This window comes from Moritella sp. JT01, from assembly GCF_001574435.1.
Lineage (GTDB): Bacteria > Pseudomonadota > Gammaproteobacteria > Enterobacterales > Moritellaceae > Moritella.
Window position 1 is genome coordinate 57852 of record NZ_LOCN01000003.1, and the last position, 115287, is coordinate 173138.

The following is a 115287-nucleotide window of genomic DNA, read 5'->3' on the forward strand; positions in this document are numbered from 1 at the left end:
CTCGAGGTGGTTGGGTATTTGTTCCTGTTGCTATTCTATTTTTACTTTATATGAATAGAGCCGTAATACATAAAAATAGAAAAAAATTGGTAGCATTCATCATTGTTACGATCACGGCATTACTCATACTTACTATGATTAATCCAAAGTTCAATATAAAATCGATAACGCATCTGGAAATACCTGAGGTTCAGCGTACTTTAAATTCTCTTGATGCATATGCAAAAGGGAACCCAGGTTCATCCACGGGTGTTCGTTTAGAGTTATGGCGTGATTCGATTTATACATTTTTTGAAAAACCTTTTGTTGGTGTCGGTTATGACAAGCGTATTGAGTTGAGAACTCAACGGCGAGAAGATGGTATAATTACCATACCTGATGGTTTATGGAATACTCATTCACATAATCAGTATTTAGAAGCTTTATCTGTAAGAGGTTTTCTGGGATTTATTGGATTAATGGGGATCTTCATTGCACCTTTATTCATCTTTAGGAAAATGTATCGTGATGGAAATGAACAGGTAAAAACCATTGCGCAATGTGGGGCATTAAGTGTCATTATGATGATGGGATACTGCTTGACTCAGGCAATATTCAAGCACAATTCTGGCGCTATATTTTATCCGTTGATGACGGTTATTTTCCTTGGTAGCGGTTTAGTGTTTGTAAAGACAGAAACTGAAAATTAGTTTTATAATTATAGGATAAGGTTCTCTTCATGAGTGAGAAAATCTTACTTGATGCACTGCTTGTAGTACCATACCACACCGTCAACTCTAGGGTTAACTGAGTTAAGTTCGCAAACCATGGCGATACAAGCCTCCTGTTGTGTCATCGTTTACGATTAACTTAACGTTAAAACCAATGTAGGAAAAAGAAGCATTTGGAATGCTCTTTAAGTTATTATCTGCTACGGTGGGCAATTACTATCTTTAGTAGTTCATCAGACTATTATTTAGTAAAATTATATGAGTATTTAGTAAAATTATATGAGTTATACATGAAAATTGAAGTGATCATTAGTGCATACAACAACGTATGTGACTTACAGTTAGTGCTGAATGGATATCGCCGTCAATCTGAGCCTAATTTTTCGATCTGTATTGCTGATGATGGGTCAGGGCCTGAGGTTAGAGATCTCATCGACCAATACACGGACCTGAATATTCGCCATGTTTGGCAAGAAGATCACGGGTTTCGTAAAACACGTATTGTAAACAACGCTATCACAACCAGTCAGGCTGAGCACATTATCCTAACAGATGGCGACTGTATACCTTCACCTGACTTTGTTGCGGACCACAAAGAAATGGCTTCACCTGATAAATTTACCGTGGGTGTACGAGTTTATATTAAGAAGGATATCTCTCAACGTTTACGCAATCAGGCTTTAGATATAACAGCATTATTTAATATTTTATGGCTGTTGTGGCAATCAATAAAGAAAAAAATCAGCAAGTCAGAACAAGCCATCCGATATCCTACCTGGTTGTTACCATTGGTGACCAAACTCAAACCACGTATGACTCGCTTCGGTGCTAACCTCGCAATGAGTCGAACATCACTTTGTGAAGTCAATGGGTTAGATGAAGATTATGAAGGTTGGGGGGTCGAAGATACCGATCTTATTTGGCGCCTTTCTGAGTATGGGCTAACACCTACAGGGGCTCTCGGGCGTTGTCGCCAGTACCATCTTGAGCATAAGCCCTCAGAAAAAAATACTGAAGCTAGAGCGCATCTTATGAGAAAACAGAAAGCGGGTAAAATACGTTGCCTCAATGGTATTGAAAAACTGACAGGTACCAGCTAATAATAAACGCTTAATTTACTAATGATGAGATGCCATTGATTCGAATCTTTCGAGTTTTATAGGTTAACGAACTTCTCGATGACCAACTTTTATTATCATTAGTAACTTAATATTAGTATTAGTATTATAGTGTCCTTTAAAATTTGCTGTTATTTGTGTATAAGGTTTGCTCATGAACAAAAAAATCTCGGTTTGCATTATCTGTAAAAATGAAGAAAATAAAATAGAAGCATGCTTACAGTCGGTCTCTTGGGCGGATGAAATAGTGGTTGTTGATTCAGGCAGTACTGATAGAACGCTTGATATTGTAAAAAAATATACAGATAAGGTGTTCGTACTAGAAGATTGGCCTGGCTTTGGTGAACAGAAACGTCGTGCCGAAGCATTAGCCAGTAATGATTGGATATTTTCAATTGATGCAGATGAAGTTGTTCCCGAAACATTAGCGTTAGAAATTCAAGCTGCATTAAACAGTGCTAATGTTGAACAGGTATTTAGTGTCAATCGCCTGACTCATTTTTGCGGTAAATTTGTTTATCACAGTGGCTGGTATCCAGATAAATTACCGCGCATATACAATCGCAGCCGTTATCGCTATAACCAGAACATGGTGCATGAGTCGTTAGAGTGTAAAGGCGCGCCAATTATAGATTTAAAACACAATTTATTGCATTATACTTTTTCTGATCTGAGTGTTTATCTACAAAAACGCACAGGTTATGCAGAGGCTTGGGCGGAAGAAAGATATAAGAAAGGTAAAAAAGGATCATTGTTGAACGGTTCGTTTTCGGCTGTTTTTGCTTTTATTCGCCATTACTTTTTACGTCGTGGTTTTTTAGATGGCCGAATTGGTTTTTTGATCGCGGCAATACAGTTTCAGTATACTTTTAACAAATATGCATTATTGAAATTTAAAAATATCAATACTAAACCAGAACCAAAAGATTAATGTAACCTGCCCCTAATGGCATTTACTACTGAATTTGATAGGTTGATAATGAGAATATTAGCATTTCCTGGCTTTGCCAATGCGTACAATAGCGTTCGCCCTGAAGTTGAAACATTTATTGGTCTTGCTAATAAAGGCCATGACGTAACCGTGATGATACCTGAAGGCTCAAATGCCTTGCGTTATTATCAAGATGCTGGCATCAAGGTGCTATTCGGTTATCCGAAGCGTAAAGTCTGTTTAGAGACAATAAAGGCCTTGCGTGCAGAGTTAAAACTGCATGATTATGATGTCGTTTATGCGACAAACTCTAAAACCATCCCCAATGCGGCATTTGCGTGTATCGGTTTACCCGTTAAGTTAGTCGCTTATCGTGGTACTACCGGTGGTTTATACCGACATGATCCAAGTGCATATTTGACTATGTTACACCCACGTGTAGACGGTGTTATTTGTGTATCAGAAGCGGTAAGACAAGATATTTTACAACAAGTTTGGAAAGGCAAAGATCAGGTCGTGACTATCCATAAAGGGCATAACCTTGATTGGTACCAGCATACGGCGGCAGATCTTAGCGAATTTGGCGTAACGGATAACGATTTCACTGTGGTGTGTGCTTGTAATGTTCGTCCAAGTAAAGGTATTGAAGTCATGTTGACGGCGGCAGAGCAGCTGACCGATTTGACTAACTTCCACTTGTTGTTAGTCGGTAAAGGGCTTGATCAAGAACCTTACCGTAGTTTGATTGCGCAGCATCCGATGAAAGATCGGATCCATGTAACGGGTTATCGTAAAAATGCGCCTGAAATAATTACTGCCTGTGATGTACTTGTACAACCGTCGATCAGTGGTGAAGGTTTACCCCGAGCGGTGATGGAGGCTATGTCATGTGGTACGCCGACAATCGTGACGACAACGGGTGGTGGTAAAGAAGTCGTCGTTGATGGCTCAACTGGATTTGTCGTACCAGTAAAAGATGCGAATGCCATTGCAGAAAAAGTACGTTTTTTCCATCGTAATCCACAATCGATTACTGAGTTTGGTGTAGCAGGTAAGGCAAAATTAGTGAACGAGTTTTCAACCAAGAATACTGTTGATAAATTTGAACAATATTTTCAACAGTTATAATTTCTTTACGTATTTTGCATTTAATCCCCCTCGTCCTACTTTATAAAAGAGTAAGGAGAGGGGGATTTTAGTATCTGCTTAAAAGCGGTATAATTATTGCCTATATTAAATGATATGCTGATTTTTTGACATTCGGGAATTATATCTGAACATGCGTTTAGTCTCGTTTTTCTCGTGCTAAAGAAGGATAAATATGTTCAACAACAAATCCATTCTCATCACCGGCGGCACTGGCTCTTTTGGTAAAAAATATACCAAAACCATTCTTGCTAATTACAAACCAAAACGTTTAATTATTTTATCGCGTGATGAGCTCAAGCAGTTTGAAATGCAGCAAGAGTTTAATGATCCTTGTATGCGTTATTTCATCGGTGACGTACGTGATGCTGAGCGTATGATGCAAGCGATGCAGGATGTGGACTTTGTTATCCATGCTGCCGCATTAAAGCAAGTACCTGCGGCAGAATATAACCCGATGGAGTGCATTAAAACTAATATTCACGGCGCTGAAAATGTCATTAAAGCCGCTATTGCCAATAAAGTCGAAAAGGTAATCGCGTTATCAACCGACAAAGCGGCGAACCCGATCAATTTATACGGCGCAACAAAATTGGCCTCGGATAAGCTGTTTGTTGCTGCTAACAATATGGTGGGCAGTGGTCCAACCCGTTTTGCTTGTGTACGTTATGGCAATGTTGTTGGCTCGCGCGGTTCTGTGGTGCCTTTCTTTAAAGGTTTGCTAGAAAAAGGGGCAGAATCCTTACCTGTGACGCATCCTGACATGACCCGTTTTTGGATCACATTACAAGACGGCGTTGATTTTGTGTTAACTAACTTTAAACGTATGCAGGGCGGCGAAATATTTATTCCTAAGATCCCGTCTGTGCATATTATGGATTTGGTTGCGGCTTACGCACCTGGCATTAAAACCGAGATCATTGGTATTCGCCCTGGTGAAAAATTGCATGAGATCATGTGTCCTAAAGATGACTCGCATTTAACTTTAGAATTTACTGATCATTATGTTATTTGCCCGACTATCACGTTTTTCGGTCAAGATATTGATTATGGTTTAAATCAGTTGGGTGAAAAAGGCCAAGCCGTCACACAAGGATATGAATATCATTCTGGTAATAATCCTGATTTTCTGAATATTCAGCAGATCCGCGATTTTGACCGCCAAGCAGAGCTGTAAGGAATAGTATTGTTATGATCCCTTATGGTAAGCAGGATATTAACCAGCAAGACATTGATGCGGTCATTGCCGTATTACAATCCGATTTTCTCACCCAAGGTCCACAAGTCCCTTTGTTTGAACAAGCATTAATCGCGCATACTGGCGCTGACTATGCCGTGGCTTGTAACAGTGCGACATCGGCCTTGCATCTCGCTTGTTTAGCATTAGAACTCGGTGAGGGGGATTGGTTATGGACAACCCCTATAACATTCGTCGCCTCGGCTAATTGTGGACTATATTGTGGTGCAAAAGTTGATTTTGTCGATATTGATCCTGCGACTTATAACCTTTGTCCAAAGGCGCTTGAAAAAAAGTTAATTACTGCAAAAGCACAAAACAAATTACCTAAAGTCGTTATTCCGGTGCACTTGTGTGGTCAATCCTGTGATATGGCCGCTATTCATGCATTATCATTACAATATGGTTTTAAGATCATTGAAGACGCCGCCCATGCCATTGGCGGGACTTACCAAGGTTCGCCGATCGGTTGTGGCCAATATGCCGATATTACTGTGTTTAGCTTTCATCCCGTGAAAATTGTTACCACAGCAGAAGGTGGTGCGGCATTAACGAATCAACGTGCATTAGCCGATAAAATGATGCGGTTACGCAGCCATGGCATTACCCGTGATAAAACGTTAATGATGCCTATTTCAGGTTTCGACATTGATGAGCAGGGGGATTGGTATTACCAGCAACTGGAACTTGGTTTTAATTACCGAATGACAGAGCTGCAAGCCGCGCTAGGCGTGAGCCAAATACAACGTTTGCAGGCGTTTGTGACTAAGCGTCGACGTCTTGCTAATCGTTATAATACATTACTAGCTGATTTACCGTTAACGTTACCGACGCAGCTAGAAAAAACGAATTCGGCTTGGCACTTATATGTTGTCGGTCTGCAATTGGAACCCATGGACCTGTTGCAAAAAAACAGTGCTAAAAAGGACTTACTTAAGACGTCTTCGTCTCAGGCGTTCTTACCTAAAAATAAGGTGTTCAAGCAATTACGTGAACTGGGGATTGGCGTTAACTTGCATTATATCCCTGTACATACTCAGCCTTATTATCAGCAAATGGGTTTTGCCTATGGCGATTTTCCTGTGGCTGAAAACTATTATCAGCAAGCACTCTCGTTACCGTTATTCCATGGAATGACTGATCAGCAGCAAGATGAAGTGGTGGCTGCATTACAGACTGTGTTAGTACAGTCTGTATTAGTAAATAGTGTATTACTTATTGATGGCTCAAGGAATTAATATGCACATCGCGATAATTCCAGCCCGCGGCGGTAGTAAACGTATTCCGCGTAAAAACATCAAATTATTTCATGGCAAGCCCATGATTGCTTATTCAATTGAAGCCGCGCAAAAATCAGGTTGTTTTGATAAAATTATTGTATCGACAGATGATCAAGAGATTGCCGATATCGCCCGTGAACTTGGTGCTGAAGTGCCTTTTTTACGTCCTGCAGACATCGCGGATGATCATGCGTCGACGATGGATGTGATGGAACATGCCATTGACTGGTGTCAAAGTCATGGACTGAATGCCGAGTTTGTCTGCTGTATTTACGCCACCGCGCCTTTTATTACCCCTGCGTCATTACAACGCGGCTTAACTGAAATGAAAACAAATAAATTCAGTTATGCTTTCACCGCGACAACATTTTCTTTTCCGATCCAGCGTGCTATTCGTCGAACGGGTGAAATGTTTGATGATCGTAATTTGACTATACGCTCACAAGATTTAGAAGAAGCCTTTCATGATGCGGGACAATTTTATTGGGGTAAACCCGAAGCTTTCGTTTGTCGTAAATCCGTGTTTAGTGATGATTCATATTTAATTTTATTGCCTCGCACTGTGGTTCAAGACATTGATAGTGAAGAAGACTGGCTGACAGCGGAAGTGATGTATCAAGTGATGAAATCCACGGGTGAGTGGCAGTTATAATGAAGGTTACTTTTAGAGTCGATGCATCATTAACGATAGGCACTGGACATGTTATGCGCTGCCTAACATTAGCGAATGTATTACGGCTGCGTGGACATCAGTGTACATTCGTTTGTGTGCAACATGCAGGCAATATGATCACTGCGATTAAGATGGCGGGTTTTCAGGTTCATCTGTTAGCTGCGCGGCATGGTCAGTATCAAATTAATGAACAAGAACCAAATAATTATGCGCAATGGCTCGGCTGTTCGCAGCATGAAGATGCTAAGCAAACTAAGAATATATTGGCGTTTAATAACCAACCGTCACTTGAGAGTTTGGGGATGAAACCAGATTGGTTAGTGGTTGATAGTTACGCGTTAAATCAACAATGGCAGAATCAATTTACTGGGTTTGGCATTAAAATATTTGTTATTGATGATTTAGCCGATCGGTTACATCAATGCGATCTATTACTTGATCAAACCTTTGGTCGCGCAGCGCTTGATTATCGACACTTGGTTCCCGTGAAGAGTGAAATACTCGCCGGTGTCGACTATTGCTTATTACGTCCTGAATTTTTACAGCATAGACGTATCAATAATGACGTTAGCAGGACAGGGCTGCAAGTTAATAATAAATATCAGATATTGATAACACTTGGTGGTATTGATGAGCATAATGTCACTGAACGTATACTCACTATTTTTAATCAATTATCTTTGCTTAATACGCGCTTTGTTGTCGTGCTTGGGGTAAACAGTCCATGGCAAGCGCGAATAAAAACATTGGCTGTAAAATTGAACATCGCGGTCACTGTGCATGTCGGTGTTAATAATATGGCGGCATTAATGAGTCAATGTGACTTTGCGATCGGCGCTGCTGGGTCAACGACTTGGGAGCGCTGTTGTGTCGGTTTACCGTCTGCGTTGCTCGCCATTGCTGATAATCAAGAGTTTGCATTATCGGTGTTAGCGAATGAAGGCATAGTGGCCAAATTTGATCTGGGTACGTTAGAAGAGGATATTAAGTCCTTTTTCTATGATAAAAATAAAGACGAAATTATTTCAACGTTAACTGCTCACTGTAAGCGACTGGTTGATGGTGCCGGGTGTAGGCGGGTTGTCGATAAAATGGAGAGTATGCATGCACTGTAACCTTCGGAAAATGCAAGAAAGTGATTTAGCCTTGGTATTAGAATGGCGTAATCGAGATGAAGTTAGGCACAATATGTATACTAACGCCATTATCAGTATGGAAGCGCATATAGGCTGGTGGCATAGAGAAAGTGTGAATAGTGCCACGCATTTACTGATTGCAGATGTGGATGGTAAAGCCGCTGGTGTGGTTAACTTTACGCATTATACCGGTGAAGCTGGCATTGCTTCATGGGCTTTTTACACTGGTGATAGCCGAGTCCGTGGTATTGGCAGTTTAATGGAAGTTGCGGCACTTGAATATGCATTCGAGGTGCTAAAGGTAAGACGCCTAGAATGTGAAGTACTGGCGTTTAATTATCCTGTCGTTCGATTCCATCGTAAGTTTGGCTTTAAAGTTGAAGGTATTAAGCAACAAGCTTATCAACGTGATGGGGAGTGCTACGATATATATAGCTTAGCGATGTTGGCTGAACATTGGCGCTTTAACCAGAGTGTAGCAAAAGCAAAGACCGTGAATAAAATCCCCAAAATTATCAGTAAAACTGCCTTTATCAGTGATGGGATGGTCGCAAAATTTGCGGACTTGAGTGATGATCATAACCCTATCCATTTTGAGGATGAAGCGGCTAAAATGCATGGTTTTGATGGCCGTATTTGTCATGGCATGCTAGCGAGTAGTTTATTTTCTGGGTTGTTTGCATCGTCTGACTTTGGCGCTGGGACTATTTATCTTGCACAAAGTTTAAAATTTACAAATCCCATCAGGGTTAATTCAGAGGTTACTGTCACGGGTAAACTCTTGTCTCAAATCGGCCGCAAAGTGATATTAGAAACCACTATATCGTCAGGCGAACAGGTGTGTATTCGGGGTGAAGCCGAGATTCTGTTAGCAAATGAAACCGCCACTGAATTAACAAGTGAAGTAGCCAAGGATATTGTGTGAGCATTGAAACCGAAATAACAATTGATGGTCGTAAAATTGGCCCTGCACATCGTCCTTATATTATTGCTGAATTGTCCGCCAATCATAATGGCGACATCAATCGTGCTTTTGCAATAATGGAAGCGGCTAAAGAAGCGGGTGCTGATGCGATAAAATTACAAACTTATACCCAAGATACGATAACGATGGACTGCGACAGTGATGAGTTCCAAATCAAGGGGGGCTTGTGGCACGGACAAAGTTTATATCAGTTGTATACCAGTGCGCATATGCCGTGGGAATGGCACCAACCATTATTTGCGAAAGCGAAAGAACTCGATATTACTATTTTTAGTTCGCCTTTTGATTTTACTGCGGTGGATTTATTAGAACAACTGGATGCACCAGCGTACAAAATTGCCTCATTCGAGGTTGTTGATTTACCCTTAATTAAACGGGTTGCGCAAACCGGTAAACCGATGATTATTTCAACCGGCATGGCGGATCAACACGAGATTGAACTCGCGATACAAACAGCTAAAGATAATGGTTGTGATGAGTTGGTGGTATTGCATTGTGTGAGTGGTTACCCAGCGCCGGCAGCGCAATATAATCTACGTACAATCGCTGATATTAGTCAACGTTTTGACGTGCTAGCAGGGTTATCTGATCATACCATTGATAATGCAACCGCGGTTGTTTCTGTTGCTTTCGGTGCTTGTGTTATTGAAAAACACGTGACTTTAGATCGTAGTGCGGGCGGTGCGGATGATAGTTTCTCTCTTGAACCGGATGAATTAGCGCGGCTTTGTCGTGATACCTATACCGCTTGGCAAGCAATGGGGAACGTAAATTATCAGCGCACACCAGCAGAGCAAGGTAACGTTAAATTTCGTCGCTCGTTATATGTCGTTAAGGATATTGCCGCTGGTGAGTTACTTACAGCGGATAATGTTCGCAGTATTCGTCCTGGTTTTGGTTTGGAACCAAAGTATTATGAGCAAGTATTAGGAAAAAAAGCTAACGTTATAATATCTAAAGGTACGGCGCTGAGTTTCGGACTAATAAGTTAGAGGAACGGTGAGTATTGTGAATCTTAGTTACACTAACTGCGTCTGCAGCTAGTGTAACTATTTTATTGTTAATCCAATAACGACTCAAAGTATTTGATATGCTCATCAACTGTGCGTTCAGCAGTGAATAGCTTGGCTAAACGCTGTTTACAAGCCACAGACATATCGCTGACAATCGCTTCGTTGTTATATAAATATTCAATTTTATCTGCAATGGCTAATGCATCTTTGACTGGTACAATACAGCCATTAACACCGTCTACTACAACTTCTTTACTACCGCCTGTTACAGTCACAATTGAAGGTACGCCATAACTCATCGCTTCCATTACCGTTCTTGGTAATCCTTCACCACTGATTGAGGCTTGAACTAAAATATTACACGCAGCCATTAATTCTGGCGCATCGGTACGGTAGCCGGTAACGTGGATACGATTACCTAATGCAGAGTTTTTTATTGCACTAAGATAAGGTTCTTTATCCATGCCTGAGCCAACCAGTAATAGATGAAAATTGTCTAAATGGGCAACTTTATTTACTGCTTCAAGTAATACTGATAAACCTTTAGTTGGTCTAACATTAGCAACCGCAATAGCAACGAAAGCCCCCTCTGGAATACCAAATTCAGAGAGATCACTAGGTTGGGACTGGTACCAAGCCGGATCATGACCTTTATAAATCGTGACTACTTTATCCTTGTTTTTCCATACTTGCGCTTGAATATCTTCGGTTACCGCATTAGATACACAAATGATACCGTCAACGCGAGGGTGTAAGTGGGTTAAGTAAGCACTTGGATCATGGCGATATAACCCGCCTGTAGTACCTCGATAATTAACCATTTTAACAGGGAAGCCGATACACGCAAACGCGGCGTTTGGAATTGTTTTAGAGTTTAGTGCATAAACAATATCGTAATCGCCTGTACGTAATTCAGCTCTGATCATTTTAATCGTGTTTAAACAGATTTTTTTGGTCGGGTATTGTTCAATTACCTTGATCCCGAGGTTTTCAAAAATTGGCGTGTAAGCAGAGTTTGGTCGAGTAAATACCGTTATATCATGACCTTTATTCGCAAGACCTATGGTTATCATTACCTCTGGTCGAATTGCATTTGAAGTCTTGAGATAATCACCCACAACCAAAATTTTCATATACAGCCTTATTTAATATAAATTACAGAATTAAGCAGGAGATAATAACATATTGTACATTTTCACAGATAGAGTCGACGACGAAATGCATCCTGCTTTAATAATAGTATCGTATTAAGATGATGTTGTTTGGCTATAGTTATTATTTTACTGTTAGAATATAAGGATATATTATTTCCATCCATAATCAGGTCAACATCATGAACATTACCATTGCCGGTACAGGTTACGTTGGTTTATCAAATGCGGTGTTATTAGCACAGCATAATCGCGTGATAGCGTTAGATATTATTGCTGAAAAAGTAAATCTTATTAATGCTAAAAAATCGCCGATTTCCGATAACGAAATTGAAGATTTCCTTGCCAATAAAGCACTTGATCTAACCGCGACGACTGACAAAGAACTTGCTTATAGTAATGCTGATTATGTGATTATCGCAACACCGACAGATTATGACGTGGTGCATAATTATTTTAATACCAAGTCTGTTGAAGCTGTGATTAAAGATGTAATGGCGATTAACCCAAATGCAATAATGGTGATTAAATCGACGGTACCGGTTGGTTATACCAAAGAAGTCAAACAACGCCTAGGCTGCGATAATATCTTGTTCTCTCCTGAGTTTTTACGTGAAGGCAGTGCCTTATACGATAACTTACACCCATCACGTATTATTGTTGGTGAACAGTCTGAGCGTGCACAAGTGTTTGCTGGTCTGTTAATGCAAGGTGCGGTTAAAACTGACATCGATGTGTTGTTTACTGATTCTACCGAAGCGGAAGCGGTTAAACTGTTCTCTAATACTTATTTGGCGATGCGGGTGGCTTATTTCAATGAGCTGGATAGTTATGCCGAAACCCACGATTTAGATACCCGTCAGATCATACAAGGCGTAGGCTTAGACCCGCGTATTGGTAGCCATTATAATAATCCGTCATTTGGCTATGGTGGTTACTGCTTACCAAAAGATACCAAGCAATTACGTGCGAACTATGAAAATGTACCAAACAGTTTAATCAGTGCCATTGTTGATGCTAATTCGACACGTAAAGATCATATTGCCGATGCTATTATTGCGAAAAATCCGCAAGTGGTTGGTGTTTATCGTTTGATCATGAAATCGGGTTCGGATAATTTCCGCGCTTCATCGATTCAAGGCATCATGAAGCGAATTAAAGCGAAAGGTATCAAGGTCGTGGTATATGAGCCGGTATTGACTGAAAGCGAATTCTTTAAATCACCGGTATTGACGGACCTGAATGAATTTAAAGCCCTTTCTGATGTCATAGTATCGAACCGTTTAGCGGACGAACTGCTTGATGTTGCGGATAAAGTCTATACTCGTGACCTATTTGGTAATGATTAGATTGCTCATGATTAAGTCAGTAAAATTACACTTATTATCCGAATTCAGGAAGTGAAAAATAAATGAAATATTTAATTACAGGCGCCGCTGGATTTATTGGCTCGCGCTGTGCCGAATTATTATGTCAACAAGGCCACCATGTTATTGGTGTTGATAATCTAAATGATTATTACGATGTAAATTTAAAGCATGCTCGTTTAGCGAATACGACTAAATCGGCTCTATTTACGTTTATTGAACTCGACCTTGCCGATCGTGACGGTGTTGCGGCGTTGTTTGCTGAACATCAATTTGATCGCGTGATCCACCTTGCGGCTCAAGCGGGTGTACGTTATTCCATTGATAATCCAATGGCGTATGCCGACAGCAATTTAACCGGCTTCTTAACGGTATTAGAAGGTTGCCGTAATAATAAAGTGAAGCATTTAGTCTATGCATCATCAAGCTCTGTGTATGGCTTGAATAACAAAACCCCGTTTAGTACCAGTGATAGTGTTGACCATCCCATCTCACTGTATGCGGCATCCAAAAAATCAAATGAATTAATGGCGCATACCTATTCACATTTATATGGTATGCCGACAACTGGCTTGCGCTTCTTTACTGTGTATGGTCCTTGGGGTCGTCCGGATATGGCGTTATTCAAGTTTACCAAGGCAATTATTGCTGGTGAAACCATTGATGTGTATAACAATGGCGATATGTTACGTGATTTTACTTACATTGATGATATCGTTGCAGGGGTATTACAAATTCAAGATGTAATCCCCACACTGGATGCGGACTGGAAAGTTGAAACGGGAAGTCCCGCAACCAGCAGTGCGCCTTATCGAGTGTATAATATTGGCCACGGTAGTCCGGTTAAATTAATGGATTACATTGAAGCGTTAGAAGATTCTTTAGGTATTAAAGCCAAGAAAAACTTTATGCCTATGCAGCCGGGTGATGTCTACGCGACGTATGCCGATACCCAGGATTTATTTGCAGTTACTGGTTACACATCGAAAGTAAAAGTACAAGAAGGCGTGAAAGCCTTTGTCGATTGGTATCGCGACTTTTATAACGTATAAACTACACTGTATATAAAAAGTACCGTATATGAGTACAAAAAGGATAATACTTTGAAGCAAACCAAAATAACGAAAGCGGTCATTCCCGTTGCAGGCTTAGGTACGCGCATGTTACCTGCAACCAAAGCGATTCCAAAAGAGATGTTACCAGTCGCAGATAAGCCACTTATTCAATACATAGTAAATGAATGTGCAGCTGCGGGGATTACCGAGATTGTGCTTGTTACGCATGCTTCTAAAAATGCCATCGAAAACCATTTTGATACGTCGTTTGAACTAGAATCGACGTTAGAGCACCGAGTTAAACGCCAACTATTAGCGGAAGTACAAGCAATTGCACCAAAAGGTGTGACGATCATGCATATTCGTCAAGGTGTCGCGAAAGGGTTAGGGCATGCAGTATTGTGTGCCAAACCCATTATTGGTGATGAACCGTTTGCGGTAGTATTACCTGATGTATTGATGGATGAAGTGAGTGCAGATCTAAAAACTGAAAACTTAGCCAGCATGATGCGCCGCTTTAATGAAACCGGTTTTAGTCAGATAATGGTTGAACCTGTACCAATGCACTTAGTGTCTGGTTACGGAGTTGCTGATTGCGGTGGTGTTGAGCTTAGCGCAGGTGAATCAACTAAGATGACTGCGGTGATTGAAAAACCAGCACAAGATAAAGCGCCGTCAAATCTTGCTGTTGCAGGGCGTTATGTATTACCAGCAGCGATCTGGGATCTGCTTGCCCGTACAGTACCTGGCGCAGGTGATGAAATTCAGTTAACGGATGCGATTGATGACCTGATGAAATTACAAACGGTTGAAGCTTTCCACATTAGCGGCAAGTTACATGATTGTGGTTCAAAATTAGGTTACATGAAAGCATTCATTGAGTATGGCTTACGTCACCCTGAAGTAGGCGCTGATTTACAAGAATTTATTAGTGGCTTGAAATAACACGTGAGTTTGACGTTATAATGTGATGAAAAAAAGGGCAGTTTACTGCCCTTTGTTGTATCTAAATAGAGATTAATCTAATTCAGTTTCTAACCAATCTGAATCTAGCTGTGCGAATGCTAATAGCAATTCTACTACCGCCGCATAAAACCCAAATTTATCACAGTCTTTAACCTTCATTTCAAAATCACCTAACCAGTTAAGTAAGTGCGTTTGTAAAAAGTCGTGCTGCATTGCGAAGTTAGCGCGGATCTGGGCTTCTGATTCCGAATCTAATGTTTTTAAGATCAAGTTACCCATGAAGTCTAACTGAATCGCAATGTGATCGGCAGGCTCGCTGTATTTATCACTGATATTGATGTTGTGCTTATCGAGTAGCGCAGTCATTTTTTGATACGCTTCTTGCATCAAGTGACCATCTTCACTGGTGAATACAGACTCATACGGGGGCGCAGATGATTTACTGTTGCCGAGGAATACTTGTGCGTAATCGGCACATAACTCTAAACGTGCGTTGTTACGTAGGTTTGCTGCCGCTAATGAACTGATTAGCTTTTCAACTGAAACGGTTAACGCGGGTGTTGCCGCTAAGCCTTGCAAGAAACTTTGGATTTCTGCTGACTGGTATTGACCGAGTTGCTCATCAGATAATTCAGTTGCAAGTGTGCTTGAAAGCCACCAGTAGATCTCTGAACGGGTTTGGCATAATTGGGTTAGTTCATCCATTGTGTTCTCCAAATGGGAATGAGTGCTGTAATTGCGCAGTATTATAGCGAATAAATTTAACCTAGGAGTCAGTTTTGATCAAAGTTAAATTAAAATGCAGTCTTTTCACGCAAAATTGAAATTTTCTCAAGTCTTTACTGTAGGAACTTGGTATTAGTCGCGTTACAATGTGGCCGAAATTTAGTTTACAAACCAACTTGTATTATCTCAATCAGGAGAAAACGGATGTTTACACGTGATATGAATATAGCTGACTATGATGCAGAATTATGGGCAGCAATGACACAAGAAGTAACTCGTCAGGAAGATCATATCGAGCTTATTGCTTCAGAGAACTATACAAGCCCACGCGTAATGGAAGCTCAAGGCTCTCAGCTTACAAATAAGTATGCAGAAGGCTACCCAGGCAAACGCTACTATGGCGGTTGTGAGTATGTTGATATTGCTGAGTCTTTAGCAATCGAACGTGCTAAGCAATTGTTTGGTGCTGATTACGCGAATGTACAACCACACTCTGGTTCACAAGCAAATGCTGCAGTTTACATGGCATTAGTTAAACCAGGTGATACTGTACTAGGCATGAGCCTTGCTCATGGTGGTCACTTAACACACGGTGCAAGCGTAAGCTTCTCGGGTAAAATCTACAACTCAGTTCAGTATGGTATTAACCCTGAAACGGGTGAGCTAGATTACGCTGAAGTTGAAGCGTTAGCAATTGAACACCAACCAAAAATGATTGTTGCTGGTTTCTCTGCGTACTCAGGTGTTGTTGATTGGGCTAAATTCCGTGAAATCGCTGATAAAGTAGGTGCTTTCCTATTCGTTGATATGGCACACGTTGCAGGTTTAGTTGCAGTTGGTCTCTATCCAAACCCAATGAAACATGCACACGTTGTTACAACAACGACGCATAAAACATTAGGTGGTCCACGTGGTGGCCTGATCCTTGCGCAAGCAGACGAAGTGATTGAGAAAAAACTAAACTCAGCAATCTTCCCTGGTGGTCAAGGTGGTCCTTTAATGCACGTTATCGCTGCTAAAGCGGTTGCATTCAAAGAAGCGATGGAACCTGAATTTGCAGTTTACCAACAAAATGTACTTGATTGTGCAAAAAGCATGGTTGCAGTATTACAAGAACGTGGTTTTAAGATCGTTTCTAACGGTACTGAAAATCACCTATTCTTAGTTGATCTGATTGGCAAAGAATACTCAGGTAAAGATGCAGATGCTGCACTGGGTAATGCACATATCACAGTAAACAAAAACTCGGTACCAAACGATCCTCGTTCTCCATTTGTTACATCTGGTCTACGTATCGGTACGCCTGCACTGGCTCGCCGTGGTATCCCTGCAGATAAAGCAGGCGTACTTGCTGGTTGGATGTGTGACGTATTAGATAACATCGGTAATGAAGATGTAGCTGCAACAGTACGTGCTAACGTACAAGCGCTATGTGCTGAATACCCTGTATACAAGTAATCTAATTTATAGGCCTAACGGTTTATAATAATGCGATTAATTTATTAACCGTAAATGATGCTTAACTTGAATCAAAGTTTAAGTTTGTCATTTACGGTTTTTTTGTACTTATTTTTCATGATCACAATATTATCCTTCTCTAGCTTCTCTAGCTTCACACCTTCATACTTACTCATGGATCAAACCATGCTATTTCCATGCTTTTTAATTGCCTTACGATCGTATGATCAGCTGTTATATAACACCAGTTACCGAACCGCCGTTAATCCAGTTTCATAGACCAAGGATGGGAAATATGATGAATAAATCTCTATTAAAAAATGCAGTAAATAAAATACCTCTGCAAATATGTAAAGGAATAAGCATTGCAGTATTTGCTGTTGCGGTGACTGGTTGTAGCTCTGTTGATGTATTAACTAAAACCGAAAATGGTGCTTCTTATGAATATCAACTCGGTCAATTTGACACGATAGAGGTGGTTGATATGGCGCAGGAACATTGTGGCAAGTATGGTAAAAATGCCGATCTAACTAATCGTTACTCTGACGCTAACCGCATATTCAATACACTTATATTTAATTGTAGCTAGCAGGTTTTATCGTTTAATTGTGAAGCCTACGAGATTAAATTTAATGAGAGAGTTTTAAATCACACCCGTGGGTGTTAACATGTTCGCAACATTTCATTCTATTTGCGGTTTGGTAGTTATAGATGGATGACATAAATAGCTAAATAAACATTTGAGATAGCATTCTCAAATTTGGCAATAAATAGGGTGAGGTATAAAGGATGATGCTGAATTCAATAAGTAATTATAAGCGGTTAATATTAGCGTTAGTATGTGGCTCAATGAGCTATTCTACATTTGCTAAAGTATATAGTTGGCGCGATACCGATGGTGCAATGCATTATAGCCAGTTTCCACGTCAGATTGTGGAAAAAAATGCGGCGCAGAGTAGGGCTAGTCGTAAGCCAGTCGAAATGAAGGATATCGTAAACGATTTATCAGCAACTAAAAATAGTAACTTATTGGATGGGCTTGATGATATTATTGCTAATGCGAGCGTCGAACGTCAAGTTGAAAAGGTACTGACGCGTCGTGATCCTCAGTTGATCTTAATTGAACAGCAACTCGTCCGTCAGCAAGCGAAGCTGCGTGCTCTCGTTATTGCGAAACAAGCAGCACTTGAAAAAGAGATAGCCCTTGTTGCGGCAAATAATATCATTGAAATAAATCATATAAAACCGAAGAAAAAATCACCTCAAAATAGTTTTATGGCTGGGATTCATAAGCGTGCTTATGGTAATGCAGTGACAAAAACGAATGGTGTACACGTTATTACACCGACACTGCTTGCATCTACAACGCCGAAAGATTCAACCGTTATTGAGAATGTTGGCGTAAAGCAACAACATAATAAGTTCTTAGCGAAAATTCAGAACAAATTAAAACGTCAACATGTACCGGAAGCCGTTCAAATATCTCCAAGCATTGCACCTATAGTCGTTGTTAATGCTAAACCTAAGCCTTTGATTAAGCCTGTCGAGTTAATAGCAGCCACATATATCTTAGCGCCTGTTGTTGAATCTCGTTCGATAGCAAAGGTTAAGCGGAAGAACAAATCAACCGCGACTAACGCATTTTTAGCGGGTATTAACAAAAAATTAAATCGTAAAGATAAAACGCTGACCATTGATGAAGCTGTGTTCGTTGCGAACAAAAGTGAATTGAGTCGTGGTAACAAACTGCAAGTGACAGCAGAGCAAGTGCAGAATAAATTCTTAGCTGAAATTAATAAAAAGTTATTCCGAGCGAGACTCGGTTCTGATATTACCCCTGTGGCTGAATTAGCTAAGTCTGAGTCGATTACTCATGCGAAGGGACAGGGGCGCGCGACAGTGAAAAATAAAGAATTAACGCAGAGTGCAGATCAAATTAAAGCGATTGAAAGTGAAATCAGCAGTCGGAGTCATAAATCGAATGACGTGAAACAACCTTCAGAAAAACAGGTTAACTCTGCGTTAATGTTAAGTCGACTAAGCTATAATCACGATGCGGGCTTACCCTTATCACGGGCGGGAATGAGTCAACTCGATAGACAAGGTATTGATGTATCGAGTCAGTTTGTCAATGACGTGAATCGCAGTGCAGAATAAGCAATCCTAAAATATTGGTCGGTTTTTATCTCATTAAAATAGTGATTGAAAACCGACTGATTATTCAACAATTTGTTAACTTATTTATTAATTCCACGAAATTACCTTCACTTTTCTGTACCCGCCTGCTGTTTAACGATAGACTCAGAATAATATTATTCAATAGGATTGTTTATGTTCTGTCCATTTTGTTCTGCGACTGAAACTAAAGTTATCGACTCTCGTCTTGTGGCTGAAGGCCATCAAGTGCGTCGCCGCCGTGAGTGTGCGAAATGTCATGAACGTTTTACTACCTTTGAAACTGCAGAATTAGTGATGCCACGTATCATTAAAACGGATGATACACGTGAACCTTTTAACGAAGATAAACTCGTTAATGGTATTTATCGTGCGTTAGAAAAACGTCCGGTTGCCGCAGAGCAGATTGAACTCGGTATTAATCAAATCAAATCGAGTTTAAGAGCCACTGGTGAGCGTGAAATAGAATCAAGCTTTTTGGGTGAACTGGTGATGGACGTATTGAAAAAACTCGATAAAGTCGCTTATGTACGGTTCGCTTCTGTTTATCGTTCTTTTGAAGATGTAAAAGAATTTAATGAAGAAATCGCCAAGCTCGACAAATAATCCGTTATCTGAGTCCTCATTGATTATGCCAAACAAATCACGTGCCGAGCTAGATCTACTATTGGAAGAAATTGTATCCATTAGCCAGTTCAATGATACTGACCATTTGCATATGCAACGTGCGCTCGATCTTGCACAAAAAGGTCGTTTTACCACTGCGCCGAATCCAAATGTTGGCTGTGTGCTTGTTAAAGCTGGTAAAGTCATCGGTGAAGGTTTTCATTTACGTGCGGGTGAGGCTCATGCTGAAATCCATGCTTTAAATGCCGCAGGTGATAATGCTCAGGGAGCCACTTGTTATGTGACGCTAGAACCATGTAGTCATTATGGTCGTACACCCCCTTGCGCAGCAGCCTTGGTTAATGCGAACGTAAATGAAGTCGTTATTGCCATGGTCGATCCCAATCCGAAAGTGGCAGGTAATGGCATTGCGATACTAATCGCCGCGGGCATTAAAGTGCGGATCGGTTTATTATCGACGCAAGCACATGCATTGAACCCTGGCTTTATCTTACGCATGCAGGAACAACGTCCGTTTGTACGCTTAAAAATGGCGGCAAGCTTAGATGGGCGTACAGCATTGAAAAACGGTGAGAGCAAATGGATCACCGGTCCTGCAGCACGGTCTGATGTGCAAGTATACCGGGCTCAAGCCAGTGCAATTTTATCAACCGCCAGCACGGTTATTATGGACGATGCTTCACTTAATGTGCGTTATAGCGAATTAGGTGCAAGCCAAGCCGACTATCCACGAATTAAAACAGATAAGTCACGAATTCAAGGAGACAAGTCTTTGTCTCACGATGAGTTATTAGAACCACAGCTACGTCAGCCAATACGAGTGGTACTGGATAATCATCGCCGTTTGGATGCGCACCTTGAACAGTCCGCTAAAGAATTGAAACTATTTGGGCAGCCCGGTAAGATACTATTAGTTAATGGGGTTAAAAATATAGTCAATGGCGTGACTGAAAATCCTGCTGTCGAGCAGTTATTGGTGAATGAATCGGTATCACGAATTGAAATTGAGCAAGATAGTCACCATAACATAGATCTAAAACAGTTAATGACCGTATTAGCCCAACAGGATATTAATGACCTGTGGGTGGAAGCCGGCGCGACGTTGGCTGGCGCATTACTTGAAAATAAGCTGGTGGATGAGATAATTATTTATCTGGCACCTAAGCTCATGGGTGATAGTGCCAGAGGACTCGCAGTATTAAGCGAGCTAACTGAAATGGCGAAAGTGCCTACATTTAGCTTTACCGATATCACGCAGGTCGGTGACGATCTTCGAATTACAGCAAAACCGGAATACTAATGTTTACAGGAATTATTGAAACCGTGGGTACGCTCACTGGTTTAACCCCAAAAGGGGCCGATGTGAGCATCACTGTTGATAGTGGTGATCTTGATTTAAGTGACGTAAAACTCGGTGATAGTATCGCGACGAATGGCGTATGCCTTACTGTTGTTGAATTACTCGGCAATGGTTACCGCGCAGATGTGTCATTAGAAACGATTAAACGCTCTGGTTTTGCGCATTACCGTATTGGTGATAAGGTAAACTTAGAAAAAGCGTTAACCCTAAGCACGCGCCTCGGTGGTCACTTAGTCAGTGGTCATGTAGATGGCGTTGCCGAGATTATTAAGATCAGTAAACTTGGTCGTGCGACTGAGTATTGGTTACAAGCACCGAACGAATTAGCACGTTATATTGCGGAAAAAGGCTCAATTACTATTGATGGTATCAGTTTAACTATTAATGAAATTGACGGCGCTAAATTCAAATTGACGATCGTACCGCATACTGCATTAGAAACAACGATAGAAAGTTATGTAGTCGGTCGTAAAGTTAACTTAGAAGTAGATGTGATTGCCCGTTATTTAGAACGGATCATGCTAGGTGATAAAGCTGCTGAATCAAGCCGCCCTGAACAAGGTATCACTATGGATTTTCTTGCGAGTAATGGATTTTTAAAGTAAAACATCTATTCACGATCAGTTTTTAATTGTTATAAAAGGGCTATGAGCATGGCACTAAGTCGTATTGAAGATATTATTGAAGACATCCGCCAAGGTAAAATGGTTATCTTGATGGATGATGAAGATCGCGAGAATGAAGGTGATCTGATCATGGCGGCTGACAAAGTAACGCCAGAAGCGATTAACTTTATGGCGACACACGGTCGTGGTTTAATTTGTCTAACGTTAACCAAAGCACGTGTAGCGAAACTGCAACTGCCTTTGATGGTTCAAGACAATACGGCGCAATTCTCGACTAACTTCACGGTATCGATTGAAGCGGCTGAAGGCGTGACAACCGGTATTTCAGCAACAGACCGTGCTGTGACGGTATTATCTGCGGTTGCTGGTGATGCGAAACCTGCTGATATTGTGATGCCTGGGCACATATTCCCACTTGCTGCACAAGACGGCGGTGTATTAACACGTGCTGGTCATACTGAAGCGGGTTGTGATCTTGCACGTCTAGCGGGTTGTGAGCCTGCTGGTGTGATTGTTGAGATCCTAAAAGATGATGGTGAAATGGCGCGTCGTCCAGATCTCGAAATATTCGCTGAGAAACACGGTCTTAAATTGGGCACCGTGGCTGATTTAATTGAATACCGTAATGGTAATGAAACTACTATTGAGCGTGTAGCGGAATGTAAATTACCAACCGAACACGGTGATTTTGATTTAGTTACTTACCGTGACACCATTGATAATCAAGTGCACTACGCACTACGCAAAGGTGATGTTGTTGCCGAGCAGCCAACATTAGTACGTGTGCATGTACAAAATACCATGTCAGATATTTTGCATACCGACCGCGCAAGTAAAATATCATGGTCGTTAGCGGATGCGATGGCACGTATCGGTCGTGATGGTGGTGTAATGGTTATCTTAGGGAATGAAGAAAACTCTAACGATATCATTGAAAAAGTGAAACAATTTGCTAAAGAAGATAAAGGCGAAACTCAGCCAAAAGCCAAATGGCAAGGTACTTCACGCCGCGTAGGTGTAGGTTCTCAAATTTTAGCCGATATGGGTGTGTCGAAGATGAAGCTACTAAGCTCAGACAAACGTTACCATTCACTATCTGGCTTTGGTTTAGAAGTTGTCGAATATATCTCTAAATAAGTTTTAGAGATAGGCGTAGAATAAGTTTGCTTGCTGGCGAAAGCTTGGTACAATCCGAGCCCTTTCGTCAGCCGATTCATAATAATTAAAATTGGCCGTAAATTACGCGCCGTGATATAGGATTTGTACACATGAAAGTTATCGAAGGAAATGTTCCTGCTCCAGAAGCAAAAATTGCAATTGTAATTTCTCGTTTTAACAGCTTCATCAATGAAAGTTTGTTAGCGGGTGCTATCGATTCACTAAAACGTTTTGGTCAAGTTAGCGAAGACAACATCACTATTGTGCGTGTTCCTGGCGCTGTAGAATTACCGCTTATCACTAAGCGTGTTGCTGCAACAAAACAGTTTGATGCAATTATTGCTTTAGGTACGGTAATTCGTGGTGGTACACCACATTTTGAATTCGTAGCTGGCGAATGTAATAAAGGTCTTGCTCAAGTTGCAATGGACTATGATATTCCTGTTGCATTTGGTGTGTTAACTACTGACACAATTGAGCAAGCAATTGAGCGTGCTGGAACCAAGGCTGGTAATAAAGGGTCGGAGGCTGCTCTAAGTGCACTTGAAATGGTGAATGTTTTGCATCAATTAGATGTATCATTGGAGAAAAAATGAAACCTTCGGAACGTAGTAAGGCACGTCAGTTTGCCACACAAGCAATTTATCAATGGCAAATGACGCAAGAAACTGTTGCAAATATTGAACACCAATTTGTAACAGATCAAGATTTTAGTGACACAGATGCAGTTTACTTCCGTGAATTGGTATTAGGCGTAAGCTTAAATCATGCTGAACTTGATGAGTTAATGAGCCCATTCTTATCTCGTCCTTTGAATGATTTAGACTTGGTTGAGAAAGCGATTTTACGTCTTTCTACATTTGAGCTACTAAAGCGTCAAGATGTACCTTATAAAGTTGTGATCAATGAATCTATCGAATTAGCGAAAGATTTTGGCGCTGAAGATAGCCATAAATTCGTTAACGGCGTATTAGATAAAATTGTAAGTAAATTGCAATTACGTTTGAAAAAATAATTTAATTATTTTCTTCAATACAAAAAAGCTAGCACAGGTTGCTGGCTTTTTTTATGCCTAAAATTCACTCTCTAGACATTAATTAACAATACGATTAGGGCTTAATTAAAAATACAATTAGGGCTTAATTAAAAGTACAATAGCAAGATTAATTGCAACCTATGCCTAAGTAGCTTGGGTATAATAATGGAAACAGCAGCACTATGGCGACAGGCGAGTTTGATTTAATTGGACAATATTTTACGAATAAATCGGTTTCACGGAATGATGTCATCGCCGGTATTGGTGATGATTGTGCGATCTTGTCTGTGCCAGCGGGCAAACAGTTAGTGGTGACCACAGATACCATGGTCAGTGGTATTCATTTTCTTCGCGATGCGAGCCCTGCGGATGTGGCGCATAAATTGGTTGCAGTGAACATCAGTGATATTGCCGCGATGGGTGGGCAACCTGCGTGGGCTTCATTGGCTATCACCTTACCAAATTATGATCGAGAGTGGTTAACGGCTTTCAGTGATTGTTTACATCAACAATTACATCGTTATGGTGTGAGTTTGATTGGTGGTGATACCACGAAAGGCAATATGACGTTGACGCTTACCTTACAAGGTTTTGTTGAGCAAGGTAAAGCCTTACCAAGGCACGGGGCCAAAGCGGGTGATTTAATTTATTGCAGTGGCACCATTGGTGATGCCGCTGCAGGCTTAAAATTACTTATCGATGCGAATAACCCTGATAACGCTATCTCTGAAAATACCAATGAAGCATTATTAACGGGCACCGAGAAAGGTTTTTTGATTGCTCGTCATCAACGTCCGACCGCGAGAGTCAGTACGGGTCAAGCGTTGGTTGATGTTGCAAGCAGCTGTATTGATCTGTCCGATGGCTTGGCGTCAGACTTGAAACATATACTTAATGCCTCGAGTCGTGCTTGTGGTGCTAATCTGGTGGCAAATATTGAGCTATCTGCGCTGCCGATATCAAGCGCATTGCAAACTTATGTAATTAAAGCGTTATGGCCGCAGTATGCACTTGCTGGTGGTGATGATTATGAATTATTATTTACCGTATCGCCAGAGAATAGCGCACAACTAGAAAAAGTGATGGTTGAGCATGATTTACCATGTACTCATATTGGTGAAATAGCCAGTGTTTCGGCTGATCAACCTAAACAAATAGAACGATCGAAACAAGTAGAACCACAAATTAACTATTTTAACGACAAGCAATTAACCTCGTTAGCTTTGCAAGGATGGGATCACTTCCAATGAAAAAAGATTTTTTATCACCAGAATTACAAAAATTAAACTACGCCAACCCAGTGCATCTCGCCGCTGTTGGTTTTGGTAGTGGTTTATTTCCTAAAGCGCCAGGTACGATGGGAACGCTTGTTGCTATCCCGTTGTATTTACTGATGACGAGCGTCTTAGAGTTGGGCTTATGGCAATATATCGGCATTGTGGCGTTGGCGTCAGTGATTGGTGTATATATTTGCGCGAGTGCCAGTAAAGCGATGGGCGTACACGATCATGGCGCTATCGTTTGGGATGAAATTGCCGGTTATGGCATTACCATGATTGCGGCCCCACAAGGCTGGGTTTGGGTTATTCTCGGTTTTGCGCTATTTCGATTTTTTGACATTGTGAAACCAGGACCGATTGGTTGGTTGGATAGAAATACCCATGGTGGTTTTGGTATTATGGTTGATGATGTACTGGCTGGTGTGTTTGCTTTAGCGGGTGTTCAACTTATTTATTACATTACGCTGTAAAATTCAAAAAGGCGCTACTTGATATTAATCGAGTAGCGCCTTTTTTAATGGCGATCAATTTGTAATCATTAACATTATAGGGCGATGAACGCCTTAATGCTCGCTTCAATACCAATATCGTCTAGGCCTAATTCAGCGTAGATCTCATCTTGAGTACCTTGGTGAATAAACTTATCTGGCAGACCTAAGTTTAATGTTGGTGTCATTAACTTATTCGCCATTAGGTATTCATTCACACCAGAACCGGCACCGCCCATGATCGCACCATCTTCGATAGTGACTAAGATATCATGGCTATTCGCCATCTCAGCTAACAATACTTCATCTAAGGGTTTGGCAAAACGCATATCCACAACGGTTGCATTTAAACGTTCAGCTGCTGGAATAGCTTTATGCATTAACGTACCGAAACATAAGATCGCTACTTTTTCGCCTTGACGACGAACGATACCTTTACCGATTTCAAATTCAGTAAATGCTTGTTCAACGTCAATACCAGTGCCACTACCACGTGGGTAACGTACTGCGGCAGGACCATTATACTGGTAGCCCGTATGCAGCATTTGACGACATTCATTTTCGTCACTTGGCGTCATGATCACCATTTTAGGAATACAGCGCATAAAGCTAATATCAAATGCGCCTTGGTGAGTTTGACCATCTGCGCCTACTAGACCAGCACGGTCAATGGCAAATAATACTGGAATATCTTGGATCGCCACATCGTGGATTAGTTGATCATAACCACGTTGTAAAAACGTAGAGTAAATAGCAACCACAGGTTTATGACCACCAATCGCGAGACCTGCTGCGAAAGTCACACAGTGTTGTTCGGCAATCGCGACATCAAAATATTGCTTTGGATAAGTCTCAGAGAACTTGATCATACCCGAGCCTGCGCCCATTGCTGGTGTCACTGCGGCTAGCTTGTTGTCTGTTGCTGCTACATCACATAACCAATTACCAAATATCTTTGAGAAAGTTGGTTTTGATGGGGCTGCGACTGGCAATGTATCTTCTTCAGGATTGAATTTAGGCACTGCATGGTAACCAAGCTGATCTTGCTCGGCAGGCGCGTAACCTTTCCCTTTTTTGGTGATTACGTGTAAGAATTGTGGGCCTTTAAGACTACGCATATTACGCAGCGTTTCAACCAAGCCATTGACATCATGACCATCAATCGGACCAATATAGTTAAATCCGAATTCTTCAAATAATGTGCTCGGTACCACCATGCCTTTTAAATGTTCTTCGGCGCGACGGGCAAGCTCTTTAATTGGTGGAATACCTGACAGTACTCTCTTACCGTTTTCACGGAAATTTGAGTAAGCAACACCAGACAATAATTTTGCTAAGTGTTTGTTTACTGCACCGACATTTTCTGAAATAGACATGTCGTTATCATTTAAAATAACCAGTACATCTTTGTCAATATGGCCTGCATGGTTTAACGCTTCAAATGCCATACCACCGGTAATAGCACCATCACCAATAATGGCGACTGTTTTACGGTTTTTATCTTCTTGATCTGCAGCAACCGCAAGACCGAGAGCCGCGCTGATTGAAGTTGATGAATGACCAACATTGAGGTGGTCGTATTCACTTTCATCACGCCAAGGGAATGGATGTAGTCCCCCTTTTTGGCGGATCGTTGACATACGGTCACGGCGACCCGTTAAAATTTTGTGCGGGTAGGCTTGATGACCTACATCCCATAATAATTTGTCGAATGGGGTATTGTAAACATAATGCAGGGCAACGGTTAATTCTACGACACCTAAGCCTGAAGCAAAGTGACCGCCACTTTTACCGACGGTGTGTAATAAATAGCTACGCAGTTCATCACATAAGTCATTCAGACGATCTGCTGGTAATTGGCGCAACTCTTCTGGGATGTCTGCTAATGCCAATGTAGGGTAATTCGAAATATCTAAGCTCATAATTTTATAATTTTATACTTTGTTAGAATCAGTTACTTATTTCGCTCGATGATGTACTGCGTAAATAAAGCGAGAACGGTCGTATCATGCGGAATTATTTCTAAGGCGAACATCGCTTGTTGATACAGTGCTTGGGCTTTTTCTTGTGCCCCAGCTAAGCCGAGTAATGCAGGGTATGTTGATTTATTTAATTCAACATCTGAACCTTGAGGTTTACCGAGCGTTTCAGTATCACTGATTATATCGAGAATGTCATCTTGTACTTGGAATGCTAAACCAATAGCATTCGACCATTTATCCAGCGCTGCTAATAATTCAACCGAGCAATGTGGTGATGCGAGGCAACCCAGTTTTGCTGCACAATTAATAAGTGCCCCCGTTTTATTATTGTGGATAGCTTCTAGTTGTGCCAGTGAGATCTGTTTATCAGTCGCGGCTAGATCCATTGCTTGACCACCACACATACCACTATAGCCACTGGCTTGGGTCAGTGATTTCAGCATTGCCAAACGATTTTTTTCAGCTACAGGTGCCAGTGCGCAATCAAGTAATAATTCAAAAGCAAAAGGTTGCAGTGCATCACCGGCTAAGATAGCGGTAGCATGATCGAATTTAATATGGCAAGTCGGTTGACCGCGGCGTAAGTCATCATCGTCCATTGCAGGTAAATCATCATGAATTAATGAATACGCATGAATTGATTCGACTGCGGCGGCTGGACCATCAAGGTCGCTAAGGTTTACGCCTAGCATTTCGCCCACGGCATATACGATCACTGGGCGAATACGTTTACCACCTTGTAACAGGCCATATTCCATCGCGGCTGCAAGTTGGGTGTCATGTGTTGGTAGCAAGTTTATTTGCTGTTGCAAATAGCCATTGATACGACCCTGATATTGGGTAATAGAATTTGAAAGCTGCACTATTTAATTACTACTGTCAGAATTGAAGGGAGAAAGCGTTTGCTGGTCACCGTCGGCGAGTAATATGGCTACTTGCTGTTCAGCATGCTGAAGTTTCTGCGAGCTCGCGCGTGTTAAACTAATACCACGTTCAAATTGCTTTAACGCATTATCAAGCTCACAATCACCTTGCTCTAGACTGTTCACAATAGTCTCTAGCTCTGTAATAGACGCTTCGAACGTCATATTTTCTGGTTTTTTTACCGCCATCGGGTGTCCCTCTGATAATATACTCAGGTATTATACCCAAGTTAATAAGGTATATACAGCTTAACTGTGCGATGGCAGTAATAAGCAAGATAAGATTACTTAAGAATTTTGTGTGTTTGCCGATATAGATCGATGAATACACTCGTTAGACATTTGATGATAATTTGCTTGGGATGGGGAATGTTGTGGATTTAGCAACTTTAATAGGGTTAGTTGGCTCGTTTGCGTTTGTAGTGATGGCAATGGTGCTGGGCGGTGATATAAGTACGTTTGTTGATACGCAATCGATATTGATTGTATTTGTTGGTTCATTGTTTGTGGTATTAATGCATTTTAATTTTGGCCAATTTTTAGCCGCAGCAAAAATCGCCGTAAAAGCATTCATGTTTAAAATAGATAAACCAGAAGAATTAATCGAACAAGCGGTTGAAATGGCGGATGCAGCACGTAAAGGTGGGTTCTTAGCGCTCGAAGAAGCTGAAGTTAAGAATGCATTTATGCAGAAGGGGATCGATTTATTAGTGGATGGTCACGATGCAACCGTGGTAAGTCAGACATTGCAAAAAGACATTAAACTGACCACGGCTCGCCATAAAGCAGGTATTCATGTATTTAATATGATTGGTGAAGTAGCCCCGGCGATGGGGATGATTGGTACGCTGATTGGTCTGGTGGCGATGTTATCTAATATGGATGATCCAAAATCCATTGGTCCGGCAATGGCGGTGGCCTTGCTAACAACATTATATGGCGCGGTTTTTGCCAATATGATTGCTATCCCGATTGCGGGTAAATTAAAATTGCGTTCTGAAGAGGAAATGCTGAATAATACTCTGATTATGGATGCAATTTTAGGCATTCAAGAAGGACGTAATCCGCGGGTTATCGAAAGTTTATTAAAGAATTACCTTCATTCATCAAAACGAGGATTGGCGGATACAGACGTTTAGTTTACACCATGATGACCGCTGAATAAGTAGAGAGATAACGTATGTCTGATGAATGTGATTGCCCACCCCCAGGCCTCCCCGCGTGGATGGGTACCTTTGCCGATTTAATGAGCCTGTTAATGTGCTTCTTTGTATTACTATTGTCATTTTCTGAGATGGATGTAGTGAAATTTAAGCAGATTGCGGGGTCTATGCAATTTGCTTTTGGTGTACAAAATCAAATTGATGTAAAGAATATTCCCAAGGGTACGACGGTGATTGCACAAGAATTTCGTCCTGGCCGACCGGATCCCACGCCGATTGAAACCATTATGCAGCACACCATTGATAATAGTGAAGCGGAGTTAGACTTCAAAGATGGCGAAGATCAAAATGCGGGAGGTAAGAATAAACGCGAAGAAGAAAGTAATGGTGGTAAATCACCAGAAACGTCGACCCGTGATAATACGCCAACAGAAAATGTCGAAGTAACGGAAGATACCAGTGAGCTAGTCAAGGCTCTCGCGGAAGCCTTAAAAGAAGAAGTCGATAGTGGTGGTGTTGAGGTTGAAAACTTGGGGCAACAAATCATCATTCGTATTAATGAAAAGGGTTCATTTCCAGCTGGTTCTGCCTTTTTACAACCTCGCTTTCGTCCCGTGATCCAAAAGGTCGCACAGCTATTAGCGACGATACCGGGGATAATTACGGTTGCCGGACACACAGGTAAAGAAAAGTTACATTCAGAGCTTTATCGCTCTAAATGGGATTTGTCGAGCCAACGTGCGGTTTCTGTGGCACATGAGATGTTAAAGGTTAAAGAATTCAATGAGAACCGCTTAATTGTGCAAGGCATGGCAGATACCCAACCATTGACGGATAAAGAAAGTGAATTACGCCGTAACCGCCGTGTAGAAATTAGTATTATGCAAGGTAAAGCGAAACTATCAGAGCCACTCAGTGTGATGACGGACAAGTAGTCTTCGTACTTTATTTGTTGGTTGGCGGGTAAGCGGCTCATAACAAAAAGGCTCATCACATAACGTTATGTGATGAGCCTTTTTATTTGAGCGGTGGTTTAGCTGTTGATCCAGCTGGTTATTTTCCTGTCATAAGTATTAATACTGATGGATTGTGGAGTATATGTTCGAATAAGGAGTAATTAAGTATATTAATGTCACATTTAGATACTTAATCTTAATAATTATCGAATTGCAGGTATTAACGGTTGTCGATTGATGATAGTTTGGAATTAATAGCAATTAACTGAATTAATTGCTATTGTCGAGACTACTACTTTAGAGATGTTTGATATTTATGTAATAAAAATATCAAACAAACTCTAAAGATCATGGATGTAATGGATGTAATTGTCGTACAGGAGTTTGTACATGTTAAAAAATAAAATAACCCGCACCTTATTGGTTGCTACTAGTCTATCTCTTACCTTAGCTGCTTGTAGTGATAAGCCTGAAGAAAAAACCATTGTTAAAAAATCGCCGGATGCATCTGCTAGCACTGAAATTAAATTAGCGAAAGTTCAAGAACTGGTACGTAATAACGGCTCGGAAGTGGCTTCTTTAGACCCGCATAAATCTGAAGGTGTACCAGCAGCACATGTTATTCGTGATTTATTAGAAGGCCTAGTAAACCAAGATAGTGATGGTAATACCATTCCCGGTGTTGCTGTAAGTTGGGAAACCAAAGATAACAAAACATATACCTTCCACCTGCGTCAAGATGCAAAATGGTCCAATGGTGATCCGGTAACGGCGGACGATTTTGTATATAGCTTCCAGCGCGCTGTTGATCCAAATACAGCATCGCCTTATTCATGGTATTTTGAAATGACAACCATGAAAAATGCGGCAGATATTATAGCGGGCAAGAAAGACAAATCTACGCTTGGCGTGAAAGCGTTAGATGCATATACTTTAGAAATTAATCTTGACAGCGCAATCCCATATTTTGTGATGATGATGGGTCATACCACAACGAAGCCTGTGCATAAGGCAACCATTGAAAAATATGGTGAGAAATGGACTAAAGCAGAGAATTTTGTTGGTAATGGTGCATATGTGCTAAGCAATTGGGTCGTTAACGAGCGTCTTGAACTGGTTCGCAATGAACAATACTGGGATAATGCCAATACTAAGTTAACAAAAGTCACTTTCCTGCCGATTGAAAGCCAAGTGGCGGCAATGAATCGCTTCCTCGCGGGTGAAATTGATATGACTTATGAGCTGCCAAACGAGCATTTCCGTAACCTGCAAAAAGAACATCCCGAATCGGTTTCAATCAAAGGCGATCTTTGTACTTATTACTACAATTTTAATACCCATAAACCGCCTTTCGATGATGTGCGTGTACGTAAAGCAATTTCATACAGTATTGACCGCGGTATTATCTCGGATATTATTCTTGGACAAGGTCAAAAACCTGCATATTTCTTAACGCCTGAAATTGTGGCCAATTTTAGCCCTGAACTGCCAGCATACGGTAAAATTACTCAAGATGAACGTAATGCTAAGGCTAAAACTCTGTTGGAAGAAGCGGGTTATAATGACTCTAATCCACTGCAATTCAGCCTGCTTTATAATACATCAGATAACCACAAAAAGATTGCTGTAGCAATCGCTTCAATGTGGAAGAAAAACTTAGGTGTTGACGTAATACTTGAAAACCAAGAGTGGAAAACTTACCTAGAATCGAAAAAACAAGGTGATTTCCAAGTCGCTCGTGCCGGTTGGTGTGGTGACTATAATGAAGCATCGACCTTTACTTCGCTGATGGAAGGTAAAAACACTACAGGTGGTATCCACTATCAGAGTGCTGAATACGACAAGCTTACGGCTGATGCCCTTCGCGCCACGTCTGAAGAGCAACGTCAGGCACTTTACTACGCACAAGAAGCCCTTCTGGCAAAAGATATGCCACTCGCTCCAATCTATCAGTATGTTAAAGCGCGCCTAGTTAACCCACATGTTGGTGGCTACGCGAAGAATAACGCTGAAGACAAACTTTATTCTAAAGATATGTACATCATCGCAGAATAAATACCTCTTGTAATATGGTACTGCATGCATACAGCTGTATGCAGTATTTTGTTACATTGAAATAATCATAGATTGAGTGAAATTATGCTTAAATTCATTTTAAAACGTTTTTTGGAAGCAATACCGACTATGTTGGTCTTGATCACGATTTCTTTTTTCCTGATGCGTTTTGCACCGGGTAGTCCTTTTTCAAGTGAGAGAACGCTTGCGCCACAAGTGATGGCCAATATTAATGCTAAGTATGGTTTAGATAAACCGGTACTTGAGCAATACACCACGTATTTAACGAATGTTATTCAGGGGGACTTAGGACCTTCGTTTAAATATAAGGATTTTACCGTGAATGAACTGGTAAGCGCTGCTTTACCGGTATCAACTAAGATCGGTATTGCCGCATTCATATTTACGGTATTACTCGGCGTTGCCATCGGCACACTTGCCGCGCTGCGGCAAAATACGTGGTTTGATTACAGCATTATGTCAACGGCGATGATCGGGGTGGTCATGCCCTCATTTGTATTAGCTCCAGCACTTATTTACTTATTTTCTATTAAGTTAGGCTGGTTACCTGCGGGTGGCTGGAATGATGGTTCTTGGACGTATATGCTCCTGCCAGTTGCTGCTATGTCGATGTTATATATTGCAACCTTTGCCCGTATTACCCGTGGTAGCATGATTGAAGTGATGAACAGTAACTTTATTCGTACTGCGCGTTCGAAAGGTCTAAGTTACCCGCATATTGTGATGAAACATGCATTAAAACCAGCCATGTTACCCGTTGTTTCATACATGGGACCTGCGTTCGTGGGCATTATTACCGGCTCGGTGGTGATTGAAACCATATTTGGTTTACCGGGTATTGGTAAGTTGTTTGTTAACGCGGCGTTTAACCGTGATTATTCCTTAGTGATGGGCGTGACCATTTTGATTGGTTTCTTATTCATCTTATTTAATGCAGTCGTTGATATTTTGCTTGCTTATATCGATCCGAAAATTCGCTACTAAGGGACTAGGTATGTTATCTAAAACAGACAAAGTAGAAGCGTTAACCAACTTCTCGACAAATTTAGAAATTGAAGGCCGCAGTTTGTGGCAAGACGCCCGCATTCGTTTTATGCGTAACAAAGCGGCGATGGTGAGTTTATGTATTTTATTCTTAATCACCTTGTCGGTTATTCTTGTACCTATGCTTAGCCAGCATGCTTTTGATGATACCGACTGGTATGCGATACATCAGTCACCTTCTTGGGATCACCTATTTGGTACCGACAGCCTTGGTCGTGACCTGTTTGTGCGTACCTTTATCGGTGGTCGAATTTCGATGATGGTCGGTGTGATGGGGGCATTAGTAGCTGTCGTCATCGGTACCCTATATGGCGCAGCATCGGGTTTTATTGGTGGTAAAACGGATCGCGTGATGATGCGTGTCCTTGAGATTTTGTATGCTATTCCATTTATGTTTCTTGTGATCGTATTAGTGACATTTTTTGGTCGTGACATTGTCTTAATTTTTGTGGCTATTGGTGCCATTGCCTGGTTAGACATGGCGCGTATTGTACGAGGTCAAACCTTAAGCTTACGCAATAAAGAGTTTATCGAAGCGGCGCGAGTGTGTGGTGTGAGCCAATGGGGCATTATTACCCGTCATATTGTACCGAATGTATTGGGTATTGTGGCAGTATATTCAACGCTGTTGATCCCAAGCATGATCTTAACGGAATCATTTTTAAGTTTCCTTGGTCTTGGCGTGCAAGAGCCAATGACCAGTTGGGGTGCCCTATTACAAGACGGTGCACAAACCATGGAAATTGCGATTTGGCAATTAGCTTTCCCAGCTGCATTTATGGTGTTAACACTGTTTTGCTTTAACTATGTTGGCGACGGTCTACGTGATGCGTTGGATCCAAAAGATAGATAAATCAAAAATAGATAGCCCGCAAGAAGGCAGATAAATAAAGATTAAGGAAGTCGTATGAGCTTATTAAATGTTACCGATCTACGCGTTGAGTTTAGTACCCCGGACGGTACAGTCACAGCAGTTAATGATTTAAATTTCTCCCTCAATCCCGGTGAAACACTGGGCATTGTAGGCGAGTCAGGTTCAGGTAAATCACAAACCGTATTTGCGATCATGGGATTGTTAGCGAAAAACGGTATTATCTCTGGTAGTGCTAAGTTCGAAGGTAAAGAGATCTTAAATTTACCAGAAAAAGAACTTAACCATGTTCGAGCAGAACAGATTGCAATGATCTTCCAAGACCCGATGACTTCACTCAACCCTTACATGAAGGTAAGTCAGCAAATGATGGAAGTGCTGATCTTACATAAAGGCATGAGTAAAAAAGAAGCCTTTGAAGAATCGGTATTTATGTTAGAAGCGGTGAAAATACCTGATGCTCGCGTTCGTATTAATATGTATCCACATGAATTCTCGGGTGGTATGCGTCAGCGTGTGATGATTGCAATGGCATTGTTGTGTCGTCCTAAACTGCTTATTGCAGATGAACCAACAACCGCATTGGATGTAACCATTCAAGCGCAGATCATGCAGTTGTTGAATGAGTTAAAAGAAAAGTTTAATACTGCGATTATTATGATCACACATGATTTAGGGGTGGTAGCAGGGAGTTGTGACAAGGTATTGGTGATGTATGCTGGTCGTACCATGGAGTATGGCAAGGTGAACGATATCTTCTATACGCCAAGTCACCCTTATACTGAAGGTTTACTTAAGTCGATCCCGCGTTTAGATACCGAAGGTGATATTTTACCGACTATTCCGGGCAACCCACCTAACTTGTTATCATTGCCAAAAGGTTGCGCATACCAAGAACGTTGCCATCGAGCCCAAGAAAACTGTCAACAAGAACAACCACAATTAATCCCGTTTGCTGGCGACCGTTTACGTGCCTGCTTCTCAGACCAGGGGACATGGTAATGACTGATATAGCCAAGAAAGATTTAGTAGCCGTAGAGAAAAAGTTATTATTAGAAGTGAATGACCTGAAGGTGCAATTTGATATTCCGTCGAAGTCGTTATGGCCTTGGGCACCACCAAGCAAGCTTAAAGCCGTTGACGGTATCAGTATCAAGTTATACGAAGGCGAAACACTGGGTGTAGTCGGTGAGTCAGGTTGTGGTAAATCGACGTTTGCCCGCGCCTTAATTGGGCTAGTGCCAGCCGCTGCCGGTAACGTAGTTTGGTTAGGTCAGGATCTTACCCGGTTACCACGTGAAGAAATGCGTGAAAAGCGTAAAGAAATTCAAATGATCTTCCAAGACCCATTAGCCTCGCTAAACCCGCGTATGACGGTGGGCGATATTATAGCTGAGCCGCTACGCACTTTCTTTCCTCGACTCTCTAAAGTGGAAGTGAAAGAACAGGTGAAGGACATGATGACTAAGGTAGGTTTACTGCCCAATGTAATCAATCGTTATCCGCATGAGTTCTCGGGTGGTCAGTGTCAGCGTATTGGTATTGCCCGTGCGCTTATCTTAAAACCCAAGATGATTATTTGTGATGAACCAGTATCGGCATTGGATGTATCAATTCAAGCGCAGGTAGTGAATTTATTACAATCTCTGCAGAAAGAATTGGGTTTAAGTTTGATCTTCATTGCCCATGATTTATCGATTGTGAAACACATTTCAGATCGTGTATTGGTGATGTATCTTGGTAATGCTGTAGAACTCGGTGAGTCAAAAGCTTTGTTTGCTGAGCCTAAACATCCGTACACCAAAGCCTTGATGTCGGCCGTGCCGATCCCTGATCCGATACTTGAGCGTAAGAAAAAAATTGAAATGCTGGAAGGCGATTTACCTTCCCCGCTAAACCCGCCATCAGGTTGTGTATTCCGTACTCGTTGTCCTGTGGCGAAAGCAAGTTGTGCCGAGACTAAACCTCAGTTAACCGGTAATGAAGAACACTCAGTGTCTTGTTTGATGGTTGCTTAATTTCTTTATCATTATCTAAAATAAAGTCTCTTATTTTCAATAGAGGCTTTATTTTCCTAACATTCCTGATTAATCGGACAACTCGATGAAACTTAAAAATATAGCGCTCTCTGCTTTAACAATGGCTATTGCAGCGGGTTGCGCTACAACGGACCAACAGCCTAAGCATGAATGGAAGCAAGATAAAGAATACAATATCACCATCTTACACACCAATGATAACCATGGTAATTTCTGGCAGAATAAATACGGTGAACGCGGTATGGCTGCACGTGCCACGCTGATTAATAACATCCGTGCAGAGGTTAAAGCCGAAGGCGGTTCTGTACTATTGTTATCTGGCGGTGATATTAATACTGGCGTACCAGAATCAGATCTGCAAGATGCTGAACCAGATTTCATTGGTATGAACATGATTGGTTACGATGCGATGACATTAGGTAATCATGAATTTGATAACCCGCTTGACGTACTCGCGAAACAAGAAGGTTGGGCAAACTTCCCATTCATCTCTGCCAACATCTATAAAGATGGCAAGCGCATGTTCGATGCTTATAAGATCTTTAATAAAGAGGGTATCAAAATTGCTGTTATTGGCCTAACGACCGAAGATACAGCAAAGATTGGTAATCCTGAATTTATCAGCGAATTGGAATTCCGTGATCCAAAAGTGGAAGCCAAAGCCATCATCGCTGAATTGAAAGAAACTGAAAATCCAGATGTGATCATCGCAGCAACGCACATGGGCCATTACCTTAACGGTGACAACGGTTCCAATGCACCGGGTGATGTGCAGCTGGCACGCTACCTGAACGAAGGTGATTTAGATATGATCGTGGGTGGCCACTCACAAGAACCTTTGTGTATGGAAGGCGCTGAATACGCGAAATTCAAACCAGGGCAAGATTGTACACCTGACGTGCAAAATGGGACTGATATCGTACAGGCACATGAATGGGGAAAATATGTAGGTCGTGCGGATTATACCTTTAAAAATGGTGAGTTTACATTACAGTCATACAATCTTATTCCCGTTAATTTAAAGAAAAAAATCAAAGTTGATGGTAAGAAAAAACGAGTCTTAATCCAAAATGAGATTGCTCAAGATCCAGCTGTTTTCGCAAAACTTAAACCGTTCCAAGAAAAAGGTCAAGTAGCATTAGGCATCAAGATTGGTTACTCTGATGGCCTATTACAAGGTGATCGTGACATCGTGCGTAACAACCAAACAAACCTGGGTCGTTTGATTGCAACAGCGCATATGCAACGTGCAAAAGCAGATTTTGGTGTAATGAATTCAGGTGGTGTACGTGCGTCAATTGAAGCCGGTGTAATAACATATAAAGACGTATTAACCGTACAGCCATTTGGCAACATAGTGACTTATGTAGAGATGTCTGGTGCTGAAGTGATCGATTACTTAAATGTAGTCGCCACTAAGATGAAAGACTCAGGTGCGTTCGCACAGTTCGCTGGTATTTCGATGACCGTTGCAAACAAGCAGGTGTCTAACGTTGTTATTGCGGGTAATGCTATTGATCTGAAGAAAACCTATCGTTTTACTATTCCCTCGTTTAATGCGGCGGGCGGTGACGGTTATCCAAAAATCACTACGCACTCAGCATTTGTCAATACTGGCTATGTCGATGCAGAAGTACTGAAAGAGTTCATTGAAGCAAATTCACCGATTAACGTCGCTGATTTTGAGCCAAAAAATGACATGGTTTATAATTAATACAAGTATGTAGCATTGCTAAATAGCAAGGTTTATACAAAGATGTAAAAGTAAAAGCCATGGCGATAAACCGTCATGGCTTTTTCATTATGCATCTATTAGTCAGCGTAAATAATGATGTTAAATATCTCTATCGTACTGATGAAATTACCATTACCTTCTTCGATTTAAGTTTGATCTGGCACCTTACTTTTACTACATCTTCCTTCATAGATAGTATCAACCCATTCTGGGTTATCAATGAATGGATTACGGTTGCCTTGGTATTCATAAATAGCATTGTTGCGTGCTCGCTCAAAATCATTGACGGGATCTTGAAAATGCCATTCTATGAGGGTACATAACTTGCCCAGTTTAGGTAGATTCTTACCGCTGGTCGGATTCGTGTTTATTGCGTCAACCAAAATCAAGTTAGGCATATTTATACCTGTATTCTTATCATAACGGACATCCATATAAAACATCATCCGAGCTATGTCTCCTTTCACTTCGTCTCTAGGTTCCCAAGTATACTTAGTGCTTAGGTTTCTATTGTCTTCAGCTACTGGCGTTCCGCCGTTATGAAAGTCTTTGTTACCGCGAGCACTATTCATCGAAATATCGGCAGGGCGGAGGTGGTGGATATCGGTATAACCTTGCTGAGATTTCTTTGGGAAACCGTGACTTTTAGGCCAAGTATGCTCACGATTCCAATAATCCTGATTAGCGCTAGCTGCACCTGAACCATTGTGGTTTTTAGGAATTGAATTACCTTTATAAAGTAAAATAACATTATCAGGATTTTGGGGATCTTCATCGGTATGCGTTAATGCAGTCCAAACTTCACCATAACTTAGTTGTTTTTGACCTTTGGAGATATCAGAAATGATGGCTTTTCTGAATGTAACGAGATCACCACCGTATGCCGCTTGAGAGTTGGCATAATAAGTACCTGGGGCATAGTTTGTGATGTCTTTAACTTTGTTTAATACCGGACAGTTGGTACAGATATTGGGACTGGCAAGTACGGAGCCTGCGCTTATCGTAGCGAATACTGCAAAGAGGAGTAAAAATTTATTCATAGTTAGCCTCATATATTAGTTGTTAATGAATTCAACATATTGAAGAAATGCCAAATAGTTATGTGGTGTATGATAACCAAGGGATGTGAAGAATATATGTCGATTAGCTCTTACCCTAGCTTATGCGCTAATGGATAACGCATAAGCTAGTTGTCGTTATTTAGTTTTACGACGTAAGAATCCCAACCCTAGTAATGACATGATACTGAAGAGACTAAATGAACCAGCTGTATTTTCTTCTGTAGATAAAACAGATTGCACCACCGTAATATCCATGCTGACGTCTGAACCTGCTACCGCAACTTCTTTGTTACCGTCAACCCGAAGTAACTGCATCTTAATTGTGAAATCGCCAGTTTGAATGTCTTTGATCTTCATTGGGATGATACTTTGATCGTTATTCTCTAATACAAAGCGTAGAGTTTTAGTTTTTGCAGTCGTTTTAGATGTAATTTTAACGGTTAAAATATTACCTTTTTTCGTTTCTATGCCATTAGGAACCGCGTATGTTAGGTTAATCGTATTATTAAGAATAGGTAATACTACCGCTTGACCTACATCGGCTTCACCATACTTATAGCTAAGTGACATGAACGCAGGATCGTGATCTGATGAACGGAATGGTGTTGCTTCTCCACCATTATATGCATCATATGCAGCATCACTGATTACAGGGCCGTATTTACCCTCTTTGTTATATTGGAAATAAGTAGACTCGGTACTGTTGATGTGCCAATCACCCGCATCAATTACACGCGCTTCAAGTGACGCATTAACGAGCATATGATCCAGAGAACCAATTTCATCATTGTATGAATAGCTCCAACCTGTTTTACCCTTCACTTTATCCATTTTGTCTACAATATTGACGTAGTTAAATGATTTATCAACTGTAAACGGTGTTCCTTCAGGATTGAATTGTGGTGTACCTAGGGTGTCTTTATCGCCGCCGATATAGGTATTTCGTGCTGTTGTAAGTACTTTGTTTGTAAGGTTTTGAGTTAATACTAATAGTGGATCTTCAGAACCGTAAGCGTTTAAGTCACCTAGAATGACACTGTCGCCTTTAAGTTTACCGAATTCAGTGCCAAGTTGATAAGCGGCGGCTACACGGAAATTTTCGCAGGAACCTTGTAGATCATTATCGACTTTTTCGCCACTTTCAACATCTTCCCAACAAGTTGAGCCTTTTGATTTAAAGTGATTAACAGCAATATTTAGTTTTTTACCTGTTTGATTAACAATAAATGTTGCAGCGAGAGTGTCACGTTGATAATTATCGCCACTTTCAATTTCTTTGCCATCTTCATTAACGACTGCTGGTGCATGTTGCTGTGGCATTTGGATGATACCAGAACTATACAAAGTGACGTTACTTGGGCGGTACAGCAGTCCTGTTGTGATCGCATCAGTACCAATGGTATCTTCGTTATTTAATTTGCCATCGTTATTGCTGTCTATGCCAACGAAAACATAATGATTCTTAGTATCGGTAATATCACTATTAATGCTTTCGACTAAGGCTTTCAACGCGCCATTATCACCAAAGCCATTATTTTCAATTTCCATTAAACCGACGATATCGGTATCTAATGCAAGTATTGCTGTCGTGATTTTAGCTAATTGTCGATCATATTCAGCTTGTGATAGGGCGCCACGGTTTTGCCCTGTTGGGTTTTCATCCCCACCGACAGGCGAGTTAAATAAATTCAGTACATTTTGAGTTGCAATAGTAATAGAGAATTCGCGATCAACAGTGTCTGTGTTTAATGATGGCTTGTCTGTTCTTGGGGTAGCGTGCTTGAATGTATCCACCGTTGCTTCATTGGTCACGGTAAGACTAAAGTTACCATAACTATGGCTTAATATACCTTCAATACCCACGACACTGTCATTAACGCGAATGTAATTAACATTGGGGTTATCGAGGAATGTTGGGTAATAAGGAATGCTTCCGTCATTCTCTACTTTTTCGTTACTTTCCAGTATCATTCGGTAGTTTTTATTTTCTGCTATCTGAGCTTTTGCTTCATCACTGCCTGCGACATGTTCTTGGTTAGGCTGCATGTTAGGGCGTTTATAAGCAAGAGAGATATTGTCTCTTCTTGCTCCATAATCACGAGAGAACGTTCTTGATACGCGCATGGTTTGCTCGCCATCTACGTTTGAATCCATATCGGCTGGTAAGCGAACTAACATGCCTTCATAACGCTCAAGTGTTTTTTGGAAATCAAAATCACCTTTATCATTAACGTCAGTATCTAGAATTTTAATTTCAACTGCTTCCGGTACCGCTGTGCCTGCATCAATAATGTCAAAGTTACTTGTTTTCAGTTTAGTAAAGCCATAATCTTCATAAACTTTACTACTTAAACAAACGGTCTTGCCGATAAGATCAGTTGTCGCCACATTCGTTTCGACAAAAATACCCTCTGAGCTGAGTGGGTCAGAGCCTGTTTGCTGAAGGTATAAACCCACTCTCGGTAGGCTAGTGACTGCAGTGACGATCGCTTCAACATAAATACTGTCTGTTGATTCGTATTTACCTTTAGCAATAAGTGGTGATTTCCAACTATCGCCTTGAATGTCTTCAATGGTCGTTTTTATATTATCTTCTGTACAGGTGAATTTCACCGAAGCAGGTGCGAGATCCGCGATAGCAAGACCTGTGTAGTCATCTTTATTTAATTCTAACCATTCTTTAGGATCGTAAGTTACTTTTTGTACTGGCGTATTATCACCCTCTAGCAAACGACGGCGTAGTGTGAGATCTTTCCCCCAATTTTTACTGCTATCAACAACGCCAACTACATCAATTAATACTGGATTTTCAGGATCAGTAATATCGGCAATAGCCAGGGCATCGTTACCATTAGCAAAACTTGCCGTTGCAAGGACTGGGGTACCATCATTCGCCGTAATCGCATCTCTTATAACTTGAGAGCGACTGTTTTTTTCAACTAAAACAAATGTGTTACCAGCTGTAATAATGGTTCCTTCAAGATCAAATAGAGTAGCCCAACCATCAGTCTTGCCATCCCCTTGTTTACTAATACCTATGTTGGCAGGAAACTCATAGTCAGTATCACCGAGATTAGTCAGCTCAAGCGCTTTATTGTAGCCACCACCTTCTACATACTCAGTAATTAAAATATCTGTTAATGCGGCTTGTACACCGCCTGAGATAACACTGCTAATGGCAAGCGCTAATATTTTCTTTTTCATCATTTATCCTAAGTTAGTTAGACATTATTATTATGTTAAGGCTTAAATGCATGGACATTTGTATGCCTCGTTAGGGACTGCACACAATAGTGCTGGTTGTGAAACTGCAGAGTAAAACCGTCATTTAGGTAATGACTTATGTGGGTAGGTGAACTCATCATGCTACGAATGCGGAAATCTTTATCATTACCTATATTCCAACTAATCTGATTGTTATCAATGCTTAATGTAGGGAAACAAACTATACATCAATGTTCAAAATAGATAGGTTCGTAACAGGTCAAATCCTTAAACTGTGATTTAGAGCTATTGCTTCATCATTTTTAGTAACAAAAATGAAACATTCATCAAATATTTTTAATGCATGATAAATCTGATGTGTGACTTTTATTTTTTAATGCTCAGATTGGAGTATGTTTAGGCTTGTTTTTTATAAATATTTGATTGTTGAGTTGGTTGTTTATCGTACATGATGAAAATAGACAGTTAGTTTGGATTTAAATTAAGGAATTATTAAAAGTAATTATAATCAATTGTTTAATTAACACTTATTTTCTATGAATAAAATAAATATTTAAAAATCCTTTTATCAACAATAACTTACTTAATACCAATTTATATGTAGTCTAAACGTTTATCAGTTGTGGCTAATTTAGTTAATTATGCTGCCGATCACATTTTTTCACATTCAGTACTGTGTTTGTTACAGATTTATTGAACTTTTTATAAATCGCGATACACTCGCGCCATAAAAATAGCGCTGACTCATACAGAGTTGTGCACCATAAAATGGAAGTAATGATGAAAAATGTTAAAAATATAGCATTAGCTGCAACTACGCTTGCTGCTATCTCTTGCAACGCGTTCGCGGCTGATTATTCTGATGATATCCACAAGAATGATTACCAATGGTCACAGTTCAACTTAATGTATGCCGTTGGTGAAAAGCCAAGTGGTAAAGACAATCTAAAACATGACTATCTAGAAATGGAATTTGGCGGCCGTTCAGGGGTTGTTGATCTATATGGTTATGTTGACGTATTTAATCTAACGAATAAAAACTCTAGCGGCTCAGATAAAAATGATGGCGCGAGCAAGATGTTTATGAAATTTGCTCCACGTTTTTCACTTGATGGTATGACAGGTCAAGATCTGTCTTTCGGCCCAGTACAAGAAGTATATATTGCTACTTTATTTAACTGGGGTGGTGGTGCGATTGGTAGTGATATTAATAATGCTTTCTTTGGTTTAGGTTCTGATGTGATGGTGCCTTGGTTAGGTAAAGTAGGTATGAATGTTTATGGTTTATACGATATTAACGCGAAAGACTGGAACGGTTATCAATTCTCAATGAACTGGTTCAAACCTTTCGTTAACTTTGATAACGGTAGCTTCATCTCTTACCAAGGTTACATTGATTACCAATTTGGTATGGACACAGGTGTAAGTAATGGCGGCGCGATGTTTAATGGTGTTTATTGGCATTCAGATCGTTACTCAGTTGGTTACGGCCTAAAAGCGTACCGCGACGTTTACGGTATTAAAGATAGCAATTCTTTTGAATCGACAGGCGTTGCACATTACTTAGCTGCATCTTACAAATTCTAAGACTCTTATTCTAAAAACCTAATTTTAGAATAAGTTTGTGGAGTCACTGTCAGCGTGCCTCCACATGTTACGTCATTCATTTTCTATTATTTACTGACTGCTTAAATCCCCCTGTAATGACCTCTTCTGTATAATTTATTTTCAACTTTATTTTATCGTTTTACAGTGATCTTATAATTCATTATTGCTGATTTATAAGCTAATAAAGGCCGTTTATAGCGCTTGGTCTATAATTATGTGTTTATTGTATCTAGCTCAATAAACTTAGATTTAGCAGCACTGAATTTATTGAGACTAAACGTTTAGACACCATAATTACAGGGTTTGGTTGGCGATGAATATCTACAAATTATTATTCTTTAGTGCTGCGTTGGCGACTTTTTCGAATACTGCTGTTGCTGCAGATTATAGTGATGGGCTACATAAGAAAGACTATAAATGGATGCAGTTTAATATGATGTATGCCATTAGCGAAAAGCCGAGTATTGAAGATAATTTAGACCATGATTACCTTGAAATAGAGTTTGGTGGTCGTTCTGGCATTGTTGATTTATATGGTTACGTAGACGTGTTTAATTTAGCCAATACAGATTCTAGAGATTCGGACAAAACCAATGGTGAAAGTAAGATATTCATGAAATTATCGCCACGTTTCTCACTCGATGCAATGACGGGCAAAGATTTATCGTTTGGACCTGTGCAAGAGGTTTACGTTGCCACGTTATTTAATTGGGGTGGGGGGGGAATTACAGGCGTTGATAGCGGTGGTAAGTCGATAATTGGTGATGTTAATAACTCATTTTGGGGCTTAGGTAGTGATGTCTCGGTACCTTGGTTTGGTAAAGTGGGAATGAACCTATATGGTTTGTATGATCTAAATACGAAAGATTGGAACGGTTATCAGTTTTCAATGAATTGGTTTAAGTCATTTGTAACTTTTGGCAATGGCAGTTTTATTGCTTATCAGGGGTATGTTGATTATCAGTTTGATGCCGATGCTATCGATGATCTTTACGTGCCAAAGACAACGCATGGCGGGGTGATGTTTAATGGTATTTACTGGCACTCTAAGCGCTACTCTTTAGGTTATGGCGTGAAAATATACAAGGATGTATACACCATTGAAGATGGTGGGGGTCTAGATGCTTTAGACTCGTCTGGTTTTGCCCATTATTTTGCTGCGATTTATAAATTATAGTGTCGATGGTTAAAAACTAAGCGTTTATTTTATTAAAGTAGCGTCCTCGTTTTATCGGCTCTATTTTATTTGCTACTCCATTTTCACAGCTCTATTACTTTCGATATAATCGATTTTCTTCGTAAAAATAACCTCTCCATTTCAAATGAAATAAATTCAACTCGTTCTTCGATCTAACTCGCATTTTTATACTTAAATACTAGAATTATCCTCATTTTTAACTATATTCAACCCATCGAAACGTTTGCGCAAACGTTTCGATGGCGTTAACATCCATTTAATCGAAGACTTATATTTTGCTATTTTCACTTTGTAAGGCGTGTTCCATGAAGAAAAATGCACTTATCAACGCAGACTTATCTTATTTAGTTGCGACGCTTGGCCATACTAACGAGATCACCATTTGTGATGCTGGTTTACCTGTTCCAGACTCAACGCAGCGTATCGATCTTGCGTTGATTCCGGGTGTTCCAACATTCATCGCGACCGTTAAAGCGATACTCGGCGAAATGCAAATTGAAGGCATCGTACTTGCAGAAGAGTTTGCTGCGGTTAGCTCAGAGTTACATGCAGCCTTACTTGATGTGATCGCTAATGAAGAACAACTCACCAACAAAATAATTGCAATCACCTATATTAGCCACGAAGCATTTAAACAACGAACACACCAGAGCAAAGCCGTTGTGCGCACGGGTGAATGTACACCTTATGCCAATGTGATCTTTCAATCTGGCGTGGTGTTTTAACCTCGCTCAGCAGTGATTGTACGACACGTAATAATAGCGATTTATGCGGAATAAAGTAGGGACTGACATGACGCAAGCAATTTTAAAACTCAGTGGTATCGAAAAATCATTTCCTGGTGTGAAAGCGCTAGATAATGCTTGTTTGAATGTATACCCAGGTAAGGTAATGGCATTACTGGGCGAAAATGGTGCCGGTAAGTCGACGTTGATGAAGGTAATCACGGGTATCTATCACATGGACAAAGGTAATATTAACTATCAAGGTAGTGATGTTACTTTTAACGGACCTCGTCATTCTCAAGAAATGGGCATTAGTATTATTCATCAAGAGTTAAACTTGATCCCTGAGTTAACGATTGCTGAAAATATCTATTTAGGCCGTGAAAAAACCAATGCGTTTGGCGGTATTAAATGGGCTCAGATGTACCGTGATGCCGATGCTTTATTACAACGCTTAAACGTCAAACACAGTTCGCGTCAATTATTGGGTGAACTAAGTTTAGGCGAACAGCAAATGGTCGAAATTGCCAAAGCGCTGTCATTTCAATCCCAAGTTATCGTGATGGATGAACCGACTGATGCCTTGACGGAAAGCGAAACCAAATCATTATTCAAAGTGATTAATGAACTGCGCAATGAAGGCTGCGGCATTGTTTATATCTCTCATCGTTTAAAAGAGATCTTCGAGATCTGTGATGATATTACCGTATTGCGTGATGGTAAATTTATTGACGAAATAGCGGTGACTGATATTGACGAAGATGGCCTGATTGAGAAAATGGTGGGTCGTCGTTTAGACGAGATCTATCCACGTATCGACGCAACACATGGCACAACATGCATGGAAGTTGAAAATATTGTGGCACCGGGTGTGCGTGACGTCAGTTTCAAATTAGACCATGGTGAAATATTAGGTATCTCGGGCTTAATGGGCGCTGGCCGTACTGAATTAATGAAAGCCATTTACGGGGCATTACCACGTGATTCGGGTGATGTGATTTTAGACGGTAAGGTTGTTAGTCCAGTAACCCCTCGCGACGGCTTGGCTAATGGTATTGCCTACATTTCTGAAGATCGTAAAGGTGATGGACTCGTCCTTGGTTTGTCGGTAAAAGAAAATATGTCCTTGTGCGCATTAGACCAACTGTCAAAAGGTCTGCAATTAGATCACGCGAAAGAAGCGACTGCAGTAGAAGACTTCATGCGTCAGTTTAATGTTAAAACCCCAAGCCGCGATCAGATTATTGGTAACTTATCTGGTGGTAACCAGCAGAAAGTGGCGATAGCCAAAGGTTTAATGACCCGCCCTAAAGTACTTATTTTAGATGAGCCTACCCGTGGTGTTGATGTTGGCGCTAAAAAAGAGATCTACCAGTTAATCAATCAATTTAAAGCAGAAGGCATGAGTATCATTCTAGTGTCGTCAGAAATGCCAGAAGTATTGGGCATGAGTGACCGAATTTTAGTGATGCACGAAGGTCGTATCAGCGGTGAGTTTATGGCAGAACATGCTAACCAAGAAAAACTAATGGCGTGTGCCGTTGGCAAAAAAATGAATGAGGCAGGGCTATGAGCCAGAACCAAGCAGTTAATAAAAATTCCAGTAATAATGTGAACGGTGATGTTATGACGAAAACTTTAACCAGAAAATTTTTCACTAAAGAATGGTTGTTTGAACAAAAATCATTAATCGCTTTAATTTTGTTGATTGTGGTGGTGTCTTTCTTAAATCCTCATTTTTTCACTATGGGGAATATTTTAAACATATTACGTCAAACATCGGTGAGCGCGATCATCGCTGTGGGCATGACCTTAGTGATCTTAACCGGCGGTATTGATTTAGGTGTCGGCTCGGTATTAGCCCTATGTGGTGCCTTTGCCGCGTCCTTAATAGCAATGGAAGTGTCGGTTATGATAGCCGTTCCAGTGGCATTATTTGCGGGTGCAGCATTAGGTGCGATGAGCGGTATTATTATTGCCATCGGTAAGGTGCAAGCCTTTATTGCGACGCTGGTGACCATGACATTATTGCGTGGTGTCACCATGGTATATACCGACGGTCGTCCAATCTCAACCGGTTTTACTGATGTTGCCGATAGTTTTTCATGGATCGGTACGGGTTATTTATTAGGTGTGCCAGTACCAATCTGGTTAATGGTGATGGTATTTGCTTCGGTATGGTACTTACTTAATCATACGCGTTTTGGTCGTTATGTTTATGCCCTTGGTGGCAACGAAGCAGCGACACGTTTATCGGGTATTAACGTAGATAAAGTGAAGATTGGTGTTTATGCCATCTGTGGTGTACTGGCTGCACTAGCCGGTTTGATTGTGACATCACGTCTATCATCTGCGCAACCTACCGCTGGTATGGGTTATGAATTAGATGCGATTGCAGCTGTAGTCGTCGGCGGCACCAGTCTTGCTGGTGGTAAAGGTCGTATTATGGGCACGCTGATCGGCGCATTAATTATCGGCTTCCTAAATAACGCATTAAATCTATTGGATGTGTCTTCATACTTCCAAATGATTGCTAAAGCTGTGGTGATCTTACTTGCTGTATTAGTTGAAACGAAAAAGAAATAAAGACATAAAAAACAGAAGAATAACAACAATAATAATAACAATAAAAGTACGATAAAAGAGTCGTAATACATAACCTGTGAACCTCAATACCCTATCTGAGGCAGCAGAATTAACGTAAAAGAAGGTATATGTAATGAAAAAATTAGCAACTTTGATCTCTGCTGCTGTAGTTTCAGCATCTTTCAGTGCAACAGTAATGGCGCAAGATACGATTGCAATGGTGGTATCGACGCTAAACAACCCTTTCTTTGTAACAATGAAAGAAGGTGCGGAAGCGAAAGCAAAAACATTAGGTTATAAGTTAATTGTGCTGGATTCACAGAACGATCCAAGTAAAGAATTATCAAACGTTGAAGACCTGACCGTGCGTGGCGTAAAAGCGATCTTAATTAACCCAACGGATTCAGACGCAGTATCGAACGCCATTCGTATGGCTAACCGCTCTAACATTCCAGTAATCACATTAGATCGTGGTGCGAGTCGCGGAAAAGTAGTGAGCCACATTGCTTCTGATAACGTTGCTGGTGGCGAAATGGCCGGTCAATATATTAGTGATACGATTGGCGCTAATGCAAAAGTGATTCAACTAGAAGGCATCGCAGGTACATCTGCGGCACGTGAACGTGGTCAAGGCTTCATGCAAGCGGTTGATAAAAATAAAATGAATTTGCTAGGTAGCCAACCTGCTGATTTTGATCGTACTAAAGGCCTTAACGTAATGGAAAACATGCTTGCTGCTAACTCAGATGTACAAGCTGTATTCGCGCAAAATGATGAAATGGCATTAGGTGCATTACGTGCCGTTCAAGCATCAGGTAAAGACGTATTAATCGTTGGCTTCGATGGTACTAAAGACGGTATTGCTGCCGTTAATCGCGGTATCTTAGGCGCGACAATTGCACAACAACCAGCGCTAATTGGTGCTCTTGGTGTTGAAACGGCTGACAAAGTACTTAAAGGTCAGTCTGTAGAGAAAAGCATCGCTGTACCACTAAAAGTAATCACTAAGTCATAATGACCAAAAGGGAATAACGTTAACGGTTATTCCCTTTATTCTCATCAGTTACAAAGTATTAAGGCTTCTTTATGAATAAATTAGTTGTGTTAGGTAGCGTTAACGCTGATCATGTTTTACAAGTGGCTTCTTTTCCGCGTCCAGGCGAAACCTTACTTGGCCATGGTTATGCCGTGATCCCAGGTGGTAAAGGGGCTAATCAAGCCGTTGCAGCCGCGCGTTTAGGTGCCGATATTGCCTTTATTGCCTGTGTTGGTGATGATAGTTTTGGCCGTAATATGATTAACGAATTTGATCGTGATGGTATCAATACCCAAGCTGTGATGATTGAACAAGATACACCGACTGGGATCGCGATGATTCAAGTTGCGGCAACGGGTGAAAACAGCATTTGTATTTCGGCAGAAGCCAATGCCTGCTTAACCCCTGAGCGACTTACCCCACATCGCGAGTTAATTGCGCAAGCTGATACATTATTGATGCAATTAGAAACGCCGATTGCAACTATTACCCAAGCCGCTAAAATAGCTAAACAAGCGGGTACGCGTGTCGTATTAAACCCTGCGCCTGCACAGCCATTAAATGATGCGCTATTATCTGTTGTTGATTTGATCACCCCAAATGAAACCGAAGCGGAATTATTAACGGGCATTAAAGTGAGCGACATGGCATCGGCGCAAGTGGCTGCGGATGTATTACATGATAAAGGTATTGCTGAGGTGATGATCACTTTAGGTAGCCAAGGTGTGTGGATCAGTCGAGAAGGCAAGGGTAAACAAGTTAAAGGCTTCCGTGTTGATGCTGTTGATACCACGGCTGCAGGTGATACTTTTAATGGCGGTTTGTTAGCTGGACTACAAGCGGGTTTAGTATTGGATGATGCGATTCGTTTTGCTCATGCTGCCGCTGCAATTTCAGTGACGCGTGTCGGTGCACAAACATCGATACCAACTAAGTCGGATGTTGATGTTTTTTTAGCGTTACAAGGTTAACGTGAACAATACTTTACTTTCACAATACAAGATGATGGATAAATTAGCTAATGGCAACAATTAAAGACGTAGCAAGACATGCAGGCGTATCAACGTCAACAGTGAGTCATGTATTAAATAATACACGCTATGTCAGTGACGATGTGTCTGCGCGAGTGCGAACGGCTGTTGAAGAGTTACGTTACGCACCGTCGGCATTGGCGCGTAGTCTTAAAGTCCAAAGTACCAAAACATTTGGTATGCTGGTAACAACCTCGACCAATCCGTTTTTTGGTGAAGTATTGAAAGGTGTTGAACGTCGTTGCTATGAGTATGGTTATAATTTAATTCTATGTAATACCGAAGGTGATGTTACACGTATGCATGCGAATCTCGATATCTTATTACAAAAGCGTGTCGATGGTTTAATGTTGATGTGCAGTGAAGTTGAAAGCCAAGGTTTTAATCTATTTGAACGTCACAAACCAGTACCGACAGTCGTGATGGATTGGGGCCCAACTAATTTTCCTTGCGATAAGATCCAAGATAACTCTCATCGCGGTGGTTATATGGCCACACAACATCTTATTGCTAAAGGTCATACCGAGATCGGTTGCATTACGGGTGTATTAGATAAGCTAACCGCACAGCAGCGTTTTTCGGGATTTACTCAAGCCATGGAAGAAGCGGGCTTGGCCATTAATCCGAAATGGATTACAGCGGGTGACTTTGAATGCGAAGGCGGCGAAAAAGCGTTTGCCGAAATGGTTGCCAACGGCCCATTACCATCTGCATTATTTGTTTGTAACGATATGATGGCGATGAGTGTGATCAATAGCGCCAGTAAAAAGGGTATTTCAGTACCGGAAGATTTGTCTATTATCGGTTATGATGATATTAAACTCGCTAAATATATTACCCCCTCATTAACTACTATTCACCAGCCGAAACATCGTTTAGGACAAAAAGCGGTCGATATGTTACTCGAACAAATTAATTCAAAGACTGAAAGTAACCAGATTATTGAATTAGAACCTACTTTAGTCGAACGTGATAGTGTTAAAGCATTAAATTGTTGATACAGCGCAAGACCATTTAATCCTGCCCCTACAATCGCTACTTTCAGATTTTTTTGTCCATTAACTTCTCAGTTGTTCTCAAGTGCACTTTGTTGCATTGGATATGACTGACTGTCCGAGTCTGGAAATGTAACATAATATCGCGTCTGTTCACATAAATGGCAATGTTAACCTGCTGTTTAACATCACTATTAGAATGATCATCACTATGGCGTAAATGTTTAAGTTGTTGATTGTAGGTACTTTTTTCTAATTGAATTTGTTTAAAATTGTAACGTAAGGATTATATGTATTTTAAAAGAGGGATTAAAGATGAAATGTTGTGAAAACGCGACAGTGAAGAGAGTGAGTCGAAATTGGTTTGAAAAATTATTTTATAGCAGTATTCATAAATGTAATCACTGCGGTAATGTGTTTAAGCTTAAAGCGGGTTAATTATAGTTATCGAATATAAGTTCGATAATAACAACGAACTTAGAGGTCGTTTATGAAGGTCATATTGACATAAATAAGTCCATGCTTTGAGCTGAATGGACTTTTATTTTTAATCCAAGCGTATTAATATTCCCTTCTTGTACCCCATTCAAATTCAATCTTCCTTGTTCACACACTATGCTATAAGTCACATCGCCTGATTTTTATTTCAAACTTTCATCTAACTCGAATATTACTAATTTTTAAATTTTTTCTTCTAACTATAAATATGTCGTTAAAATGTCATAAACTCAGTGATATCGCGCATACTCACAAAGAGATACTTGAACTCGCTTGCAAATGTAGTAACTCGCTTTAAATTTAAAAATGAGGATGCTAATTTCTATTCTGTTCATTAACAATAAAAAGAGTAGTAACAAAATGATAAGTAATAGATTATTAACATTACGCTTAATAGTGTTCAGCACCGGAACGCGAGTAAACTCCATGATATTTGAAGCAGGAGTCATGGAATGACAAAGCAAATAGCAGCTGTATGTTTTTTTGCCTGCCTGAGTACTCAGACTTATGCAGAAAGTGAACAAGAGATCACTAGTTCAACTGCAGGAGGGGTGTATACAGCATATGAATCTATTCATCAGGTAAGAGATTTGATGAAAGAACGTGGGTTCACTCTACATCGCTGTGGAATTCAAAAAATACAAAAACTTGCTTCAGAAGATGAAACACCTTATAGCCAAATCCAATGTTTGTACTCAAAACCAGGACAGGCTCCCAGCGAAATATCGGAGGAAGCCTACTGGCATTTAAATATTTTTTATGATGTAGATAGTGGATATTATAGAGCAGGTAGTGAATTTACTGATAATTATCAAAGTCGTGTCTATACACATGCTCCGGATTACCTTTTCGATGTTGGACCTAAGTATTATCGAGAACGCGCGAGGGTTTTGGATCTTGGTATGAAGGTGGAAGACTGCAATCTTCAGAGAATTTACTACATTGTGCAACCAGCTGAGGATACTTATTTGTCTCATATCGCATCCTGCTCTGTATATCAAAGTGAGGGGGAGTTATTTGGGAATATTAATATGGAAATTAACTACACACCAGAAAACATGGGCTACAGTGAGGGTTTTGTAACATTTAATGAGCTTTAGGAGGAAATAAAGCTTTGTCTCTTATCCCTTGCTCGTTGATGTAAATCAAAATACACACTTTTATATCTAGGTACAAAAGTGTGTATTTTTTATCGATGGACTTATATTGTCATATTAGCCAGTTGCCTAAACAAGACGCGTAAGGTATCTAACGCTTTAATATTGCATACGAAAAAGTGGTTTACCTGATAGAGCCTACAGATGAAACCGCCCGTTTAGCAGGTAAGAACGTCATGATATATGACTACCCGGAGGCACATTAAGCATAAAGCATTGTGGTAAGACGTAGGCTATCCAAAATTAGAATAAAAGCAGGAAATAATATCACTATAAGACACTAATTTAGTGTAACCCAATCTATCATCGGATCGTTTGTTATCTTGTTCCATAGTTAAAATGCAGTCATATCAGCCACAATTACTTCTCCTCCCTCTTATTTTTAAATATCCCATGATTGGACTGATGATACCCAAGCTGACAATTTATATTTTCAATACATGATATCGCCTATGAATATATATTAAGTGGTTAATAATCAATCATTTTAGAGTGTGTTTATTATTACAGTGTTATGAATTTTAGTTATAAAAATACTTAAAGTGTGATGCATGCACTAATTATTTCTATTACTTTTGGAATACCTCTCAAGTTTAGTTTATTTATTTTGCAAAAAAATTCATTAGTAATAAATTAACGAAACATTTACAAATAATTTACAAATTAAGAGTGGTTAAATGAAAATAGTCTTTTGTTTGGCGATGTCGCTTATTAGTCACTTAGTGTTTGCTTCTGTTCCTGCGGATGAACACGAAAGGTTACTCGGTGCCTTGATAGCCAGAGGTGTCATTTGCGAAGGCCTTAATCGCGATCAGCAACAAAAGGCTTTGGCAATATATTTACAGCGTAAGCAGCGGCATAACAGCATGAATAAACCGAGTAATCTAAAGCATTCGGTGTATTCCGACAGCGATGCTCCTAACGTCAAAACTGCTAACGACTTACATGCAGAAATGCCTAATTCGGAGCGTGTAAATTCGAATAAAAAAAATACCTGCATTCTACCGCCTGAATAATCCCGGTTGAGAATACTCATAAGGAATCAATTAGCATGTTTGCTGATCCTAATTAACAGGTTCAGCGGAGCGTGGTGATAATAAAATGGAAAATAATAACAAGGAAATATAATGAAAAAACTCAAACATACACTGGTTGCAACCGCGATCATCAGCTTACTTGGTGTCAATGCTGTGCATGCGAAAACACCGGTAGACTTGGGGGTGGTTAATGAAGAAAAGTTGGCCGAAATGCTGGTTCGCAGGGGATTACTTGATGACTCTGCGTCATTACAGGAAAGATCTGATGCAGTAAAAAGTTATTTAGACAATAAGATAAAACATGGATTTAGCGGTGATGCTCAATTTGGGAAGCAAGCCAAACTTCATCAAAGTCGAATTATTAATGTTATCGAAAAACAGCAGGGTTTGAAAAAATCGAGTGTATTTACGCTGGAAATTACGAATAAGCGCACCGATAAAGTCTTGGCACTTTTGATCGATTTTCCCGACCTACCATGGGATGATAATCAGCTTACTGAAGAGCATACTTCGATGCTTTACCCTAGCTATTCTCCAGAACATTATCAGACCCTGTTATTCTCAGATACAGGCTACACTGGCCCGAAAGGTAATAACTTAATCTCTATGCGTCAATATTACGAGCAAGAATCAGGAGATAGTTACAGTGTTTCGGGTCAAGCTACAGGTTGGTATAGAGCGGAGAACAATGCCGCTTATTACGGAGGTAACTCTGCGACAACAGACAATGACAAAAATGCCCAAGCGTTAGTGCGCGAGGCGCTGGCACAGCTCGCTAAAGATCCGAGTGTGAATCTGGCCGACTATGATATCGAAGATCGTTATGACTTTGACGGTGACGGTAACTTCCGTGAACCCGATGGTGTTATCGATCATCTTATGGTCTTTCATGCCTCTGTTGGTGAAGAAGCGGGTGGTGGTGTATTGGGCCCTGATGCGATTTGGTCTCATCGCTTTAACCTTGGTCAGCCATATGTGCTTGAAGGTACGACGAGTTCTGTACCTGCACAATTTAATGGTAACTATGCAGCGTTTGATTATACGATGCAGCCAATAGACGCCGCAGCAGGGGTTTGTGCGCATGAATATGGTCACGATTTAGGCCTGCCTGATGAGTATGATACTCAGTATACCGGCGCTGGAGAACCTGTGTCTTACTGGTCTATCATGTCTTCTGGTAGCTGGGCTGGTAAAATTGGTGGGACCCAACCGACAGCGTTCAGCTCATGGGCTAAAACCTTTTTGCAAACTGCAATTGGTGGTCGCTGGATCAATGACGAACGATTATCTATTGAAGAGCTAAAAGATAAAGAGCTGTTCTTTACCCTGTTCCAAACGACAGATAACGATCGCCCGAATATGGTTCGCATTGACTTACCTGTGAAGAAAAGCGAAGGGTTAAAACCGTTCGAAGGTTTAGCTCAGTTCCATTCTGAACAGGGTGACGGCCTGAAAAATTCGATGAGCAGAAGCTTAGATATTCCGACGGCTGATACAGTTAAGCTGACATTTAAAGCTTGGTATCAAATCGAAAAAGATTATGATTTTGCTCGTGTACTTATTAACGGAAAACCAATCACGGGTAATATTACGACTCTGGATGATCCGCTTAATACTGGTTTAGCGCCAGCGATTAGTGGTGAATCTGATGGTTGGATCGATGCTGAATTTGATCTGTCGGCTTACGCAGGACAAACGGTTACGCTTGGTTTTGATTACATCACGGATGGTGGCCTAGCAATGAAAGGACTGTTCCTTGATAACATTGCACTGGTTAGTGATGGTGAGCGTACGCTGATTGATGATGCAGAATCAACGTCGACATTCGACCTTAACGGCTTTAAAACCAACACTGGATTCTATGAGTCTAACCATTATTACTTGCTACAATGGCGTAGTCATAACGGCGTTGATGAAGGTTTAAAAAATATTAAACGTATGGACCAGCTAATGACCTTTGAGCCTGGACTGGTTATTTGGTACGTTGACGATTCATTTAAGGACAACGCGGTAGGCAAACATCCAGGTCAAGGTTGGCTTGGTGTTTTAGATGCAGATCAGAACGCGCTATTATGGGCGGACACTGGTCTTGCGGCACAAACTCGTTTTCAAGTTCGTGATGCCGCGTTCTCGTTACATGATCAAACTGAATTTCGTTTGACTGCTAGCGATGGCAATGTACTGGAAGATAGTAATCTTGCGGCCAATGGTCATTTTGCTGATAATCAAGATTACAGTTTACCACAAGCGCCAGATTCAGGGCGTATCGTGACTGAATATGGTCTCGTTATCGATGTACTCAACCAGGCAGATAACAACGAATACGGTGTGCTCAAAGTTTCTTATTCTGAGGCTCCGAATGTTGCACCTCAAGCTATATTTGACGTTGTTGTTGACGGACTTGAGGTTACAGCTACAAACAGAAGTACTGATAGTGATGGTAAGATTACGAGTTATCTGTGGGATTTTGGTAACGGTCAGAGCAGTGCTGAAAACTCACCAGTGTGGAAGTACACTGAAAGCGGTAGCTATACGGTAACCCTGACGGTAACTGATAATGATGGCGCAACTGCGACAGTATCGGAAACAATTAACGTTGTTGCTCCAAATGTTGAACCTGAAGTGGGTGCGAAATACATTCACTTAGGTCGTCTAGTCACATTATGGTCAACAAGTACTGACAGTGACGGTCGTATTGTTGATACCGAATGGCAATTACCGAACGGTAAGACTAAGCGTGGTCGCCTTATTACGGCAATGTTTCCTTCATACGGTCACCATGTTGTGACATTGAAGGTAATTGATAATGATGGTGCTGTTGTCAGCAAGGTTATTAACGTTAAAATATAAATGTAATAAAGGATGAGTTAAAGCGCCCTGTTGTGGGCGCTTTTTAGCTATTTATTATTTTGATGTATCACTTAGTGAGTGGCAGGGCTCAGGACATAAATAATAAGGGGAGACAATATCGTTATTATATAAATTGATTCATCTATAGTTTATATAATACAGAATATAGGTGTATTTGCAGGAAGCGTAAAATGAAATATTTAGGAAAATGAGCCTATGCTTTGTGAGGCATCGACTCATTTACGTGCTGAACTTACAATCAGTAAGAACGTGGTTTTGGCTCTTCTAATTTATAGCCATAAGAGGGAGGCTTATACATTTCAATTACAGATGTCATTTAAATTATTTTTAAGCGCTTTATCGTAGTTATCTAACCAATCATATCGTTCACTGTACATTTTTCTCTTTGTGCGTTTGATATCTTCGATATTCTTGCGTTCAGCCTTAAGCGGTAGTTTATAGAAGTAATCATTATGGGGTTCTCCATTATGCTCTTCCCATAGGCTATTATAATCTAGATATAGTGTTCTACTATAACGTTTGGAAACCAATACATGTGCCGAATTTTGTATGGCATAAATATGTTTTATATCCAAATTAACAGCGAGTAAACGTAATGTTTCAATCATGAATGATTTCGGACGTAAACCATAAAGTGTTTTGGTAAATAATCGGCTAAAGCCATTATCACTCGATCCACCTTGTATGCGACCAATATAAATGTCGTTATTCATAACAGTAAATGCAAGTACATAATAGTTAGTATTTTCTGTGTCTGTTAGCGTAAGAGTAAGCTCTCCTTCTTTTCTAGAACTACGCTCAAAACTCAGATTGATAAAATACTGCTTCTCGTTAATTTCTAGTCTGTAAATCGTCAATGCATCGTTATAAACTTGATGTCGAGCGTCAGCTGAAAATTTGTCTTCAAACCAGTTATAATGCTGAATTAAAGTATCAACAACTTCTTTTTTACTGAAGCCATTGGATAAGTAAGGCGTTACGCATTTGAATAAGAATGCTGGTTGTTTTTTAAGAAGCATTTTTCGTTCATTATTAGCGAAATTGTCATGCATTTTTTTTACGTAGGGATAGTATACCAAAGCTCGAATGATGAACTTAATGATAGTTTTAATCTTTCCCTTGTCTTTATTATTATTGGCTTCAATGGCCATGCTAATTATATTCATGATAATTATATTCATGTTCAGTTATTAAAAGAAACAAGATATATATAAAGTGTAGTGGTCAAAAAATTGGGGCCATAGTTTTGTATGTAATTGTCAGTGAATTTCGGGCCGCATGTTGTTGTAGTGATTCAGTGCGTTTGACCCTCTGTCGGAGGCTTTTAGTGTCTTATTTATTATAGTTTGATTCTTTAAATATACAAAACCGATTGTCACATCGACCTGATGGTCGTCACTATGATATTGGCAAGGTGTTGTAATTATTGGTTATTAAAAGCTTGCTTTAGGTGGGGTAATCCATAACTAAAATATATCAATACAGTTGGGATGGGGGAGTCTGGACATGAACAATATTTCAGAAAATAAGGGGATTAGTGAGTTTAAATTAAAGATTAGAATTGTAATGATAGCGTGATTTTGTACTATTTTGGTGAATGTCTATTTCAGCGTAAATGTAACGTGATCCCCCCATTTTCTATTGAATTGTGTTTATTCATACCTACGTCAGAATGACCATTCTAGCTATTGACTGAAAAAGAAATAGGATTAGTACTGAGCAAGTCGTTAGCCTTAATATTAGGTCTGAATACTTGCTTATCGCTGTGTCATATTTCCATTCCTGAGTCGCCACTATCGTGTAGAAATGATATGCAATAAATAAGAGGATGATAATTTGTGTAGCGATATGGCTAATTTCTAATATTGTATCGGTATTCATTGTGTCGTCTCAATCATTGAGTTTTAACTAAACCTAGCAACAATGTTGATTTTGAATGGGCGAGTACACTTCCTTTTACTGAAATGTGACAGGGTAGGATAGGTTAATTATTTTTTTGAGATGTGAGTTGTTCGCTAGGTACAATATGTTAAATAGGCAAAAGTAGTTCGCTAGTCTTACATAGCGAACTACTGATTATTTAGATTTCATGTAGCATGCGTTATTAGCTATAGTTTTCTACCGAGGCGTTTTTCTACTTGCTTCTTTTCCCAGTCAGCACCAAAAAAATTTAAAATTTCAAAGGCACTTAAACCATGACTCACAATACCAATCCCCCAACCTATTGCAGGCCACCACGCCCAAATATAATTTGGACCTGTGATCAAGTTTATAGCGAAGAGTAATGTTATAACTGACACATAAGAAATAAGGTTTGAGTAGAAAGCCTTAATAGACTTTACTTGCCACAAATGATTAGCGTAACGTCATAAGCACGACACGAACATGACAAGCTTTAAATTACAACGTGTTAACTTGGGGGGGCGTTGGTTAATACTGTCACAACCGTAATGTATTAGAGGCTTTTCTTTAACCATACAGCATAGTGTCGTACTATTTTGGTGAGTTTAGTGTTCAGAGAAAATTTAATACGAACGCATGTTTATATATGAAATACTCATTTATTACCTATGTTTTTCCGTGTTAATGTATTGGCTTAATTGAGTTAACTTAAGGATGAGTTTATGCGGTCAAAACTTATATGGATATTTTTTATCTTATCATTTTCATCACTATCTAACGCGAAGGATTTCTTTCGTGTTAGCGGTGGCGATCTACTGATTAGTGACAATGGTATGACGCACTCAGAAGTAATGGAAATAATTAATAATGAAAAATCATGGACACGAATTGGATATAATCATTATATTTTAGAAGCGTCTGTTGGAGGTGAATTTGATGTGCGCTTAAGGTTTACAGGCGATAAGCTAGCTAAAATTATTTCCAAGCAATTAGGGCGAATGGACTAGCGTGCGACCAGTTCAGTCGATATCGGAATAGTACGAGGTTTATTACCTTTGGTATTAACAAAACGTTACTTTGGTATCGTGAATGTGTTCATCTTTTTAATTTTCGGTTTTACTTCAACGTCTGATATTCTGTGATTGATTGACACACCGTCCATGCTTTGTGAGGCACTGACTCATTTTACGCGCCTATATTATTTATAAACATTCGCCAGTTGGTATCAATGTTCCTTCGTAAATCTTAAAAGAACTATTGGAACTTGCCTGCTGATATTGAATGCAGGCATCACCAGTATCATTTGAGTCTTCAAGGTTGATGATAGTCGTACCAATGTATTTACCAAGACGAACTTCAAATCCTTCTAGGGTTACGATTTTGTTTATATCTTCAGGCGTGCCATAAGGGTATGAATAAAAAAGATTAACGACTTCGCCATTGATCTTAACGGTACTTCGTTCTAATTTATTGACACCGTCTAACTGAGCTCTATAGTGAACGAGATTAGCCGCGCTATTTAATGCCCCACTTGCTGCATGTAGTGATACATCTTTAGCATCGTCTTGTATATTTATAAACTTAGGCACAGCAGCTGCGGCTAATATGCCTAATACAATAATGACGATAACTAATTCGAGTAGCGTAAAGCCTTGGTTTCTCATTTTATTAATTGGTTACAGCCAATAAGACTTTGGTTCTGGCATAAAGTCGCTGGTATCAGACATATTTCTAATTTCACCTTTAGCATTTTCTTGCTCTGGCTTTTTTGTAAGTTCTTTTTTAGTTTCTTCTAGTTTCTTACCGTCATCATAGACGATATCACTTGAATCAATTTGTTGTGAGCCTAAAGCGTCAACGCTAATTGGTTGATCTTCTATGGCATCTTCAACTATTGCAGGCGCTAACGCTTGAATATGACTCATTGGCTGGTTCATTGGTAGGTTCATTGGCAGGTTGGAATGGGAGCTGCAACCTTGATTTAACAGACAAAGAAAGATGACTAATTTTAAATGTTTCATTATTGCCTCGTGGAACCATTGCTTTGTAATAAGGTGTTATTAATTTAATCTACTTGGGTTTTTAGTAGCGTCATTACTGTCATGAATTGTGTAATGGCAAGGAGGCCATTCTTTCCTTGTTTTTTAGGCTTTGCTGCTGGTTCTGCTTTATCTTCAGGTTCGGGAGTGTAGCCGAAACTGCTACAACCTTGAAGTGACACGCACAGTAAAATCATTAAAACTATCTTGTTCATAACCACTCCGTTGATTTAATTACTAAAAGAAAACAGCATTTTATGGGCTTTTGTTGAATTTTAGATAAAGAAAAGCCCATTGAATCAAACCATTCAATGGGCTGCGACACTTAGGAGGGTGCCGTTCTAACTTGCGTTTGGTGGAGTCGGGGGGAGTTGAACCCCCGTCCGAAAAACCTACATCCGCGGTACTACATGTTTAGTCATCTCTATTGATTTAACTTTTTATTAAGCCGAGTGACAGGCCGAACAAAAGCGTGCTCGATTGGTTTTAGCACTTTCTCTACGAGCGAAGAGTCCATGCGATCCCGATATTTAATGACCATACAATATTAGAGACCCTCGGGCAGGGTTCTAAATGATGGCTAGCTAGCCTAAGCTGCTAGAGAGTAGTTAGAGTCGTTTGCAACTATAACAGTGCGGCTTTTTACGAGGCCAACCGCCCCTCGACATGCACCTAGGGTTTCGTGAATCTCGTCGAATCCTAAATCGACCCCAGAACTAAAATTCTACGCGAATAGTGTAGAATTGCAACAAATTAACGAACTTTGTGCTTCATCATTCGTTCTTTGTCTATTTTCCATTCACGATCTTTCACATCTGAACGTTTATCGTGCTCTTTCTTACCTTTAGCAAGACCTATGTTGATTTTTACCCAAGCTTGCTTCCAGTACATTGACGTTGCAACAATAGTATAACCCTGACGTTCTACTTTACTTGCTAGTACTTCTAATTCACGCTTGTTTAATAATAACTTACGAATACGTGTCGGGTTACAAACTACGTGTGTAGACGCGGCGTCGAGTGGCATGATCTGCGCACCAGACATAAATGCTTCACCGTTTTTAATAAACACATAACTTTCGGTAATATTTACTTTACCGGCACGTAATGATTTAACTTCCCAACCTTGGAGTTCTAGCCCTGCTTCCAAGCGATCTTCGATTGTATATTCGAAACTAGCCGTTTTATTTCTCGCGATGGTGTTTTCGCTTTTTTTTGGTTTTTTCTTAGCCATAATTTATCTTTATGCACCCATCATTGACGGAATTTAATGTTATAAATCTTATAACAAAATCGAATTTTATCCTAGTACTAGTCTTACTTTACGCGGAATAACAAATGAATTTTATACAGATAAATGCTAAAGTTGCCTACTTATTACTACTGGCAGAGAGATATTGAGCCATTAGTAAGCGATTTAATTTTTTGATTGTTGTTTTCAATATAGGGACACGTATGCCACGGATAACGCGCAGCGCACTGTTAATGTATAGCGCTGACCAAATGTTTAATTTAGTAAACGATGTTAATGCATACCCAGATTTTTTACCAGGTTGTACTGGTACTCGCATTTTAGATGAACATGATAATCAAATGACAGCGGCTGTTGTTGTTGCTAAAGCTGGTATTAGCAAAACATTCACCACCAAGAATACCTTGATACCAGGGCAAGAAGTCAAAATGGACCTCGTTAATGGACCGTTTAAAAAACTTACTGGTGGTTGGACGTTTAAAGCGTTAGATGAAACAGCATGTAAAGTAACGTTGGATTTAGAGTTTGTATTTAGCAGTAAATTAGTGGAAGTTGCGTTTGGGCGTATTTTCACTGACTTAGTGAATAACATGGTGCAATCTTTTACAGAGCGTGCAAAAGAGGTTTATGGTGTCGACCAAAATTAATGTAGACGTTATTTATGCATTACCGAAAGAACAAATTACCTTTACGGTAAGTTTAGAACAAGGCTCGACAGCACAACAAGCGATTGAAGCATCGGGTATATTAGTCAAATATCCGGAGATTGAGCTAAACAAAAATAAATTAGGTATCTATAGTCGTTTAATCAAACTAGATACTGTGGTTGAAGATGGTGAACGTGTTGAGATATATAGGCCGTTAACTGCCGACCCTAAAGAGATGCGTAAACGCCGGGCTGAAAAAGCCAAAGAAGATGGGCGAATTCACGAAAAGACTGGCCAAAAAATAAGATAGATAATAATAATCACAACTTAGTTTAGGTTGTGATTTTTATTATCAAGCACTGCTCGTTCTTAATTTATCTATCAAGTGGCGTTGAAAAATTAGGGCTCAGCGGATAGTCACCAACCACCGTTTTCAATTTATCACTTTCAAAGGTTAATACCAGTTGCTTACTTGTTACTTCACCACGGCCTGTTTTGAAGCGATATAAGTAATTCCAAACATCATGGTCGAACGAATCAACGAGCATTGGAGTACCAAGTACAAAAGTAACTTGCTCTTTAGTCATATCAACACGTAATTTTTCTACTTGATTATCTTCAACATAATTACCTTGTGGGATATCAATTTTATAAACTAGTTTTTCAAGAATTGAGCAGCCCGATAAACTGAAGATGGCCAAGCCTGCAATAAGTAAGTGTTTTAAGCGCATAAGTATTTTGCTAATTAAGTCCATATAGATAGGTAAATAGTAACTCGGCTGGCGAGTGAAGTAAATCGATGTATTTAGTCGGCTTACTTAGGGTTTAGCCAATTAGAAGACAAAAGCAGGAATTAGTTCCCGCATTGTCTTTACTGTGAGAGGTTAAACTAACATTTCTGCGGCATTACTTAACGTCGACGCGGTGATCTTGTCTCCACCGAGTAAACGCGCTAACTCTTCAATACGTTTTTCTTGGCTTAAGGGCTTCATGAAGGTTTCGGTAGTTTTCCCATCCGTGGTTTTACTTACAAACATTTGTTGATGACCTTTGGATGCGACTTGCGGTAAATGAGTTACGCACATAACTTGGGTTTTATTGCCTAGTTGACGTAATAGTTTACCAACAATGGATGCCGTTTTGCCTGAGATACCCACATCCACTTCATCAAATATTAACGTTGGCGTTGATATTTTTTGTGCCGTTATTACTTGGATCGCTAAGCTAATACGTGACAATTCACCACCTGATGCCACTTTACCTAGCGCTTGTAATGGTTGTCCTGGATTCGTTGAAACTAAGAAATTAATATTATCCAAGCCTTGTGGATTTGGTGTTTTATGTTCATAACTTTCAAGGGTTATTTCAAAACAACCATTTTCCATACTCAGTTCATGCATGCTTGCCGTGATCAGCTTATTTAGCTGTTTTGCGTATTTTTGACGACTCGATGATAGTTTTGTGGCTTGTTGATGATATGTAGCTTCGGATTCTTGTAGCTCGAGTTTGATACTTTCAATGCGTTCATCGTCACCCGCAATATTTTCTAATTCAGCTTTTAACATTTGGTGGTGTGTTGCGAGTTGATCGGCAGGTACTTGATGTTTACGTGCCAATTCTAAGGCCTTACCTAAACGTTCATCAAGGTATTCAAACTGTTCTGGGTTGCGGTCAAGATTATCTGTGTAACTGCGCAGTTCATTACCAGCTTCTTCGGCCAGCACCACCGCTTCTTGTAAGGTATCCGTGATTGACTTTAATTTCGGGTCCATGTCTAACAAGTTTTCTAAACGCTGAGTTACTATTTGCAACATGCTGCAGATGGTATTGTCTTCATTCTCATACAATGTGTCTAAACTCGTCATGCACTCTTGGACTAATTCAGTGCTGTTGGCTAACAGTTTATGTTCAGCTTCAATCTGGCTATATTCACCATCAGCTAATGCAAAATCGTTAAGTTCTGACACTTGATATTGTAATAGCTGTTGTCTCGCGGCTCGTTGTTGCTGATTTTGTAATAGCTTTCTTTCTTCATTCGCTAAATTGTGCCAAGTGCGGTAACTATCACGGACACTGGCCTGTAATTTTGTATGGCTGGCATAGCCATCAAGGATCGATAATTGGATCTCTGGTTTTAATAAAGCTTGGTGTGCATGCTGTCCATGTACCTGAACCAAAAATTGAGACAGTGCTTTAAGTTGTTGTAATGGGACGGGGACACCGTTGATATAGCCTTTAGAGCGGCCTTCTGCAGTGATAACACGGCGCAGGATACATTCATCTTCATTATTTAATTCGTGCTCGGCTAACCATTTGTAGGCGAGGGAACTTGCTTCTACGGTAAAAATCGCGCTGATTTCCGCTTTTTTCTCCCCGGGCCTTACTGTACTGGCATCGGCACGAGAACCTAAAGCGAGACCTAATGCATCAATTGCAATGGATTTACCGGCACCGGTTTCGCCTGTAACCGTCGTCATTCCTGACTTCAGTTCAAGTTCTAAAAATTTAACGATAGCAAAATTATGAATAGTGAGTTGCGTAAGCATACTGTACCCTGTGTATTTTATCAGGCTGGTTTTATATACAGTATATATACACTAACCTATAAGTGTAAATACTTTGCTTTTAGTTGAGGGGTTTATTTTCAATTTGTGATCAAGATACAGGGACGTGTAAGGATCAGGCTTAACATTGAGTTAAGCCTTTATAGCGCTGCGTTCAGACTAAAATAATTTACTACCCCAGCCTAATTTCTCACGTAAAACATTAAAATAATCATAGCTTTTTGGGTGGATCAAATTGAGATTGTTTTTATCTCGTTTGATGATGATTTCATCACCAGGAAGCACACCAATGTGGACGTGACCGTCACAACTGACCATCATATTTTCTTCATTATTTAAAGAAACAACTAATCTAATCGTACTATTGGCGTTGATGACAATAGGGCGGCTTGACAGCGTATGAGGGAACATCGCCATTAATGTGATTGCTTCTAGGCTTGGCGATAGGATTGGCCCTCCGGCAGATAATGAATAAGCGGTTGAGCCTGTTGGTGTTGAAACTAATAGGCCGTCGGCACGTTGGCTAAGCATAAAGCTATTATCAATATAGACTTCAAACTCTATCATAGCGGGGATCTTACCTGGGTGTAAGATGGTTTCATTGAAGGCCAAGTTGGTTGCTTTTAACATCCCGTAGCGATAAATCGAAGTATTTAATAAAATACGTTTTTCCGAGATGTAATCGCCTTGAAGTACGCCCAATAATTGCTCATCAAAGGCTTCAGGATCAAGATCGGTCAGGAAACCTAAATTACCCCGGTTAACCCCGATAACGGCAATATCAAAACGAGATAATACGCGACCTGCGCCAAGCATGTTGCCGTCACCACCCACCACAATGGCAAGGTCAGCTTCTTCACCTAAGTCCATCAGTGGCCGTGATGCGATATTATCCATGTCTAGGTCTTGCGATACACGGCTATCAACAATAACCTTGTATTTGTGTTCGGTTAAAAAATTGTGCAGGGCAATAAGGGTTTTGGTTGTTTCTGGGTGTTTGGGTTTTCCGATTAACCCGATGGTTTTGAATTCTCTCTTCATTGCCTTGATTCCACTAAGTAAGTATGGGGTCAGTATATACTCAAGCCACTTCAAGATTCAAAGTATAAAAGCGATCTAAATGTCGCTTAGTTAATAATTTATAGTGGGCGATTTAGAACTATTTTTACCATAGGGTGTAACTAGGGATGAATTTGACTTGAATCTCGTGTTAGGATCCCCATTATATTTCGGTATAAACCATTAATTGTAATATAGCGTACTAATTATAGAGTATGCTGAATCTAATGTCGGAGAAAGTAATGAGCAGCGAAGAGCAAAAAGTACAGGCTGAAAAGAAAGTTGAAGAGCAGTTAGTTACAGAAACTGAAGCACAGCCTGTAGTTGAAGATGTTACAGTTGAAGAGGTTGTTGTTGAAGACGCAACTGTGGAAGTTGATGAGTCTGTAGCACGCATCGCTGCATTAGAAGCTGAACTAGCGAAAGCAACTGCATCAGCAGCTGAATTTAAAGATACTGCATTACGTGCGAAAGCGGATGCTGATAACATTCGTCGCCGTGCTGCGATTGATGTTGATAAAGCAAAGAAATTCGCGCTAGAAAAGTTTGCTAATGAATTACTGCCTGTTATTGATAACATGGAACGTGGTCTGTTACATGTTGATAAAACAAATGAAGCATTACTACCATTGATTGAAGGTATTGAGCTAACGGCTAAATCACTGGAAGCTGCATTAGAAAAATTTGGGGTTAAATCTGTTAACCCTGAAGGTGAAAAATTCAACCCTGAGTTACATCAGGCAATGAGCATGATCGAAAGTGCTGATGTTGAACCAAATACAGTGATTACTGTGATGCAAAAAGGTTATGAACTAAATGGTCGTCTAATTCGTCCTGCTATGGTTATGATCTCAAAAGCTGCAGCAACACCAACACCAACACCAACAATTGATACGCAAGCTTAATTGTCGATATAAGTAAGAATCGAATGAAAATAGAGCCGTTTGGCTCTATTTTTTTATCTGCTTTTTATGTTCGCTAGTATGGTGAGCCATGGTATTAACCAGCAGGATAGAATGCACCTAAAATGGCTAAGCGACTTGCGCCTGTGACCGCCGGTAAATTACCCGGCAGTTTATGGATATGTTGTTTCGCTAACCAAGCAAACGCAATCGCTTCAACCCAATCAGGATCAATGCCTATCTCTGTGGTCGTCATTACAGGTGTGATTGGTAATAATTGTGCTAAATCTGCCATTAATAATGGATTGGCCGCGCCGCCACCACAAATGTACACTTCATTCGTTATATTCACGTTATCACTTTTATTCACGACACCACTTTTGTTCCCGATACTATTATGCATCAATTTAGTGACTTCATTGGCAATAGAAACGGCGGTAAAACGCGTTAATGTACGTTGTACATCGGCATCTGAATATGACAGCGGATGTTTATCTGAAATAGTATCTAAACTGTTATTTAATGCTTTATTTAAATAGGGTTGCAGCCAAGCTAAGTTAAATAACTCTCGACCTGTGCTTTTCGGCGGGCTTAACGCAAAAAATTTATGTTGTAATAATGACGTCAGTAAAGACTCGATAACAACCCCAGATTTTGCCCATTGGCCATCTTCATCGTAGCTTTTGAGGCTGTTATTTTTAGTTCTATTGTTTTTAGCAGTAAACCAGGCGTCGAGTAGGGTATTCCCCGGACCTGTATCATAGCCAATAATGGATTTATTCTGCTGCAAACTGGGTAAATAGGTAATATTGGCTAAGCCGCCGATGTTAATTATGGCTCGGGTGATCGTGGCATGCTGAAAAACGGCTTGATGGAACGCCGGAACCAATGGCGCACCTTGACCGCCAAGGGCCATATCTTTGCGTCTAAAGTCAGCGACGGTATCAATATTGGTTAAGGCGGCAAGGATATTAGCATCACCGATTTGTAAGGTGAAGCCATGCTCGGGGTGGTGACGTACCGTTTGACCATGAGAACCAATCGCAGTGATGTCTTTGGCGGTATACTGTGTTTTAGCCAGCAATTGCTCGCAAGCAAGCGCAAAGGTTTCAGCAAGCGGTTGCTCGATGGTGGCAAGTGTGCTTATTTCATTGTCGTTAGGACGACACAATTGATGCAGTTGAGTCGTTAGCTTCGCAGGCATAGCTTGTAAGTGCTGGGCAATAAGTTGGCACTTGCCCTGCTCAAATGCGACTAAGGCAGCATCAATACCATCAATGCTGGTTCCAGACATCAGTCCGATATATAACTCACGCTTGTTTGGCATTGTTGCTCCCTAAAATCAGCCGTTTATCTTTATTGTGCGATTAAACTGTATAATTTCGCATTATTTTCCAATTGCTCTATGATGCCTTTCGCTTCGGAGACAAACTTAGTCTTTTCACTACCGCGTAATGACTCTGCTTTTGGTAGTGACACTGTTTTTGGATTTTTGTGCTTACCATTCACTAAAAATTCATAATGTAAATGGGGGCCCGTTACGCGACCAGTCGCACCAACCGTACCAATTTTTTGATTCTGTTTAACCCGCTGTCCTTGTTTGACACTGCGCTTATTCATGTGCAGGTATTTAGTGACAATATTAGCGTTATGCTTAATAAAGACGTAATTACCGTTAAAGCGATTATAAGCAGATGCGATAACTTTACCGTCACCCGCAGATACAATCGGGGTACCTGTTCTAGCGGCGTAATCAATACCATTATGCGCACGTATTCTGCCTGTTACTGGATGACGGCGATTACGGTTAAAACTAGAGCTGATATATTTAAAGTTTACCGGAGCGCGTAAGAAGGCTTTACGCATAGAGCGTCCTGACGGGGTATAGTAGCTGCCATCTTTATGGCGTACAGCTTGAAATTTATCACCTTGGTTGATGAACTCTGCGGCAAGGATATTACCTGTAGAAACAAAATCACCATCAATATATTGTTCTTCATAAATTACTGCAAAACTGTCGCCCGCTCGAATATCGAGGGCGAAATCGATATCCCAACCAAATATTGTGGCTAGGTTCATGATTTGTTTTGCAGGCATCTTACCTTTAACACCAGCATTCCAGAAGTTACTGGTGATCTCTGCGCGCGTAAATGTTTCTCTGACTTCTATTTTATTTTTAACGGTGTTAGTTGTGTAACCATCAGCTGTTTTATTAATGTGCAACGATTCAGTGGCGCTGTAAGGGTAAATAAGCTCAACAAATTGGCCATCATTATTCGTTGTGATGGTTAGTTTTTGCCCAGGGTAGATACTGCGTAAGCGTTTTGCCGATGACAGTTTGTCTATTTCATAGATGGTTTTTGTCGATAAATGGCTACGTTGACCAATTAACGATAGGTTATCACCCGCGCGAACGATAATTTCCTCACTGGTTAATCGCGATTGAACTGGCTTACTTTGTGTCGAGGTAATGCGAGGTAATTTTAAACTATAGCGGTCACCAACTTGGTAGATATAAAAAGAGTCGGCATCTGATGATAGTGGTGCGCTGGTGGATACTGGGAGTAACAGCAGTGTAATGATCAAACCAAAGATAATTAGAATGAAGGTTCGGTGCTGTTTTGGTAATTGCTTAAAACGGTTACCGAATGACATAAGAGAGCACAACCTTGTGGCAATTAAAAAATAAGTTACATATTCTAACAAATACTAAGGTCTGTGCAAAAAAATTATCACCAAATTAACGGTATTGCCTCAGTGCAATGGTTTTCAATTGTGATGCTATCCAGTAGTATAGAGTTATTATATTTAGGTAATAAGTGTGGAGCTTAATATTATGACGCAAATCAATGATGCGTTACGTGAAATCAAACGTGGTACAGAAGAAATCCTAGTTGAAGAAGAATTAGTAGCAAAACTGAAAGAAGGTCGTCCGCTAAGAATTAAATTAGGTGCTGATCCAACAGGTGCTGATCTACATTTAGGCCATACTGTTATCTTAAACAAGTTACGTCAATTCCAAGATCTTGGTCATGAAGTTATCTTCTTGATTGGTGACTTCACTGCAACCGTGGGAGACCCGTCAGGTAAAAACTCGACACGTCCACCACTCACACGTGAAGAAGTATTGGCCAATGCAAAAACGTATACAGATCAAGTATTCAAAATTTTAGATGAATCAAAAACACGCATTGAATTTAACTCTACGTGGTTAAACGAATTAGGTGCAGCGGGCATGATCCGTTTAGCGTCGCAACAAACAGTTGCACGTATGCTAGAACGTGATGATTTCAAAAAGCGCTATGCGTCAAATCAAGGTATCGCGATCCACGAATTTATGTACCCATTATTACAAGGTTATGATTCAGTTGCGCTGAAATCGGATGTTGAACTTGGCGGTACAGATCAAAAATTCAACCTATTAATGGGTCGTGAATTACAAAAAGCAGAAGGTCAAAAACCACAAACGGTTATCATGATGCCACTACTTGTTGGTCTTGATGGCGTGAAAAAAATGTCTAAATCAGCGAACAACTATATTGGTGTAACAGATGCACCGAACGAGATGTTCGGTAAGATCATGTCGATCACTGATGAATTGATGTGGAATTACTTCGAATTATTATCATTCCGTCCATTAGCTGAAATTGAAAAATTTAAAGCTGATATCGCGGCAGATGCGGTTAATCCACGTGATGTTAAAATTTCATTAGCAAAAGAAATCATTGCCCGTTTTCACGATGAAGCGGCAGCAGAAAGCGCACATAATGATTTCACGCAGCGTTTTTCAAAAAATGCGATCCCAGATGAAATGCCAGAGTTTGATTTTGCAGTAAGTGATGCAATCGCAATTGCTAACTTATTAAAAGAGGCTGGTTTAGTATCAGGGACATCGGAAGCGATGCGTATGATCAAGCAGGGAGCTGTTAAGATTGATGGTGAAAAAGTAGAAGATACACGTCTTGTACCGACTGCTGGTACAGCCGTATACCAAGTTGGTAAACGTAAGTTTGCACGTATTACACTTGGTTAACTGCTGATAAATAATTTAAGCCCGTTATGATGATTGTTATAACGGGCTTTTTAGTTTTAGGCTGCTAGCAGATGTAATTTACGAACGGTGGTGTTTTAAAACAAACATAGGTAATCTTAAATGCCAATGCACTGCAGCCATTCGGAGTGTAAATACCCCTGTCATGGCGAGTAACATTGCTAAACCTTCAGTTATGCCAATGAGTAGTGCGCCAGTATAAACGAGGCCTCCCAAGACAGATGCCGTCGCATAGATATCTTTTTGTAATACCATAGGCACGCGACTGGCTAACAGGTCTCTAATAATACCGCCTGCAACACCGGTGATCACACCCATCACCACTGCTGTCATCCCCGGGGCGCCATAAGCTAAGGCTTTCTGCGTACCCAGTACGGTGAATAAGGCTAAGCCTGCTGCATCGGCAAGGGGTAATAATATTGGCGGCATGCGATGATTACGGTTAGCAAACAAAATGGTTAACATAGACGTCAGAATAATAACGGTGAGGTAAACGGGGTCGTGCACCCAGAATGCAGGGCCTACATTTAAGATGGCATCACGTATTGTGCCACCTCCAATCGCGGTTACCGCAGCCAATACTGTTGCGCCAAATGGGTCCATGCGCATCTGTCCAGCAACTTGTACGCCTGATATTGCAAAAACGGCGGTACCCGCTAAATCGAGTAAATAAATCATATCCATGTTCATCATCAGTAAACTTATTAATCCTTTCTCTATATCCAAACTACTTCAAGATGTTATATCAGAGACTAGCTTGGGTATATTTGTCCATAATTAAGAAGAGCAGAGTATACGGATAGAGAAAACGATTTCTTTTAGCTATATCGAAGTTCTAACAAATAAAGTTGCTAATATAAATAAAATTTGAATTATTAATGATGCGATTCTGAATATTATCTTTCAGATGAAATTGAGCGGGAAGTGAGTAAAAGAGGGTTATATGTAGGCATAAAAAAACAGCATAGAGAAGTTTTCGTCTATCTTATAATCAAGCGTTATAAAACAATAAACTTTTCCATGCTGTTTTTGGTATTTTAAACTATAGGCTAGCGATTGATGGTAAAACACCACTTGTGATAGCTAAAGTAGTTAAAACAGTAAAAACGGCTATAAATTCTTTCATGATAATGTCCTTGGTGTTAATGGATTGAGTACATTATGCACACATTTTATTCATTTGGCTAGCTATTTATAAGAAAAGTGTAACTTTTAATGCTTTGAGCTCTCGATGGTACTGAAGTGCTGATTAGTGTGTGTATTGATGTTTTTATCCGTGTTGGCTATTGTGGTTAAGCGTATTTTTGCTGTTGAGCGTTTTAATTAGCATGTAAAAGTGCAGTTTTAGCCATCACGATCATAACTTTACTTGTATTGGCTGGAATGTGCGTAAAGTAGTTCGTTAAGTCGAGTTTTAAGACCCGTTGTTAATGAACAATCAAAGGTCTCAATAATCAGATTAAATGTGTTTAATGGTTTGAATAGGGTGAAGTGTCGTCATATTCGTATTACAATAGTGGCATTATGATTGTAAACATTGTCGGCGCTGTAAAATGCAGTAATGTCATGATAATGAATTGATTGAAAGGCTATAAGCATTATGAGTAATATGATCCCAATGACTGCACGTGGTGCAGAAAACTTACGTATCGAATTAGAACATTTAAAAACGGTTCGTCGACCTGAAATTGTAAGTTCGATTGCGGTAGCGCGTGAGCACGGCGATTTGAAAGAAAACGCGGAATACCATGCGGCACGTGAAGAGCAAGGTTTCTGTGAAGGTCGCGTTCAAGATATCGAATGGAAACTGTCTAATTGTCAGATTATTGATGTGACAAAAATAGCAAATAATGGTCGTGTTATTTTTGGTTGTACAGTTAAAATTTATAATACTGAAACAGAAGAAGAGATCACTTATAATCTTGTCGGTGATGATGAAGCTAATATTAAAGAAAATCGTATTTCAATTAACTCACCAATTGCACGTGGTTTAGTGGGTAAAAGTGTCGATGATGTAGCGATGGTGACGACACCGGGCGGCGCGATTGAATTTGAAATTGTATCGGTAGAATATATCTAACTATCGACACACTGCATGAAAATACAGACACGAATTATGGTGTACTGTGACCCAGTTTTAACACTGGGTATAGTCGAGCTGGGATTCCTTGCCCAGCTGGATACTCATAAAGCTATTATTTTCTTGGCAGTATGATTTTCTTTTCATCACTTGTACGATAAATAACCAATGTGTGGCCAATACTTTGTACTTTTTCTGCGTTAGCTTCTTTTACAATGGTATCCATTACTAATGCTTTTTGGTCACGGTCTTCTGACGCAACTTTAATTTTGATTAATTCATGATGTGCTAGCGCTACTTCAATTTCAGCCATTACACCTTCTGTTAAGCCGTGTTGGCCTAGTAAGATGACAGGTTTTAATGAGTGTGCTAAACCTTTTAGGTGTTGCTTTTGCTTGTTGCTTAATGCCATATTTTAAATTTCTTATTACTTAGGGTTGAAAAAGAGTAATTTTAGCTTCATCTTCATCTTAATACCATGCCATTATGGCAATGGTTTAAAAAAATATTATTAACAGGCTTTCAGATGACCCCGACACCGAAGAAAAAAAGTACCCAAAAGGGCAGTTCAAAGAATTGGCTGCAGGAGCATCATAACGATAAATACGTGAAAGATGCGAAGAAACAAGGGTTGCGTTCACGTGCGACTTTTAAGCTTGAAGAAATTCAAGAAAAAGATAAATTATTAAAACCGGGTATGAATATTGTTGACCTTGGCGCTGCTCCTGGAGGTTGGTCACAATATGCGGTTAAGCAATTAGGTGATAGAGGTCGTGTTATTGCTTGTGATATTTTAGCCATGGATCCAATTGCAGGTGTCGATTTTTTGCAAGGTGATTTTCGAGATGAGAAAGTACTATCAACATTACTGGCTAAAGTAGGCGATGGTCAGATTGACGTTGTTATCTCTGATATGGCACCCAATATGAGTGGTAATATTGGCGTTGATCAACCTGCTTCAATGTATTTGGTCGAGCTTGCTCTTGAAATGTGTCGTGAAGTGCTTAAACCAAATGGCAGTTTTGTGGTCAAAGTCTTTCAAGGTTCAGGCTTTGAGCAATTCATGAAAGATGTACGTAGTTTGTTTACTGTAGTTAAAACCAGAAAACCGGATTCATCACGTGCTCGTTCACGCGAAGTTTTCATTGTTGCGACAGGTTATAAAGGCTAAATTATTGTGACCTGTGACAAAAGATAATATCACTGCTGCTATTGAAGAATAAAATCTAGATTTGTCATCAATTAACATTTAATTATTTTAATAAATAGCCAAGTCTTGATATATTTGAGTAGACAGTAGAGAATATCTAAAGGGTTCTGCAACCTTGCATTTTAATTGTAAGGACCACAGGATTAAAATTTAAAATGTAAGTTGTTGTTAAACTGTCTATATTTAGAATATATTGAGTATATCAACTGTTTTTTTTCAGGGAACTTAAGACCCGGAGAGGCTAGATTTTGAGTGATATGGCAAAAAATCTGATTTTATGGCTGGTTATTGCAGTCGTGTTAATGTCAGTATTTCAGAGTTTCGGACCAAATGAGAGTTCAAGTAATCAGTTAGATTACAGTTCATTTGTGCAACAAGTTAGAAATAAACAAGTTAACGAAGTTAAGATCAACGGACGTACTATCCGTGGTGTTAGCCAAGGTGGACAGAAGTTCGTTACTTTCTTACCAGCGGAAGATCCACAGCTATTAAATGATCTGCTAAACAATAACGTTAAAGTATTTGGTGAGCCTGAAGAAGAAGCAAGTTTATTAACTTCTATCTTCATCTCTTGGTTCCCAATGCTATTACTGATCGGTGTTTGGGTATTCTTTATGCGTCAAATGCAAGGTGGCGGTGGTAAAGGTGCTATGTCATTCGGCAAAAGTAAAGCACGCTTAATGAGTGAAGACCAAATTAAAACGACGTTTGCTGATGTTGCAGGCTGTGATGAAGCAAAAGAAGAAGTTGCTGAATTGGTTGATTACTTAAAAGACCCAAGTCGTTTCCAGAAACTTGGTGGTAAAATCCCAACCGGTATCTTATTAGTTGGTTCACCAGGTACAGGTAAAACATTACTTGCTAAAGCGATTGCTGGTGAAGCAAAAGTACCATTTTTCACTATTTCAGGTTCTGACTTCGTTGAAATGTTTGTGGGTGTGGGTGCATCTCGTGTGCGTGACATGTTTGAACAAGCGAAAAAATCATCACCTTGTATCATCTTTATCGATGAAATCGATGCAGTAGGCCGCAAACGTGGCTCTGGCATGGGTGGCGGTCATGATGAGCGTGAGCAAACGCTAAACCAAATGTTAGTTGAAATGGATGGTTTTGAAGGTAATGAAGGTGTCATTGTTATTGCTGCGACCAACCGTCCAGACGTACTTGATCCTGCATTATTACGTCCTGGTCGTTTTGACCGTCAAGTAACTGTAGGTCTACCAGATATCCGTGGTCGTGAACAGATCTTGAAAGTACATATGCGTAAAGTGCCAATCAGCGATGATGTTGAAACTGTACTTATTGCGCGTGGTACACCGGGTTTCTCTGGTGCCGAGCTGGCTAACTTAGTGAATGAAGCTGCACTATTTGCTGCACGTCATAATAAACGTACAGTATCTATGGCCGAATTTGAAAAAGCCAAAGATAAGATCCTCATGGGTGCCGAGCGTAAGAGCATGGTCATGAGCGAAGAAGAGAAAACGATGACTGCTTATCATGAAGCTGGTCACGCTATTGTCGGTCGTTTAGTACCGGATCATGATCCTGTTTATAAAGTCAGTATCATTCCTCGTGGTCGTGCATTAGGTGTGACTATGTACTTACCTGAACAAGATCGCCTTAGTCACTCGAAACGTCATTTAGAAAGCATGATTTCAAGCCTTTACGGTGGTCGTATTGCTGAAGAGATTATCTTTGGTAAAGACTGCGTATCAACAGGCGCATCAAATGATATTGAACGTGCTACGGATATTTCTCGTAAAATGGTCACGCAATGGGGTCTATCTGAAAAATTAGGGCCAATGAAATTTGCTGATGAGCAAGGTGAAATTTTCCTTGGTGGTGGCGGCGCTCAGCAGGCAAGTATGTCTGATGATACCGCTAAGATGATTGATGATGAAATTCGTTATTTAGTTGAAAGTAACTATAAACGTGCGCATCAGCTATTATCGGACAATATGGATATTCTTCATTCAATGAAAGATGCATTGATGAAGTATGAAACGATTGATGCCAAGCAAATTGATGATCTTATGGCGCGTGTTGAAGTACGTGCACCTGCAGATTGGGGTGACGGCTATGGGAAAATGGATAGCGATACAGCCAAAGACGTGAAAAAAGAAACTAAAGCTGATAGTGAAGAAGATAGTGAAAAAGAAAATGATAAAAAAGATACAGATTAAGCTTCGCTTACTCAGTATTACTTTATAGCTATTAATTCATGATAGAATAAACCTCGAGTGTAACTCGGGGTTTTTTTTTAGGGATAGAACGATAATGCAGTTAAACTTAGTGACCAATAGCAGTCGTGTTAAAATACTCGATCTTAGTCAACCTGTAGTAATGGGCATTTTAAATGTCACACCGGACTCATTTTCTGATGGCGGTCAGTATTACGCTTTAGATACTGCCTTTAAACAAGCACAAAAAATGGTCGCCGATGGCGCTAAGATTATTGATATTGGCGGTGAATCTACGCGTCCTGGTGCCAGTGCTGTTAGTTTAGAAGAAGAGCTTGCCCGTGTTATTCCTATTATTAAACGCGTATCAACACAGCTCGATGTTGTCATTTCTATCGATACCAGTAAAGCACAAGTGATGCGTGAAGCAATTGCTGCGGGTGCGCACATTATTAATGATGTGAGAGCGTTGCAGCAAGAAGGTGCACTACAAGCTGCGGCAGAACTTGCTGTGCCTGTATGTATTATGCACATGCAAGGCCAGCCAAGTACCATGCAAGACGCACCTAATTACCAAGATGTCACCGCTGAAGTCGTGGCATTTTTACAACAGCGTATTGCTGATTGTGTTAATGCAGGCATTAAACGTGACAATATTATTCTCGATCCCGGTTTTGGTTTTGGTAAGACGTTAGAACAAAATTACCAATTACTGGCTGATACGCGAGTATTTCATCAATTTGGTTTACCTGTGTTGATCGGTGTGTCTCGAAAGTCGATGATAGGTAATTTATTACAGTGTGATGAGTCCCAGCGATTAGCGGGTAGTCTTGCTTGTGCAACTGCTGCTGCAATCGATGGTGCGCAAATATTACGTGTGCATGATGTGCGAGAAACTGCGGATGTTTTAGCTGTTGTGGCACAGCTTGCTAAGCACGCTTTAAATAATAAACAATAACGAACATGATGAATTTTAAGTAACGGTTTTAATTTAAAATAGGTTGGTTGAATTTATTTTTCGACTAATAATAGAAGATATTAGGGATTAAATATGTCAAGAAAGTATTTTGGTACCGATGGTATTCGTGGTCTTGTAGGTAAAGCGCCAATCACACCTGAGTTCGCACTTAAACTGGGCTGGGCTGCAGGTAAGGTACTTGCAAAACAGGGGACAAGGAAAGTACTGATTGGTAAAGATACCCGTATTTCTGGTTATATGCTGGAATGTGCTTTAGAAGCGGGTTTATCTGCGGCGGGGCTTGATGTCGCATTTATGGGGCCAATGCCGACGCCAGCTGTAGCCTATTTAACGCGTACATTCCGTGCAGAAGCGGGTATTGTGATCAGTGCATCACACAATCCATATCACGATAACGGCATTAAGTTCTTTTCTGCAAATGGTACTAAGCTAGCGGATGATGTTGAACTGGCAATTGAAGCGCAATTAGAAAAAGAACTAACCTGCGTTGAGTCAGCTGAATTAGGTAAAGCAGTACGTATTGATGATGCAGCGGGTCGTTATATTGAATATTGTAAAAGTACTTTCCCATCACGCGCAAGTTTAAAAGGCCTTAAAATTGTACTCGATTGTGCGCATGGTGCCACTTACCATATCGCACCAAGCGTATTTAGAGAATTAGGCGCAGAGATAATTACTATCGGTGTTGAGCCTAATGGCTTGAACATTAATGATGGTTGTGGGGCAACGGCGCCTGAAGCATTGGCTGCACGTGTACTTGCTGAAAAAGCTGATCTTGGTGTCGCTTATGATGGTGATGGCGACCGTCTGATGATGGTCGATCATACTGGTTATGTTATTGATGGCGATGAAATTCTTTACATTATTGCACGTGATGCGCTGCGCAAAGGTGAATTAAAAGGCGGTGTTGTTGGTACATTAATGGCGAACATGGGCTTAGAGCTAGCGCTTAAGTCTCTGGGTATTCCATTTGCACGTAGTGCGGTTGGCGATCGCTATGTGGTTGAAATGCTACTTGAAAAAGGTTGGCGTATAGGTGGTGAAAATTCAGGCCATATTATTTCTCTGGATCACACCACAACAGGTGACGGCATTGTATCAAGCCTATTAGTATTAGCGGCATTGGTTAATAGTGGATTAACGCTGAAAGAATTACGCTCTGGTATGAGTAAATTCCCACAAGTATTAGTGAATGTTCGTTTTAGTGGTGATTCAGATCCACTATTAGCGGAGTCAGTACAACAGTCGGTAGCCGATGTTGAACAAGAACTCGCCGATCGTGGTCGTGTATTGTTGCGTAAATCAGGTACTGAGCCACTTATCCGAGTAATGGTCGAAGGTGAAGATGAAGCGCATGTATTAGCACTTGCCAATAAAATTGCAGATGCCGTAAAAGCCACGTTTTAAACTTGCGTAAACAGGGTGATTTAAGGCGTATTAATATACGGCAACTGGTGTTGTTTTGTGCTAAAGCCTTTTATTCATTGTTTTTTTAATAATCAGCTTGCAACTAAGGTGGAGGTTAGATAATATCTCCTCCGCTTTACCACTTAATATTATTTAGTTATAAAGTGACTATATGATTTAAGTGTCCCTTACCTCGGGTAAGGATGTTCGATAAAGCTATATTAAACCTTTTGAGATTTAGGTATTAAAATGTACGAAGTTATTATTGTTATTTACTTAATTGTTGCACTTGCAATCATTGGATTCGTTCTAATGCAGCAGGGCAAAGGCGCTGATATGGGTGCTAGCTTTGGTTCTGGCGGCTCAAATACAGTATTTGGTGCTGGCGGTTCAGGTAACTTTTTAACTCGCGCAACAGCAGTGCTTGCAATTGTGTTTTTTGCGTTAAGCCTAGTGTTAGGTAATTTATCTTCACAGTCTGATACTGATGTGATTTTAGATGCAGAGAAACCTGCAATCACAAGTGATGTGCCAGTAGCACCAGTAAGCAATAGCGACGTACCTCAATAAACTTAGGCATGACGAATTTAATAATACGTCAGCTTAAGGTATTATGTAGTAAGAACTAAGTTATATATATGTCACCTCAAATTGATGATATGACTTATTTAAAGAAGACAGAATAAATTTAGTATTGCGCGGATGTGGCGGAATTGGTAGACGCGCCAGCTTGAGGGGCTGGTGACTTAGGTCGTGGGGGTTCAAGTCCCCCCATCCGCACCACTAAATTTATTAATTAATATTAAAAGCTGATTCTCATGAATCGGCTTTTTTTGTTTTTATTGCTCGAATTTTCATTTAGCGCTGTTGCTATGGCGTATTACACCGAATGTTGAAATCTGCCTCTTAATTTATTAATCTCCAACTTAACTGTTTCTATTCCGCGTAAACACTTCAATATTACACTCAATTTAGCTTGAATAAAAACACCTAAGTTAGCTGATACAGAAGCGGTACATTACTATTAACAATAACCTGATGTTGATAGTCTGCTTGCACTACGATTAGATGAGGCCGACAGATGCTATTTTATGTCATTAGCTGCGGGTGTAATAGGCGTTTGTGAATATATAATTACGGGGGATCTAGGGCTGTTGATTAACGCAACGTATCCGATTCACTATTAAAGTGAATTTAGCCTTGCTTATTGCTATCGCAATAGCCTATAATCAGCGCAATAAGAACATTGTCGCGGGATGGAGCAGTCTGGTAGCTCGTCGGGCTCATAACCCGAAGGTCGTAGGTTCAAATCCTGCTCCCGCAACCATTTCTTATACCTGTTGATAGGGCTAGTCAACAGTGTGCAAATAGCATTACTTAAATTTAATTTTATCTCTGATAAATGTAATTTACGTAATACTATTGGCTTCTTGCTTATTATGTATTTAATAAGCGCCACGTAAGTGGCTTACAAGGTCTAGTAGTAAGAAGCCTCGCCTTATAGTCGAGGCTTTTTATTTTTTAAATTACGGGCATATGCCCTTTTTTTGTTTTTAGGGGGGTTGTTTTGGCGAGTTTAGAACAAACACTAACTGAATTATTAGAACCAACAGTTGAAATGTTAGGTTTTGAACTTATTGGTATTGAGTTTACACGAGCTGGTAAACACTCAACATTACTTGTTTACATCGATCATGAAAACGGTATTTTTGTTGATGATTGCTCGAAAGTAAGTCACCAAATTAGCGCTATCATGGATGTTGAAGATCCAATCAGTACAGAGTACTTCTTAGAAGTATCTTCACCAGGTATGGAACGTCCATTATTTAAAGCATCACATTATCAAGACTATTGTGATTCTGAAATTAAAGCATTATTACGTATGGCTGTGAATGGTCGTCGTAAATTAAAAGGCGTAATCAAAAGTGTTGACGGTGACATGATCACGTTAACAATTGATGGCAAAGACGAAGTCTTTGCACACGCAAATATTCAAAAAGCAAATATTGTTCCAAAATTTGACTAACGAGGCGTCCAGGAATGAATAAAGAAATTCTGTTAGTTGTTGATGCAGTTTCTAACGAGAAAGAATTACCTCGTGAGAAAATTTTCGAAGCGATGGAAATTGCACTAGCTACAGCAACTAAAAAAAGATATGAAGGCGAAATTGAGGTTCGTGTTGAAATTGACCGTAAAACGGGTAATTTCGAGACGTACCGTCGCTGGCTTGTAATTGATGACAAAGGTGAACCACTAGAAAATCCTTTCTCAGAAATTACCCTGGATGCTGCTAAATACGACGATGAAAACATCGAAGTTGGTGGTTACATTGAAGATACAATTGACTCAGTTGTATTTGACCGTGTAACAACGCAAACAGCTAAACAAGTGATCATTCAAAAAGTACGTGAAGCAGAACGTGATTTAATCGTTCAGCAATACGCTAAACATGAAGGTGAGTTAATCACTGGTTTAGTTAAACGTGCTAACCGTGAAACCGTAGTATTAGATCTAGGTAACAATGCTGAAGCAGTAATGTTCCGTGATGAAATGCTTCCACGTGAATCATTCCGTACTGGCGATCGTATTAAGGGCTTACTAAAAGAAGTAAAACCTGAAGCGCGTGGCACACAGCTATTTATTAGCCGTGCATGTAACGAAATGCTAATCGAATTGTTCCGAGTAGAAGTGCCTGAGTTCAACGAAGAGATGCTTGAACTTAAAGCCGCTGCTCGTGATCCTGGTTCACGTGCTAAAATCGCGGTTAAATCTAACGACAAACGTATCGATCCTGTTGGTGCTTGTGTTGGTATGCGTGGCGCACGTGTACAAGCAGTTTCAAATGAACTAAACGGTGAACGTGTTGATATTATCCTTTGGGATGATAACCCTGCTCAGTTTGTTATCAACGCAATGGCTCCAGCTGAAGTTGCTTCTATTATTGTTGATGAAGATCAGCATTCAATGGATATTGCGGTTGAACAAGACAATCTAGCTCAAGCGATTGGCCGTAACGGTCAAAACGTACGTCTAGCTTCACAACTGACTGGTTGGGAACTAAACGTGATGACGGTTGCTGATGCGAACGAAAAACACCAAAAAGAAAACGATCGTCTGATGACAATCTTCACTGATAAATTAGATATCGATGAAGATATGGCTGAATTACTGATCGGTGAAGGCTTCTCGTCATTAGAAGAAATCGCTTATGTACCTGTAAACGAATTCTTACAAATCGACGGTTTTGATGAAGATCTAGTTGATGAATTACGTTCTCGTGCTAAAAATGCACTAACGACATCTGCACTTGCTGCAGAAGAATCACTAGAAGGTGCAGAACCAAGTGCAGACTTATTAGCGCTTGAAGGCTTAGAGAAGCACCTTGCTTACGTATTTGCAAGCATCGGAGTAACAACTCTGGAAGAGCTAGCGGAACAAGGCATCGATGATTTAAGTGAAATTGAAGAGTTAACGGATGAACGTGCTGGTGAATTAATTATGGCTGCACGTAATATCTGTTGGTTCAGTGATAGCGAATAATAACGCGAAGAGAGGGATCGAACTACATGGCAGATGTATCAATTACAAAATTGGCCGAAGATATCGGTACTACTGTTGATCGCCTAGTACAACAATTCTCTGATGCTGGCATAGCAAAAGCGAACGACAGTACGGTAACGGAAGGTGAAAAGCAGACACTACTGGTGCACTTAAGTGAGCAACATGGTAGTGATACGGCTGAACCTAGTCGCTTAACATTACAACGCAAAACCAAAAGCACGCTTAGCGTAGCAAGCGGTGGCGGTAAGCAAAAATCAGTTGCAGTAGAAGTACGCAAAAAACGTACTTACGTTAAACGTACTACAGCTGAAGATGAAGCGAAATTAGCAGAAGAAAAAGCGGCACAAGAAGCGGCTGAATTGAAAGCACAGGCAGAAGCGAAAGCACAAGCAGAGGCAAAAGCAATCGCTGATGCTGATGCAAAAGTAAAAGCTGACGCAGAAGCAAAAGCAAAACGTGATGCTGCAGAAACAGCAAAACGTGAAACGAAACAGAAAAATACTAAATCAAAAGAGGCAGATGATATGGCGAAGCGCGAAGCGGAAGCATTGAAGCAGAAGCAGGAGCAGGAAGCCACTCGTAAAGCTGAGCTGGAAGCTCAACAAAAAACTGAAGAAGCACGTAAATTAGCAGAAGACAACTCAGGCCGTTGGGCTGAAGAAGAAGCTCAACGTGAAAAAACAGAGAAAACAGCTGATTACCATGTAACAACATCAACTCATGCTCAAGCAGCTGAAGATGATGCTGATGCACAGGCGCAAAAAGGTGTTCGTAAGAAAAAACCTACTGCACCAGTTGAACCGGCAAAACCGGCACCAAAAGGTAAAGGTAAAGCACGTAAAGCGAAAGGTCGTAAACCTGATAACCGCTATAGCCGTCATCAAGGTAAATCTGTTAATGCACCAGAAGCGATGCAACAAGGTTTTAATAAACCAGTTGCTAAAGTTGAACGTGATGTTCGCATCGGTGAAACGGTTAGTGTTAGTGAACTAGCACAAAAAATGGCAATCAAAGCAACTGAAATCATCAAGTTCATGATGAAGCAGGGCTCTATGGTTACTATTAACCAAGTACTTGACCAAGAAACTGCACAACTTATCGCAGAAGAAATGGGTCATAAAGTTATCTTAGTGAAAGAGAATGCGCTAGAAGAAGCTGTATTAGCTGACGCGCAAGATGTAACGCAAGGTGTTAAAGTTACTCGTGCACCAGTTGTTACTATCATGGGTCATGTTGACCATGGTAAAACATCACTACTAGATTACATCCGTCGCGCTAAAGTTGCTGACGGTGAAGCCGGTGGTATTACCCAGCATATTGGTGCTTATCACGTTGAAACTGACAATGGCATGGTCACTTTCCTTGATACTCCTGGACACGCGGCGTTTACGTCTATGCGTGCTCGTGGTGCTCAAGCGACAGATATTGTTATTTTAGTCGTTGCAGCTGATGATGGCGTTATGCCACAAACAATCGAAGCTATCCACCATGCGAAAGCTGCGGATGTGCCACTGATTGTTGCTGTGAACAAGATGGATAAAGAAGGTGCTGATACAGACCGCGTTAAAAGCGAACTGGCTCAACACAATGTTATGCCAGAAGACTGGGGCGGCGACAACATGTTCGTCTATGTATCTGCTAAAGTAGGTACAGGCGTTGATGAACTACTTGAAGCTATCTTACTACAAGCTGATATCTTAGAACTTGAAGCTGTTGCTACTGGTCCTGCTGCAGGTGTGGTAATTGAATCTCGTCTTGATAAAGGTCGTGGTCCTGTTGCAACAGTACTTGTACAACAAGGTGAATTGAAGCAAGGCGATATCGTTCTTTGTGGTCTAGAATATGGCCGTGTACGTGCAATGCGCGATGAAAATGGTCAGACAATCGACTCTGCTGGTCCTTCGATTCCTGTAGAGATCTTAGGTCTTTCTGGCGTACCAAAAGCAGGTGATGAAGCGACTGTAGTACGTGATGATAAGAAAGCACGTGAAGTTGCGCTTTACCGTCAAGGTAAATTCCGTGATGTGAAACTTGCTCGTCAACAGAAATCTAAACTTGATAACATGTTCGCGAACATGGAAGCGGGTGAAGTTTCTGAGCTTAACATCGTACTTAAAGCAGATGTTCAAGGTTCACTTGAAGCACTTTGTGAGTCATTAGTTAAACTGTCAACTGACGAAGTTAAAGTAGCTATCATCACGCGTGGCGTTGGTGGTATTACTGAAACTGATGTGACACTTGCTGCTGCATCTAACGCTATCGTACTTGGTTTCAACGTACGTGCTGACGCTAAAGCACGTGAAGTTGTAAATAACGAAAGTGTTGATTTACGTTACTACAGCGTTATCTATGACTTGATTGATGAAGTTAAACAAGCGATGAGCGGTCTGCTTGCGCCTGAATTCCGTCAAGAAATCATTGGTCTTGCTGAAGTTCGTGATGTATTCAAATCACCTAAAATTGGCTCTATCGCTGGTTGTATGGTTACTGAAGGCATCATTAAACGTAGTGCACCAATCCGTGTACTTCGTGAAAACATCGTTATCTATGAAGGCGAACTTGAATCTCTACGTCGCTTTAAAGATGACGTACAAGAAGTTCGTATGGGTACTGAATGTGGTATCGGCGTTAAGAACTATAATGACGTACGTGTTGGTGACCAAATTGAAGTATTCGAAACTGTTGAAATTAAACGTACTCTGTAACGGTTAATAGCTCGGTTCGATTAAAATAACTTTATGGGGGCCTTCGGTCCCCATTTTCCTTTAGAGGAATTTAAAAATGGCAAAAGAATTCAGTCGTTCTCGTCGTGTTGCACAGCAACTACAACAAGAAATCGCGCGTATTTTACAACGTGAAGTAAAAGATCCACGTGTTGGCATGGTAACAGTATCAAGTATTGATCTGTCTCGTGACCTGTCTTACGCAAAAGTATATGTTACTTTCTTCAACATCGATAATGATGAAGAACGTATTACAGACGGTATCGCCGCATTAACAACTGCAAGCGGTTATATCCGTTCGTTAGTGGGTAGTGCAATGAAGTTACGTATTGTGCCTGAACTGCGTTTTATCTATGACAACACTCTGGTTGAAGGTATGCGTCTGTCAAGCCTTGTAACTGAAGTACGTGCTAAAGATAAAAAACTGCAAGAAGAATTTGGTACCAAAGGTGATGAAAAAGACGCTCCTGAAGGAGAGTCTTAGTCATGTCTGCACGTCGTCGTCGATGGAACGGCCGTGATGTACACGGTGTATTCTTGTTGGATAAACCGACAGGCATAAGCTCAAACGATGCATTACAGCGTGTGAAGAAAATTTTCTTTGCCGCGAAAGCAGGCCACACAGGCGCTTTAGATCCACTTGCGACTGGTATGCTGCCGTTATGTTTTGGTGAAGCAACGAAGTTTTCACAATTCTTGCTTGATTCAGACAAGCGTTACATCGTTACTGCAAAGCTGGGTGAACGTACTGATACATCTGATTCACATGGTGAGATCGTGCAAACGCGTCCCGTTAATGTGAGTGATGCTGAGTTGCTAATTGGTCTTGATACTTTCCGTGGTGACACGGAGCAAGTACCGTCAATGTTTTCGGCATTGAAGCACGAAGGCAAACCTTTGTACTGGTATGCGCGTCAAGGTATCTTTATCGATCGTCCAGCACGTCCTATTTCAGTTTTTGAACTTAAATTATTAAGTTTTGAAAATGATGAAGTTGACTTAGAGATTCACGTGAGTAAGGGTACTTATATCCGTACTATCGTTGATGACCTTGGGGAGCTACTAGGCTGTGGTGCACATGTCTCTATGCTACGTCGTATTGGTGTTAGCGCTTATCCAGCTGAACGTATGATGACGTTCGAACAGCTGGAAGAGATGGTTGAACAAGCGAAGGCAGAGGGAATTGAGCCGAAAGACGTGCTTGATCCCTTACTCATGCCACTTGATTCAGCGGTAAGTCACTTGCCTGAAGCGAACATGAGTGCAGATACCGGTGATTTTGTATTACACGGGCAACCGGTTGTAGTACCTAATACGCCTGAATCTGGCTTAGTACGTATGACAGTCGGTGTTGAGCGTACTTTCATTGGTGTCGGTAATATTGATGACCAAGGGCGAGTCGCTCCGAAGCGTATTGTAAATTACGAAACGCAGGCGCGCGAACCAAAATAATCACATTAATTGAGCATCAATTAGTGAGAAACAAAAGGCATTATTACCCAAGTAATAGTGCCTTTTTTATACGTCTTTTCCGGGGTGTTATTTGTTTATCAATTGATCACTAAAAATGATTGCAGGAATTATCCGACATCTGTATACTCCGCGGTTCTTCTTATAGCTGAGCGAGTGGTCGGCTATAAGCTATTTATCTATATTGGAGACTCCACTATGTCACTAAACGCTGAAGCTAAAGCAGCTATTGTTGCAGATTTCGCACGCCAAGAAGGCGACACTGGTTCAACTGAAGTTCAAGTTGCACTACTAACTGCACAAATTAACCACCTTCAAGGTCACTTCAAGAAGCACATCCACGATCACCACAGCCGTCGTGGTCTATTACGTATGGTTGCTAGCCGTCGTAAACTTCTTGACTACCTAAAACGTACTGAAAACGTACGTTATGCAGACCTTATTGCACGTCTAGGTCTACGTCGTTAATCGACGATTAATTTGACGTCTACGGACAACAAATTATAAGAAAGGAGCCAATTGGCTCCTTTTTGTTTTTAAATTTCCCTTCAAATTGTTCCCGCTTAGAATTATTTTTCAACTTATTTCACTATTTCCAATACTTACATTGCCCTTTAATTTTTTTATGCAGTATACTTAGCGACGAAATTAAAGAGACATTAAAGATTAAGGACAAAGAGTGAATCCTATCGTAAAATCGTTTAAGTATGGTGAACATACAGTTACATTAGAGACAGGTGTTATTGCACGTCAAGCAACAGCAGCTGTAATGGCAAGCATCGGTGATACTTCTGTTTTAGTAAGTGTTGTTGGTAAAAAACAAGCTGAAGCTGGTCGTGATTTCTTCCCGCTAACAGTGAACTACCAAGAACGTACTTACGCTGCAGGTAAGATCCCTGGTGGCTTCTTTAAACGTGAAGGTCGTCCAAGTGAAGGCGAGACTTTAACCTGTCGTCTTATCGACCGTCCAATCCGTCCACTATTTCCTGCTGGCTTCAAAAATGAAGTACAAGTAGTTGCTACTGTTGTATCTGTTAACCCTGAAATCCAACCTGATTTGGTTGCATTAATCGGTGTTTCAGCTGCATTAAGTATCTCTGGTATGCCGTTCAATGGCCCAATTGGTGCTGCACGTATCGGTTTCCAAAATGACGAATACATTCTTAACCCATCAACATCTGAGTTAGCAGAAAGCCAACTAGACCTTGTTGTTGCGGGTACTGAAAATGCAGTACTTATGGTTGAGTCTGAAGCTGAAATTCTTAGCGAAGAACAAATGCTTGGTGCGGTAATGTACGGCCACGAGCAAATGCAAGTTGTTATCGAAGCAATTAAAGAATTTGCAGCAGAAGTTAATACACCTAAATGGGATTGGACTGCACCAGTAGTAAACACTGAGCTTAAAGCGAAAATCGCAGAACTAGCATCAGGCGACCTTGCTGAAGCATACCAAATCCAAGAAAAAACTGAACGTTACGCTAAAGTTGGTGGCATCAAGTCAGCAGTAATCGCTAAACTTCAAGAAGAAAATGAAGAGCTAAACACGCGTGAAGCGGGTGAACTACTTGCTTCTTTAGAAAAGAACATTGTACGTAACCGTATTCTTGATGGCGAACCACGTATTGATGGTCGTGATCCAGAAATGATCCGTGCACTAAGCGTAATGACTGGCGTTCTACCACGTACACACGGTAGCGCACTGTTCACACGTGGTGAAACGCAAGCGTTAGTAACTGCAACACTAGGTACAGAACGTGATGCACAACGTATCGACAGTCTAACTGGCGAAACGATTGATCGTTTCCTAATGCACTACAACTTCCCTCCTTACTGTGTTGGTGAAACCGGTATGGTTGGTTCGCCTAAACGTCGTGAAATTGGTCACGGTCGTCTAGCGAAACGTGGTGTTTTAGCTGTTATGCCAAACGCAGATGAATTCCCGTACACAGTACGTGTTGTATCTGAAATTACTGAATCTAACGGTTCAAGCTCAATGGCTTCTGTATGTGGTACTTCGTTAGCACTTATGGATGCAGGTGTGCCAATCAAGGCTTCTGTTGCGGGTATCGCAATGGGTCTAGTACTTGACGGCGACCGTAGCGTAATACTTTCAGACATCCTTGGTGATGAAGATCACTTAGGTGACATGGACTTTAAAGTTGCTGGTTCAAGTGCTGGTATCACTGCACTACAGATGGATATCAAAATTGAAGGTATCACTAAAGATATTATGCAGAAAGCGCTTGTACAAGCAAAAGCTGCACGTCTACACATCTTAAGTGTTATGGATCAAGCTATCGCAACTAACCGTGATGATGTATCTGAATTCGCACCGCGTATTCATACAATCAAAATCAGCACGGACAAGATCAAAGATATCATCGGTAAAGGTGGCGCAACAATCCGTGCTCTTACTGAAGAAACTGGTACTACGATCGAAATCGAAGATGATGGTACAGTGAAAATTGCAGCGACAAGTGGCGAACAAGCACAAGCAGCAATCGAACGTATTCACCAACTAACAGCTGAAGTTGAAGTTGGTCAAATCTACGAAGGTAAAGTTGTACGTCTAGCTGACTTCGGCGCATTTGTTAACATCTTACCTGGTAAAGATGGCTTAGTTCATATCTCGCAAATTACGCAAGAACGTGTGAACAAAGTTGCAGATCACCTGTCTGTAGAACAAGTAGTTAAAGTTAAAGTTCTAGAAGTAGACCGTCAAGGTCGTATCCGTTTAAGTATTAAAGAAGCAATGGACGCTCCTGCAGCGCCTGCTGAGCAACCAGTTAGCGAATAACTTGTTGTTATATTTAGATTGATTATTTTAAGGAGCGTTGATACGCTCCTTTTTTATATCTGAAAAAAATAAGTGGTTTAATTATGAAACGATGTCTTAGTTTATTCATTACTGCTGCCTTACTTTCTGGTTGTAGTTCATTATCGGGGTCTTTTTCGGCTGATGACCGCACGCCTTCTGAATTAATTCTAGCTGAACCACTGCAAGTTAATTATCAAACCGAAATTATGTTAATGCGTTATAGCCAACTTATCCTTGATGCGAAAGATGATCGGGCTCGTCAAGCGCGTTATTTTTATGAACGTGGTTTACTTGCTGATAGCATGGGTTTGCGTTCATTGGCTCATGCTGACTTTCAACGAGCATTAACATTACAGCCAGATTTTGTGCCAGCTTACAATTTTATTGGTTTGTATATGACGCAGACTGAACAGTTTGATGAAGCATTTGATGCCTATGATTCAATCGCACAATTAGACCCTGAAAATAATTACGTATTACTTAATCGTGGTATTGCGTTGTATTATGGCGAACGTTATACATTAGCTGTTGATGATCTTATCAGAGCTTATGATGAAGCACCTAACGACCCATTTAGAACGTTATGGTTGTATTACCCTGAATATCAAATTAATGCAGAACAAGCGTTAAAATCAGTTAAAGCACGTTATGACCAACACATAGATGATAACTGGTCATGGAATATCGTCGCGCTTTATACGCAAGCGATAAATGAAACTGAATTATTGGATAAATTACTCGATGGACTGGATAAGCACGAACGAACTTATAATCAAATATTGGCGCACCGTTTAACGGAAGCGTACTTTTATCTGGGTAAATACAAGTTGTTAATGAATGACAAAACTGCAGCAGAAAGCTATTTTAAATTAGCATTAAGTAATAATGTGTATGAATTTATCGAGCATGGTTATGCACGTTTAGAACTGGCAAGATTAGCAAGTAACCGTTAGCAAGATCTAACCCCCTCCCAGCATACCCCTTGAAGTAAAAAGGGGGGGGGCTAGGGTGGGGTTATAAACTAACTGTCTCTAATCCAGCTATTTGGTGCCAATAACCATTACATTCTCGGTCTAGCTGCAAGTCGAACTTAATATCTTGTTCTGCCGCTTGTTTAAACTGATCGAGTGTTTGGAATGCTGACTCTCCTAACGGACTCACTCGCACAATGTCCACTAAATCGTGCATACTCGCGACATCATTCAATAGGTTATATTTGTAGCCTGACATGGTTTGAATACCATTGATGGTGAATAACTCTTTATCATCCTGGCTATATACCGGTTTACCGTTAGCATGATTGATACAGCAAAGATCGCAGTCATCTTTTGCTCTGTTTTCTGAACGAGCGGTAAAACAACGGGCAGAGTAGGCCAGTGGTAAATGCCCATGCGCAAAGACTTCGATTTCAAATTGATCACGGATATTGAGTATTCTACTGTCTTCTTGTAATTGTACTAGCCAGTCTCGTGACAACTCAACGGGCATGACCCAACGTTGCATGCCTTTATTAACGAGTAGCTGCAATACTTGCGCGTTATAGACATTAAGCGCATGACCACAGACAAAGGGTGTTTTTGCTTCAGCTAATAAATTGATCGCGCCAAAATCATTAGCTTCAACAATAAAATCACCATTTTCACAGTACTTACGGAGAATATTAACTTCTGATGGTGCTTCTAATAGCGCCATGGTTGAGATCACCACTTGCTTACCTGAATCGGCAATTTCTTTGGCTAATCCTAACCAGTCTTTTGGTTTTAATTCGCGGCGTTTGCTGCAAACTGTTTCACCAAGATAAATAATATCAGCCTGTGAATTCACCGCTGCAGCATAAAAATCTTCGACTTGTTGTTTTGGCCAATAATATAAAATTGGTCCTAATGCGTATTTCATATGATTCTCACTAATGCCAATTATTGCCAATCTCTGTGGTAAGCACCAAGGGTGGTGCTGGTGCCTTCAGAGAGTTGATCGAGCTGTTTATTCCAAGCGGCTTCAACCTGATACTTATCTGGATCTTGTTTGTATCGATCGATAGCGGCACGCCACACTTTCGTGACTTGTTCTGTATAAGCAGGGCTACGTTGACGTCCTTCAATTTTTACCGCTGAGATATTGGCTTGTGCAAGTTCAGGTATGAGTGCAAGGGTATTTAGGCTGGTCGGTTCTTCCAAAGCATGAAACACTTTACCATCGACATTAAAACGGCCTTTACACAGTGTTGGGTAGCCAGTCTTTTCATCCGGTTGATAGCGGTCAATAAGCACGCCATTTAAGCGTGACTCTAGGCCTTGTTCTGTTTCTTGCCAGCGTACGTATTTTGCTGGTGAACAAGCGCCAACGGTATTTGGTGATTCACCGGTTAAATAAGAGGATAGATAGCAACGACCTTCAGCCATGATGCATAAACTACCAAAGGCAAATACTTCCAATTCTACATCGGTATTACGTGCTAATTGTTTTACCTGATGAATGGATAATACGCGGGGTAATACCACCCGACTGACATTAAAATTATTGGTATAAAAATTAATGGCTTCAACATTTGTTGCCGATGCTTGTACTGATAGGTGCAACTCTAAATCAGGGTATTTTTTGGTTGCGTAGTCAAGTACTGCTACATCAGAGATAATGGCCGCATCCACGCCCATGTCAGCGCAACGATCAACGGCGCGTTCCCAACGTTCTAATTTTCCAGGGTGGGCAAAGGTATTGATGGCCACGTGTAAATGACGATTATGACTGCGGATATAATCGACGGCTTTATCGAGTTTTTTATCAGTAAAGTTCAAACCAGCGAAGTGACGGGCATTGGTATCGTCTTTAAAGCCGATATATACCGCGTCAGCGCCATGATCGACTGCTGTTTTTAATGCTGGTAAATTACCAGCAGGGCAGAGTAATTCCATTGTTATAGTATCTTGAACGATGAGTCTTGATAAAAATTGTAAGGCATCGATGTTTTATTGGGTTTGATTTAGTGCAGGATTTTCTTAGTTAATCTACTTTTAATTGACTTTGCTTAGGATATGACAAGTGATGGCGGGCTAAAATAACGTTTTTATTCAAGGAATATTACCCGATGTTACATACTCTACGCCGTAAGTTGGTACACACTGTACCTGGGTTATTAGCGATGCCCGCTAAAATATTGCCTTTTTCACTGCAAGAGAAAGTACTCTCACAAGTGCTTAACCGGGTATTTTCTGAAGGGTTAGAGGATGATGAATTTGAGTTTCTTGAGCAAAAGTGGCTGCAAGTTGAAATTACTGATTTAGGCATTAATTGGTTTATCAGTTGTAAAGATAATAAACTCGTTATTACGCCAAAAGCAGACGTGGTTGACGTTAGCTTTAAAGGTAATTTAAATGAGTTAGTGTTAATTACTGCACGTAAAGAAGATCCAGACACACTATTTTTCCAACGCCGTCTAAAAATAGAAGGTGATACTGAACTGGGTCTTGAAGTCAAAAATATGCTCGATAGTTTTGATCTTGATGAGTTACCAAAACCAGTAACAACATTGTTGGCTTATTTAGCTGATTTTATTCAACAAGGTTTGGTTGAGCCTGAATTAAGCAGTGCTGTAAAAGGTAAAGCAATTGCCTGAGCCTCATCAAGTATATCCATGTATACACTTTATATAGTCATTTATTCTCTTCTGTGGTCATGCCTTAGTATGGTTATAGTATTGCTTTAAGCAATGGCTATAGACCCCGCTCACACTTCCCTCATATCATCAATAGATTAATGTTAATTCCATATGGATATGGAATCGATTTAGCAGTGAATATCTTTGATGCAAGGAGCATAAAGTGAGACTAGTTGTTATCAGTGGCAGTACTAGAAACAGGTCGACAACCATTAAGGTTGCACAATCAGTATTGCAATTAGCCCAGCAGTCACAGTTATTCAGTAAAGTGAATTTATTGGATTTTGTAAAAGTAACCTTGCCTATTTGGGATAAGGCGATAAAAAATGAAATCGCGGATTGGCAAGAAGAGTGGCAGGTCTCAGCACAATTAATGCGGGCTGCAGACGCTGTCATCATCGTCAGTCCAGAATGGGAAGAAGAAAGCCTAGATAATTTTTATGCTTTTTGTGAACACGATAATTTACCTTTATTACCGGGAACGGTATTACGTGTTGGTAGTGATTGCCGTGGCGCGTACTCGTCCACTGAGCTGTGGATGGCCAATTTCCGTAAAAACCGTACTTGTTTGATTTTGGAACATTTTATTGTGGCGACGATTGAGTCGGTTAATAATTGTAAAGAAACCTATTATCCATTTGAAACTCCTTTAGTAGAACGTATACTGGCTAATTTAGGCTTGATGAAACAGCTGGTTGATAATGGTGGTTTATTATCTTCAACAAGGTTACATCTTGCTAAGTGTTAGCTGAGGTGTTGGATGTCATCAAAATTTCCCAAATTTGTAACTAAGCGTTTAGTCATCCGTGTTGCGGTGGCGAGCGATAGCGAAATGCTGCGTCAATACTATGTTCGTAATCAGATACATTTAACACCTTGGGAGCCGATTCGGAGTGACGCATATTATACGTTACGTTGGTGGCAGCTTCGTATCAAGCAAATACATGCAGAGTTTGATGATGCGAGCGCAGTAAACTTTATTGCCATGACGCCTGATAAATCCGAAATTGTTGCGGTTGCTAACTTCAGTAATATTATTCAAGGCGTGTTTAAATCCTGTTACCTCGGTTACTCAATCGCAAAGTGTTATGAAGGGCAGGGCTTGATGGTTGAATTTTTACAGCGTTGTCTGGAGTTCATGTTTGAAAATATGGGACTTAATCGCGTGATGGCTAATTACATACCAGAAAATGAGCGCAGTGGTGCGTTATTACAACGGCTTGGTTTTGAGCGTGAAGGGTATGCGCGCAAATATCTTAAAATTGCTGGAAGTTGGCAAGACCATGTATTAACCGCGCTGCTTAAAGAAGACTGGTTAGCGCGAAAAACCACAGAATAAAGTGGTAATGCATTCTTCAGTTTAGATGACAAATAAAAACGGCGAGTTGTTCACTCGCCGTTTTCGTCTCTATCTTATTGGATATCGCATACGATGGTTAACGTGCTGCTTTTGTCGCTTCTTGGATCATGACAAATTTTTCCCATAATACTTCCTCTTTTTCTACATAATCCGGATCGGTAATAATGCAGTTAATCGGGCAAACAGTTTTACAGGTCGGTTTATCATAATGACCTACGCATTCAGTACATAACAATGGGTCAATTTCATAAATCTTCGCGCCAAATGTAATTGCGCCATTCGGACATTCCGGATCGCACATATCGCAGTTAATACACTTATCATTAATTAATAGTGCCATAAGGTTTTATCTTCTTCCTTAATGGATTACTTATGCGGATTACGCGTATCTTCACTGTTATGGAAGTTACGCATTAATAATGCGTGATCCAGTGTGACTTCTTCTGGAACCGGTAAGTAAACAATGTGGCCTGAACCTGGCGCATATTCCATTGCTTCACCTTTACGGTTCTCTAATTCTTCTAATTTGAAGGTCAAGTTACCTTGTGGCGTCATTAGTTCAAGAGAATCACCCACTAAGAATTTGTTTTTTACAATCACTTCAGCAAGGCCTTTATCGTTACGACCATTGAATTCACCCACAAACTGTTGTGTTTCACTGATTGAATAACCGTAATCATAGTTTTGGTATGCATCGTGTGTATGACGGCTTAAGAAACCTTCGGTATAACCACGGTGTGCAAGGTGCTCTAATGAACGCAGTAATGATGGATCAAAATCACGACCTGCAACGGCATCATTAATCGCTTGTTTATATACCTGTGCGGTACGCGCGCAGTAATAGTACGATTTAGTACGACCTTCAATTTTTAATGAATGTACGCCCATTTTAGTCAGACGCTCGACGTGTTGGATAGCACGTAGGTCTTTTGAGTTCATGATGTAAGTACCATGCTCATCTTCAAATGCAGGCATATATTCATTTGGACGACCTTGTTCTTGTAATAAGAAAATTTGGTCTGTCGGTTTACCTTTGCCTAACGTCGGCTCTGGAGAATCTGTTTCTGGAGTATAGATTTCAGCTTCAGGTGTGTAAATCTCAGGGTTGGTTGCAACAATATCACCGTTTTCATTTTCGGTTGCATCATGGGCATCGTATTTCCAACGGCATGAGTTCGTGCATGAACCTTGGTTTGGATCGCGTTTGTTGATGTAACCAGACAGTAGACAGCGGCCAGAATAAGCCATGCACAGTGCGCCGTGTACAAATACTTCGATTTCCATGTCAGGGCAGTGGAAACGAATATCTTCAATTTCATCAAGTGATAATTCACGCGATAAGATCACACGCTTGATACCTTGGGTATACCAGAATTTTACGGTTGCCCAGTTTACTGCGTTCGCTTGTACAGACAGGTGAATTACCATATCTGGGAAAGCTTCACGTACCATCATGATCAGACCAGGATCAGACATGATGATTGCATCGGGTTTCATGGCGATGATCGGTGTTAAATCACGGATGAAGGTTTTTAATTTTGAGTTATGAGGTTGGATATTACAAACCACATAGAATTGTTTACCAAGCGCATGTGCTTCGTTGATACCAATTTCTAGGTTTTCTAAGCTAAATTCATTGTTACGAACACGTAAGCTATAGCGTGGTTGGCCAGCGTAAACAGCATCTGCACCGTAAGCGAAAGCATAACGCATGTTCTTTAGTGAACCTGCAGGGGAAAGTAATTCTGGAGTAAACATTTCAACCTCAATTGTTGTCTGAGTTCAAGTCAGGGAATACCCTAAGGGCATCAAGGTTCGCGATTGTACGCGTTGAGTCATGTTCTCACGTTGATCTGGATCATGTTTTATTTAATCGTGCTAGAGAGTGATTACTGATATCTGCAAGAGAAGGGTGGCAAGATCGTGATGTTAAAGTTGGAAACAAAAAAGCTCAGAACAAGTCTGAGCTTTTTACATTGATGGCTAATTGTTTACAGCCATCGGTTGTTTATCATATTAGCTAAAAACAATCATCAGGCCAGGCAGTGCGAAGAAGGCACCAATTACATAACCAAAAGCGATAAATTTATTTTCAGTACCTTGACGTGCTAATGCTTCTGCACACTTAATCGGAATCTCACGTAGTGCTGGGATACCGTAGATAAGTGCGACAGCGAATACGTTGAACATCACGTGTACCAATGCAATCGTCATTGCTACTTGCGCGGCATCACCACTGATTGAGGTCGCTGCCAGTAGTGCGGTAATTGTGGTACCTATATTCGCACCCAAAGTGAATGGGAATATTTGACGGGTGGTAAATACACCGCTACCCGCTAGTGGAATCATCAAGCTTGTTGTTGTCGATGATGATTGCACCATCACGGTTACCGCTGTACCCGATAGGATACCACCGACTGGACCGCGGCCGATTGCATTGTGTAATACGGTTTTAGCGCGACCAACCATGACGGCTTTTAATACTTTACCCAAGAAGGTAACGGAGAAACCAATCATGAAGATACCAATAAATACCATGACTAGACCCGCCGTATTACTTTCTATCGGTAATGAACCAGCAAGTTCTTTAATTTGGTTTACTGCAGGTTTTGTTAACGGTTTAATAAAGTTGAATTCTTTAATGCTTAAGCTGCTATCAGACACAAAGAAGTCTGCTAGGTAAGTTGCTATTTTTTCAAGCATACCGAATGCAATTTCCAGCGGAAGGAAGATAGCAACGGCAAGTAAGTTAAAGAAATCATGTACTGTAGCTGCACTGAATGCACGCTGGAATTCTTGTTTGTCACGGATATGACCCATGCTTACGAACGTATTTGTGATCGTCGTACCCATGTTTGCACCCATTACCATCGGGATTGCGATTGAAATAGGTAGGCCGCCAGCAACAAGACCAACAATTACTGATGTAACTGTACTTGAAGACTGTACTAATGCCGTTACTAGGATACCCAATAATAAAGCGACAAATGGGTTAGTTGCGAAAGCGAAAATTTGTTCTGCACCAGCACTACCACCGGAGAACATTTTAAAGCCTCCACTTACTGTAGATACTGCTACTAATACGAAGTATACCAATACGGCTACACTTACCCAGCTGAATATTTTTTTCATTGTGCTTGGGTTCAATTCAATTGCTTCGTTGTTTTTCATCTCTAGGTACCGTTTTATCTGTATCGAATGACAGATTTGTTTCAGTTAGTTGACGAGAAGGATTAAAACAAACTTGTATGACAGTAATATGACAGTGAATTTAAAATGTCACAAAACCCTGCGGGTGAAGATTAAGTTATTGTTTTTAAAATTTAAATTGATGGTGTTTATTTTGGTGATGTATTTCTGGAGAGACGGCAGTTCGGTAAAGAAGGCGTTTTACCGCTGTTTTTATGTACAAAAATGTGGGTTTATGACAAAACTGTCATGTTAAATTGGAGGTGTTAAAGGCGATAATTGGAAATACGCAGCATATAAAGAGGTACATGCTGCGTTAATGAGGCTTTATTTAGCTGCAGTCGCTTCTTCACCACCCAGGGCAGTGATTAGGTCTGGAATGAAACGCATTAACTCACCTGTCATCAAGGCAAAGTCGGCATCGAATTTTGCTGCGTAATCATCGGTTGCCACATCATCGTTTTGTTCTCTGATGAGATCACTAAATTTAAGACGTTTTACTGACATGTCTTCGCCAAGTAAGAAAGACAGTGATTCACTCCAATCTAAGGCTAATTTAGTCACTAACTTATCTGCGTTAAGGTGGTGTTGGATCTCGTCACTGGTTAAGTCTTGTTCTTTACAACGGATGATACCGCCATGTTCAAGTGCAGAACGTAATTCAGCTTCATCACCCAGTTCAAAACCCGGTGCAGCACTGCCGTTATTTAACCATTCTGTCATCGTTACATCTGCTGGTGTCGTTAAAGCAACTGGTACAACAGGTAGGCTACCGACACATTTACGTAGTAAAGCGATGAGGTCTTCGGCTTTTTTAGCGCTTGATGCATCAACGACTAATAAATTTTGTGACGGACAAATCCAAGCAAATGTTTGGCTGCTACGTGGGAATGCACGTGGGAGTAGTTGATGGACGATATCTTCTTTTAGCGCATCTTTTTCTTTTTTCTTTAGGCCTCGGCCTTGTTCTGCTTCAATCGTGTCGACTTTTTCTTGCAGCATGTCTTTAACAACAGATGCTGGTAATACTCTGTCTTCTTTTTTCGCACAAATCAGAATGTTATCTGAAATACCATGCGTTAAAGCCTGACCTGACTTACCCAGTGGTTTTATCCAACCGAACTTAGATAAATCTTGGCTACCACAAGGGGTAAAAGGGAAATCAGCTAACTTGGTTTCAAGTTGTTCAATATCTAGTTCAAATGGACGAGTGAAACGATAAATTAGTAAGTTTTTAAACCACATTATAGCAGGACCTTGGTATCAACTGTTTGGATAACCAGTATACTCAAGGATGTTGGAAATACAAGTTTGCCTAGTGGCTAAACCTTCATCAATCACGATCTTAATTCCACACTCTCATTGCCATCTGGTGTATAAAGTATTCAATTAAATTGTTACTTTTAATTATTAAAATCAGTGTTTTAATTAAATGCTATATTTATGTGCGATTCATGACATTTGTTAGGTGTGAATCGACTTTTTAATAAAAAATTCATCAATGTAATAATACTGAAACATATTGAGCTGATAATCACTTTCAGTTAAAGTCGAAAGATAAGTGGTTCTTTCATCATTTAAATATAAATCTTTTACTGACCGGTGACGGTTATTAAGGGAAGAATAGTAAAGGATATTTAAAGTGTCTAAGCGAATTTTAGTAGTTGAAGATGAACTTGCGATCCGTGAAATGCTGTGTTTTGCATTAGAACAAAAAGGATTTGATGTTGTTGAAGCTGGGGATTATAACGAGGCGGTAGATCGGCTTGTCGAACCTTATCCTAATTTAATCTTATTAGATTGGATGTTACCCGGTGGTAGTGGCATTAAATATATTAAACACCTAAAATCTCAACCGCATTTATCCGCTATTCCGGTCGTGATGTTAACGGCACGTGGTGAAGAAGAAGATAAGGTGAAGGGTTTAGAAGTGGGGGCGGATGATTACATCACGAAACCATTCTCACCAAAAGAATTGATTGCACGGTTAAATGCGGTAATGCGTCGTGTTGCGCCAATGACTCAAGATGCAGTTATTGATATTAGTGGGTTACAGCTTGATCCTGTTGCTCACCGTGTTTCTGCTGGTGATGCTGTGATTGAGATCGGTCCGACTGAATTTAAATTATTGCACTTTTTTATGACACATCCAGAACGAGTGTATAGCCGAGAGCAGTTGTTAGATAATGTTTGGGGCATGAATGTGTACGTTGAAGACCGCACGGTTGATGTACATATCCGTCGTCTGCGAAAAGCATTAACACCGAGTGAACATGATAAATATGTACAAACAGTGCGTGGTGCAGGTTATCGCTTCTCGATACGTTAATCATGAGAGTTGAAGTTTCAATATGAATAAGACGAACGTTTTTGTCGGTGGCTTATGGCGACTGCTTTATTGGTATATCCCGTTTTTTCTTGTTGGTTTAGTTATTGATAATATTACATTGAGTTTACTCATCGCCACTGCCGTACATATTGTTTGGCTATATCGTAGCCAATATATATTACATCAGTGGTTATGGGTTGCGCGCACTGCGACACCGCCTGAAGGTAAAGGTAGCTGGGAATCCATTTTTAATGGCATTTATCGTTTGCAGCGTCGACATAAGCGTAAGCGTAAAGAATTGCGTATGGTTATTCGGCGTTTTCGTGAAGGTGCTGAAGCCTTACCGGATGCCGTTGTTGCGTTAGATACTGATTATTCCATTATGTGGTGTAATAAATTAGCGCAACAAATGATTGGCCTGAAATGGCCAGATGATGCGCATCAACATATTGGTAATTTGATCCGTACTCCGGATTTTATTCAATATTTAAATTCGAAAGATTACCGAGAACCGTTAGAGATCACCTCGCCAGTACATAATGCCAAGACGTTAGAAATTCGCGTAATGACGTATACCGATGATCAATCGATGCTGGTGGCTCGAGATGTTACTGAACTGCGTCAACTGGAACAAGTCAGACGTAATTTTATGGGCAATGTTTCTCATGAGTTACGTACGCCGCTAACCGTATTAAAGGGTTATCTGGAAATGCTTGAACCTGATGAATCGGATAAAATGTTTGCTCGTGCGCATAAAGTCATGTCTGAGCAAACGGCGCGTATGGATTCGTTGGTGAACCAGTTACTAGCCTTGTCTCGTATTGAATCGGCACAGGCTGTCGACTTTGAAAAGCAAGTTGATATTCCGTTTATGCTGTCGATGTTAGAACAAGAGGTATTGATTTTAGGTGCGGATAAAGCCTTAAAGGTAGAGTTCCATATTGAAAACGGCTTGTTTGCATTGGGTGATGAATCACAATTGCGCAGTGCGGTATCTAATTTGATCTACAATGCGGTGCGCTATACGCCTGCGGACGGCAAAGTGGTGGTTGAATGGAAGCATACACCCACTGGTGGTTCATTAAGTGTGACCGATAATGGCGATGGTATTTCTGCCGAGCATGTACATCATTTAACTGAGCGTTTTTATCGTGTCGATGATGCGCGTTCACGGGATTCTGGTGGCTCTGGTATTGGTTTATCAATTGTGAAGCATGTTTTAAGCAATCATGACAGTGTGTTGGAAATTAATAGTAAAGTGAATAAAGGCAGTTGCTTTAGCTTCACCTTACCGCTAGTGACGTATGTAAAACGCCACTAAGGTTACCGCGATTGTTACTGTATTATTATTACAGCACTGAGCCCATCACCACTGTGATGGGCTTTTTTTATTATCAATTCATACTGCATGGGTAATTGGTAGGGTTTTATTTGTAATAAATCGTGTACTGTCATCAAACCGTCATGTTTCATTCATATTATTGTCATCAGTTTATTGAATACTTGTAGTCACAGAAACGAGATACAAACTTATATTACTTGTAGTCGTGGACACTAAATACAAAGCTTATATACCTTGTAGTCATAGACACAAAATAAAAAATTATACTTGGAGAAGTAAAATGAATATTAAACAAATTGTTGTAGCATTAGGGATATCAATGACAGCAATCGCTTCACAAAGCGCATTTGCAGCAGGACTAGACCCTAAATTACCTGAGTACCAAAAAGTAAGTGGCATCTCAGGTAACCTATCTACAGTTGGTTCTGATACATTAGCAAACATGATGACGTTGTGGGCTGAAGAATTCAAACATATTTACCCAAGTGTTAATGTACAAATTCAAGCGGCTGGTTCTTCTACTGCGCCACCGGCACTAACAGAAGGCACTTCACAATTCGGTCCAATGAGCCGTAAAATGAAGTCTAAAGAAATCGAATCGTTTGAAAAACGTTACGGTTACAAGCCTACAGTAATTCGTGTTGCTATCGATGCACTCGCGGTATTCGTACACAAAGATAACCCAATTAAAGGTTTAAACATTGCTGATGTAGATGCAATTTTCTCAAGTACACTCAAATGTGGTGAAGCGAAGCGTGTTGAACGTTGGGGCGAACTAGGGCTACAAGGTTCTTGGGCTGAGCGTGATATCCAATTATTTGGCCGTAACTCAGTATCGGGTACTTATGGTTACTTCAAGAAGAAAGCATTGTGTAAAGGTGATTTTAAGAACAATGTAAATGAGCAACCAGGTTCAGCATCTGTTGTGCAGTCAGTATCATCGTCACTTAATGCAATTGGTTACTCAGGTATTGGTTATAAAACATCGGGTGTTCGTGCAGTACCTTTAGCAAAAAAAGGAACTAACTATATCGAAGCATCGTTAGATAACGCTGCATCAGGTAAATACCCATTGTCTCGTTACCTATACGTTTACATCAATAAGAGCCCGAACAAAGCATTATCTCCAATGCAAACTGAGTTCTTAAAACTGATATTATCGAAACAGGGTCAGAAGATCGTAGCTAAAGATGGCTATATCCCACTACCTAACTCAGTTACATCAAAAGACCTTAAGAAAGCAGGTATTACACTGTAATACGATTTACATAGGTTAATGATTCAAAGCTCGCTATTTAGCGGGCTTTTTGCTTTTTGGTATAAAATAAAATGAGGCTGTAGGTTTGTTCGGAGTATGTGCAACCTTGGGGATTTTGCTCACAAAATGATACATTGCTCACATTTAGTCACCATATTGGTGCAAATATTCCACTTCCAGTCTATAAAATCATAGTTTTTGTTTGTTAAGTTATTGATAGTTAATGTTTTAATTGGGTTTTTATTAAGTTGGCCTTAGTATTGCTTTGTTCTAGATAAGATAAATTTTTTAAACTTTGTTTTTATATCTTAGAGGGAATTTTTATGGGACAAGAAAAATTTAATATATTGTCTTTTTCAGGGAAGATGAAAACCTTACACTTATCGTGGATGGCATTTTTTATTACGTTTGTGGTTTGGTTTAATGCCGCACCATTAATGTTAGCGATTAAAGACAGCATGGGATTGACCACAGAAGAAGTGAAAACACTGCTGATTTTAAATGTGGCATTAACGATTCCTGCGCGCGTTATTATTGGCATGTTAACCGATAAATACGGCCCTCGAATTGTTTATTCTACATTATTAGCGGTCTGCTCCATTCCATGCTTTATGTTTGCGTTGGCAACAACATTCGAGCAATTAGCGATAGCGCGTTTCATGATGGGTTTAATTGGCGCTGGTTTTGTGGTTGGTATCCGTATCGTTAGTGAATGGTTTCCTGCCAATGAATTAGGTACTGCGGAAGGTATTTATGGTGGTTGGGGTAACTTTGGTTCTGCAGCCGCAGCATTCACATTACCGACAGTTGCATTATTGTTTGGTGGTCCTGATGGCTGGCGTTATGCGATTGCTATTACAGGTTTAATGAGCTTGTTATTCAGTGTTGTGTATTACTTTAATGTCACTGATACACCAAAAGGTGCGACTTATTTCCGTCCTAAAAAAGGCGGTGCAATGGAAGTCACCAGTAAAGGCGATTTCTATTTACTGCTGTTCATGAAGTTACCTATGTATCTCACGCTGGGCCTATTAGCGTGGAAACTATTACAGATTAATATGTTCGCCGAAGCGACTACTAATGCGATTTATATTGGCTTAGCTGTACTCTATGTTTTTGATTGTTGGAAAACCTACCAGGTAAACAGCGATATTTTTGTTAAAGATGTACCTGAAATTGAACGCTATAAGTTTAAGCAGGTTGCAGTGCTTAACGTCTTGTATTTTTCTACATTTGGTTCTGAGTTAGCGGTTATTTCTATGCTGCCGTTATTCTTTGCGGAAACATTTGGATTAGGGATGGCGGAAGCGGGTATGGTCGCTGCGTCTTACGCCTTTATGAACCTGATGTCACGTCCAGGTGGCGGTTGGATCAGTGATCGCTTTGGTCGTAAGAAAACCTTATTGATTTTAACCGCCGGTTTAGCCGTTGGTTATTATGCGATGTCACAAATTACGGCAGCGTGGTCATTACCATTAGCTATCGCAACCGCCATGGCATGTTCATTCTTCGTGCAAGCCGGTGAAGGTGCGGTATTTGCTGCTGTACCTATGATTAAACGTCGCCTAACGGGACAGATCGCAGGCATGACAGGTGCTTATGGTAATGTCGGTGCGGTATTCTATTTGACGCTGTATTCAATCGTATCAACGCAAATTTTCTTTTACGCCATTGCGATCACTGCGGTTATTGGTTTTATGGCCTTATTCTTCATGGAAGAGCCAAAGGGTCATATTGCAGAAGTCGATGAAGACGGTAAAGTGACGTTAATTAATGTGTCATAAATAGTCTTAATGACAAAAATGTCATTGGATATGTGTTATGAATAAAGAATGACTGGTTCATGTTCGAGAAAGGATTTATTACTGGTTCGTGACAGTTAGTCATTGTAAATGTGGCGTCATTATCATCATCGTTGGTAATGACGCTATCTTTTAGGTGACGATTTATTCTGTGATTGACCTGTTTTTAGCGACCTATTTTATCTATTAACCTATCTGTATATCTAAGCTTCGGTCATTTCAGCAATCAAGGTTGGTGATATCTTTGCTAGATCACAATTAAACATATCATGGTCTAGGGTATCTGGCAGAGCCAGTTTAAGTTTGGCATAAAAACGATTGTTATCAGATTGCCACAGATCTTTGCTGTGTGTTGTGATCGCTTTTAACTCAATACCGTGCTGCGTTAATATTTTAGATACTTCGTTGATAATTCCCGGACGGTCATTATCTTGGATAATAAGGCAGGGTGATTTTTGCCAAACACTTTGATTTTTACCTTCGGCGAAATTTATGGTTAGGCCAGGGATCAGGCTTAATGCTTCACATAAATCGCGGTAATATTCATCTTCTACTGAAATTTGTAAGATACCTGCAAATTGTCCTGCTAGCTCACTCATGTTACTTGCTAACCAGTTTCCCTTATGCTCGGCGACGACACGTGATAAGTTGTTTATGAGACCTGATTTATCATCACCAATAAGCGTTACGATAAGTTGTTTAAGCATTACTAAGCCCTATATAAAAAATCCGGTGTAAAACGTTTTGTTTTAGCTACTTCGATCACTTAATATGATGCGCCATACTATATGCAAATAGCATGTATAAATATAGCATCGGTATCTAAATATCAGAGCTTAGTCTAGCTAATATACCCAAGTTACTTCAAGATGCTATATCAGAGACGAGCAGGGATATCAGAACAAGGCACAATATGTAGGTAATGGTTATTCCATTTTCAAATATTGTAACGCTGTGCTGTTATTCCTGCTCGCCTCCCGTAGGGCAAACCGAATGAAGGAATCTTCGGCGTTATGAAGTCTTGATTTAGAATAACTAAATCCTCGACTTCATGCCTTGAATATCCTCTCCTTTCGGTTTGCTGATTGTGCATCTAGAGGTAGCTTGGGTATAGAATTTATTTAACGTTGTTGAGTGATGTCATATAACTGTCATAAATATTACATATAATCGCACTGTGATTAATTAAGGCTAAATACGAGGAAGAGATGGCTGAACAGTTTTCTTTAACGATTGCGGGCTCCCGTAAACGTCTAATTAAAGATAAACTCGCAGAATATGGTATTAAAATGGGCGGTGGTATTGTACTGATGACACTGTTGCTAATATTTTTCTACCTGCTGTATGTAGTTTATCCGGTTTTTGAATCGGCGAAAATAGAATCTAAAGCACAATACAGTCAATCTTTTGCTGGTAATACTTATGCATTAGCGATGGAAGAGCAAAATGAAATTGCTTACCGTTATAGTGAGTTAGGTATTAACTTCTTTAACACTTTAGATCCCAAGGTTGAGTTGATGCAATATGCATTACCACAGCCGGCAACGTCATTTGGTCAAACAGGACCAACATCACCTGTCGTTGTATTTGGTTTTAATGATGGTAACGCGTTAGTTGCGGAAGCTGATTTCGATGTCACCTATCCTGGTGATAAGCGTCTTATCACACCACAAGTTAATTTCCCATTCGGTGAGCAACAAATTGAAGTTGACAGTCAAGGGCAAGCATTAAAACATATTGCCATTGAAGTTGAAGGTGAAGATGCGGCTATCGTTGCAGTGACGGCGGATAACCGCGGTATATTGCTACGTTATACTGCAGAAGAAAACTTCATGACGGAAGAGTTGGTATGGAGCAGCGAAACAATTGAACTGCCTTCAATGCCAAAGGATATTGAACAAGTATTGTTAACACCAAATTTCCGCTTTATTTTCATGCGCAGTGGTAACAAACTTTCTATCTATGATATTCGTGATACGGATGATATTTCGATTGTTGAAGTGTTAGATATTAATGAAAAACAACAAAACGTGACCCACGTTGCATTGTTAACAGGCGCAAGTTCATTACTGGTCGCGAATGATAACGGTGTCGTGAGTCAATGGTTTGAAGTGGCGAAAGATGGCGAGCGTAAGTTCACTAAAATTCGTCAGTTTGATGCGCAATCAAGTGTCATTGATATTACCACTGAATATTCTCGTAAAGGTTTCATGACGGTTGGGGTGGATAATAGCCTTACCATTTTTCACGCCACAGGTGAAACCAAACTATTACACCAAGACCTTGGTATGGGTGCACTTCAACATATTGCAATTTCTCCTCGTGCAAACGCTTTCTTAGTTGAATCAGAACAGGGTATTGGATTTTATAAGCTAACCAATGAGCATCCAGAAGTGACATGGAGCGCATTGTGGCAAGAAGTTTGGTATGAAGGCTATCCAGAACCCGATTATGTTTGGCAGTCGACTTCGGCATCCGATGACTTTGAACCGAAACTAAGCTTAGTGCCAATCACATTTGGTACCATTAAAGCCGCATTTTATGCGATGTTATTTGCAGTGCCAATTGCGGTAGCAGGTGCGATTTATACCGCTTACTTCATGAATACCGGTTTACGGAAAGTAATTAAACCAACGGTTGAAATCATGGAAGCATTACCAACCGTGATTCTAGGGTTCCTTGCTGGCCTATGGTTAGCACCGTTTGTTGAAATGAATTTACCGGGTGTGATGATGATTGTGGTGCTCTTGCCATTTTCAACCGTGTTAGTGGCCGCAATTTGGCATTTCTTACCCCAAAAATTCATTAATCGTATCCCGCAAGGGGCACACGTCATTATCTTATTACCTGTGTTATTACTTGTGGGTTACTTCTCGATATCGGTTAGTCCATTTGTGGAAGACCTAGTCTTTAATGGTGATGCACGTGCTTATATCAATGACATCTTTGGTTTCGACCAACGTAACTCACTGATTGTTGGTATTGCGATGGGCTTTGCGGTTATTCCTACTATTTTCTCGATTGCTGAAGATGCGATTTTTAGTGTACCAAAGCATTTAACGCAAGGTTCATTGGCATTGGGGGCGACGAGTTGGCAGACGCTGGTTAAAGTTGTATTGCTCACTGCTAGTCCGGGTATTTTTTCGGCAGTCATGATGGGCTTAGGTCGTGCGGTTGGCGAAACAATGATTGTATTAATGGCAACCGGTAATACGCCAGTAATGGACTTCAATATCTTCTCTGGTATGAGAACATTGGCAGCCAACATTGCAGTCGAAATGCCGGAATCAGAAGTGGGTAGCTCGCATTACCGCGTACTGTTCTTAGCGGCATTCGTACTCTTTATTCTGACGTTTGTATTCAATACGATTGCGGAATACGTGAGACAGCGTTTACGTGAAAAATACAGCGCGATTTAATCTAAGGCTTGTAATAGGATATTAAAATGAAAAATTGGTTTCGCTCAGGATCGCCTTGGATATGGATGACAGGTGGTGCTGTAAGTATAAGTTTGATTGCTGTTCTTGGTTTGTTAATGTTGATCGCATGGCGTGGTCTGACTTATTTCTGGCCAAGTACGATACATGAATTTAATGTACAGCTTGAAGATGGCTCTAGTCGCGTTGTTATTGGCGAGATCTATGATCGTGAAGTCGTGCCTATTCAACGTCTGCTTGAAGCAGGGGTGAAGATTGACCCAACGTTAGAAACGGTAGAGCGAATTTTGGTGAAAACCGGTAACCGTGAATATGTTGATCTTGATTTCAGCTGGTTACTTGGACCGGCAATTACGCAACAATCAACACCTGCTGCATTGGCTGTGATTGAACGTTTTACTAATGGTAACTTTTATGGTTATCCGGTTGCAGTCGAAGAAGATGGGGTGAAGAAAACCTTAACGTCTGCTGCACAATTGGACGTTTTGATTGAGCGTGCTGTTGCACTAAACGATAAAGCACAAGATCTACAGAAAGGTGAAATTAGTTCGGTTAACTATGAATTAGAGCGTATTCGTTTAAAGTTACGCAGTTATGAATTAAAAGACGAACTGACTAGCGAGATTGAAACGAAATATAGCAAGATCGCTGAGGAATTGCGTGCTGAATATCAAATTTATGAAACGCAATTATTCAGTTATCGTGACCAAGCTAACCGTGATGCCGTTTTCGTCAAAGACATGCGTGGTGAAGAAGTTAGAATTCCATTATCAAATGTACTTGAAGTGACCTACCCGAACAACATGGGTATTGTGAGTAAAATCATGCATTGGTTTGGTAACATGGGTAGCTTCGTAACAAGTGACCCACGTGAAGCAAACACGGAAGGTGGTGTATTTCCGGCTATCTTTGGTACTATCTTCATGGTGATGTTGATGGCTGTTATGGTGACACCATTAGGTGTGGTTGCAGCGATTTACCTACACGAATATGCCCCGAAGAATGGGCTGACGAAAATGATCCGTATCGCGGTGATTAACCTCGCAGGTGTACCATCAATCGTATACGGTGTATTTGGTCTGGGTTTCTTTGTTTACATGTTAGGTGGTTCAATTGATGATCTATTCTACCCTGAGTCATCACCATCACCGGTATTTGGTTCACCAGGCGTATTATGGTCGGCATTAACATTGGCTATTTTAACGTTACCGGTTGTGATTGTATCAACGGAAGAAGGCTTATCACGTATTCCAACATCATTACGTCAAGGTTCGCTAGCACTAGGAGCAACGAAGTTTGAAACGTTATGGCGTATTATTGTGCCAATGGCAAGTCCGGCAATTATGACGGGTCTTATTCTTGCTGTGGCCCGCGCTGCGGGTGAAGTAGCCCCCTTGATGCTGGTGGGTGTGGTTAAACTAGCCCCGACATTACCAGTTGATATGAACTTTCCGTATGTTCACGTTGAACGTAAATTCATGCACCTAGGTTTCCACATTTATGATGTTGGCTTCCAAAGTCCAAACGTAGAAGCGGCAAGGCCATTAGTTTATGCCACGTCGTTTTTGTTGGTCACGGTTATTATCGGACTCAACTTAACCGCCATTGGCGTGCGTAACCATTTACGTGAAAAATTCAAAAATTTAGAACTATAGATCTCTAACTGTTACGTTAGCTTGTAAATTTAGACCTGCTAGGTTATAGACACGATCTGTTGGATTATAGACATAGAAAATGGAAAGCAGCTGCTAAAGTGGCTGCTTCAATAGGAAAGAAAATGATTGATATTAGTTCAAATATGACTGATGCAGTAAGCCTAGATGTTGCTAACTTATCAGCAGAAGATACGGCATTAGAAATTAAAAACTTAGACTTATTTTATGGCGACAAACAGGCATTGTTTGATATCAGTATGAAAATACCGAAAAAACAAGTCACCGCTTTTATTGGCCCATCGGGTTGTGGCAAATCAACATTATTACGTTGTATTAACCGCATGAATGATTTAGTTGATATCTGTCATATTAAAGGCGATATTAATTTACGTGGTAAAAACATTTACGACCGTGATGTTGATGTAGCGACACTACGTCGTAACGTTGGTATGGTGTTCCAGCGTCCTAATCCATTTCCTAAATCGATTTATGAAAATGTGGTTTATGGTTTACGCTTACAAGGCATCAATGACAAACGTCGTTTAGACGAAGCGGCAGAATCTTCATTGCGTGGCGCTGCGATCTGGGATGAAGTTAAAGACCGTTTACATGATAATGCATTTGGCTTATCCGGTGGTCAGCAACAACGCCTGGTGATTGCCCGTGCCATTGCCATTGAGCCAGAAATTTTATTACTGGATGAACCAACATCAGCACTGGATCCTATCTCGACATTAGTGATTGAAGAACTCATCACTGAACTGAAGAAAAAATTCACTGTCGTTATCGTCACGCACAACATGCAACAAGCGGCACGTGTATCCGATCATACTGCTTTTATGTACATGGGTAAATTGGTCGAATATTCAGATACTAATACCTTATTTACCACACCTGCGAAGAAGCAAACAGAAGATTATATTACTGGTAAATATGGTTAATTTAACTCTTTTTTGATTTTAATAAAGAGTTTGGATTTAATAAAGAATTAGCGTCACGAGACGCAAAGGATAACACATGGATAATTTAACATTAGGCCGTCATATTTCTGGTCAATTTAATGCAGAATTAGAAAGCATCCGTAATCAAGTAATGGTGATGGGTGGACTGGTTGAAGAACAGTTAAATTCAGCAATTGAAGTTTTATCATCACAAGATATTGATACAGCAAACAAGATCATCGATACAGATAAAAGCGTCAACTCAATGGAAGTGGCGATTGATGAAGCTTGCACACGTATTATTGCCAAGCGTCAACCAGCGGCAAGTGATTTACGTCTCGTCATGGCGATTATTAAAACAATTACCGATTTAGAGCGTATCGGTGATGTTGCAGATCGAATTGCACGTACCGTGATTGAAAACCGTAACAAAAAATCACCACCGCTCGTTAGTATGGAAAATATGGGGCGTCATACAATAAAAATGTTACATGATGTATTAGATGCTTTCGCGCGTATGGATGTTGATGCGGCATTTAAAGTATACCAAGAAGACGTTAAAGTTGACCGTGAATACGAAAGTATCATCCGTGAGTTAATGACGTACATGATGGAAGATCCACGTTCAATCCCACAAGTATTGAACGTATTGTGGTGTGCGCGTGCACTAGAGCGTGTTGGAGACCGTTGTCAGAACATCTCTGAATACATCATTTACTTTGTTAAAGGTAAAGATATTCGTCATATTAATCACGATGAAGTAAGAGACTTACTAGAAAAATAATCGCGTTATATATCCGAATTATAGTTAATGATTAAAGCCTTGTTTATCAATTGATAAACAAGGCTTTTTTATTTTTATCATTGAATGTAAGCTCCGCTATTATCTAATATTTAACTTCATTTTACTTTACAAGTCTAACCAGCATGCGACTATATCAGCCATTAACCTGAGCTTGTATTTCACGAAAAGGATTATAGTAATGCATTCTGTGCTGACGGCTGCCGATGGCAGAAAAATAAAACTGTTTGCTTGGCTACCAGAGCAAGAAGTCCGTTACGTTATGGTGTTAAGCCACGGCATGGCAGAGCATATACAAAGATATGAAGCGTTTGCGCTGGCTTGTAACACGGCCGGTATTGCGGTTTATGGTGCTAATCATCGTGGTCATGGCGCAGATGCTCAAGTATTAGGTCATTATGCAGATAACAACGGTTGGCAGAAAGTGATCAGTGATCTCGACCTTATCATCGATGATGTAACTCAGCGCCATACCGTACCCTTAGTATTATTTGGCCACAGTATGGGATCCTTTATTGCCCAGCAATATGCCATTTTACACGGTAGTAAATTGAATGGTTTGGTACTCAGTGGTTCTAATTACCAAAATCCAATCATGTACAAGTTGGCCACTTTAGTCAGTAAAATCGAAAAAATGCGTATCGGTGCGAGAGCGCCAAGTCGTTTCTTAGACTTTGTGTCGTTTGGTGCTTTTAATCGTAAATTTAAACCAGTACGAACACCATCGGATTGGTTAAGTCGTGATCCGAAACAAGTCGATAAGTACATTCATGATGATTATTGTGGTTTCTCGTGTAGTCCACAATTTTGGTTGGATTTTATGTCTGGTTTAATCACCATTAGCCAAAAATCAGAAATAGCAAAAATCCCGAAGCATTTACCGATTTATCTTTTTAGTGGTGATAAAGATCCGGTCGGTTTACAAGGTAAGGGTGTATTAGCATTAGAACAATATATTACTAACAATGGTTGTGAAAAGGTATGGTGTAAACTTTATCCAGATGGTCGCCATGAGATGTTAAATGAGTCTAATTATAATGAAGTATTTAATGACGTAATCGATTGGGTTATATCAAAAATAATCGTATAGAAAGGTGCTTTAAAGCTTCAGTTGAAAGTGAGTTCCGCTTCAGTTTTAGTTGATTTTTGCTAAAGCGAAACGCTTTAATTTGACACCCTGTCATTAGTGTGAAATATGTTGCATTTATTGCGTACTTGTTGCAATGTGTAGGTCGATAGAGCAATTCGTACAGATGTTTAAAACAATAGAAGGTTATTCTTCCGTTGCTGACAGATGAGGAATTGTGGCCAATACATATATTTCAACGGAGTGAAGCTATGACTGCCAATACCCAGTCTAATGAAACAGGTTCTCTGGTTTTCCATGGGGAAATCAATCAAGAACAACAACAGATCCTAAATCCTGAAGCAGTTGCTTTGTTGACTGAGTTAGTCGAAAAGTTCGCTCCTCAAGTTGATGAGTTACTTAACCAACGTGTAAAAAAACAAGCGCGTATGGATGCTGGTGAACTCCCAGATTTTTTACCTGAAACGGCTCATATTCGCGAAGCCGATTGGAAAATTCAAGGTATCCCTGCAAAACTTCAAGATCGTCGCGTAGAAATTACTGGTCCAGTTGACCGTAAGATGGTGATTAATGCACTAAACGCACGCGTTAAAGTATTCATGGCTGATTTTGAAGATTCATTCGCGCCAACCTGGAGCGGTGTATTAGATGGTCAAGTTAACTTACGTGATGCTGTGAATGGGACGATTGAATATACCAATCCAGCGAACGGTAAACACTACTCTTTAGATGATGATCCCGCGACACTTATCTGTCGTGTTCGTGGTCTGCATTTACCAGAAAAGCACATTACTTTTAACGGTAAAATTGTACCGGGTTGTTTAGTTGATTTCGCACTGTTTTTCTCTAACAATTACGAAACGCTATTAGCAAAAGGTGCTGGTCCTTATTTCTATGTACCTAAACTACAAAGTCATCATGAATCAAAATGGTGGAGTGAAGTATTCAGCTATGCAGAAGACAAAGTAAATCTAGATCGCGGTACGATCAAAGCAACACTGCTCATTGAAACTATCCCTGCTGTATTCGAAATGGAAGAAATTCTATATAGCATGAAAGAGCACATCGTTGCCCTTAACTGTGGTCGTTGGGATTATATCTTTAGTTATATCAAAACACTGCGTAAACATGCTGATCGTGTATTACCCGATCGTCACTCAGTAACGATGGACAAATCTTTCCTTAGTGCTTATTCACGTTTATTAATTAAAACATGTCATAAACGTGGAGCCCTTGCGATGGGCGGTATGGCTGCATTTATTCCTGCTAAAACAGTCGAAGCAAACGATAAAGTGTTAACTAAAGTAACCGCAGATAAGACCCTTGAAGCAAAAAATGGTCATGACGGTACTTGGGTTGCTCACCCTGGCTTAGCAGATACTGCAATGGGTGTGATGAATGAATATATCGGTGAAGGTAATGCTAATCAAATTAATGTTCTACGTGAAGACGATGCACCAGTAACGGCAGCAGAGCTACTTGAACCTTGTTCTGGTGAACGAACTGAAACGGGCATGCGTTTAAATATCCGTATTGGTGTTCGTTATTTAGAAGCATGGATTTCGGGTAATGGTTGTGTGCCTATCTACGGTCTAATGGAAGATGCGGCAACCGCTGAAATCTCTCGTGCGTCAATTTGGCAGTGGATCCAACACGGTAAAACACTGAGTAACGGGAAAGTTGTAACAAAAGAATTATTCTGCCAATTATTACAAGAAGAGCTTGTGGTGATTCGTGATGAAGAAATTGGCGTTGAAGCTTACGAGCAAGGCCGTTTTACTGAAGCGTCTAAATTGTTTGAAGAGTTAACGGTCAGCGATCACCTTGCTGAGTTCTTAACGCTGCCTGGTTATGATTTCTTAGATTAGAAATTTTTGGAATAGGGCGAGGTTAGGTTATCTCGTCATATTCTTGTTGTATCAAGTATTAAAATAATTATTAAAGGAATAAAAATGTCTATATACAAAAATGATATCGATGCAGTTGCTACACTAAAATCTGAACAAGGCTCGAAATGGGCCGCTATTAACCCTGAATATGCAGCGCGTATGCGTGCTCAAAACCGTTT

General features: G+C 40.4%; 102 protein-coding genes, 2 tRNA genes and 1 other RNA gene (1 of these 105 cut by a window edge). 77 read left to right on the plus strand and 28 right to left on the minus strand.

Annotated elements, in window-relative coordinates:
* The 10 genes from AKG98_RS03015 to pseI all read left to right on the plus strand — a co-directional run.
* Positions 1–689: the 3' portion of an O-antigen ligase gene (locus tag AKG98_RS03015; protein WP_067041205.1), read on the plus strand. The gene continues 604 nt to the left of window position 1, outside the view; 689 of the gene's 1293 nt are visible here — the last part of the coding sequence; its start codon lies beyond the left edge, outside the window; it ends in the stop codon at positions 687–689.
* Positions 690–1000: 311 nt separating this feature from the next.
* A complete protein-coding gene (locus AKG98_RS03020; protein WP_198155389.1) occupies positions 1001–1810 on the plus strand; it encodes a glycosyltransferase in 810 nt (269 codons plus the stop codon).
* Positions 1811–1982: 172 nt separating this feature from the next.
* Positions 1983–2759, plus strand: coding sequence for a glycosyltransferase family 2 protein (locus AKG98_RS03025; RefSeq protein WP_067041210.1), 777 nt, complete (start codon positions 1983–1985; stop codon positions 2757–2759).
* Positions 2760–2807: 48 nt separating this feature from the next.
* The gene (locus tag AKG98_RS03030) at positions 2808–3887 is read left to right on the plus strand and encodes a glycosyltransferase family 4 protein (protein ID WP_067041213.1); all 1080 of its coding nucleotides are present in this window, start codon (positions 2808–2810) and stop codon (positions 3885–3887) included.
* A gap of 193 nt (positions 3888–4080) precedes the next feature.
* Positions 4081–5082: a UDP-N-acetylglucosamine 4,6-dehydratase (inverting) gene (gene pseB / locus AKG98_RS03035; protein ID WP_067041215.1), complete on the plus strand. Its 1002-nt coding sequence runs from the start codon at positions 4081–4083 to the stop codon at positions 5080–5082.
* A gap of 14 nt (positions 5083–5096) precedes the next feature.
* Positions 5097–6380: a UDP-4-amino-4,6-dideoxy-N-acetyl-beta-L-altrosamine transaminase gene (gene pseC / locus AKG98_RS03040; RefSeq protein ID WP_067041217.1), complete on the plus strand. Its 1284-nt coding sequence runs from the start codon at positions 5097–5099 to the stop codon at positions 6378–6380.
* A gap of 1 nt (position 6381) precedes the next feature.
* Positions 6382–7074, plus strand: a complete 693-nt coding sequence (gene pseF / locus AKG98_RS03045) for a pseudaminic acid cytidylyltransferase (RefSeq protein WP_067041220.1) — start codon at positions 6382–6384, stop codon at positions 7072–7074.
* Entirely contained in the window at positions 7074–8210 is a 1137-nt protein-coding gene (pseG, locus tag AKG98_RS03050; protein ID WP_067041223.1) for a UDP-2,4-diacetamido-2,4,6-trideoxy-beta-L-altropyranose hydrolase, read from the plus strand. The genes pseF and pseG overlap by 1 nt, the downstream gene beginning before the upstream one ends.
* The gene (pseH, locus tag AKG98_RS03055; protein ID WP_067041227.1) at positions 8200–9156 is read left to right on the plus strand and encodes a UDP-4-amino-4,6-dideoxy-N-acetyl-beta-L-altrosamine N-acetyltransferase; all 957 of its coding nucleotides are present in this window, start codon (positions 8200–8202) and stop codon (positions 9154–9156) included. Before pseG ends, pseH begins: the two co-directional genes overlap by 11 nt.
* A gap of 2 nt (positions 9157–9158) precedes the next feature.
* Complete coding sequence (gene pseI / locus AKG98_RS03060; RefSeq protein ID WP_067041502.1) at positions 9159–10208, plus strand: pseudaminic acid synthase; 1050 nt, start codon at positions 9159–9161, stop codon at positions 10206–10208.
* A 68-nt stretch (positions 10209–10276) separates the two neighbouring features.
* Here pseI and AKG98_RS03065 read toward each other — a convergent pair whose 3' ends face one another.
* Entirely contained in the window at positions 10277–11362 is a 1086-nt protein-coding gene (locus AKG98_RS03065) for a glycosyltransferase family 4 protein (protein ID WP_067041230.1), read from the minus strand.
* Positions 11363–11562: 200 nt separating this feature from the next.
* Here AKG98_RS03065 and AKG98_RS03070 point away from each other — a divergent pair, with 200 nt between their 5' ends.
* The 3 genes from AKG98_RS03070 to galU all read left to right on the plus strand — a co-directional run bounded on the left by AKG98_RS03070 (position 11563) and on the right by galU (position 14747).
* The gene (locus AKG98_RS03070; RefSeq protein WP_067041232.1) at positions 11563–12729 is read left to right on the plus strand and encodes a nucleotide sugar dehydrogenase; all 1167 of its coding nucleotides are present in this window, start codon (positions 11563–11565) and stop codon (positions 12727–12729) included.
* A 62-nt stretch (positions 12730–12791) separates the two neighbouring features.
* Positions 12792–13799 carry an NAD-dependent epimerase gene (locus AKG98_RS03075; protein WP_067041235.1) on the plus strand — a complete coding sequence of 336 codons (1008 nt, stop codon included), beginning with the start codon at positions 12792–12794 and terminating at the stop codon, positions 13797–13799.
* Between the two features lie 51 nt (positions 13800–13850).
* Positions 13851–14747 carry a UTP--glucose-1-phosphate uridylyltransferase GalU gene (gene galU, locus AKG98_RS03080; RefSeq protein ID WP_067041238.1) on the plus strand — a complete coding sequence of 299 codons (897 nt, stop codon included), beginning with the start codon at positions 13851–13853 and terminating at the stop codon, positions 14745–14747.
* Positions 14748–14819: 72 nt separating this feature from the next.
* On the opposite strand, the gene torD is transcribed toward galU, so the two are convergent.
* Positions 14820–15473: a molecular chaperone TorD gene (torD, locus tag AKG98_RS03085; protein ID WP_067041241.1), complete on the minus strand. Its 654-nt coding sequence runs from the start codon at positions 15471–15473 to the stop codon at positions 14820–14822.
* 225 nt (positions 15474–15698) lie between these two features.
* On the opposite strand from torD, the gene glyA reads away from it, so the two are divergent.
* The 11 genes from glyA (at position 15699) to AKG98_RS03140 (ending at position 25684) form a co-directional block, all read left to right on the plus strand.
* Complete coding sequence (glyA, locus tag AKG98_RS03090; protein WP_067041244.1) at positions 15699–16952, plus strand: serine hydroxymethyltransferase; 1254 nt, start codon at positions 15699–15701, stop codon at positions 16950–16952.
* 295 nt (positions 16953–17247) lie between these two features.
* Positions 17248–17541: a hypothetical protein gene (locus tag AKG98_RS03095; protein ID WP_228140193.1), complete on the plus strand. Its 294-nt coding sequence runs from the start codon at positions 17248–17250 to the stop codon at positions 17539–17541.
* Positions 17542–17801: 260 nt separating this feature from the next.
* A complete protein-coding gene (locus AKG98_RS03100; RefSeq protein WP_228140194.1) occupies positions 17802–19109 on the plus strand; it encodes a DUF4124 domain-containing protein in 1308 nt (435 codons plus the stop codon).
* A gap of 174 nt (positions 19110–19283) precedes the next feature.
* Positions 19284–19733 (plus strand): transcriptional regulator NrdR, encoded by a 450-nt coding sequence (gene nrdR / locus AKG98_RS03105; RefSeq protein WP_067041250.1) that lies wholly within the window; start codon positions 19284–19286, stop codon positions 19731–19733.
* On the plus strand, positions 19705–21054 hold the full coding sequence (gene ribD, locus AKG98_RS03110) for a bifunctional diaminohydroxyphosphoribosylaminopyrimidine deaminase/5-amino-6-(5-phosphoribosylamino)uracil reductase RibD (protein ID WP_228140195.1): 1350 nt from the start codon (positions 19705–19707) through the stop codon (positions 21052–21054). Before nrdR ends, ribD begins: the two co-directional genes overlap by 29 nt.
* The gene (locus AKG98_RS03115; protein ID WP_067041253.1) at positions 21054–21719 is read left to right on the plus strand and encodes a riboflavin synthase; all 666 of its coding nucleotides are present in this window, start codon (positions 21054–21056) and stop codon (positions 21717–21719) included. Before ribD ends, AKG98_RS03115 begins: the two co-directional genes overlap by 1 nt.
* A gap of 48 nt (positions 21720–21767) precedes the next feature.
* Positions 21768–22877, plus strand: a complete 1110-nt coding sequence (ribBA, locus tag AKG98_RS03120; RefSeq protein ID WP_067041257.1) for a bifunctional 3,4-dihydroxy-2-butanone-4-phosphate synthase/GTP cyclohydrolase II — start codon at positions 21768–21770, stop codon at positions 22875–22877.
* A 131-nt stretch (positions 22878–23008) separates the two neighbouring features.
* Positions 23009–23494 (plus strand): 6,7-dimethyl-8-ribityllumazine synthase, encoded by a 486-nt coding sequence (gene ribE / locus AKG98_RS03125; protein WP_067041260.1) that lies wholly within the window; start codon positions 23009–23011, stop codon positions 23492–23494.
* A complete protein-coding gene (gene nusB, locus AKG98_RS03130) occupies positions 23491–23913 on the plus strand; it encodes a transcription antitermination factor NusB (protein WP_067041263.1) in 423 nt (140 codons plus the stop codon). The genes ribE and nusB overlap by 4 nt, the downstream gene beginning before the upstream one ends.
* 203 nt (positions 23914–24116) lie before the next feature.
* Positions 24117–25184 carry a thiamine-phosphate kinase gene (gene thiL / locus AKG98_RS03135; RefSeq protein WP_067041266.1) on the plus strand — a complete coding sequence of 356 codons (1068 nt, stop codon included), beginning with the start codon at positions 24117–24119 and terminating at the stop codon, positions 25182–25184.
* On the plus strand, positions 25181–25684 hold the full coding sequence (locus AKG98_RS03140) for a phosphatidylglycerophosphatase A (protein WP_067041269.1): 504 nt from the start codon (positions 25181–25183) through the stop codon (positions 25682–25684). Before thiL ends, AKG98_RS03140 begins: the two co-directional genes overlap by 4 nt.
* Before the next feature lie 74 nt (positions 25685–25758).
* On the opposite strand, the gene dxs is transcribed toward AKG98_RS03140, so the two are convergent.
* The 3 genes from dxs to xseB are packed head-to-tail and all read right to left on the minus strand — an operon-like array spanning position 25759 to position 28796.
* Complete coding sequence (dxs, locus tag AKG98_RS03145) at positions 25759–27624, minus strand: 1-deoxy-D-xylulose-5-phosphate synthase (RefSeq protein ID WP_067041273.1); 1866 nt, start codon at positions 27622–27624, stop codon at positions 25759–25761.
* 32 nt (positions 27625–27656) lie between these two features.
* Positions 27657–28547 (minus strand): (2E,6E)-farnesyl diphosphate synthase, encoded by an 891-nt coding sequence (ispA, locus tag AKG98_RS03150; protein WP_067041275.1) that lies wholly within the window; start codon positions 28545–28547, stop codon positions 27657–27659.
* Positions 28548–28550: 3 nt separating this feature from the next.
* A complete protein-coding gene (gene xseB / locus AKG98_RS22120) occupies positions 28551–28796 on the minus strand; it encodes an exodeoxyribonuclease VII small subunit (protein WP_067041278.1) in 246 nt (81 codons plus the stop codon).
* Positions 28797–28981: 185 nt separating this feature from the next.
* Here xseB and pomA point away from each other — a divergent pair, with 185 nt between their 5' ends.
* The 8 genes from pomA to ushA all read left to right on the plus strand — a co-directional run bounded on the left by pomA (position 28982) and on the right by ushA (position 38470).
* On the plus strand, positions 28982–29746 hold the full coding sequence (gene pomA / locus AKG98_RS03160) for a flagellar motor protein PomA (RefSeq protein ID WP_067041281.1): 765 nt from the start codon (positions 28982–28984) through the stop codon (positions 29744–29746).
* Positions 29747–29787: 41 nt separating this feature from the next.
* Positions 29788–30705 (plus strand): flagellar motor protein MotB, encoded by a 918-nt coding sequence (locus AKG98_RS03165; RefSeq protein WP_067041284.1) that lies wholly within the window; start codon positions 29788–29790, stop codon positions 30703–30705.
* 411 nt (positions 30706–31116) lie between these two features.
* Complete coding sequence (locus AKG98_RS03170; protein ID WP_067041287.1) at positions 31117–32781, plus strand: ABC transporter substrate-binding protein; 1665 nt, start codon at positions 31117–31119, stop codon at positions 32779–32781.
* 84 nt (positions 32782–32865) lie between these two features.
* Positions 32866–33786 (plus strand): oligopeptide ABC transporter permease OppB, encoded by a 921-nt coding sequence (gene oppB / locus AKG98_RS03175; RefSeq protein WP_067041291.1) that lies wholly within the window; start codon positions 32866–32868, stop codon positions 33784–33786.
* Between the two features lie 10 nt (positions 33787–33796).
* On the plus strand, positions 33797–34699 hold the full coding sequence (gene oppC / locus AKG98_RS03180) for an oligopeptide ABC transporter permease OppC (RefSeq protein ID WP_067041294.1): 903 nt from the start codon (positions 33797–33799) through the stop codon (positions 34697–34699).
* Positions 34700–34753: 54 nt separating this feature from the next.
* The gene (locus tag AKG98_RS03185) at positions 34754–35719 is read left to right on the plus strand and encodes an ABC transporter ATP-binding protein (RefSeq protein WP_067041297.1); all 966 of its coding nucleotides are present in this window, start codon (positions 34754–34756) and stop codon (positions 35717–35719) included.
* Positions 35713–36735 (plus strand): murein tripeptide/oligopeptide ABC transporter ATP binding protein OppF, encoded by a 1023-nt coding sequence (oppF, locus tag AKG98_RS03190; protein ID WP_067041300.1) that lies wholly within the window; start codon positions 35713–35715, stop codon positions 36733–36735. Before AKG98_RS03185 ends, oppF begins: the two co-directional genes overlap by 7 nt.
* Before the next feature lie 85 nt (positions 36736–36820).
* On the plus strand, positions 36821–38470 hold the full coding sequence (gene ushA / locus AKG98_RS03195; protein ID WP_067041304.1) for a bifunctional UDP-sugar hydrolase/5'-nucleotidase UshA: 1650 nt from the start codon (positions 36821–36823) through the stop codon (positions 38468–38470).
* A 167-nt stretch (positions 38471–38637) separates the two neighbouring features.
* Here ushA and AKG98_RS03200 read toward each other — a convergent pair whose 3' ends face one another.
* Together AKG98_RS03200 and AKG98_RS03205 are read right to left on the minus strand one after the other, a co-directional pair.
* Positions 38638–39531: an endonuclease I family protein gene (locus AKG98_RS03200; RefSeq protein ID WP_067041307.1), complete on the minus strand. Its 894-nt coding sequence runs from the start codon at positions 39529–39531 to the stop codon at positions 38638–38640.
* 156 nt (positions 39532–39687) lie between these two features.
* Positions 39688–42759: an ExeM/NucH family extracellular endonuclease gene (locus AKG98_RS03205; protein ID WP_157534061.1), complete on the minus strand. Its 3072-nt coding sequence runs from the start codon at positions 42757–42759 to the stop codon at positions 39688–39690.
* Between the two features lie 798 nt (positions 42760–43557).
* Between AKG98_RS03205 and AKG98_RS03210 the strand changes: the two genes are divergently transcribed.
* The 11 genes from AKG98_RS03210 (at position 43558) to AKG98_RS03260 (ending at position 57498) form a co-directional block, all read left to right on the plus strand.
* Entirely contained in the window at positions 43558–44364 is an 807-nt protein-coding gene (locus AKG98_RS03210; RefSeq protein WP_067041313.1) for an outer membrane protein OmpK, read from the plus strand.
* A gap of 334 nt (positions 44365–44698) precedes the next feature.
* Positions 44699–45562 (plus strand): outer membrane protein OmpK, encoded by an 864-nt coding sequence (locus AKG98_RS03215; RefSeq protein ID WP_067041316.1) that lies wholly within the window; start codon positions 44699–44701, stop codon positions 45560–45562.
* Positions 45563–45888: 326 nt separating this feature from the next.
* Positions 45889–46308, plus strand: a complete 420-nt coding sequence (gene rbsD, locus AKG98_RS03220) for a D-ribose pyranase (RefSeq protein WP_067041319.1) — start codon at positions 45889–45891, stop codon at positions 46306–46308.
* Between the two features lie 67 nt (positions 46309–46375).
* Entirely contained in the window at positions 46376–47881 is a 1506-nt protein-coding gene (gene rbsA, locus AKG98_RS03225; RefSeq protein WP_067041322.1) for a ribose ABC transporter ATP-binding protein RbsA, read from the plus strand.
* Between the two features lie 53 nt (positions 47882–47934).
* Entirely contained in the window at positions 47935–48894 is a 960-nt protein-coding gene (gene rbsC, locus AKG98_RS03230) for a ribose ABC transporter permease (protein ID WP_157534062.1), read from the plus strand.
* 133 nt (positions 48895–49027) lie between these two features.
* Entirely contained in the window at positions 49028–49909 is an 882-nt protein-coding gene (rbsB, locus tag AKG98_RS03235; protein ID WP_067041328.1) for a ribose ABC transporter substrate-binding protein RbsB, read from the plus strand.
* A gap of 71 nt (positions 49910–49980) precedes the next feature.
* Positions 49981–50901: a ribokinase gene (rbsK, locus tag AKG98_RS03240; protein WP_067041331.1), complete on the plus strand. Its 921-nt coding sequence runs from the start codon at positions 49981–49983 to the stop codon at positions 50899–50901.
* 50 nt (positions 50902–50951) lie between these two features.
* Positions 50952–51959, plus strand: a complete 1008-nt coding sequence (locus AKG98_RS03245; protein ID WP_067041334.1) for a substrate-binding domain-containing protein — start codon at positions 50952–50954, stop codon at positions 51957–51959.
* A gap of 947 nt (positions 51960–52906) precedes the next feature.
* A complete protein-coding gene (locus AKG98_RS03250) occupies positions 52907–53554 on the plus strand; it encodes a hypothetical protein (protein WP_067041338.1) in 648 nt (215 codons plus the stop codon).
* 734 nt (positions 53555–54288) lie between these two features.
* Positions 54289–54627, plus strand: coding sequence for a hypothetical protein (locus tag AKG98_RS03255; RefSeq protein ID WP_067041340.1), 339 nt, complete (start codon positions 54289–54291; stop codon positions 54625–54627).
* A gap of 111 nt (positions 54628–54738) precedes the next feature.
* Positions 54739–57498: an immune inhibitor A domain-containing protein gene (locus AKG98_RS03260; RefSeq protein WP_067041343.1), complete on the plus strand. Its 2760-nt coding sequence runs from the start codon at positions 54739–54741 to the stop codon at positions 57496–57498.
* Between the two features lie 320 nt (positions 57499–57818).
* Here the strand turns inward: AKG98_RS03260 and AKG98_RS03265 are convergent, their stop codons facing one another.
* Both AKG98_RS03265 and AKG98_RS03270 read right to left on the minus strand, forming a co-directional pair.
* Entirely contained in the window at positions 57819–58670 is an 852-nt protein-coding gene (locus AKG98_RS03265) for a VirK/YbjX family protein (protein ID WP_198155391.1), read from the minus strand.
* 957 nt (positions 58671–59627) lie between these two features.
* Positions 59628–59870 (minus strand): 2TM domain-containing protein, encoded by a 243-nt coding sequence (locus tag AKG98_RS03270; protein WP_083543873.1) that lies wholly within the window; start codon positions 59868–59870, stop codon positions 59628–59630.
* Positions 59871–60143: 273 nt separating this feature from the next.
* Here AKG98_RS03270 and AKG98_RS03275 point away from each other — a divergent pair, with 273 nt between their 5' ends.
* A complete protein-coding gene (locus tag AKG98_RS03275) occupies positions 60144–60428 on the plus strand; it encodes a hypothetical protein (RefSeq protein ID WP_067041349.1) in 285 nt (94 codons plus the stop codon).
* A gap of 195 nt (positions 60429–60623) precedes the next feature.
* Here the strand turns inward: AKG98_RS03275 and AKG98_RS22910 are convergent, their stop codons facing one another.
* The 5 genes from AKG98_RS22910 to smpB form a co-directional block, all read right to left on the minus strand.
* Positions 60624–61085, minus strand: a complete 462-nt coding sequence (locus tag AKG98_RS22910) for a type II secretion system protein (RefSeq protein WP_067041352.1) — start codon at positions 61083–61085, stop codon at positions 60624–60626.
* 12 nt (positions 61086–61097) lie between these two features.
* Positions 61098–61358, minus strand: a complete 261-nt coding sequence (locus AKG98_RS03285) for a hypothetical protein (RefSeq protein ID WP_228140196.1) — start codon at positions 61356–61358, stop codon at positions 61098–61100.
* Between the two features lie 128 nt (positions 61359–61486).
* Positions 61487–61675: a hypothetical protein gene (locus tag AKG98_RS03290; protein ID WP_067041358.1), complete on the minus strand. Its 189-nt coding sequence runs from the start codon at positions 61673–61675 to the stop codon at positions 61487–61489.
* Positions 61676–61813: 138 nt separating this feature from the next.
* Positions 61814–62172, minus strand: a transfer-messenger RNA (tmRNA) gene (gene ssrA, locus AKG98_RS03295).
* Between the two features lie 41 nt (positions 62173–62213).
* Positions 62214–62693 carry an SsrA-binding protein SmpB gene (gene smpB, locus AKG98_RS03300; RefSeq protein WP_067041362.1) on the minus strand — a complete coding sequence of 160 codons (480 nt, stop codon included), beginning with the start codon at positions 62691–62693 and terminating at the stop codon, positions 62214–62216.
* Positions 62694–62914: 221 nt separating this feature from the next.
* On the opposite strand from smpB, the gene AKG98_RS03305 reads away from it, so the two are divergent.
* On the plus strand, positions 62915–63358 hold the full coding sequence (locus tag AKG98_RS03305; protein ID WP_067041365.1) for an SRPBCC family protein: 444 nt from the start codon (positions 62915–62917) through the stop codon (positions 63356–63358).
* Positions 63339–63668: an RnfH family protein gene (locus AKG98_RS03310; RefSeq protein WP_067041368.1), complete on the plus strand. Its 330-nt coding sequence runs from the start codon at positions 63339–63341 to the stop codon at positions 63666–63668. The genes AKG98_RS03305 and AKG98_RS03310 overlap by 20 nt, the downstream gene beginning before the upstream one ends.
* 64 nt (positions 63669–63732) lie before the next feature.
* Here AKG98_RS03310 and bamE read toward each other — a convergent pair whose 3' ends face one another.
* The 3 genes from bamE to nadK all read right to left on the minus strand — a co-directional run bounded on the left by bamE (position 63733) and on the right by nadK (position 66963).
* Positions 63733–64089 carry an outer membrane protein assembly factor BamE gene (bamE, locus tag AKG98_RS03315; RefSeq protein WP_067041371.1) on the minus strand — a complete coding sequence of 119 codons (357 nt, stop codon included), beginning with the start codon at positions 64087–64089 and terminating at the stop codon, positions 63733–63735.
* A 153-nt stretch (positions 64090–64242) separates the two neighbouring features.
* Positions 64243–65904: a DNA repair protein RecN gene (recN, locus tag AKG98_RS03320; protein WP_067041374.1), complete on the minus strand. Its 1662-nt coding sequence runs from the start codon at positions 65902–65904 to the stop codon at positions 64243–64245.
* 177 nt (positions 65905–66081) lie between these two features.
* The gene (gene nadK, locus AKG98_RS03325; protein ID WP_067041376.1) at positions 66082–66963 is read right to left on the minus strand and encodes an NAD(+) kinase; all 882 of its coding nucleotides are present in this window, start codon (positions 66961–66963) and stop codon (positions 66082–66084) included.
* A 260-nt stretch (positions 66964–67223) separates the two neighbouring features.
* Between nadK and grpE the strand changes: the two genes are divergently transcribed.
* Positions 67224–67886 (plus strand): nucleotide exchange factor GrpE, encoded by a 663-nt coding sequence (grpE, locus tag AKG98_RS03330; RefSeq protein WP_067041379.1) that lies wholly within the window; start codon positions 67224–67226, stop codon positions 67884–67886.
* 94 nt (positions 67887–67980) lie between these two features.
* Here the strand turns inward: grpE and AKG98_RS03335 are convergent, their stop codons facing one another.
* Positions 67981–69210, minus strand: coding sequence for an anhydro-N-acetylmuramic acid kinase (locus AKG98_RS03335; protein ID WP_067041383.1), 1230 nt, complete (start codon positions 69208–69210; stop codon positions 67981–67983).
* A 29-nt stretch (positions 69211–69239) separates the two neighbouring features.
* Positions 69240–70538, minus strand: a complete 1299-nt coding sequence (locus AKG98_RS03340) for a peptidoglycan DD-metalloendopeptidase family protein (protein WP_067041386.1) — start codon at positions 70536–70538, stop codon at positions 69240–69242.
* 181 nt (positions 70539–70719) lie between these two features.
* Between AKG98_RS03340 and tyrS the strand changes: the two genes are divergently transcribed.
* Complete coding sequence (tyrS, locus tag AKG98_RS03345; RefSeq protein ID WP_067041511.1) at positions 70720–71916, plus strand: tyrosine--tRNA ligase; 1197 nt, start codon at positions 70720–70722, stop codon at positions 71914–71916.
* Positions 71917–71994: 78 nt separating this feature from the next.
* Here the strand turns inward: tyrS and AKG98_RS03350 are convergent, their stop codons facing one another.
* On the minus strand, positions 71995–72618 hold the full coding sequence (locus tag AKG98_RS03350; RefSeq protein WP_067041389.1) for a trimeric intracellular cation channel family protein: 624 nt from the start codon (positions 72616–72618) through the stop codon (positions 71995–71997).
* 916 nt (positions 72619–73534) lie between these two features.
* Between AKG98_RS03350 and greA the strand changes: the two genes are divergently transcribed.
* Entirely contained in the window at positions 73535–74014 is a 480-nt protein-coding gene (gene greA / locus AKG98_RS03355; protein ID WP_067041392.1) for a transcription elongation factor GreA, read from the plus strand.
* A 115-nt stretch (positions 74015–74129) separates the two neighbouring features.
* On the opposite strand, the gene yhbY is transcribed toward greA, so the two are convergent.
* Positions 74130–74426: a ribosome assembly RNA-binding protein YhbY gene (gene yhbY, locus AKG98_RS03360; RefSeq protein WP_045111680.1), complete on the minus strand. Its 297-nt coding sequence runs from the start codon at positions 74424–74426 to the stop codon at positions 74130–74132.
* 114 nt (positions 74427–74540) lie between these two features.
* On the opposite strand from yhbY, the gene rlmE reads away from it, so the two are divergent.
* The 15 genes from rlmE (at position 74541) to nlpI (ending at position 91315) form a co-directional block, all read left to right on the plus strand.
* A complete protein-coding gene (gene rlmE / locus AKG98_RS03365; protein ID WP_067041514.1) occupies positions 74541–75185 on the plus strand; it encodes a 23S rRNA (uridine(2552)-2'-O)-methyltransferase RlmE in 645 nt (214 codons plus the stop codon).
* Positions 75186–75481: 296 nt separating this feature from the next.
* The gene (gene ftsH / locus AKG98_RS03370; RefSeq protein ID WP_083543874.1) at positions 75482–77407 is read left to right on the plus strand and encodes an ATP-dependent zinc metalloprotease FtsH; all 1926 of its coding nucleotides are present in this window, start codon (positions 75482–75484) and stop codon (positions 77405–77407) included.
* Positions 77408–77501: 94 nt separating this feature from the next.
* On the plus strand, positions 77502–78362 hold the full coding sequence (gene folP / locus AKG98_RS03375) for a dihydropteroate synthase (RefSeq protein ID WP_067041398.1): 861 nt from the start codon (positions 77502–77504) through the stop codon (positions 78360–78362).
* A gap of 93 nt (positions 78363–78455) precedes the next feature.
* Complete coding sequence (glmM, locus tag AKG98_RS03380) at positions 78456–79790, plus strand: phosphoglucosamine mutase (protein ID WP_067041400.1); 1335 nt, start codon at positions 78456–78458, stop codon at positions 79788–79790.
* 249 nt (positions 79791–80039) lie between these two features.
* Entirely contained in the window at positions 80040–80360 is a 321-nt protein-coding gene (gene secG / locus AKG98_RS03385) for a preprotein translocase subunit SecG (protein ID WP_067041403.1), read from the plus strand.
* 128 nt (positions 80361–80488) lie between these two features.
* A tRNA-Leu gene (locus AKG98_RS03390) sits at positions 80489–80573 on the plus strand.
* A gap of 467 nt (positions 80574–81040) precedes the next feature.
* Positions 81041–81117: transfer RNA gene (locus AKG98_RS03395), tRNA-Met, on the plus strand.
* 240 nt (positions 81118–81357) lie between these two features.
* Positions 81358–81816 (plus strand): ribosome maturation factor RimP, encoded by a 459-nt coding sequence (gene rimP, locus AKG98_RS03400; RefSeq protein WP_067041406.1) that lies wholly within the window; start codon positions 81358–81360, stop codon positions 81814–81816.
* Positions 81817–81830: 14 nt separating this feature from the next.
* On the plus strand, positions 81831–83330 hold the full coding sequence (nusA, locus tag AKG98_RS03405; RefSeq protein WP_067041409.1) for a transcription termination factor NusA: 1500 nt from the start codon (positions 81831–81833) through the stop codon (positions 83328–83330).
* A gap of 26 nt (positions 83331–83356) precedes the next feature.
* Positions 83357–86056, plus strand: coding sequence for a translation initiation factor IF-2 (infB, locus tag AKG98_RS03410; protein ID WP_067041412.1), 2700 nt, complete (start codon positions 83357–83359; stop codon positions 86054–86056).
* A gap of 76 nt (positions 86057–86132) precedes the next feature.
* Positions 86133–86558, plus strand: coding sequence for a 30S ribosome-binding factor RbfA (rbfA, locus tag AKG98_RS03415; protein WP_067041415.1), 426 nt, complete (start codon positions 86133–86135; stop codon positions 86556–86558).
* A gap of 2 nt (positions 86559–86560) precedes the next feature.
* Positions 86561–87526 carry a tRNA pseudouridine(55) synthase TruB gene (gene truB, locus AKG98_RS03420; protein ID WP_067041419.1) on the plus strand — a complete coding sequence of 322 codons (966 nt, stop codon included), beginning with the start codon at positions 86561–86563 and terminating at the stop codon, positions 87524–87526.
* A gap of 216 nt (positions 87527–87742) precedes the next feature.
* Positions 87743–88012 carry a 30S ribosomal protein S15 gene (gene rpsO / locus AKG98_RS03425; RefSeq protein WP_006031625.1) on the plus strand — a complete coding sequence of 90 codons (270 nt, stop codon included), beginning with the start codon at positions 87743–87745 and terminating at the stop codon, positions 88010–88012.
* A 211-nt stretch (positions 88013–88223) separates the two neighbouring features.
* Positions 88224–90341: a polyribonucleotide nucleotidyltransferase gene (pnp, locus tag AKG98_RS03430; protein WP_067041422.1), complete on the plus strand. Its 2118-nt coding sequence runs from the start codon at positions 88224–88226 to the stop codon at positions 90339–90341.
* A gap of 83 nt (positions 90342–90424) precedes the next feature.
* Positions 90425–91315: a lipoprotein NlpI gene (gene nlpI, locus AKG98_RS03435; protein WP_067041425.1), complete on the plus strand. Its 891-nt coding sequence runs from the start codon at positions 90425–90427 to the stop codon at positions 91313–91315.
* Positions 91316–91376: 61 nt separating this feature from the next.
* On the opposite strand, the gene AKG98_RS03440 is transcribed toward nlpI, so the two are convergent.
* On the minus strand, positions 91377–92258 hold the full coding sequence (locus tag AKG98_RS03440; protein WP_067041427.1) for a U32 family peptidase: 882 nt from the start codon (positions 92256–92258) through the stop codon (positions 91377–91379).
* Between the two features lie 20 nt (positions 92259–92278).
* Complete coding sequence (locus tag AKG98_RS03445; protein ID WP_067041430.1) at positions 92279–93274, minus strand: peptidase U32 family protein; 996 nt, start codon at positions 93272–93274, stop codon at positions 92279–92281.
* Positions 93275–93447: 173 nt separating this feature from the next.
* Between AKG98_RS03445 and AKG98_RS03450 the strand changes: the two genes are divergently transcribed.
* The 3 genes from AKG98_RS03450 to rimJ all read left to right on the plus strand — a co-directional run bounded on the left by AKG98_RS03450 (position 93448) and on the right by rimJ (position 95356).
* Positions 93448–93975 (plus strand): SCP2 domain-containing protein, encoded by a 528-nt coding sequence (locus AKG98_RS03450; protein WP_067041432.1) that lies wholly within the window; start codon positions 93448–93450, stop codon positions 93973–93975.
* Between the two features lie 205 nt (positions 93976–94180).
* Complete coding sequence (locus AKG98_RS03455) at positions 94181–94765, plus strand: NADPH-dependent FMN reductase (protein ID WP_067041441.1); 585 nt, start codon at positions 94181–94183, stop codon at positions 94763–94765.
* A 12-nt stretch (positions 94766–94777) separates the two neighbouring features.
* Positions 94778–95356, plus strand: a complete 579-nt coding sequence (gene rimJ / locus AKG98_RS03460; protein WP_067041444.1) for a ribosomal protein S5-alanine N-acetyltransferase — start codon at positions 94778–94780, stop codon at positions 95354–95356.
* Positions 95357–95453: 97 nt separating this feature from the next.
* Here the strand turns inward: rimJ and AKG98_RS03465 are convergent, their stop codons facing one another.
* The 4 genes from AKG98_RS03465 to rdgC all read right to left on the minus strand — a co-directional run bounded on the left by AKG98_RS03465 (position 95454) and on the right by rdgC (position 99811).
* A complete protein-coding gene (locus AKG98_RS03465) occupies positions 95454–95717 on the minus strand; it encodes a YfhL family 4Fe-4S dicluster ferredoxin (protein WP_067041447.1) in 264 nt (87 codons plus the stop codon).
* A gap of 26 nt (positions 95718–95743) precedes the next feature.
* Positions 95744–97135 (minus strand): tRNA 5-hydroxyuridine modification protein YegQ, encoded by a 1392-nt coding sequence (gene yegQ / locus AKG98_RS03470; RefSeq protein WP_067041450.1) that lies wholly within the window; start codon positions 97133–97135, stop codon positions 95744–95746.
* A gap of 258 nt (positions 97136–97393) precedes the next feature.
* Positions 97394–98509: a Na/Pi cotransporter family protein gene (locus AKG98_RS03475; protein ID WP_369814910.1), complete on the minus strand. Its 1116-nt coding sequence runs from the start codon at positions 98507–98509 to the stop codon at positions 97394–97396.
* Positions 98510–98893: 384 nt separating this feature from the next.
* Positions 98894–99811 (minus strand): recombination-associated protein RdgC, encoded by a 918-nt coding sequence (gene rdgC / locus AKG98_RS03480; protein ID WP_067041456.1) that lies wholly within the window; start codon positions 99809–99811, stop codon positions 98894–98896.
* Positions 99812–100208: 397 nt separating this feature from the next.
* Between rdgC and phoB the strand changes: the two genes are divergently transcribed.
* The 4 genes from phoB to AKG98_RS03500 all read left to right on the plus strand — a co-directional run bounded on the left by phoB (position 100209) and on the right by AKG98_RS03500 (position 105279).
* On the plus strand, positions 100209–100895 hold the full coding sequence (phoB, locus tag AKG98_RS03485) for a phosphate regulon transcriptional regulator PhoB (protein WP_067041459.1): 687 nt from the start codon (positions 100209–100211) through the stop codon (positions 100893–100895).
* Between the two features lie 22 nt (positions 100896–100917).
* Positions 100918–102216, plus strand: coding sequence for a phosphate regulon sensor histidine kinase PhoR (phoR, locus tag AKG98_RS03490; RefSeq protein WP_067041462.1), 1299 nt, complete (start codon positions 100918–100920; stop codon positions 102214–102216).
* A gap of 301 nt (positions 102217–102517) precedes the next feature.
* The gene (locus tag AKG98_RS03495; protein ID WP_067041465.1) at positions 102518–103495 is read left to right on the plus strand and encodes a PstS family phosphate ABC transporter substrate-binding protein; all 978 of its coding nucleotides are present in this window, start codon (positions 102518–102520) and stop codon (positions 103493–103495) included.
* Between the two features lie 323 nt (positions 103496–103818).
* Positions 103819–105279 carry a NarK family nitrate/nitrite MFS transporter gene (locus AKG98_RS03500; RefSeq protein WP_067041468.1) on the plus strand — a complete coding sequence of 487 codons (1461 nt, stop codon included), beginning with the start codon at positions 103819–103821 and terminating at the stop codon, positions 105277–105279.
* A gap of 221 nt (positions 105280–105500) precedes the next feature.
* Here AKG98_RS03500 and AKG98_RS03505 read toward each other — a convergent pair whose 3' ends face one another.
* The gene (locus tag AKG98_RS03505; RefSeq protein ID WP_067041471.1) at positions 105501–106004 is read right to left on the minus strand and encodes a glycine cleavage system protein R; all 504 of its coding nucleotides are present in this window, start codon (positions 106002–106004) and stop codon (positions 105501–105503) included.
* A gap of 501 nt (positions 106005–106505) precedes the next feature.
* Between AKG98_RS03505 and AKG98_RS03510 the strand changes: the two genes are divergently transcribed.
* The 6 genes from AKG98_RS03510 to aceB all read left to right on the plus strand — a co-directional run bounded on the left by AKG98_RS03510 (position 106506) and on the right by aceB (position 115087).
* Positions 106506–108716, plus strand: coding sequence for an ABC transporter permease subunit (locus AKG98_RS03510; protein WP_067041473.1), 2211 nt, complete (start codon positions 106506–106508; stop codon positions 108714–108716).
* A gap of 26 nt (positions 108717–108742) precedes the next feature.
* Positions 108743–110389 carry a phosphate ABC transporter permease PstA gene (gene pstA / locus AKG98_RS03515; protein WP_067041476.1) on the plus strand — a complete coding sequence of 549 codons (1647 nt, stop codon included), beginning with the start codon at positions 108743–108745 and terminating at the stop codon, positions 110387–110389.
* A gap of 122 nt (positions 110390–110511) precedes the next feature.
* Positions 110512–111330 carry a phosphate ABC transporter ATP-binding protein PstB gene (gene pstB, locus AKG98_RS03520; RefSeq protein ID WP_067041480.1) on the plus strand — a complete coding sequence of 273 codons (819 nt, stop codon included), beginning with the start codon at positions 110512–110514 and terminating at the stop codon, positions 111328–111330.
* Between the two features lie 76 nt (positions 111331–111406).
* The gene (gene phoU, locus AKG98_RS03525; protein ID WP_067041483.1) at positions 111407–112114 is read left to right on the plus strand and encodes a phosphate signaling complex protein PhoU; all 708 of its coding nucleotides are present in this window, start codon (positions 111407–111409) and stop codon (positions 112112–112114) included.
* Between the two features lie 199 nt (positions 112115–112313).
* Complete coding sequence (locus AKG98_RS03530) at positions 112314–113222, plus strand: alpha/beta fold hydrolase (protein WP_067041486.1); 909 nt, start codon at positions 112314–112316, stop codon at positions 113220–113222.
* Positions 113223–113470: 248 nt separating this feature from the next.
* Entirely contained in the window at positions 113471–115087 is a 1617-nt protein-coding gene (gene aceB, locus AKG98_RS03535) for a malate synthase A (RefSeq protein ID WP_067041490.1), read from the plus strand.
* Positions 115088–115287: the final 200 nt, after the last annotated feature.

Excerpts from the sequence above, each read along its gene's own strand:
- AKG98_RS03475 (WP_369814910.1), bottom strand. The coding sequence starts at position 98,509 with ATGAAAAAAATATTCAGCTGGGTAAGTGTAGCCGTATTGGTATACTTC.
- smpB (WP_067041362.1), bottom strand. The coding sequence starts at position 62,693 with ATGGCTAAGAAAAAACCAAAAAAAAGCGAAAACACCATCGCGAGAAAT.
- nlpI (WP_067041425.1), top strand. The coding sequence starts at position 90,425 with ATGAAACGATGTCTTAGTTTATTCATTACTGCTGCCTTACTTTCTGGT.
- AKG98_RS03100 (WP_228140194.1), top strand. The coding sequence starts at position 17,802 with ATGAGCTATTCTACATTTGCTAAAGTATATAGTTGGCGCGATACCGAT.
- ushA (WP_067041304.1), top strand. The coding sequence starts at position 36,821 with ATGAAACTTAAAAATATAGCGCTCTCTGCTTTAACAATGGCTATTGCA.
- pstB (WP_067041480.1), top strand. The coding sequence starts at position 110,512 with ATGATTGATATTAGTTCAAATATGACTGATGCAGTAAGCCTAGATGTT.
- AKG98_RS03440 (WP_067041427.1), bottom strand. The coding sequence starts at position 92,258 with ATGAAATACGCATTAGGACCAATTTTATATTATTGGCCAAAACAACAA.
- AKG98_RS03510 (WP_067041473.1), top strand. The coding sequence starts at position 106,506 with ATGGCTGAACAGTTTTCTTTAACGATTGCGGGCTCCCGTAAACGTCTA.
- grpE (WP_067041379.1), top strand. The coding sequence starts at position 67,224 with ATGAGCAGCGAAGAGCAAAAAGTACAGGCTGAAAAGAAAGTTGAAGAG.
- infB (WP_067041412.1), top strand. The coding sequence starts at position 83,357 with ATGGCAGATGTATCAATTACAAAATTGGCCGAAGATATCGGTACTACT.
- rimJ (WP_067041444.1), top strand. The coding sequence starts at position 94,778 with ATGTCATCAAAATTTCCCAAATTTGTAACTAAGCGTTTAGTCATCCGT.
- rpsO (WP_006031625.1), top strand. The coding sequence starts at position 87,743 with ATGTCACTAAACGCTGAAGCTAAAGCAGCTATTGTTGCAGATTTCGCA.
- pseF (WP_067041220.1), top strand. The coding sequence starts at position 6,382 with ATGCACATCGCGATAATTCCAGCCCGCGGCGGTAGTAAACGTATTCCG.
- thiL (WP_067041266.1), top strand. The coding sequence starts at position 24,117 with ATGGCGACAGGCGAGTTTGATTTAATTGGACAATATTTTACGAATAAA.
- ftsH (WP_083543874.1), top strand. The coding sequence starts at position 75,482 with ATGGCAAAAAATCTGATTTTATGGCTGGTTATTGCAGTCGTGTTAATG.
- oppB (WP_067041291.1), top strand. The coding sequence starts at position 32,866 with ATGCTTAAATTCATTTTAAAACGTTTTTTGGAAGCAATACCGACTATG.
- AKG98_RS03020 (WP_198155389.1), top strand. The coding sequence starts at position 1,001 with ATGAAAATTGAAGTGATCATTAGTGCATACAACAACGTATGTGACTTA.
- truB (WP_067041419.1), top strand. The coding sequence starts at position 86,561 with ATGTCTGCACGTCGTCGTCGATGGAACGGCCGTGATGTACACGGTGTA.
- AKG98_RS03265 (WP_198155391.1), bottom strand. The coding sequence starts at position 58,670 with ATGGCCATTGAAGCCAATAATAATAAAGACAAGGGAAAGATTAAAACT.
- yegQ (WP_067041450.1), bottom strand. The coding sequence starts at position 97,135 with ATGTTTACTCCAGAATTACTTTCCCCTGCAGGTTCACTAAAGAACATG.
- ribBA (WP_067041257.1), top strand. The coding sequence starts at position 21,768 with ATGGCACTAAGTCGTATTGAAGATATTATTGAAGACATCCGCCAAGGT.
- ribD (WP_228140195.1), top strand. The coding sequence starts at position 19,705 with ATGAAGAAATCGCCAAGCTCGACAAATAATCCGTTATCTGAGTCCTCA.
- AKG98_RS03030 (WP_067041213.1), top strand. The coding sequence starts at position 2,808 with ATGAGAATATTAGCATTTCCTGGCTTTGCCAATGCGTACAATAGCGTT.
- AKG98_RS03305 (WP_067041365.1), top strand. The coding sequence starts at position 62,915 with ATGCCACGGATAACGCGCAGCGCACTGTTAATGTATAGCGCTGACCAA.
- AKG98_RS03275 (WP_067041349.1), top strand. The coding sequence starts at position 60,144 with ATGCGGTCAAAACTTATATGGATATTTTTTATCTTATCATTTTCATCA.
- phoU (WP_067041483.1), top strand. The coding sequence starts at position 111,407 with ATGGATAATTTAACATTAGGCCGTCATATTTCTGGTCAATTTAATGCA.
- AKG98_RS03075 (WP_067041235.1), top strand. The coding sequence starts at position 12,792 with ATGAAATATTTAATTACAGGCGCCGCTGGATTTATTGGCTCGCGCTGT.
- torD (WP_067041241.1), bottom strand. The coding sequence starts at position 15,473 with ATGGATGAACTAACCCAATTATGCCAAACCCGTTCAGAGATCTACTGG.
- rbsB (WP_067041328.1), top strand. The coding sequence starts at position 49,028 with ATGAAAAAATTAGCAACTTTGATCTCTGCTGCTGTAGTTTCAGCATCT.
- xseB (WP_067041278.1), bottom strand. The coding sequence starts at position 28,796 with ATGGCGGTAAAAAAACCAGAAAATATGACGTTCGAAGCGTCTATTACA.
- AKG98_RS03065 (WP_067041230.1), bottom strand. The coding sequence starts at position 11,362 with ATGAAAATTTTGGTTGTGGGTGATTATCTCAAGACTTCAAATGCAATT.
- AKG98_RS03450 (WP_067041432.1), top strand. The coding sequence starts at position 93,448 with ATGTTACATACTCTACGCCGTAAGTTGGTACACACTGTACCTGGGTTA.
- AKG98_RS03140 (WP_067041269.1), top strand. The coding sequence starts at position 25,181 with ATGAAAAAAGATTTTTTATCACCAGAATTACAAAAATTAAACTACGCC.
- AKG98_RS03290 (WP_067041358.1), bottom strand. The coding sequence starts at position 61,675 with ATGAACAAGATAGTTTTAATGATTTTACTGTGCGTGTCACTTCAAGGT.
- glmM (WP_067041400.1), top strand. The coding sequence starts at position 78,456 with ATGTCAAGAAAGTATTTTGGTACCGATGGTATTCGTGGTCTTGTAGGT.
- phoR (WP_067041462.1), top strand. The coding sequence starts at position 100,918 with ATGAATAAGACGAACGTTTTTGTCGGTGGCTTATGGCGACTGCTTTAT.
- yhbY (WP_045111680.1), bottom strand. The coding sequence starts at position 74,426 with ATGGCATTAAGCAACAAGCAAAAGCAACACCTAAAAGGTTTAGCACAC.
- AKG98_RS03185 (WP_067041297.1), top strand. The coding sequence starts at position 34,754 with ATGAGCTTATTAAATGTTACCGATCTACGCGTTGAGTTTAGTACCCCG.
- AKG98_RS03445 (WP_067041430.1), bottom strand. The coding sequence starts at position 93,274 with ATGGAATTACTCTGCCCTGCTGGTAATTTACCAGCATTAAAAACAGCA.
- pseH (WP_067041227.1), top strand. The coding sequence starts at position 8,200 with ATGCACTGTAACCTTCGGAAAATGCAAGAAAGTGATTTAGCCTTGGTA.
- bamE (WP_067041371.1), bottom strand. The coding sequence starts at position 64,089 with ATGCGCTTAAAACACTTACTTATTGCAGGCTTGGCCATCTTCAGTTTA.
- oppC (WP_067041294.1), top strand. The coding sequence starts at position 33,797 with ATGTTATCTAAAACAGACAAAGTAGAAGCGTTAACCAACTTCTCGACA.
- AKG98_RS03340 (WP_067041386.1), bottom strand. The coding sequence starts at position 70,538 with ATGTCATTCGGTAACCGTTTTAAGCAATTACCAAAACAGCACCGAACC.
- secG (WP_067041403.1), top strand. The coding sequence starts at position 80,040 with ATGTACGAAGTTATTATTGTTATTTACTTAATTGTTGCACTTGCAATC.
- AKG98_RS03310 (WP_067041368.1), top strand. The coding sequence starts at position 63,339 with ATGGTGTCGACCAAAATTAATGTAGACGTTATTTATGCATTACCGAAA.
- rbsD (WP_067041319.1), top strand. The coding sequence starts at position 45,889 with ATGAAGAAAAATGCACTTATCAACGCAGACTTATCTTATTTAGTTGCG.
- pseC (WP_067041217.1), top strand. The coding sequence starts at position 5,097 with ATGATCCCTTATGGTAAGCAGGATATTAACCAGCAAGACATTGATGCG.
- AKG98_RS03200 (WP_067041307.1), bottom strand. The coding sequence starts at position 39,531 with ATGAATAAATTTTTACTCCTCTTTGCAGTATTCGCTACGATAAGCGCA.
- recN (WP_067041374.1), bottom strand. The coding sequence starts at position 65,904 with ATGCTTACGCAACTCACTATTCATAATTTTGCTATCGTTAAATTTTTA.
- pseB (WP_067041215.1), top strand. The coding sequence starts at position 4,081 with ATGTTCAACAACAAATCCATTCTCATCACCGGCGGCACTGGCTCTTTT.
- AKG98_RS03025 (WP_067041210.1), top strand. The coding sequence starts at position 1,983 with ATGAACAAAAAAATCTCGGTTTGCATTATCTGTAAAAATGAAGAAAAT.
- nadK (WP_067041376.1), bottom strand. The coding sequence starts at position 66,963 with ATGAAGAGAGAATTCAAAACCATCGGGTTAATCGGAAAACCCAAACAC.
- glyA (WP_067041244.1), top strand. The coding sequence starts at position 15,699 with ATGTTTACACGTGATATGAATATAGCTGACTATGATGCAGAATTATGG.
- AKG98_RS03115 (WP_067041253.1), top strand. The coding sequence starts at position 21,054 with ATGTTTACAGGAATTATTGAAACCGTGGGTACGCTCACTGGTTTAACC.
- nusA (WP_067041409.1), top strand. The coding sequence starts at position 81,831 with ATGAATAAAGAAATTCTGTTAGTTGTTGATGCAGTTTCTAACGAGAAA.
- folP (WP_067041398.1), top strand. The coding sequence starts at position 77,502 with ATGCAGTTAAACTTAGTGACCAATAGCAGTCGTGTTAAAATACTCGAT.
- AKG98_RS03245 (WP_067041334.1), top strand. The coding sequence starts at position 50,952 with ATGGCAACAATTAAAGACGTAGCAAGACATGCAGGCGTATCAACGTCA.
- rlmE (WP_067041514.1), top strand. The coding sequence starts at position 74,541 with ATGACCCCGACACCGAAGAAAAAAAGTACCCAAAAGGGCAGTTCAAAG.
- AKG98_RS03335 (WP_067041383.1), bottom strand. The coding sequence starts at position 69,210 with ATGCCAAACAAGCGTGAGTTATATATCGGACTGATGTCTGGAACCAGC.
- AKG98_RS03210 (WP_067041313.1), top strand. The coding sequence starts at position 43,558 with ATGAAAAATGTTAAAAATATAGCATTAGCTGCAACTACGCTTGCTGCT.
- AKG98_RS03285 (WP_228140196.1), bottom strand. The coding sequence starts at position 61,358 with ATGAACCAGCCAATGAGTCATATTCAAGCGTTAGCGCCTGCAATAGTT.
- AKG98_RS03255 (WP_067041340.1), top strand. The coding sequence starts at position 54,289 with ATGAAAATAGTCTTTTGTTTGGCGATGTCGCTTATTAGTCACTTAGTG.
- rbfA (WP_067041415.1), top strand. The coding sequence starts at position 86,133 with ATGGCAAAAGAATTCAGTCGTTCTCGTCGTGTTGCACAGCAACTACAA.
- AKG98_RS03350 (WP_067041389.1), bottom strand. The coding sequence starts at position 72,618 with ATGGATATGATTTATTTACTCGATTTAGCGGGTACCGCCGTTTTTGCA.
- aceB (WP_067041490.1), top strand. The coding sequence starts at position 113,471 with ATGACTGCCAATACCCAGTCTAATGAAACAGGTTCTCTGGTTTTCCAT.
- AKG98_RS03465 (WP_067041447.1), bottom strand. The coding sequence starts at position 95,717 with ATGGCACTATTAATTAATGATAAGTGTATTAACTGCGATATGTGCGAT.
- oppF (WP_067041300.1), top strand. The coding sequence starts at position 35,713 with ATGGTAATGACTGATATAGCCAAGAAAGATTTAGTAGCCGTAGAGAAA.
- AKG98_RS03505 (WP_067041471.1), bottom strand. The coding sequence starts at position 106,004 with ATGCTTAAACAACTTATCGTAACGCTTATTGGTGATGATAAATCAGGT.
- AKG98_RS22910 (WP_067041352.1), bottom strand. The coding sequence starts at position 61,085 with ATGAGAAACCAAGGCTTTACGCTACTCGAATTAGTTATCGTCATTATT.
- AKG98_RS03215 (WP_067041316.1), top strand. The coding sequence starts at position 44,699 with ATGAATATCTACAAATTATTATTCTTTAGTGCTGCGTTGGCGACTTTT.
- AKG98_RS03260 (WP_067041343.1), top strand. The coding sequence starts at position 54,739 with ATGAAAAAACTCAAACATACACTGGTTGCAACCGCGATCATCAGCTTA.
- pseG (WP_067041223.1), top strand. The coding sequence starts at position 7,074 with ATGAAGGTTACTTTTAGAGTCGATGCATCATTAACGATAGGCACTGGA.
- greA (WP_067041392.1), top strand. The coding sequence starts at position 73,535 with ATGAGTAATATGATCCCAATGACTGCACGTGGTGCAGAAAACTTACGT.
- AKG98_RS03530 (WP_067041486.1), top strand. The coding sequence starts at position 112,314 with ATGCATTCTGTGCTGACGGCTGCCGATGGCAGAAAAATAAAACTGTTT.
- tyrS (WP_067041511.1), top strand. The coding sequence starts at position 70,720 with ATGACGCAAATCAATGATGCGTTACGTGAAATCAAACGTGGTACAGAA.
- AKG98_RS03250 (WP_067041338.1), top strand. The coding sequence starts at position 52,907 with ATGACAAAGCAAATAGCAGCTGTATGTTTTTTTGCCTGCCTGAGTACT.
- rbsK (WP_067041331.1), top strand. The coding sequence starts at position 49,981 with ATGAATAAATTAGTTGTGTTAGGTAGCGTTAACGCTGATCATGTTTTA.
- AKG98_RS03070 (WP_067041232.1), top strand. The coding sequence starts at position 11,563 with ATGAACATTACCATTGCCGGTACAGGTTACGTTGGTTTATCAAATGCG.
- rdgC (WP_067041456.1), bottom strand. The coding sequence starts at position 99,811 with ATGTGGTTTAAAAACTTACTAATTTATCGTTTCACTCGTCCATTTGAA.
- AKG98_RS03495 (WP_067041465.1), top strand. The coding sequence starts at position 102,518 with ATGAATATTAAACAAATTGTTGTAGCATTAGGGATATCAATGACAGCA.
- nusB (WP_067041263.1), top strand. The coding sequence starts at position 23,491 with ATGAAACCTTCGGAACGTAGTAAGGCACGTCAGTTTGCCACACAAGCA.
- rbsA (WP_067041322.1), top strand. The coding sequence starts at position 46,376 with ATGACGCAAGCAATTTTAAAACTCAGTGGTATCGAAAAATCATTTCCT.
- AKG98_RS03165 (WP_067041284.1), top strand. The coding sequence starts at position 29,788 with ATGTCTGATGAATGTGATTGCCCACCCCCAGGCCTCCCCGCGTGGATG.
- AKG98_RS03170 (WP_067041287.1), top strand. The coding sequence starts at position 31,117 with ATGTTAAAAAATAAAATAACCCGCACCTTATTGGTTGCTACTAGTCTA.
- nrdR (WP_067041250.1), top strand. The coding sequence starts at position 19,284 with ATGTTCTGTCCATTTTGTTCTGCGACTGAAACTAAAGTTATCGACTCT.
- dxs (WP_067041273.1), bottom strand. The coding sequence starts at position 27,624 with ATGAGCTTAGATATTTCGAATTACCCTACATTGGCATTAGCAGACATC.
- rbsC (WP_157534062.1), top strand. The coding sequence starts at position 47,935 with ATGACGAAAACTTTAACCAGAAAATTTTTCACTAAAGAATGGTTGTTT.
- AKG98_RS03095 (WP_228140193.1), top strand. The coding sequence starts at position 17,248 with ATGATGAATAAATCTCTATTAAAAAATGCAGTAAATAAAATACCTCTG.
- AKG98_RS03500 (WP_067041468.1), top strand. The coding sequence starts at position 103,819 with ATGGGACAAGAAAAATTTAATATATTGTCTTTTTCAGGGAAGATGAAA.
- pstA (WP_067041476.1), top strand. The coding sequence starts at position 108,743 with ATGAAAAATTGGTTTCGCTCAGGATCGCCTTGGATATGGATGACAGGT.
- AKG98_RS03205 (WP_157534061.1), bottom strand. The coding sequence starts at position 42,759 with ATGATGAAAAAGAAAATATTAGCGCTTGCCATTAGCAGTGTTATCTCA.
- ribE (WP_067041260.1), top strand. The coding sequence starts at position 23,009 with ATGAAAGTTATCGAAGGAAATGTTCCTGCTCCAGAAGCAAAAATTGCA.